The following is a 115,343-nucleotide window of genomic DNA, read 5'->3' as shown; positions in this document are numbered from 1 at the left end:
CTGCGGGCAGATGCACATCAACACCGGCTACCCGGACGACGCGCTGCGGCTGGTCCGCCGGCACGTGCAGGCCTTCGCCCCGTACGACGTGGTGGTCGCTCCCTCCGGCTCGTGCGTCGGCTCGGTACGCCACCAGCACGCGGCGGTGGCCCGGCGGGCCGGCGACGAGCGGCTGGCCAGCCGGGCCGAGCAGGTCGCCCGGCACACCTACGAGCTGTCGGAGCTGCTCATCGACGTGCTCGGGGTGACCGACGTCGGGGCGTACTACCCGCACCGGGTGACGTACCACCCGACCTGCCACTCGCTGCGGATGCTCCGGGTGGGGGACCGGCCGCTGCGGCTGCTGCGCGAGGTGCGCGGCCTGGACCTGGTGGAGCTGCCGGACGCCGAGCAGTGCTGCGGTTTCGGCGGCACCTTCGCGGTGAAGAACGCGGACACCTCCACCGCGATGCTGGCCGACAAGATGCGCCACGTGCTGGCCACCCGGGCCGACGTCTGCACCGCCGGGGACGCCTCCTGCCTGATGCACATCGGCGGCGGGCTGTCCCGGCTGCGGGCCGGCGTGCGGACCGTGCACCTGGCCGAGATCCTGGCCAGCACCGAGCCGGTCCCGGCCGGCGGGAGTACCAGCGAGGGCGGCCCGGTGCGGGCGCCGGACCGGGAGGCGCGGCGATGACGGAGACGTTCCTCGGCATGCCGGCGACCGCGCCGGCCGGCGTCGGCAACCTGCGTGGCGACGAGCCGTTCCCGGTCGCCGCCCGCCGCGCCCTGGCCGACGCCCAACTGCGCCGCAACCTGCGGCACGCCACCGGCACCATCCGGGCGAAGTCGGCCGCCGTGATCGGCGAGGTGCCCGACTGGCCGGAGCTGCGGGCGGCCGGGCGGGCGATTAAGAGCGACACCATGGCCCGCCTGCCTGAGCTGCTGGAACAGTTGGAGGCGGCGGTCACCGCGGCGGGCGGCACGGTGCACTGGGCGGCCGACGCGGTCGAGGCGAACCGGATTGTCACCGACCTGATCCGGGCCGCCGGCGCCGACCGGGTGATGAAGGTCAAGTCGATGGCCACCCAGGAGATCGGCCTCAACGAGGCGCTCGAGGCCGCCGGGATCACCCCGGTCGAGACCGACCTCGCGGAGCTGATCGTCCAGCTCGGACGGGACCGGCCCAGCCACATCCTGGTGCCGGCGATCCACCGGAACCGGGCCGAGATCCGCGAGGTCTTCCTGCGCGAGATGCCCGGCGTGGACCCGGCGCTGAGCGACGAGCCGGCCGCGCTCGCCGCCGCGGCCCGCCGGCACCTTCGCGAGACGTTCCTCAGCACCCGGGTGGCCGTCTCCGGGGCCAACTTCGCGGTCGCCGAGACCGGCACCCTCGCCGTCGTGGAGTCCGAGGGCAACGGGCGGATGTGCCTGACCCTGCCGGAGACCCTGATCACCGTGATGGGCATCGAGAAGGTCGTCCCCAGCTGGGACGACCTGGCGGTCTTCCTGCAACTGCTGCCCCGGGCGTCGACCGGCGAGCGGATGAACCCGTACACCTCGATGTGGACCGGGGTCACCCCGGGCGACGGCCCGCAGGCGTTCCATCTGGTGCTGCTGGACAACGGGCGCAGCGCGGTGCTCGCCGACGAGGTGGGCCGGCAGGCGCTGCACTGCATCCGCTGCTCCGCCTGCCTCAACGTCTGCCCGGTCTACGAGCGCACCGGCGGGCACGCGTACGGGTCGGTCTATCCGGGGCCGATCGGGGCGGTGCTCTCCCCGCAGCTCACCGGGGTCGAGGAGAACGCCTCCCTGCCGTACGCGTCGTCGCTCTGCGGCGCCTGCTTCGACGCCTGCCCAGTCATGATCGACATCCCGTCCGTCCTGGTGCACCTGCGCGCCCGGCACGTGGCGGAGCGGCGCGCGGCGCACCGGACGCCGAGCGCCGAGGCGGTGGCGATGGCCGCGGCGGCGTACACGATGGACCATCCCCGGCTGTACGCGGCCGCGCAGCGCGCCGCGGGGCTGGGCCGGCTCGCCGGTCGCGCCCTGCCGCCGCCGCTGAACGGCTGGACCGCCAGCCGGGACGTGCCGGCCGCGCCGCCGCAGACCTTCCGGCAGTGGTGGGCCGAGCGCCGGAGCGAATCATGACCTCCCGCGATCTCGTGCTGGCCCGGCTGCGCGCCGCGCTGGCCGCCGCGCCGCCCACCGTGCCGGACCGGGCGACCGCCGCGTACCGCCGCCACGGCGACCTGCCGCCGGGGGATCCAGAACTGCTCGACCTGCTGGCCCGGCGGCTCACCGACTACCGGGCGGAAGTGCACCGGGTCGCCGCGTCGGCGGTCGCGGACACCGTCACCGGGATCCTCGCCGCCGCCGGGGCCAGCGTGGTCGTGGTGCCGCCGGGGCTGCCCGCCGACTGGCGGCCCGGCGACATCGAGGTGGTGGTCGACGACGACCTGCCGGCGGCCCGGCTGGCCCGGCTGGACGCGGTGGTCACCGCGGCGGCGGTCGCCGTCGCCGAGACCGGCACGATCGTGCTCGACGCCGCCGCCGACCAGGGGCGCCGGGTGATCAGCCTGCTGCCCGACCTGCACGTCTGCGTGGTCCGTCCCGGGCAGGTGGTGGCCACCGTCCCGGAGGGGGTCGCCCGGCTCACCCCGGGCCGCCCGCTGACCTGGATCAGCGGTCCCTCGGCGACCAGCGACATCGAGCTGAACCGGGTGGAGGGTGTGCACGGCCCCCGCCGCCTGCACGTGGTCGTCACCGACCGGTGACCGGCCGCGCCGGGGGGATCAGACCGGGAAGTGCGGGTTCCCCGCGGTCAGTCGAACGGTGAAGGCGTCCGGACCGCGGTGCAGCGCCACGTGGTTGCAGGACTGGTGGGAGATCCACATGCCCAGGCCGCCGGCCGAGGCGCTGGTCGCCGGGAGGAGGCCGGCGAAGGGGTCCTTCGGGCCGTCGCCGCCGTCGCTCACCGCCACCACGATCCGGTCGGCGCCGGCCCACAGCCGCATCCGCGTCGGCGGGAGGCCGTGGCGCAGCGCGTTGGTGACCGTCTCGCTGACCGCCACCACCAGGTCCTCGACGTCGTCGGCGGGGAGCTGGCCCCGGTCGGCGGCGTAGACGGCGGCGCGCGCCTGCGCGGGCGTGGGGTCGGTCAGCTCGACCAGCGGGGCCGTTCGCTGCACCGGGTCGAGCAGCATCGGCCGCGGCTCGGACAGGTAGCTCCTCGCCTCGGTGTAGACCCCGATCGGGACGTGGCTGCCGTCCGGCCCCGCGACCCGGGGGTGGGTGCGCGCCACGTCCGCCAGCACCGGCTCCGGCGCGACCCGGGTGTTGTACGCGCAGATGCTCCACAGCGGGAAGTCGTCGTAGGCGTGGTTGATCGCCGACTCGTACCGGGCCCACCAGTCCCAGGTCGCGCCGAACGCGCTGGTGGGCAGCTCACCGACGATGCGGACCTGCGGTGCGCCCTCGGCCACGTGTTCGGCCAGCAGCTTGCGGTAGGAGCGGATCGCCGAGGTGGGCCGGGCGTAGACGTTCCCACCGGGCAGGAACGTCACGCCCGAGTGGGCGGGCAGGGCCCGCCGGACCAGCTCGGCGTTGCGCTCGCCGAAGCCCACCAGCGTCGGCTCGCCGGCCTCCACCCCACCGAGCAGGAAGGGCAGCACCACGGCGAGCAGGTGCTCGTCGGAGTCGTACAGGATCGCTTCGTGGTAGTAACCGGTGTGGCCGGCGGCGGCGCCCGTTCTCATCGCGTCACCTCCACCCGCACGTCGGGCAGGTCCAGCAGCTCGGCCAGGCGGGCCGCGGCGGACCGGGAGGTGCGCAGCACGGCGGTCGCGCCGCGACGGCGGGCGTGCTCGTCCAGCTCGATCAGGCTGCCGTGGTCGATGAACCGCAGCCGGTTGCCGTCGATCAGCAGCCGGCCGTCCACCGGCCGGGGGTCGACGCGGTCCAGCGCGGCGGCGAAGAGCCGGTGGACGGACGGGTCCAGCTCGCCGGCCAGCGCGAACGCGCCGTCGCCCGGGGCGGCCGCGTGCAGGTGGAACAGCACATCGGCGTTGGAGTCGGCGTGCATGCAGGCCAGCTCGGCGATCGCTGGACCGGCCAGCTCCCGCCGGTCGTAGGCGCAGATGGCAGACATCGGCCGGGTGCGCATGTAGCGGTCGATGAGGTGCTCGTACCGGGCGAAGGCGTCCCGCTGGGCGGGGGTGCGGACCAGCGAGGTCGCCTCGGCCACCACCCGGAACCCGGTGTAGCCGGCGGCGAGGGCGTCCTCGGTGGCCGCCGCGTACGCCCGCACCTGGATCTCCGGGTCGACGATCTCGTCGATCCGGTAGGCGTCGTCGACGGAGACGATCCGGGCGGCACCGCGGCGCAGCGCGTTGCCGAGGCCCGGCAGCCCGTCCAGGCGCCGGGCCAGCGCGGCGTGGGTGCCGGCCGCGGCCAGCCAGACCCGCTCGCCGGCGGCGAGGCCCGCGCCGAGGAAGGCCACCGCGCGGGAGTCGAGCGCCGCCGGGTCGTCGTAGACCCAGCAGAGGTGACCGTACGCCGGAGGTGGCGCGGCGTGGCTGGTCACGCGGGATGCCTCATGACGCCAGTTTATGCCGTTGTGGCGGGACGGCCACCCGGGCGGTCCGCCGCCCGGCGCCGGCTCCCGCCCTGCCGCCCGGACCGGAGCCCCCCGGACGGTCAGACCACCCGGGCGTACTCGCGGAGCCCGGCCGGCCAGCCACCGTCGCCGGCTACCGCGTCCCGGATCCCCTCCCAGCCGGGGCCGTGCGCGTCCAACCGGTTCGCGGCGGTGTCGGACTGGGCCGCCGGCCCGGTCCGGTACCTGGAATGGCAGGCCCACCACGAGCGGGCCGCGCCCTTCTACGAGCGGCTCGGCCACCGGGGCCAGTCCTGCCCGCAGCCGGAGTATCCGACCTTCATCCTCGACCTGGGGCCGCGCTGACACCCCGGGCCCGAGCGGCGCGTTTGACGCTCAGGGCAGCGGGTGGGAGATCCCCCGGGCATGGTCGGTGATGGCCGCGCCGACCACCATGGCGGTCACCGGCAGCACCTCCAGGCAGCGGCGCACCGCCGCGGCCATCAGCGCGTTCGGCACCCGCATGGAGAGCGTGCAGTGCGGCACCCAGCGCCCCGGCTGGTAGTGCTCGACCAGGGTGATCCCGGCGCGGGCCAGCCGGTGGTGCACCTGGGCATGGTGGCCGAGCAGCTCGGCGGTGGGCGTCGGCCCGAGCCAGAGCACCCGGCCGACGAACTGGCCGGCGTGCTGGAACTCCAGCCGCAGGGGTGCGGCCACCCGCATCCCCGCCAGGGCCGCGGCGACCTGCTCGGGGTCGAAGCGGGCGGCGACGGCGAGCGAGACGTGCGGCCGGTGCCGTTGTTCCAGCAGCGAGCGCATGCTCTGCACACCCTCGGACTCCAGGGCCTCCCAGAGCACCCGGATCCGCCGGGTGGCGTCGGTGTCGAGATACAGCTCCAGCGCCGCGACCACGTCGATCACCCTAGAGGTGAGGTTTGCCCGGCCCCGTGGGCGGTACTGCGCAGGGGCACCGACGTGGAGGAGCGTGGACCGTGGACGCGAAGGATCTGCTGGTGGAAACGCACGACCGGCTGCCCGAGCTGGTCGAGTCGGCCGTGGCCGGGCTCAGCCCGGAGCAGCTGCGGCAGCCGCCGGCACCGGGCTCCAACACCGTGGGCTGGCTGATCTGGCACCTGACCCGGATCCAGGACAGCGGCGTCGCCGACCTGATCGGCGCGGAACAGGTTTACCTCTCCGGTGACTGGGCGGGCCGGTTCGGGCTGCGCGCCGACCCGGGGGAGACCGGCTTCGCGCACACCCCGGAGCAGGTCCTCGCCGTCCGGCCGGAGGACGGACGGGCGCTGGTCGAGTACCACCGCGCGGTGGCCGAGCGGACCGCGGCGTACCTGCGCGGGCTGCGCCGGGCCGATCTGGACCGGGTGGTGGACGAGAACTGGGACCCGCCGGTGACCGCCGGCGTGCGGCTGGTCAGCTTGCTGGAGGACGGCCTCCAGCACGTCGGCCAGGCCGCCTACGTCCGGGGGCTGATCGAGCGGAGCTGATCGCCGCCCGGGCCCGGGCCCGGGCCGCGTGGGCCAGCAGGTGGAACGCCTGGCCCTCCGGCGAGGTGCCGGGCCGTTCGAAGTCCGGCGCCCCGCTCACCCCGGTCACCCGGCCGTACCGGTCGACCCGCCGGTCGGCGGCGACGAGCAGGTCCGCCCCGACGTCCAGCCAGGATGGCGCCAGCCTGCCGTCGGCGACCCCGGTCAGCGCCGCGTACGCCAGCAGCTGCGCGGTGTTCGCCTCCCGGAAGGCGGCCGGGTCGCCGGAGACGTCGCCGAGCCGCCCGTCGGGGTGCTGCCGGGTGACCGCCGCGTCGGCGACCAGCATGGCGAGCTCGTCGAGGCCGAGGTCCAGCAGCGCGTGCCCGGTCACCCCCTGCTCCCAGGACTGGCGCTGCATGGCGAGCAGCGCGGCCAGTACCCGGTCGGTGGTCGCAGGGTCGGTCATCGGCATTCCTCCGCTCTACCCCGGTCGTCGCGGTTTCACCAGGGCGGGTCGGCGTCGGAGATCCGGCTGCGCGACCGGGCCGCGCCGACGGCTCACCCCGATCGGGTGAGTTGGTCTCACCCGACTGCCGGGGACCCTGCGAGGACGGCGACCGGGGAGGGGAGGGGCCGCCATGCGCCTCTCGGCGACGCAACACCTGGCCCGGCGGGTCGCGGGCCGGCATCCCGAGCTGCCGGAGAACATCGCCGGCACGCTCCGCCTCGACCTGCGCGACGGCGGGCACACCGAGCACTGGTACCTGACCATCGGCCAGCAGCACGTCGACGTGGCCCCCTCCGCCGACGACGCCGAGCTGATCGTCCGCGGCGACCGGGGCGTCTTCGACCGGATGGCCGCCGGCGAGCTGCACCTGGCGGCGGCGCTGCTCCGCAACGACCTCACCGTGCAGGGGAACGTGCAGCTGCTGGGGACGCTGCGCCGGCTCTTCCCGGGACCGCCGGACGCCCGGCACCCGCGGGAGGCGGCCGGTGAGCGGGGTGGGCTGGCATGAGACAGGAACTGGTGCACGTCATCGCCGGCAATTCCTTCGCCATCGGTGACGCGCAGGGCGACATCGAGGTGGACCCGTACGCCCCGATCGGACTCTTCTCCTTCGACACCCGCTTCCTGTCCCGCTGGGTGCTCACCCTGGACGGGCAACGGATGCACGCCCTCTCCCGGGACGACCTCACCTTCTTCGAGACCCGGTTCGTGCTGGTGCCCGGCACCGCCAGCCACTACATCGACGCCGACGTGTCGGTCATCCGGCACCGCTCCATCGATGACAGCTTCACCGAGCGGATCACCGTGCTCAACCACTCGACGCAGCCCACCGACTTCACCCTTCGGCTGGAGATCGGCAGCGACTTCGCCGACATCGCCGACATCCGCGACCCCGCGCCGCACCGCGTCACCGCCGCCGCCGACGCCGCCCGGCGGGAGCTGCGACTGCGCTACCAGCGGGAGCGGTTCACCCGGGAGACGCTGGTGACCAGCACCGCCGACGGCGAGGTGGACGAGCGCGGGATGACGTTCCGGATCCGGGTTGCCGCCGACGGCGAGTGGAGCACCGACCTGCACGTCCGCGCCCTGATCCATGGCGCGGCCGGCCGCGACCTGCGGGCCGACCTGGACTCCCACCGGCACGCGGTGCACCGGAGCATGCGCGAGGACCTGGCCGGCTGGCGCGACCGGGCGCCGCGGCTCATCGCCGAACGGGAAGCGCTGGTGCGGGCGTACGACTGCGCGCTGACCGACCTGGCGGCGCTGCGCTACACGCCGCTGTCGTACCGCGAGCGGGTGCCGGTGGGCGGACTGCCCTGGGCGATGGCGCTGTACGGCCGGGACGCCATGATCACCTGTTTGGAGACGCTGCCGTTCACCCCGGAGCTGTCCCCGGCCACCCTGCGGCTGCTCGCCCTGCTCCAGGGTGGCCAGCTCGACGACCAGCACGACGAGGAGCCCGGCAAGATCCTGGTCGAGCTCCGCTACGGCGAGGTGGCCGCCTTCGACGAGCAGCCCACCGCGCTCTACTACGGCGCGGCCGACACCACCCCGCTCTTCGTCATCCTGCTCGACGAGTACGAGCGCTGGTCCGGGGACGCCGCGCTGGTCCGGCAGCTGCGCCACCCGGCCCGGATGGCGCTGGACTGGATCGACGAGTACGGCGACGCGTGCGGCGACGGCTACCTGCGCTACCAGCGGCGCAACACCCGCAACGGGCTGGTCAACCAGGGCTGGCGCAACTCGCCCGACGCGATCGTGGACCGGCACGGGCGGCAGCCGGCGTTCCCCAGAGCCACCTGCGAACTCCAGGGCTACGCGTACGACGCGAAGATCCGCGGTGCCCGGCTGGCCCGGGAGTTCTGGGACGACCCGGCGTACGCCGACCGGCTGGAGGCCGACGCCGCGCGGCTGCGCGAGCGGTTCAACCGCGACTTCTGGCTGCCGCAGCGGGAGTACTACGCGCTGGCGCTGGAGCCGGACGGCACGCCGGTGGACGCGCTCACCTCGCACCTGGGCCACCTGCTGTGGAGCGGGATCGTCGAGCCCGAGCGGGCCGGCGCGCTCGCCGCCCACCTGTGCGGCCCGGAGCTGTTCAGCGGCTGGGGCGTGCGGACGTACGCCGCCGGGCAGCGCCCGTACAACCCGGTCGGCGCGCACCTCGGCGCGGTCTGGCCGGCGGACAACGCGCTGATCGCCACGGGGCTGCGCCGCTACGGGTACGACGCCGAGGCGGCCCGGATCGCGGCCGGTATCTTCGCCGTGGCGGAGACGCTGGAGGGTTCGCTGCCCGAGGTGATCGCCGGCTATCCCCGCCCGGTCACCAAGTACCCGGTCCAGCTGCCGGCTGCCGGTCGCCCGCAGTCGTGGTCGTCCGGGGCGGTGCTGATGCTGCTCGGCACCCTCCTCGGGCTGCGCCCCTGCGGGGACAACCTGCTGGTCAACCCCGCGCTGCCGGAGGGCTTCGGCCGGATCGAGCTGCTCGACGTGCCGGGCCGTTGGGGGCGGTCGGACGCCTACGGGCGGGACCGGGTCACCGGCGGTCGACCCCGGGCGCGCTGACCGGGCCGGCGCCCGACGGTCGACGTGCGGACCCGGCCGCCGCGGTCAGCGGTGCCCCGGCCGCCGACTCCTCGAGCCCGGTCCGGTGCAGGGGCACGGCCTCCGGTGCCGACGAGGGCGGCGTCCGGTCCGCCTCGACGGCCGCCGGGGGCGTCGCGCCGCGCCGGGACAGCCCCCGGTCGACGCCGACGAAGAGCAGCCCGAGCAGCCAGAACGCCAACGCGAAGAACAGTGAAGTGAGCCCGACCCCGCCGTAGCCGAGCTCGCCGGCGTCGATGAACGGGTACGGGTAGCGGTGCACGATCAGGCCGCGCACCAGGGCGAACCCCAGGTACGCCAGCGGAAAGGCGAGCCACCAGGCGGCGTACCGCGGGCGCAGCCGGCCACGCCGGTCGAACAGGGCCCAATCGGCCATCGCGAGCAGCGGCACGATGGTGTGCAGGAACTGGTTGCCCAGCGCCTCACCGGGCGCGCGGTCCGGCTGGACCATCGCGAACGGGCTGGCCGGGTTGGCCAGGACCAGGTGGTAGACCACGCCGGTGATTGTGATGTAGAGCGTCAGCGCCCCCTTGAGCGCCGAGGGCGGCTCCGGGCGGTCCTGCCCGGCCCGCCAGGCCGCGAAGCCGGCGAAGAGCCCGACCGCCAGGTTGCTCTGGATGGTGAAGTACGGCAGCAGCCCGGTCATGGTGGCCGGGCCGAGCGAGGTGAGCACGATTCCGGCCAGCACACTGATCACGATGGCCAGCCGGAGGAGGACCGCCAGCCGTCGGCGCCGCAGACTCATCGGGGCAAGCTATCAGCGCCGCCCGTCCCGGTCACCGGGCGCGACGGCGGGCGGTCCGACGGCGCCGCGGTCCGCCCGGCCGCGGGCTGCGACGGCACCGCGGACCGGGTCGGCGGCATCGTCGCCGACGGGGATCGCTTCCGGTCCATCGCCGCCGTGGCAGCGGCACCGCCCGACGTGGTCGGCGACGGTCGCCGGGGCTGTGCCCGCAGTTCGCGCCCCGGAGCGGCCCGTCCGGCGGCCGGCATCGTGGCGCCCGGCGTCGCTCCGGGCGTGGCCGGCGCGGACCGGGGCGGACGCAGCGTCGCACCCGGCGTCGCGCCGGACCTGGCCGGTGCGGGCCGGGGCGGACGCTCGGGTCGCGCCGGCCGGGCCCGCTGCGTCCGCTCCGCCGGCGGCGCCACGACGGACGGCAGCGTGGCGGGTGATGTCTCGGCGATGTCGTCACCCGCGGCCGGGGCGGTCGGCGGCGGAATCGACTCCGCGCCGGGCGGGACCATCGACGCGGACGGCGGCCCGCCCGGGGCGGGCGTCGGGACGCCGGCCGTGGGCAGTCGACGCCGCAGGTCGTCCAGGTCGACCCGGAGCCGGGACAGCTGCGCGTCGTCGTCCAGGCCGGCGAGCAGCGCCGCCGCGCGCTCCAGGTGGGTGCGGGCCTCGGCGTACCGGCCGGCGGTCAGGTCGCGGCGGGCCTGCTCCAGCATCCGGCCGATCTCCCGTTCGGTGCGCAGCAACTCGGCGCGCTCGGTCCAGACCACCTCCGTCACCGGCCAGAGGAGGCCGTCCGGTTCCGCCCGGGCCGAGCCGAGCCAGATGCCACCGGTCACCGTCAGCAGGGCGACGGCGGCCCCGGCAAGGACCCGCGGGTGCCGTCGGGGCGGGCGATCGGCGCGCGACCGTTCCCGTCGCGCCGGCCGCCCGGGACGGGCCGTCGCCGGCCCGGGAGAGGCGCCGTCCGCCGGATCGGGTCCGCCGCCGGTCGTCCCGGCGTCGGGTCCGTCCGGGTTGGGCTCGTGGCGCGCCTTCGCCCCCGCCGCGTCGTGGCGCGGTCGCGCCGCCGTCGGACCCGTGACCGCGGGGACGGCATGCCGGACCGTCCACTGTCCGTCCGGCCCGGTGCGGGCGGGTGACCCGGCGGCGTCCAGCCGTGCGGCGTGTGTCTCCACCTCGTTGTGCCAGCCGGCCAGCAGGGCGGCCACGGGATCGTCGGCCGGCGGCGGCGCGCCGCGGCGGATGGCGTCGAGCAACTCGTCGTCCCGGCGTACCGGGTCGTCGGCCGGCGGAGGAGCCTCGGGGGTCACGTGATCACCGCGCTCAGGGTGTCACCGGCGAGGGCGCGCAGTCGGGTGAGCGCGCGGTGTTGCGCGAGCCGTACGGCACCACCGCTCATACCGAGCACGGTACCGACCTCGTCCGCGGTCATGCCGACCGCCAGCCGGAGCACCAGGATCTCCCGGTGGTGTGCCGGCAGTTGGGCCAGCAGCTCGCTGAGGCGGACGCCCAGGTCGGCGGTGAGGGCCCGGGGCTCCGGTCCTGGCGTGGGATCGGCGGTGTCGGGCACGTCGGCCACGCTCTCCGTCCGGTCCCGGCCCGCGGTACGGCAGGCGTCGGCGACCTTGCGGGCGGCGATGCCGTAGACGAAGGCGAGGAAGGGCCGACCCTGGTCGGTGAAGCGCGGCAGGGCGCGGAGCACCGCGAGACAGACCTCCTGGGCGACGTCCTCCGCGGTCGCACCCCCGACGCCGACGTGGCCCAACCGGGCGAGGCTGTACCGCACGACGATCGGCCTGATCTCCGTCAGCACGCGGGCCACTGCCACGGGATCACCCGCCACGGCCCGGCGCACGAGGTCGGGATCCGGTATGTCCAAAGAGGTCAACGAGGCCCTTCCGCTGTGACTGGATCGACGGTATCCGCCGTCCGTCGTACCGCCAAGGGGGTGAAACGCCGCGAGGTTCGGCGGCGATAACCCGGCAGAGGGGCCGACCGCCCGCCGACCCGGCGTCATCGACGCTGGGATCTCCGTTGTGCGGCGTTTCGTCCTCATTTATATATTTCCAATAACGAATGTCTCTGCACCCTGGTTCCGGCGCGGCAGGCTGCGACAACCTCGGCATGGGCCAACCGCCCCTACCGCACGTGGAGAGGAACCCCATGCGCAAGACACTGGGTGTCGCGATGCTCACCGGCATCGTCGTCGCCGCCTCGGCGACCGGCGCCACCGCCGCCCCCCGCGCCGAGGCCGACAGCGGCTACATCGTCGTCCTCCGCGCCGACGCCAACTCATCGTCCGTCGCCGCCGAGCAGGCCAGGGCCAGCGGTGCCACCGTCGGCCACATCTACGAGCACGCCCTGCGCGGCTACTCGGCCCGGATGAGCGCGACCGCCGCCGCCCGCATCGCCCGCGACTCGCGGGTGCTCTTCGTCCAGCCCGACGGGTTGGCGACGGCGGACGCCCAGACCACGCCGACCGGCATCAACCGCGCCGACGCCGAGCTGAGCCCGACCGCGAGGATCAACGGCGCGGACGAGCGGGTCAACGTGGACGTCGCGGTCATCGACACCGGCATCGACCTGACCCATCCGGACCTGAACGTCTACACCGCCGGTGCGAAGAACTGCTCCACCGGCACCAGCGCGAACGACGGCAACGGCCACGGTTCGCACGTTTCCGGCACGATCGGCGCGCTGGACAACGGTGTCGGCGTGGTCGGCATGGCACCCGGGGCTCGGCTCTGGCCGGTCCGGGTGCTCAACAACGCCGGTAGCGGGACCTTCTCCGACATCATCTGCGGCATCGACTACGTGACCGCGCACGCCAGCGAGATCGAGGTCGCCAACATGAGCCTCGGCGGCTCGGGCTCCGACAGCGCCTGCGGCAGCAACAAGGACGCCATGCACGAGGCGATCTGCAGGTCCGTCGCGGCGGGCGTGACGTACGTCGTGGCCGCCGGCAACGAGACCGACAACGCCGCCAACCACGTGCCGGCCGCGTACGACGAGGTCATCACGGTGAGCGCGCTCGCCGACTTCAACGGCCAGCCCGGCGGGGGAGCGGCGGCCACCTGCCGCAGCGACGTGGATGACACCATCGCCGACTTCTCCAACTTCGGCGCGGACGTCGACCTGATGGCTCCGGGTGTCTGCATCTACTCCACCTGGAAGGGCGGCGGCTACAACACCATCTCCGGTACCTCGATGGCCAGCCCGCACGCCGCCGGTGGCGCCGCGCTCTACAAGGCGACCCACCCGACGGCCACCCCGAGCGCCGTCAAGGCGGCCCTCCAGTCGGCCGGTACGACCAACTACAGCTGGCCGGCCGGTGACCCGGACGGGATCCAGGAGAAGCTGCTGAACGTCGCCACGTTCTGACCGTCGATCCTCGACCGTGCCGGCCCGGTGGGTCGGCACGGTCGAGCCCTGCCACGACCGTGCGCGCCGACGGGTGGGCGACGAGCGGCGGGCTCAGCGCGGGGTGGAGCCGGTCGGGGCCGGTGGTTTCAGCGACGCGCCCGTGGCGCGCGCGGTCGGGACCTCGGTGACGGGCGGCGTGGCTGGTGAACGCTCCGGTGGGTTGGTGACCCGGCCGGTCGGTTCGTGGCCCGGCCGGTCCGTCGCGCTGGGCCTGGCCGTCGCCGGCTCGGCCCCGGCGTCGAGGAGCCGGTCGCAGTAGTCGGGCACCTTCTCCCGACCGCCGGCGGCCGACACCAGGTCGGCGAAGCGTCTGCTCTCCAGCGCCCGGCGCCGGTTGTCGCTCTCCTCCGCCCGGTACGCGGTGCAGAGACCGAGAATGGCCGGCGACGCCGTTCCCCGGCCGGCCGGGCCGGCCCCCGGGGTGGGCGAGACGTCGAAGCCACCGGTCGGCGACGGGTCCAGGCCGGCGCTCGTGCTCGGTGCCGTGGTGCCCTGGGTGTTGTCGCCCTGGGAGCCGGGCAGGTTGCCGGTCGCGGCGGCCAGCGCCACGCCGCCGGTGGCAGCGGCGGCGAGCAGGGCCGCGACGGCGACCTTCGCGCCGAGCAGCCCGGCGAGGATCCGCCGCTCCGGGCGGGCCGCCGGTGCCGGAAGCGAACCCGTCCGGGCAGCGCGGAACGCCGCGAGGGCGGCCGGCTCGCCGGTGAGCTCGTGCGGGCGCGGGGCGACCCGGACGGCGGTGAGGAGTCGGACGAGCGCCTCCGGACCGTCGGGTCGGTCGGCGGCGGGGCCGACGAGCAGTCGCTCGACGGTCTCCTGGTCCATGCGGTGTGCGTTCATCTCGTGTCCCTCAGCGCCGTCGCCTGACGCGACGTCACATCGGAAGCCCGCATCCGACCCCGATCACCCAGGTGAGGTCGATCACCCGGACCGTGGCAGGCGGCGTTCAGCCCATGCTCTTCGTCCCGTCGATCGACTCGCGGAGGATGTCCGCGTGCCCGGCGTGCTGGGCGATCTCCGCGATCAGGTGCAGGAGGACCCGGCGCACCGACCAGCTCGCGCCCGGCTCGAACCAGGGCGCGCTCGGCAGCGGATGGGCGGCGTCCAGGTCGAGCGTGCCGACCAGCTCGTCCGTCGCCCCGGCCGCCCGGTCGAACTCGGCAAGCAGCCCGGCGAGGGTCTCGCCCTCCCGCATGCGGAACTGACCCTCCCAGTCGACCGGCTCGCTCCGCATGGCGTCGGCCCCACCGACCGCGAACCGCAGCCAACGCTCCTCGGTCGACGCGACGTGCTTGATCAGGCCGCCGAGGCAGAGCTCGCTGACCGTGCTGCGCCGGGCGGCCTGCTCGTCGGTCAGGCCGTCGACGGTCTGCCGGAGGAAGCCGCGGTGTCGCCGCAGCGTGGCGAGCAGATCCGCCCGCTCACCGGTGACGACCTGGTCGGAGACGCTCATGATGCCCGCCCTTCGTTGACGACTGGGACCACGATATGACCGGCCACCGACAGTCCCGGGCAGCTCCACCGGGGACCGCGGCGCGTCGCCACGGGTTGCCGATCCGCCCGGACCGGGGTGCACTGAATTACATGGGTGTAGTGAAGGTGGGAACCTCGTCCTGGGCCGACCAGCTGCTGCTGCGCTCGGGCTGGTACCCGCGGGCGGTCAACACCCCGGCCGGCCGGCTCGGCTGGTACGCGGAGCGGTTCGGGCTGGTGGAGGCGGACACCTCCTACTACGCGATTCCGCTGCCGGAGACCACCGCCGGCTGGGTGGCGGCCACCCCGCCCGGCTTCACCTTCGACGTCAAGGCGTTCGGCCTCTTCACCGGCCACCACACGCCGGTGGCGGCGCTGCCACGGGACCTGCGCCCGGCTGGCGTCCCGAGCCGGATCCGCTGGCGGGACCTGCCCGCCGGGGCGTACGACGAGCTCTGGGACCGGTTCCGGGCGGCGCTGGCGCCGATCGCGGCGGCGGACCGGCTCGGCGCCGTGCTGCTCCAGTTCCCGCCCTGGCTGGCCCGCGGCGAGGCGGCGAAGCGGCGGATCGTCGAGGCGGCCCGGCGGTGCCGGCCCTGGCGGGTCGGCGTCGAGCTGCGGCACGCCTCCTGGTTCGCCGAGGACGCCGTCGTGGACACCGTGACCTTCCTGCGTGAGCACGGGCTGACCTACGTCTGCGTCGACATGCCGCAGGGGTACGCCTCGTCGGTGCCGCCGATCCTGGTCGCCACCGCCGACCTCGCCGTCGTCCGGTTCCACGGGCACAGCACCGCCTGGGAGAGCGGCGACAAACAGGACAAGTTCCGGTACGCCTACGGCGAGCAGGAGCTGCGCCGCTGGTCGGTGCTGCTGGCCGAGCTGGCCGACCAGTGCGCCGAGCTGCACGTGCTGATGAACAACTGCTGCGGTGACCAGGCCCCGCGCGACGCCGCCCGGCTCGCCGACCTGCTCGGCGTCGCACCGACCCCGGAGCGGGCCGCCGCCGCGCGCGCTTCCGGCGCCTGACCGGCGGGGCGGGTTTCCCGGCCGCCGGGCCGGGTACCGGCGGTGCCGAGGCACGACGGAAGGGGAGCGCGTGAGCGAGCGGGACGAGGCGACGACGGGCCGGCCCGACGACCGGGACCCCCGGGCGACCCGGGAGGCCGAGGAGGCGCACGGCGGCAGCATGGCGCCCGGCCTGGTGGACGACACCGGTCACCGGGTGGCGGAGCCGCCCGCGCCGGAGACCGTGCCGGAGCCGTCCGCGATGGGGACGCCGGGGGAGGACGGCACCGGCTCCTGAGCGGCGTCCCTTGACGTACCCGACGACGGCCCGACCGCCTGGTGCGGTCGGGCCGTTGCCCGTTCCGGTGCCGGTCGGCCGGCGACCCACCCCGGGGGCAGGTCGCCGGCCGGTCGGCGGGTCAGCGACCGGACATCGCCATGTTCCGCTTGCCCGCGCCCATCCCCGTGCTCTGCTTGCCCATCTTCGTGCTCCGCTTGCCCATCCTCCTGTTCCGCTTGCCCGCGCCCATCGCCGCAATCACGCCCATCGCCGTCGGCGCGGCCAACACGCCACCGGCCCGGCCGAGCATCCCCCGGAACACCTGTCCCGCCTTCTGCTGCTCGCTCATGTACGCGGTGACCACCACCAGCGCCCCGGTCAGTGCCGGGACCGCCCACTGCAGCGCCTTCATCTGGCGCTGGCAGGAGGCGACGTTCGCCGGTGTCTGGTAGCTCGGCTCGGTAATCCCCTCGACGGGCGGGTTGCCCGCCTTCTCCAGCCGCATGCCGAGCAGCCGGCTGTAGCCGGTCACCGCGAGCGCGCCGACGGTGAGTGCCGTCTTCAGCGTGCTCGTCTTCGCCACCCCGGACTGGGCGGCGACGCGTGGGCTCTCCGTGACCAGTTCGCCGACGGAGCCGGCCAGGTGGGCGCCGATGGCCGCGGCGTTCACCGGGGTCCATCGGGCCCAGCCCGCCGAAGCGACCGGCAGCCGCTGCGTCGAATCGTTGATCTTTCCCGCCGCGCCGTTTACGCCGAGGGCTCCCATCAGCGAGCCGCCGAACCAGGCCGCCAGGCCCAGGTCGTGCATCGAGCGCAGTGCGGTGTGCCGTTCTGACATCTGCATCCCCCTCCGCCATGTTTCGGGCGCTGCCGGTTACCCACCATCCGGGCCGCTATGCCTCCGGTCGGCCGGGCATCTGAGCGGTTCGGGTCGCGCCGGGCGGCGGCCGCGGTCTACCGCCGGGGCAGGGCGGCGGCGAACCCGGCGACCCGGGCGGCCAGCGGGGCCGCGGCGCGGACCCAGGTGAAGTGGTCCAGCGGCGCGCCCGCCTCCGCCACGGTGTACCGGTGCCGGGTGACCGGGGCGGCGGTGAGCTTGGCGCAGAGGTGGTCCAGCGTGGCGTGCGGGGTGTACTGGTCGTCGTCGACGCTGACCGCCAGGACCGGGGTCCGTACCGACCGGACGGCCGACTCGGCGTCCACCCCGTCGAGGCGGGGGAAGCGGCCGGTCCGCGCGGTGTACGCCCAGTCCCGGATCACCCCGCGCGCCTGCCGGCCGCCGAACCCCCAGCCCGGCCAGACGCCGAGCAGCCGGGCGATGGCCGCGATCCCCTGGGTGTACGGCAGCACGCCCCAGCCGCGCCGGCCCGGGTAGCCGCGCCACCACGGCAGGCCGACGGCGACCAGGGCGAGCCCGTCGACGGCGTCCGCGTCGTGCAGCGCCTGGTGCAGCACCGCCACCTGCCCACCGAGGGAGTGCCCGAGCAGCACCCGGGTCCGCCCGTCCAGCCGCGGCTTGAGCGCGGCGAGCACGGCGGCGATGTCGCCGGCCAGCTCGGCGTAGCCGTACCGGCAGGAGCGCCCGGGGGCGGGGGTGCTCTCGCCGGTGCCCCGCAGGTCGACCACGACGACGCTGAGGCCGGCGGCGTGCAGCGCGGCGGCGAACGGCCGGTAGTAGCGGGCCCGCACGCCCATCGCCGGCCAGATCAGCACGACCGGCGCGTCCGGCACGCCCGCCGGGTCCGGGTACGTCTGCACCCCGATCCGGGCGCCGTCGACGTCGATGAACTCCTGGGTGTACTCCGGCTCCCCGCTCACCGGCCCAGCCTACGACCGCAAGCTACCGGCGGGTAGCAGGGGTGCGGGCGCGGCTGTCCGCCGTACCCGCAGGCTGCGCTCGACGGCGGCGAGCACGGCCGGCACGTCCAACGCCGCGAGTGCCGGGTGCGGCCCGTCGTCGTCGGCCGGCCGGCGCGGCCCCACCCAGAGCGCCTGGTGCCACGGCCGGTCCGGCGGCGGCCCCCACTGTGCTGGCGGCACCGGCCCGAACAGCAGCACCGACGGGGTGGCGTAGCCGGTGGCGAGGTGGCCGATTCCGGTGTCGCCGCTGACCACCAGCCGGGCGTGGGCCACCAGCGCGGCCAGCTCACCGAGGTCGGTCGCCCCGGCCAGCACCGCGTCGGCGGGCAGCCCGGCCCGCCGGGCCACCTCTTCGGCGATACCCCGTTCACCGGGCGTGCCGGTCACCACCACCCGGTGACCCCGGTCGGTCAGTTCCCGGGCCACCGCGGCGAACCGGGCCGGCGGCCAGCGCCGCTGGGTCGCCTTCGCGCCCGGGTGCACGACGCTCACCCCGGTCGGCAACCGCCCGGGCGCCGGCCGGCGCAGCGCCAGGTCGGTGCGGTCGGCGGGGATGCCGTACCAGGCCAGCAGCCGGCACCAGCGGTCGATCTCGTGCTCCTCGGCCCGCCAGTCCGGGCCGTCGTGGTGCCCGGCCTCGGCGTTGGCGAAGGCGAGCAGCCGGCGCGGCCGCGTCCCGGCCAGCCTCCGGTGCGACTGCGGCCCCCGGCCGTGCAGGTTCACCGCCAGCTCCGGCGACGGGCCGGGCCAGGCCAACCGGCCCAGCCCGTCCGCCTCGACCAGCCGGTCCACCCCGCCGACCAGCTCGACCAGCGGGGACAACCAGCGCGGCGCGACCAGCGCCAGCTCCTTGCCCGGGTACGCGGCCCGCAGCGCCCGCAGCGCCGGCACCCCGGTGGCCAGGTCGCCGACGCCGAGCGCCCGAAGGACCAGGATCACGGGTACGACGACTCCTGCTCCGCGCAGACCACCAGTTCCCGTACCGCGCAGCCGGGCGGCTGGGCGAGGGCGAACAGCACCGCCTCGGCGGTGTCGGCCGGGTCGTTGAGGATCGCGTCCGGTCCGGGCTTGTACTTCTCGTCCCGGTCGTCGAAGAACGCCGTCCGCATTCCGCCTGGGATCAGCAGCGTCACGCCCACCTTTCCGGCCAGTTCGGCGGCGAGCGCCCGGGTGAAGCCGACCACCCCGAACTTCGCCGCGCAGTACGCGGTGGCGTCGCTGACCGCCTTGACGCCCAGCGTGGACGCCACGGTCACCACCGTGCCATGCGAGCGTTCCAGGTGCGGCACCGCCGCCCGGATCACCGCCGCGGTGCCGAGCAGGTTGATCGCCACGATCCGGTCCCAGGTCTCGCCCGGCACGTCGGCGAGCCGGCCGGGCACGTCCATGCCGGCCGCGGTGACCACCCCGTCGAGGCCGCCGGCCTGCTCGGCGAGCTGTCGGGTGGCCGCCTCGGCGGCTCGGGTGTCGGCCAGGTCGCACTCGACCCAGGGCACCCCCTCGGCTGGCGCCTGTCGGTCCAGCACGTACGGCCGGCCGCCGGCCTTGGCCACCGCGGTCACCACCGCCGCGCCGAGGCCGCTCGACCCGCCGGTGACGAGGATCGCCCTACCGTTCATGTCCCTGCTCATACCGCTCCCTTGACGAGGTGGAGGCCGCGCTGGCGCGCGGCGGAGATGGTGCCGGTGGTGGACCGGCCGGCCAGGTAGGGGACCGTGACGACTCGGCCGCCCCAGCGCTGGACCAGCTCGGTCTCGGGCAGGTCGGGGCCGTTCTCGCCCGCGTAGTCACCGCCCTTGACCCAGACGTCGGGGCGGAGGCGGGCCAGCACCTGGTGCGGGGTGGGCTCGTCGAAGACTGCCACCGCGTCGACGCAGTCCAGCGCCGCCAGCAGCCGGGCCCGGTCGGCCTCCGGGTTGACCGGGCGCTCCGGGCCCTTCAGCCCGCGGACGCTGTGGTCGGAGTTCAGGCAGACCACCAGGCAGTCGCCGAGGCGGCGGGCCGCCTGGAGGGTGGCGACGTGCCCGGCATGCAGGATGTCGAAGCAACCGCCGGTGGCGACCACGGTGCCGCCGTCGGCGCGTACCCGCGAAACCAGCTCCTCGGCGGTGCGCGCGGCGGCCAGCGCCGGCCGCCGGTCCTCCTGCCGGTGCAGGCCGGCCGCCCCGCCTGCGGCGACGTACGCGGACGCGGCGGCGATCGCCTCGCCGACCGCCTCGGAGACCAGCGCGCCGCCGCCGAGCGCCAAGGCGGCGGTGGCGGCGAACCGGTCCCCGGCGCCACAGGTGTCCTCGACGCGGTCCACGGTGGCGGGTGGCGGCACGACCAGCGGGGTGCTGCCGGCGTGGCAGAGCACCGCGCCGTCGGCGCCCAGGGTCACCGCGACCGCGCCGACCCGCCACCGCCGGCGCAGCTCGTGCCCGGCCCGGGTGGCCGTGGACAGCGCCGAGCCGCCGCCCGCGTCTCCCGTGAGCTGGCGCAGCTCGGCGAGGTTCGGGGTGGTGAGCCGGGCGCCGGCCACGGCCGCCGGGCCGCGCGGGTGCGGGTCCCAGACCACCGGGGCGGACGCCTCGGCCAGCGCCGCCCGCAGCGTCGGCTGCCGGACCAGCCCGCGACCGTAGTCGCTGACCAGGATCGCCCGGGCCCGGGCGAGCACGGCCAGCGTCGCCGCGGACGGCTCACCGGGCGGCTGCGGGTCGCCGCCCCGGTCCAGCCGTAGCAGGGTCTGCCCACCGGCGCGCAGCCGGATCTTCTCGGCGGTCGCGCCGGGCAGGTGCAGCGGATACACCTCGACCCCGGCCGCGGCGAGCAGCTCGGCCAGCCGCCCGCCGCCGGCGTCGTCGGCGAGCGCGGTGACCAGCGCGACCTCGCTGTCCTGGGCCGCCGCGAGCAGGGCGGCCAGGCCGGCGCCGCCGGGCCGGTCGGTGGCGGAGCGTTCGTCCAGCACCGGCACGGGGGCGTCCGGGCAGACCCGGCTGACCGCGCCGGCGACGTCCCGGTCCAGCAGGGCGTCGCCGACCACCACGAGCGGCCCGCTCACGATGCCACCCACCCGGTGCCGGTGGACCCGTGCCCGTTGCGCCCGGGCCCGGGCCGCCCGGTCCCCACCCCGGCCAGGACCGGGCCGGCCCACCCGGCGCCGTCCGGACCGCTCCGCGACCCGCCCTGGACGCCCCACGGGGCGAGGGGCGCCGTCCGGGGCGCCGGGGTGGACATCGTCGGGAGCTGCCGGACCAGCGGCAGCGTCTGGTCGACGTACTCGCAGAGCAGGTGCGTGGCGACCAGGTGCAGCTCCTGCACCACCTGGCTGTCCGGCGACGGCACCGCCAGCACGTCGTGGCAGAGCTCGGCGAGGGGGTTGGGGGTGGGGCCGGTGAAGGCCCAGCAGCGTAGGCCGGTGTCGTGGGCGGCGTGGGCGGCGGTGAGGAGGTTGGTGCTGGTGCCGCTGGTGGACATGAGCAGGAGGATGTCGTGGGGGCGGCCGTGGGCGCGGACCTGGCGGGCGAAGATTTGGTCGTAGCCGTAGTCGTTGCCGATGGCGGTGAGGGCGGAGGTTTCGGCGTGCAGGGCGATGGCGGAGAGGGGTTCGCGGTCGTCGCGGAGTTTGCCGACGAGTTCGGCGGTGAGGTGTTGGGCCTCGGCGGCGCTGCCGCCGTTGCCGGCGACCAGCAGCCGCCCGCCCCGGGCGAGAGTCCAGGCCAACTCGGTGCCCCAGGCGGCCAGCCGCTCGGCCTCCCGGCGGTACGGCAGCAGCGCGGCGGCCAGCCCGGACAGGTGCGCGTCGAGGGTGGAGAGCTGCCCGGTCATCAGGCCACCGCCGGGGCGGGGCGGGCGATCGTGGCGACCGTGGCGTACACCGCGCCGAGCTGCTCGGCGCAGCGCTTCCAGGAGTACCGGCTGCGGATCCGGTCCAGCGCCGCCGTGGCGTACGCGAAGCGGCGGACCTTGTCCGCGAGCAGCCGGCGGATCGCGGTGCCGAGCGCCCGCGGGTCGCGGGGCGGGACCAGGTCACCGGTGAGCCCGTCGATGACGGTGTCGGCGATGCCCCCGACGTTCGTGCCGATCACCGGCACCCCGCAGGCCATCCCCTCCAGCGGGGTGAGCCCGAACGGTTCGTACCAGGGGGCGGCGACCAGCACGTCGGCCGACCGGTACCAGCAGGCCATCTCCTCGCGCGGCACCCCGCCGACCAGCCTGACCCGGTCGGCCACGCCGCACGACTCGGCCAGCGCCGACAGCCGGCGGGCGAAGAAGTCGGCGGCCAGCAGCTCGGCGGGCGGCCCGCCGACGACCACGCACTCGGCGTCCGGCACGGCCGGCAGCGCCCGGACCACCTCCAGGAAGCCCTTGCGTTCCACCATCCGGCCGACGGTGAGGATGCGCGCGCGGGCCGGGTCGCGCGGGGCGACCGGGCCGTCCGGGCGGAACACGGCCTGGTTCACGCCGGACGGGACCAGCGCCATCCGGGTCCGGGGTACGCCGAGGCGGACCAGCTCGGCGACCTCGTCCTCGCACTGCACGATGACCCGGTCGACGGCCCGGCCCAGCGCCCGTTCATAGCCGATCCGCCCTGGTGGACTGGTGTCCTGTGCCCCTTGGTGGCGGCGCTTGACCGTGCCGAGCGCGTGGTACGTCAGTACCGTCGGCACCCCGGCGCGCCGGCCGGCGTGCACGGTGGCCAGGCCGCTCATCCAGAAGTGCGCGTGCGCCACGTCGGGCGTCCAGTCGCCGCGCCGCCACCGGTCGGCCAGCCACCGGCCGAACTCGCCCATGTACGGCAGCAGTTCGTCCTTGGGCACCCGCTGGGCGGGCCCGGCGGGCACGTGGCACACCTGGTAGCCGTCCGCGGTGGACACCGACTCGCCCAGCGTGGCGGAGTCCCGGCGGGTGTAGACGCGCACGTCGTGGCCCTCGCCGACCAGCGCGGCCGCGAGTTCCGCCACGTGCGTGTTCTGCCCGCCCGCGTCCTCCTCGCCGAGGGCGGCGAGCGGGCTGGCGTGCTCCGAGATCATCGCGATGCGCATGTTTCCTCCTCCATCAGCCGGTCCCAGTCAGCGAGGAACCGGTCGAGCCCGAAGCGTTCCTTGGCGACCTCCCGCGCCCGCGCCCCCAGCCGGTACGCCGCGTCGCGGTCCTCGACGAGCCAGCGGGCCGCCTCGACCAGCGTGTCCACCCGGGTGGAGAGCACCCCCGCGCCGGGCGGTACGGCGTCCACCGCCGCCGTGGTGGCGAGCGCGATCACCGGCATGCCCATGGTCATCGCCTCGATGAGGCTGAGCCCCAGCGACGTCCAGCGGCACAGGTGCAGGTACGCCCGCCGCCGGGCGACCTCCGCGTGCATCCGGTCCTGCGGCAGGTCGTCGTGCCCGGTGACCGGGTGGGTCAGGGTGGCGCCGGTCGCGGTGAGCGCCTCCGGCAGGCCGGCCACCCCCATTCCGTACACGTCCAGCGGGGCGATCTCGGCGAACCGGGGCAGCAGGTCGGTGCCGGTGACCCGCCAGCGGCGCACCGGTTCGTTGGTGACCACGGCGAGCCGGTCGAGGTCCCCGGTCCATTCGACCCGGGGCGGCACGATGCCGTGGTCGATGACGGTGGTGCGGGTGCCGCCGTTGTCCCAGAACAGCTCGTTGAAGTGCGTGACGTGGGCGATCAGCAGGTCGTCGCGGTCGGCCATCGGGTGTCGGGTGTTCGGCACGTCGCCCTTGGGGGTGTTGTGCTCGACGTAGATCGCCGGCAGGTCCCGGCCGGGCCGCCGGCCCAGCCACTGCTCGGCCAGCTCCAGCTCCTCCGGGCGTTGCAGGATGACCAGGTCCACGTCGGCTCGGGCGAGCTCCTCCGGGGTCACCTCGACGGCGCCGTCCGGCCACGGGTAGGTCCGGGCCCGGCCGAGGCCGTACGGGCCGCGGTCGGGGGTGACCGGCACCAGGTACCGGTGCCTGCCGTGCACGAAGGACGTGGTCCAGGAGCCGTGCACGTGCCAGAGCAGAACGTTCATGCCTCTCCTCGCGATCGCGCTGGTCGGGGGCCGGGACGGACAGGGGCTCAGGTGGGCGCGGGCGGTGCGAGGAGGCGGACGGCCGCGGCCACCTCGGCCGGGTCGACGCCGGTCAGGCAGGGGTGCCCGGCGACCGGGCAGACCGCCGCCCGGGTGTCCCGGCAGGCGGCCCCGGCGTCGCCGAGCCGGACGATGGGCACCCGGTAGGGTCCCCACTGTCCAAAGGAGACGGTTGGGGCGAAGAGGCTGACCACCGGGGTGCCGACGGCCGCCGCCAGGTGCGCCGGGCCGGTGTTGCCGACCACCAGGCAGCGGGCCCCGGTGAGGATCCGGGCGAGCCCGGCCAGGTCGGTCGCGCCGCCGAGGTCGATGCCGCCGGGGGCCGCGACGCGGGCGGTGAGTTCCCGCTCGTCGGGTCCACCGGTGACGACCACCCGGTGCCCGTCGGCGACGAGGGCGGCGACGATGTCGGCGCAGCGGTCGGCCGGGCAGGCCCGGGCCGGCACGGACGAGCCGGGATGGACCACGACGTAGTCGCCCGACACCGGTTCCGCCGCTGGGCCGGCGGCCGTGAGCGCACCCGCCCGGCCGGTACCGGCGGCGGTCGTCGCGACGCCGGAGCCGGCGCTGCCGGTGACCCCGGCCGGCGCGGCGGGAGCGGCCAGGTCGGCGCGCAGCCGCAGGCGCGGCTCGTCGTCGGCGGGCAACCCGAAGCCGGCCACGGCGGCCAGCGAGAGCGCCCGCTCCGGCTCCGGCACGCCGACCGGCACCCGGTGCCGGACGTCGAGCAGGGAGCCCGGGTAGTCGTCGCTGATCGCGCTGATCCGGGGCACGCCGGCCAGCCGCAGCAGCAGCGCCAGTGGGAGCGGCGACTGGTGGAAGGAGGTGAAGACGACGGCCTCGTCCGCCCCGACCTCGGCGAGCCGGGCGGTGAGCCGGCGGATGTCGTCGGGGTCCACCGGGTCGGGGGAGCCGTCGATCCAGGGCAAAGGCCACTCGATCAGCTCGTCGACGCCGGGCAGCAGCTCGGCGGCGGCCCGGCCGCGCGGTCCGCAGAGCAGCACGACGCGCTCCGCCCCGGCGGCCACGGCGCGGATCCCCGGGCCGGTGACCAGCACGTCCCCGGCCGAGTCGCTGCGCACCACCAGCACGGTGCCGGCCCGCCCCGCGCGCGCGACGGCGGGCTGGACGGCGTGCTGCCGGCGCAGGATCTCGTCCACCGCCGCCGGCAGGTCCCGGGCCACGGCCGGCGCGGCGGCCACCTCCTCGGGGCGGGTGACCGGGGTGGGCACCAGGATGCCGGTCGCGCCGGCGGCGAGCGCGGCGGCCATGTCCCGGCCGATGTCGCCGACCATGACGCAACGGGCGGGCATGGTGCCGAGCGCCGCGGCGGCGGCGTGCACCAGCCCCGGAGCCGGCTTCCGGCAGGCGCAGCCGTCCGTGTCGTCGTGCGGGCAGATCCGCCAGTCGTCGAAGGGGCCGAGCAGCTCCTCGACCCGGGCGTGCACCGCCCGCATGTCGGCCTCGGTGAAGTAGCCCCGCGCCAGGCCGGACTGGTTGGTCACCACGGCCAGCCGGAGACCGGCCGCCCGCAGCCGGTCCAGCGCCGCTCGCGCGCCCGGCAGCGGGCGGACCTTCTCCGGGTCGCCGTTGTAGGGCACGTCCTCGATCAGCGTGCCGTCGCGGTCCAGCAGCACCGCGTCGAAGAGGACCGGACGAGCCATGGCGGACCAGTTGCCCCGGGCCGGAGAAGTAAACATCAGCTTGCCCCCGGCCGCCCGCCCGTGACCACCGATCCGGCGGGCACCGCCCGGGCACGCCACCAGCCACGGACCCATCCGGCAACGGCGAGGGGCGGGATCAGCGCGCTGGTCACCAGCATGGTGCCGACCTCGTCGGCGGTGCGCGGGCCGGGCGCGATCCGGGCCCGGGCGAACTCGGCGGTGCCGGCCGCCCAGGCCAGCGCGGCGGCGCCGCCGACGAGCCCGAACGCCCGCCGGCGCGGCCCCGGACGGTCCAGGGCGCGCAGCGCGGCGGCGGCCAGCGCGAGGGCGGCCGCCGCGGTTACCGCCACGTGCCGGGGCCGCCGGCCCGGCGGAAGCTCCAGATCGGACCGCCAGGTCGGGCCGTACAGCCGGCGCAGCAGGGCGTCGTCGGCGTTGCCCCGTTGGGTGCGCAGGCTGACCCAGCGGTCCTCGGGGCGTACCGGATGGGTCACCCGGCGGTGGCCGCGGACCAGCCGCCAACCGGCGCGCCGGACCCGGTGTGCCAGCTCGGCGTCCTCCCGGTAGGCCCGCGGGAAGCGCTCGTCGAAGCCGCCGACGGTGGCCAGCGCCGCGCGCCGGTAGGCCATGTCCGCGGTGATCCAGTTCCCCTCGGCCAGGCCGGCGGTGCCGCGCTCCCAGTCGGTGGGTCGCCGGTCCGCGGGCAGCGGCACCTCGACCACGCCCTGCACCCCGCCGGCGTCACCGGCCGCCGCCAGGTCGGCGACCAGCCGCCGGCACCAGTCCGGCGCCGGCAGCACGTCGTCGTCGAGGAAGACCACCCAGGATCCCCGGGCCGCGCGCCAGCCGAGGTTGCGGGCGGCCGCCGGGCCCGCGCCGCGCCCGGTGAGCACCTTCGTGTACGCGGCCAGTGCCCCCGGTACCGCGAACTCCCCGGTGTCGTCGCGCCGGTCGTCCACCAGCAGCAGCTCCACCTCGGACAGCTCTCCGAGCTGACCGGCGAGGGCCTCCAGCAGCGCCGTCAGGCTCGGCCGGCCGAGCGTCGGCACCACGATGCTGATCATCGGTCACCGGCCAGCGACCGGCGGTGCACCGCGAACGGACCGAGGGCGAGCAGGTCCACCGGGGCCGAGCCGAACAGCTCCATCGCCTCGCGGGGGGTGTCCACCATGGGCCGCCCGGCGGTGTTCAGCGAGGTGTTGACCACCACCGGCAGCCCGGTGCGCCGCTCGAATTCGGCCAGCAGCTCGGCCACCACCGGCTCGGTGTCGGTGTGCACGGTCTGCACCCGGGCGGTGCCGTCGACGTGCGTGACGGCCGGGATCCGGTCCCGCCAGTGCGGCTTCACCCGGTGCACGAAGAGCATGTACGGGCTGGGGTAGACCCCCTCGAAGATCTCCGCGAAGCGCTCCGCGCGGACCATCGGGGCGATCGGACGGAACTGCTCCCGGCCCTTGACGTCGTTCATCCGGGCGGTGGTCGCCGGGTCGCCGGGATGGGCGAGCAGCGACCGGTGGCCCAGCGCGCGCGGGCCGTACTCGCTGCGGCCCTGGTACCAGGCGACGATGCCGTTGTCGGCAAGGACCCGGGCCGCCTCGGCGGCGATCGACGCCGGCCGGGTGTACGGCAGCGCGGCCCGGCGCAGCTCCGCCTCCAGTTCCTCGTCCGACCAGCCCCGGCCCAGGTCGGCTCCGGCCATCGGGGTGGACCGGTCGCCGAGCGCGCCGGCCACGTGCAGGGCCGCGCCGAGCGCGGTCCCCGAGTCGCCGGCCGCCGGCTGCACCCAGACGTCCCGGTACGGTCCCTCGGCGGCGATCCGGGCGTTCGCCACGCAGTTGAGCGCCACTCCGCCGGCCATGGCCAGGGTGGACGCCCCGCCGGAGGCGTCGTAAAGCCAGCGGGACAGGTCGAGGACGACCTCCTCCAGCCGGGCCTGCACGCTGGCGGCGAGGTCCGCGTGCTCCTCGGTCAGCTCGCCGCCGGCGGTGGCCGGCTTGGCCATGCTGGCCCAGTCGATCCGGTCGACGTGGAAGCCGCCCTCGGGGGTCACCCGCACGAGCTCGCGTAGCAGGCCGAGGTGCCTCGGCTCGCCGTACGAGGCCAGCGCCATCACCTTGTACTCGTCACTGGAGTGCAGGAAGCCCAGGTGCCGGGTGAGGTCCTCGTAGAGCAGGCCGAGCGAGTGCGGCAGCTCCTGTGAGTACAGCGACGACAACTGTCCGTCACGGTAGACGCCGGACAGGTGGCTGGCCACCTCGCCGCGCCCGTCGAGCACCAGCACGGCGGTGTCGTCGCCGGCCGGCGGGGCGGCCAGCCCGGCGGAGGCGGCGTGCGCCACGTGGTGCGGCACGAACCGAACCTTCTCCGGGTCCAGGCCGGGCAGGGCGGCGGCGAGGAACTGCGGGGCTCGCCTGGCGTAGTCGACGCGCAGCCAGTCCCACGGGTCGCTGAGGCCCAGGTCAGCGGCGTCCCGGCAGAGGCGGGGGTCGAACGAGTACGCGACCGCGTCGAGGCTGTCGACGTCGATCCCCGCGCTGGCCAGGCACCAGGCGGCGGACAGTTCGGGCAGCTCCCAGGCGGAGAACGGCACGGGGCGCTTGCCGTGCTTGCGGCGGCTGAACCGCTCCTCTTCTGCGGCGGCCACCACCGTCCCGTCGACCACCAGGGCGGCCGCGGGGTCGTGGAAGATCGCGTTTATTCCAAGGACGCGCATGAGCAACTCCTACCCCCGCCCCCGCCTCCTAACCTGTAGATCATCGACTTCTCCGGCCCGAGCCGATCGTCGGCTGTGGAGATTCGTGCGGGAAGCGGGAGCGGGGCCGGACGGCCGGCGCGCATCGGCCGTCCGGCGGTGGGTCAGCGCCCGTCGCGCAGCATGCCCGGTCCGAACACCTCGTACGCGATCCGGTCCACCGGTACGCCCCGGCGCAGCAGGCCGCCCCGGACCGCGTTCATGAACGGCAGCGGCCCGCAGAGGTGCACGTGCGCGTCGGGGGAGAGCGGGATCAGCTCCGGGTCGACCCGGCCGGCGCTGACCTGCGCCATCAGCCCGGCCAGTTCCCCGCCGGCGGCGTCCTCGTACCAGAGGTCGAGCCGCAGCCGGGGCAGGTTTTCCTGGAGCCGGGGGAGCGCGTCGCGCAGCGCGTGCGCGGCGCCGGCCCGGTCGGCGTGCACCAGCACCACCGGGCGCTGCGGCTCGGTGGCCGCCAGGTGCTCCAGCGCGGCCATCGCCGGGGTGAGCCCGATGCCGGCGCTGACCAGCAGCAACGGGCCGTCGCCGGCGACCGCGCTGACCTCGCCGAAGGGCGGGCTTAGCCGCAGGACGTCCCCGACGGCCACCCGGTCGTGCAGGAAGCCGGAGACCAGTCCGTCGGGCGCTCCGCCGGTGCCACGGACCCGCTTGACGGTGATTCTCCACTGATCGGCGCCCGGGCGGCCGGAGAGGCTGTACTGGCGGATCTGCTGGCCGCGGTCGCCGTCCAGGTCGACGGCGACCGAGGTGTACTGCCCGGGGGTGAAGCCGGGCGCCGCGCCACCGTCGGCCGGGACGAGGATGAGCGAGACGACCTCCGTGGTCTCCCGGACCCGGCCGGTCACCCGCCAGTCCCGCCACACCGCGCCGTCCGCCGGTACGCCGGCCGCGGCGTACAGCCGGGCCTCCCGGGCGATCAGCTCGCAGGCCAGCAGCCAGTACACCTCGTCCCAGGCGGCGGCCACCTCGGGCGTGACCGCGTCGCCGAGCACCTCGCCGACGGCGGCGAGCAGGTGCCGGCCGACGATCGGGTACTGGGTCGCGGTGATGCCGAGCGAGGCGTGCTTGTGCGCGATCCGGTCCAGGATGGGGCCCCACGGCACGGTACTGCCCCCGGTCAGGTGCGAGGCGTACGCGGCCACCGCGGCCGCCAGCGCCGCCTGCTGCTGACCGGTGGCCTGGTTGCCGCGGTTGAAGAGGTTCAGCAGCTCCGGATGCGCGTCGAACATCCGCTGGTAGAAGCGTCCGGTGATCGCCTCGCCGTGGGCCTGCACGGCGGGCAGGGTCGCCGTCACCACTGCAGCTGAGGATTCCGAGAGCACGATTACTCCTTCGGGGATCGGTGGGTCGATCCCCACTGAACAGGAGTCTGAAATACCTCTTCAGGGTCCAAGGTCCCGGGTCCGGGGTCGCCCGGATCACACCCACGGACCGGCTCATCGGCCCGTGTCGCGGGCCGTTCGCGCTGGCTAGGGTCGGTGCGGTGAAGCTCAACCGGTCCACCGACATGGCCCTGCGGATCGCCATGCTGACCGCCGCGTCCCCCGCACGCACCACGGTGGACGAGCTGGCCACCCAGCTCGCGTTGCCGCGCAGCCACGTGGCGAAGGTCGTCCAGCGGCTCCAGCGGATCGGGGTCCTGCGCACCGTCCGGGGGCGCTCCGGCGGGGTGGCGTTCGCCGAACGCGCCGGTGAGCTCACCGTCGGCCAGGTCGTCCGGGCCTTCGAGGGCGACGACGAGGTAATCGCCTGCGAGCAGCCCGCCTGTCCGCTGGTCGCCGGCTGCCGGCTGCGCGGGGAACTGCGCCGCGCCCAGGCCGCCTTCCTCGCCGTCCTCGACGAGGTGCGCCTCGGCGACCTGGTGGCCGGCCCGGCCGGCGCGCTCCTGCTCGCCCTCGGCGCGCCGGGGGCGCGCGGCTGAGCCCGCTGGCCGTACGCTGCCGGGGCCACGTCCCCGGCGATGGGAGAGCCGATGTCCGTCTCGCATCCGGTGTTCGCCCGGCTCTACGCCCGGGCCAGTGTGACCATGGACCGGGCCGGCGCGGCCGCCCACCGGCGCCGGCTGGTCGCCGGGCTGACCGGCCGGGTGATCGAGGTGGGCGCCGGCAACGGCCGGATGTTCCCGCACTACCCGCCGACGGTGCGCGAGGTACTGGCGGTGGAGCCGGAGCCCCGGCTGCGGGCCGCCGCGCACGCCGCCGCGGCCGACGCCCCGGTGCCGGTCACCGTGGTCGCCGGGCTCGCCGAGGCGCTGCCGGCCGCCGACGCCTCCGCCGACGCGGTGGTGCTGTCGTTGGTGCTCTGTTCGGTACCCGACCAGGCGGTCGCCCTGCGCGAGGCGCGCCGGGTGCTGCGCCCGGGTGGGCAGCTGCGCTTCTTCGAGCACGTGGTCGCGCAGACCCCCGGGTTGCGCCGGGCGCAGCGGTGGGTCGACGCGACGGTCTGGCCGCTGTTCTGCGCCGGCTGCCACACCGGGCGGGACACCGTCGGCGCGATCGGCGCCGGCGGCTTCACCGTCGTCGAGCTGGACCGCTTCCGCTTCCCACCGACACAGGTCCCGATGCCGGCGTCCCCCCACGTGCTCGGCACGGCGATCCGCCACTGACCCCGGCCCCGCCCCCCATTCCCGCGCGAGCTCGCAGTCCGGGTCGCCCGTTAGGGATGGAAATGTGAAAGATCCTCTGGGAAGGCGATCGGATCACGGGGTGTGACGGGCGTCAACGTCCCGACATAGGGTCGGTCGATGGCATCTGTCGTGCAGCGGTCGGTCTCCACCTGGCAACAGCCGGCGCCGCCGCCGGCCTCGCCGGCGCGGCGGGCCCTGGTGGACCTGCTCACCGACCGGATCCTGGCGCTGGGCCCCGGTCGCCTGCGGGTCGGCGTCGACGGGTTCACCGCCGCCGGCAAGACCTCCTTCGGGCACGAGCTCGCCGCGCGGATCGCCGCCGCCGGCCGCCCGGTGCTGCGGGCCAGCCTGGACGACTTCAAGCGCCCCTGGCGCGAGCGCCACCAGTACGACCGGCTCTCCGGTCCCGGGTACTACCGCAACGCCTTCGACCTCGCGGCGATCCGCGGCCTGCTGCTGGGTCCGGCCGGCCCGGACGGCACCGGCCGCTGTGTGCTCTGCCTGCGTGACCCGCTCACCCAGCGCGAGCACACCGACGTGGTCACGGCCGCCGCCGCGGACGCGGTGCTGGTCGTCGACGGGGTCTTCGCGTTCCGCCCCGAGCTGGACGAGCTCTGGGACCACCGGATCTGGCTGGCGGTGCCCGCCGAGCTGTCGGTGCGCCGGGGGACGGACCGGGACGCCCACCGGGAGGGCGCCGAGGCGGCCGAACGGCTGCACCGGGACCGCTACCTCGCCGCCGCGCGGGTCTACCTGGCCGAGGCTGACCCGGTCGGCCGGGCCGACCTGGTCGTGGACAACGCCGACTTCGCCCGACCGCGGCTGCGGCGCGGCTGAGCGCTCGGCGGGACCCGTCCGGCCCCCCCGGCGTCGCCGCTCGCGCCGGGCGGGAAGACGCCGCGCGGGTGTGTCGTTGTGGTCCACGGACGCCCTCCCCGCGCCCGGCGGCCGTACGCTCCACGACCGGGAGCGGGCCCGGCGGGAGCGACGCGAAACGGCGTACCCGGACCGGTGCCACGGCGTTGTCACAGCGCCGGGCTAGGCTCGCTGCGGCGCGCCGCCCGTGGCGATCAAGTCGGTGAGCGGCACCACACCGCCGAGACCTGGGAGTACGACCAGTTGACCGCACAGCCTGAGACCCTGTACGGGGCCGACGACCTGACCCACCTCGAGGGCCTGGACGCCGTTCGCAAGCGCCCCGGCATGTACATCGGCTCGACCGACAGCCGTGGCGTGGGTCACCTCGTCAACGAGATCCTCGACAACTCCACCGACGAGGGTGTCGCGGGTCACGCGACCAAGGTCGAGGTGATCCTGCACGCCGACGGCTCGGTGCAGGTCGACGACGACGGCCGGGGCATCCCCACCGACGTGCACGCCAAGTCCGGCATCTCCGGCGTCGAGCTGGTGCTCACCCGGCTGCACGCGGGCGGCAAGTTCGGCGGCTCGGGCTACAAGACCTCCGGCGGCCTGCACGGGGTGGGCGCCTCGGCGGTCAACGCGCTGTCCCGGCGGTTCGACGTCACGGTCCGCCGCGCCGGCAAGGTGCACGCGATGTCGTTCCGGCACGGCGTACCGGGGATCTTCGACGGCCCCGGCCCCGACGCGGCCTTCACCCCCGGCCCCGGCCTGCAGATCGTCGGCGCGATGAAGCGCCGCCAGCGCACCGGCACCTCGATCCGGTGGTGGCACGACACCCGCTACTTCGAGACTGGCGCCCGGCTGGACACCGAGGCCGTCCGGCTCAAGCTCCGCAACACCGCGTTCCTCGTCCCCGGCGTGGCCTACCTGCTCCGCGACGAGACGGGCGAGGAGTCGACCGAGGAGAGCTTCCACTTCCCCAACGGTTTGACCGACATGGTGGAGTTCCTCGCCCCGGCCGGTGACCGGCCGGTCTCCGGCACCCTGCTGGTCACCGGCGAGGGGACGTACCGGGAGAACGCCGCCGACGCCAACGGCGTGATGCAGTCGAACGTGCAGCGCCGCGCCGAGATCGAGGTGGCGTTCCGCTGGGGCACCGGTTACGAGCGCACGGTGGAGTGCTTCACCAACACCATCCGCAACGCGCACGGCGGCACCCACCGCAAGGGCTTCGAGCGAGCCCTGGTCCGCACCCTGGCCGATGCGGCCCGCAACACCCGCGGCATGCTCCGCCCCAGGGAGGACGCGCCCACCCTGGACGACGTCCTGGAGGGCATCACCGCCGTGGTGCACGTGCGGCTCCCGGAGCCGCAGTTCACCTCGCAGACCAAGGACGAGCTCTCCACCGCCGGCATCACCAAGGTCATCCAGGGCCTGATCGAGCAGCACCTCAAGGCCTGGCTGGAGGACCGGCGCACCAAGGCCGAGGCGCGCACGGTGCTCCAGAAGATCGTCGACGCGGCCCGGGTCCGGCTGACCCAGAAGCAGCAGAAGGACGCGGCCCGGCGCAAGACCGCCCTGGAGGGCGCGTCGATGCCGGCGAAGCTGGTCGACTGCCGGGCCACCGGGGTGGACCGCAGCGAGCTGTTCATCGTGGAGGGGGACAGCGCGCTCGGCACCAGCCGGATGGCCCGCTCCTCGGAATACCAGGCGCTGCTGCCGATCCGCGGCAAGATCCTCAACGTGCAGAAGGCGAACCTCCAGCAGGTGCTGGACAACGCCGAGTGCGCGGCGATCGTGCAGGTGCTCGGCGCCGGCTCGGGACGCACCTTCGACCTCTCCGCGCTGCGCTACGGCCGGGTGCTGATCATGGCCGACGCCGACGTCGACGGCGCGCACATCCGGACCCTGCTGATCACGCTCTTCGCCCGGTACATGCGCCCGCTGATCGAGGCCGGCCGGCTGTACGCCGCGATGCCGCCCCTGCACAAGATCACCACCAAGGGGCGCAACCCGCAGACCGTCTACACCTACACCCAGGCCGAGATGGCGGCGACGGTCCGCAAGCTGGAGAAGTCCGGCAAGCAGATCGTCACCCCGATCCCGCGCTTCAAGGGTCTCGGCGAGATGGACGCCGACGAGCTCTGGGAGACCACGATGAACCCGGCCACCCGGGCGGTCCGCCGGATCACCCTCGACGACGTCGAGGCGGCCGAGCGGATCCTCGAGCTGCTGATGGGGGAGAAAGTCGAGCCCCGGCGCAACTGGCTCATCGGCTCGGCCGACCGGGTCGACCGCGAGGCGATCGACGCATGACCCCGAACCGTCCCCACCGTCGCGAAGAGAGCTGAACGATGGCACGCCGCAAGGAAGACCGCGCCAAGGCGGACCTGTCCGCCTTCGACCAGGCCGGCGCGCGGGTCTTCGACAACCCGCTGGTCACCGAGGTTTCGGACTCCTACCTGGAGTACGCCTTCTCGGTCATCCACTCCCGCGCCCTGCCCGACGCCCGCGACGGCCTCAAGCCCGTGCACCGGCGGATCCTCTGGTCGATGCACGAGCAGGGCTACCGCCCGGACCGTGGGCACGTGAAGTCGGCCCGGGTGGTCGGCGACGTGATGGGCAAGTACCACCCGCACGGCGACACCGCCATCTACGACGCGATGGTCCGCCTCGCCCAGGACTTCTCGCTCAACGCGCCGCTCATCGACGGGCACGGCAACTTCGGCTCGCCGGACGACGGGCCGGCCGCCGCCCGGTACACCGAGGCGCGGATGTCCCGCGAGGCGATGCTGCTCGTCGGCGAGCTGGGCGAGGACACCGTCGACGTCGAGCCCAACTACGACGGCTCGCTGACCCAGCCGACCGTGCTGCCGGCGGCCTTCCCCAACCTGCTGGTCAACGGCGCGTCCGGGATCGCGGTCGGGATGGCGACCAACATGATCCCGCACAACCTCGGCGAGGTGGTCCAGGCCGCGCGGTGGCTGATCAACCACCCGGACGCCGACCTGGACAAGCTCATGGAGTTCGTCCCGGGTCCGGACCTGCCCACCGGCGGGCTGCTGCTCGGCCTCGACGAGGTGCGCCGGGCGTACGAGACCGGGCGCGGCGTGGTCCGGATGCGTGGCAAGGTCGAGATCGGCCCGCTGGAGGGCAGCCGTGGCCGGCAGGCCATCACCGTCACCGAGCTGCCGTACGGCGTCGGCGCGGAGAAGGTCATCGCGGCCATCACCAACGAGGTCAACAAGACCAAGCGGCTCACCGGCATCGCCGACGTCAAGGACCTGACCGACCGGGAGAACGGCACCCGGCTGGTCATCGAGTGCAAGGTCGGCGTCAACCCGCAGGCGCTGCTCGCCGACCTCTACCGGCTCACCCCGCTGGAGCAGTCCTTCGGCGTCAACAACCTGGTCCTGGTCGACGGCCAGCCGCAGACCCTGGGGCTGAAGGCGCTGCTGGAGGTCTTCCTCGCCCACCGGTACGACGTGGTGACCCGGCGCAGCTCCTACCGGCGCCGCAAGCGCGAGGAGCGGCTGCACCTGGTCGACGGACTGCTGATCGCCCTGCTCGACATCGACAAGGTGGTCCGGCTGATCCGGGGCAGCGACGACGCCCAGGCCGCCAAGGACGGCCTGATGCGCCAGTTCAAGCTCTCCGACATCCAGGCCACCTACATCCTGGACACTCCGCTGCGCCGGCTGACCAAGTACGACCGGATCGAGCTGGAGGCCGAGCAGGAGAAGCTGCGTGGCGAGATCGCCGAGCTCTCCACCATCCTCGACGACGCCAAGGTGCTGCGGAAGCTGGTCTCCGACGAGCTGGCCGCCGTGGTCAAGCAGTTCGGCGCCCCGCGCCGGACCAAGCTGGTCGACGGCGACCTCAAGGAGGTGCTCGCCGCCTCCGCGCCGGCCGGGCCCCTCGAGGTCGCCGACGACCCGTGCCAGGTGATCCTCTCCGCGACCGGGCTGGTCGCCCGCACCGCGGCCGAGTCGGAGGAGGCCGCCGAGGGGCGGCGGCGCAGCGGTCGGGTCAAGCACGACGCGGTACGCGCCGTCGTCCACTCCACGGCACGGGGCCGGGTGCTCCTGGTGACCAGCGCCGGGCGGGCGTTCAAGATCGACGTGCTGCCGCTGCCGGTGCTGCCCGAGCAGTCGGGCACGGTGTCGCTGCGCGGCGGCATGTCGGCCGCCGAGCTGGTGCCGCTGGAGCCGGGGGAGAAGGTGGTCGGTCTGGCGCCGCTGGGTCCGTCCGCCGAGGGCTCGCCGGGGCTGGCCCTGGGCACCCGGCAGGGTGTGGTCAAGGTCTGCGCGCCGGAGTGGCCGGTCCGCTCCGACGAGTTCGAGGTGATCTCGCTGCGGGACGGCGACGAGGTGGTCGGGGCGACCTGGCTCACCGACGGCGGGGAGACTCTCGCCTTCATCTCCTCGGAGGCGTCGTTGCTGCGCTTCGCCGCGTCCGTGGTCCGCCCGCAGGGCGTCAAGGGCGGCGGCATGGCGGGCATCAACCTGCCGGGGGAGGCGCGAGTGGTCTTCTTCGGCGCGGTCCGCACCGACGATCCGGGGCACGGCGAGCCGATGGTGGTCACCTCGACCGGGGCGACGGTGAAGGTGACGCCGTTCGCGGCGTACCCGGCGAAGGGGCGGGCGACCGGCGGGGTGCGCGCGCAGCGCCTCCTCAAGGGCGAGCTGGACCTGACCGTGGCCTGGATCGGCCCGCGTCCGGTCGGTGCGACCGCCACCGGCGACCCGGTGGAGCTGCCCCCGGCCGACCCCCGCCGCGACGGCTCCGGCTTCGCCGTGATGCTCGGCCCCACCGTCGTCGGCCACCTCGTCGACCGCGACTGACCGACCCACCTGCACCCGCAGGAGCTGACCGGCGGCTCACGCCGCCGGTCAGGCTACGTCGGTGGGGCGGAACTGAACGCTGACGCGGGGGCCGACGGGGCGGGCGGTCTTGGGGATGGCGTGTTCCCAGGTGCGTTGGCAGGAGCCGCCCATCACCACCAGGTCGCCGTGACCGAGGGGGAAGCGCAGGCTGGCCCCGCCGCCGCGGGGGCGCAGCAGCAGCGGCCGCGGCGAGCCGAACGAGACGATGGCGACCATCGTGTCGGTGTGCGCGGAACGGCCCGTCGTGTCGCCGTGCCAGGCGACGCTGTCCCGACCGGTGCGGTAGAGGCACATCCCGGCGGTGACGAAGGGCTCGCCAAGCTCGGGTGCGTAGTGCCGGGTCAGCGCCTCCCGGGCCGCGGTCAGCACGTCGTGCGGCAGCGGGCGCCCGGCGGCGTACCAGCAGAGCAGCCGGGGCACGTCCACCTCGGCGTCGTACATGGTGCGGCGCTCGGCCCGCCACGGCACGTCGCGCAGCAGCGTGTCGAGCACCGCGTCGGAGCCGCGCACCCAGCCGGGCAGGTGGTCGACCCAGGCGCCCCGGCTCAGTTGGTGCCGGCGCAGGCCGGCGAGCGGGCCCAGGCTGGGGCCCTGCTCGGTGAAGTCCAGCATCGAGGGCTGGTACGCGACGTCGGACACGCCGCCGATCCTACCAACCGGTCGAACAGGCGTACGAGGATCAGCGGCGCAGCATCCGGCGGACGTGGCCGCCGACCGCCTTGCGCAACCGCTCGCGCAGCTGCTGGGCGCGGTGGGTCTCGATGGTGTCCCGCAGCGTCCGGTTCTGGTCCCGCAGCCACTGGATCCGGGTCAGCAGGTCCTCGGCGGCGGTCGCGGTGGCCGGTCGAACCGCCGGCGGGAAGGTGGTCTCGCGGACGCGCTGGTCGAAGCGGGCGGCGCTGTCCCCGTCGGCGAAGGAGTGGCCGAGGTCGTGCTTGGCGAGGAAGCCGGTGATCGCCTCGAAGCGGGCCTTGTGGCCGTCGTTGAGCGCGGTGTAGTCGGCCTCCTCGTAGAGCCGGGCCGCGTCGACGTCGGCGGGGACGTCGCGCATCACCCGGTGCGGGATGCCGAAGTAACGGGCCAGCTCGAGGGTGCGCGAGTCGTGCGCGAAGAGGTACCCGGGGGTGCCGGAGACCAGCGCGGTGATGGTGCCGTGGATCCGGGTGCCGAAGGCGAAGTCGAACCCGGAGAGGTACTCCATCCACGTCCACGGGTCGACGAACATCCGCACCTTGTCCTCCGCGAAGAGGGGATGCGAGGTGTGCAGCGGGATGTCGCTGCGCTTGCCCCGGTGCTCCGGAGCGTCGCCGTAGAGCAGCGTGCCGAGGGTACGCAGGTCCTGCGGGAGGTAGCGCAGGTTCGGGTAGCGCCGGTGGTGGTCGGCGACGATCCGTCCCATCGAAGAGACGTACGGGGAGATGGTGAGGGCGATCCGGTCCTCCGGACCCAGCGTCGGCTTGGTCTTCTCGATCCGGAAGGTGTCGCCGTGCAGGAACATCGACGGGCAGCCGATCTGCTCGACCGCCGAGAAGCCCAGGGTGCGCAGGTAGTCCTCGGTGATTTCGCCGCGGACGCCGATGCTGTGCGAACGGTCGAGCACCGCCCGGCAGAAGGCGCGTACCGGCTCGTCGATCGGGCGCAGGTACTCCCGGTTGCCGTCGACGTCGGTCTGCACGCCGACGCCGAGCACCACCACCGGGATCTTCAGCCGCTCGATCAGCCGGGTCATCGGCGCCAGCCGGTGCGCGTAGCTGCGCCGGAACGCGTTGGCCAGCGGGATCACGAAGACGTCGTACTTCTCGTTGATCTCGTCGGCGTCCGAGGGGCTGGCCCGGAACTGGGAGGGGGTGATCTCCGCCGTCGAGGTGGTGAGCAGCTTGTGCGCGGTGTGGCTGAAGACCAGGTTGCCGGTGTTGTCGCCGATCCAGTTCCGCTCGAAGGTCTCCTCGGGCGTGAGGACGTCGAACGGGCCCTTGCGGGCGCGGAGCAGGATCCGCTGGTGCATTCGGGTGCCCATCTCTCGTCCCCGGGCGCGGCGACACCCGGCGGGGCCGAAGCGGCGCGACCGGCCGGAACACGGCCCCGTTCCGTGCAGGAGCCGAAATCCTAAGCCATCGGGGCGCCGAAGCGGTTCCCGCGTGCCGAGGGCCACGTCGGCCCCGGCGGCCGGGGAGGAGAACCGGTAGGGTGCCCGGCGGCGGCGTCGACCCTCAGGCGCCGTCGTGGGCGGCTTGCTCCGCCCGTCGACCATCCCGGAGGAGGAGACGCGCGTGCTGGTGATCCTGGTGACGGGCGGCTCCCTGGCATGACCGCCGCTCTGACCACCGGCGCCGCGCCGGCCGCCGCCGCCGGCCGCCTGCCGTCGCTGACCGGGCTGCGTTGGGTCGCCGCCCTGCTGGTCTTCGGCTTCCACGTCGGCACCATGGGGATCGTGGCCGAGCCGGCATACCAGGCCGTCCTCGGCAAGCTGTTCAGCCTCGGCCTCTCCGGCGTGGAGTTCTTCTTCATCCTCAGTGGATTCGTGCTGGTCTGGTCGTACCGGGACGGCGAGCGGCCCCGGACCTTCCTGCGTCGCCGGCTCGCCAAGATCTACCCGAACCACCTGCTGACGTGGGCGGTGGTGCTGCTGGTGGGGCTCTGGTTCGCCGACCCGCTCAACGGATGGGCGGCGCTCGGAAACCTGGCCCTGCTGCAGGCCTGGAATCCCACCCCGGGCTACTTCTACAGCGTCAACACGGTCAGCTGGTCGCTCTCCTGCGAGCTGTTCTTCTACCTCTGCCTGCCGTTCGTGCTGCCGGTGCTGCGCCGGCTGCGCCCGGCCGCGCTGTGGGTGGTGGTGGCCGCCGCGCCGCTGCTGATCATCGCGCTCTGGCCGGGTCAGCGGCTGGTGCCGGAGGAGAGCCGCTGGTGGTTCGCCCAGGTCTTCCCGCTGGTGCGGTCCCTGGAGTTCTGGATGGGGGTGGCCGCCGCCGAGCTGATGCGCCGGGGGCGCTGGCGGGGGCCGGGACTGACCGTCGCGAGCCTGATCTTCGTGGCCCTCTGGGCGGTGGCCGCGCAGTGGATCCGGGCGGAACTCTGGGCGGGGCTGCTGGCCGTGGCGTACCTGCTGGTCATCACCGCCGCCGCTGGCGCGGACCTGCGCGGCCGGCGCACCCCCTGGCGGTCCCGGCCCATGGTCTGGCTCGGCGAGGTCTCCTTCGCGTTCTACCTCGTGCACGTCTTCGTGATGATGACGGTGCTGCGTCTGACCGGGCACTGGGGCGTCGGGCTGCGCGGCTGGTGGGGCCCGCTCGCCGTGCTCGCTTTCCTGCCGCTGAACCTGCTGCTCGCCGCCGCCCTGCACCGCTGGGTGGAGACGCCGATGATGCGCCGGCTGGGACCGCCGCGCCGGGCCCGCCCCCAGGCCGCCCCGGTCGCCGCCGCCCCGGTCGAGCCCGGACCGGCCGCCGTGCCGGCCCAGCCCGGACCAGACGCCGTCCGCGCGCCGCGGCGCAGGCCCGTCGAGTACGCCGGGCGGCGCGACCCGGCCTGAGCGGTCTCGCCCGGCCGGCCGGGCGGCGGTGCCCGGCCGCAAAGGATGACGTTTCCGGGTCGCAGGGACGATGGTGTGCGGCCGGCGCGGACGCCACCACGTCGGCGCGGCCGGTGGACGGTGCCGCGGCGCGCGTCCCGGTCTGTCGCCGTGGCGCTGTTGAGGTGAACGTGTTACCGCCCCGCGTCCACACTGGTCAGAGCCGCGATCCCGGGCACGGCGACACGCCCGGCGGCGATGCGGCGCGGCGGCGTCGGCGGTAGCGTGGGACCGTGCTTCCGGTCGCGCTCACCTGTCCGTTGTGGTGGGTGGCGCGCTGGACGGCCCGCATGCTGACCAGCCTCGCCGTGGCGGTCGCCTGCTCGCTCGGCGCCGCCGCCCTGCCCGTCGGCGCGGCCGCGGCCGCGCAGGCCGCCCCGACCGCCGCCGTCGATCCGGCCGCTGTCACCGCCTTCCCATCGGCCGGCCCGGCGCTGCGGACCAACCTCGACGCCCTCGGCGTACCCCGACGGGGTCTCCCCACCGCCGCCGGGCACGCCGCAGCCGTGTCGGCCGCCAGCGGGACCTCGGCCCCGCAGCTCGCCGGGCCGGGTCAGCCGGCGGAGGCGCCGGCCGTCGTGCCGCCCCGGCGGGGAAGCGTCGTTCCGGTCCTCGACCGCCATGCGCCGGTCGGGCGCACCCCCGCGGCCCTCGGCTCCCGGGCCCCGCCGGCGCGCTGACGCCCGGCGGGCACGCCCGCAGCCACTCTCCACCGAACCTCACCCCCGCACCCCGCCCGACGGCCCGGTGGCGCCCGTTCCGGTCGCGCCCCGCCGCGCCGGGGCCGTGCGGACCTCTCCGCCACATCGCTCCCGTGAGGTACCGACCATGCAGACCGTGCTGTACGAGTTCCTGATCGAGGTCCCCCAGGCCGCCGCCATCTGGTCGGCCCTGCTCCTGCTCGCCCTGTCGGTGCTCGCCGCGCTGATCGCCCGCCCGGAGCGGGCCCCCGCGGCGGACGCCGAGCAGGCTCCCGACCCGGCCGCCGAGGAGGCGGCCCGCCTCGCCGATCTGCGCCGCTACGCCGACGAGGTGGCGGTGGCCGCGGCCGGCGCCGCGCAGACCGCCCGTCGCCGGCGGGCACAGTGGCTACGCACCCAGGACGAGGCCGACCGCGCCTGGCGGGCGTACGACGAGGCGGAGAGCGCCGCCCGTCACCTCGGCGCCGCCGCCCCGCTCCCCGCGCCACGGACTCCGCGGACCCCGGCGGAGTACGCCGCCCGGGAGCGCTGGCTGCACCACGCCGCGATGACGGCGCACTGGCGCGGTGACCTGTCCGCGCGGCAGCTCGCCGACGTGCTCGCCCACCGCAACGGATGGGACCCGCGCCGACACCCAGCGGAGCAGGAGATCGTCCTCGCGCGGGTGGTACGCGACGGCCGGCGGGCCGGCTATCGAACGGCGGTCGAGCGGGAGCAGCAGGCCTGGCGAGACGCCGAGTTGGCCGCCGAGGCGGCCCGGGCACTGGCGGTCGAGGCGTACGCCGCGGCGGCGGCGCTGCGCCCGGCCCCGGCCCCGGTCCGCGGCGCGGCGGCGGTCACCCGGCCCCTCGTTCCGGTGCCCGCGGACGCCCCGGCGACCCGTCCAGCGCGCTGGCGGCCCGCGCGAGTTGGCCGAATCGTGACCTGAATGGGGTGAGCCCGGTCACCAAAAGCGGGAAACGGTCAACCGGCTCAACCGGGCCGATCGAGCCCCGCAACTGTGGCCCGCTCGCTACCCGACGTCCGGTTGTGGCCGGTCATAACTGCTCGTCCCATTGAGTCACATCAGTGACCGGCTGTTCCGGTCAGCGTCATGATGACCGAGGTTTACGCAGGTGAGAGCGCTTGGCTTGGCGAGAAGCCACCGGTAGTGTCGGCGCGTCCGGTGCGGTTTCCGATCGCAAGAGGCGACGCCGCGCCGACCCGCTCAATCGTGATTTAACGAACCGGGGACCCAGTGCACGTCCGGGGTGAATCCGCGAGCTACGGCTCGCGGTAGGGCGATCTTCCCGCCCGAATCCGTCAGCTAACCCGGTAGGCGGTGTCGGAAGGAGTTCCATCCTCGTGCAACCCGATCCCACCCCTCGTTCGTCCCCCCGCCTCCACGGCGCCGCGGTGCCGTCGCTCGCCTGATCGCGAGCTGATCCCGGCACTGCCCTCCCGCCCGGTCGACCCGGGCGTCCCCCTGTTTCCGCAGCCCACCCGCCCACGACCCGTCGTCGCGCGTGACGTCTTCCGCGCGTCGGGCCGGTGTGCGCCGCTTTCCCCCGTGGAGGATCTTGTGAAGCACCACCTGAACCGGCAGCTGCGCCGCCTCGCCACCGAGCGGCCGTACCAGATCGTCGCCGGCGCCGCGGCCGCGCTCGTGCTGGCCTCCGGCACCGGCGCCCTGCTCGCCAACGGCGACGACGCGCCCGTCCGCCAGGAGACCACCGCCGCCGTCGCCGAGCTGGCTCCGCGCCTCGGCGACGTGGCCACCCGCAGCCAGCAGCGGATCGCCGCCGTCCCGTCGACCTCGCCCAGCCGCAAGGCGTCGCCGACGGCGACCTCGGCCAAGCCGGACCCGGACCTGACCCGCAAGGCGGCGCCGAAGCCGCCGTCGACCAAGGTCCTGGACTACGACTACGAGGCGCAGACCGCCTACTGGAACTGCGGCCCGGCCGCAGTGCGCAACGCGCTCAGCGCCAGCGGCGTCGAGACCACCCAGGACGCGATGGTCGCCCCGCTCGGCGCCACCGAGAACGGCACCAACTCCGCCGAGGACACCACCCGCGGGCTCAACCAGATGGTCAAGGGCAACCCGTACCGGACCCACATGATCCCCGGCCCGGCCACCCCGGCCCAGATGGACCAGCTCCAGGCCGACGTGGTCAAGGCCATCACCGACGGCCGCGGCGTGGTCGCCAACATCGTCGGCTCCGCCACTGACACCGACGGCGGCTGGCACTCGTTCCCCGGCGGCCACTACATCGCCGTGGTCGGCTACAAGAACGACGGCCGGACCGTCCGGATCGCCGACTCGGCGAACCCGGCGCTCCCCGCCTACTGGATGACCACCATCGACCTCGCGAACTGGATGGCCACCCGCGGCTACTCCGCCTGATCCATTCCGCGTCACCCGTCGGGCACCGGCTCCTGGAGCCGGTGCCCGACGTCGTATGCCCGATGGGGCCGGCCGTCGGCCCTCGCGCGTCGTGTCCGACCGGTGGCACACTGCGCCGTATGGGCGATGAGACGGGTACCCGGCATCTGTTGCTGCTGCACGGCCTGGGCGCCACCGGCGAGGTCTGGCTGCCCTGGGCGCCGCTGCTGGAGCGGCGGTGGGCGGGCCGCTGGCTCGCTCCCGACCTGGCCGGACACGGCTGGTCCCCGCCGTTGCCGGCGTACTCCTTCGCCGGGCTGGCCCGGCAGGTGGTGGAAGGCCTCGGCCCCGTCGCCGATCGGCTGGGGCCGCGGGACCGCCTCGTCGTGCTCGGGCACTCGCTCGGCGGGGTGGTGGCCTTGGCGCTGGCCGCGCGGCAGCTCGAGCTCCCCGTGGACGCCGTGGTCGGGCTCGGCATCAAGGCGGTGTGGTCACCCGCCGAGCTGGACAAGGCCCGGGAGCTGGCCGGGCGGCCGGTCAGTTGGTTCACCAGCCGGGACGAGGCCGCCCGCCGTTACCTGCGGGTCTCCGGCCTGGCCGGGCTTTTCGCCCCGGACCATCCGGTGGTGGACGCCGGGCTGCGCCGCGAGGACGGCCGCTGGCGGCTGGCGATGGATCCCGCCGCGTTCGGAGTGGGGGAGCCGAAGCTGGCGGCACTGCTTGCGGCGACCGACGTGCCGGTGCTGCTGGCCCGGGGCGAGCAGGATCCGATGGTGAGCGACGCCCAGCTCAAGGAGTACGGCGTCCCGGTGGCCACCCTGCCCGGCGTCGGGCACAACGCCCACGTCGAGGACCCGGCGGCCGTCCTCGCCCTGCTCGACCCGTACCACTGACGCGCGGGTCAGCCGAGGTGGTTATATCTGATCATGATGCAGCCCATCCGTCGCCTCGCCTATGAGCTCTACGCCTGCCGTCTCCGCGCCCAGCTGACCCATCAGCCACTGCCGCGCCACGTTGCCATGGTGATGGACGGAAACCGCCGGTGGGCCCGGCAGATGGGCTTCGACGACCCCGGGCTGGGCCACCGGTACGGCGCGGAGCACATCCACGAGGTGCTGGGCTGGTGTGCCGAGATGGGCATCCGCCACGTCACGCTCTTCCTCGCCTCCGTCGACAACATGCGCAAACGCGCATCCGATGAGGTCGAGCACCTGATGCGGATGATCGAGGAGGTCGTCGCGGAGCCACTGCTGCGTCCGACCAACCCGTGGCAGCTCCACCTGGCCGGCCGCGCGGACGTGCTACCCGACTCGACCCGCCACGCCCTGAAACTCGCCGAGGACGCCACCCGTGAGCGGGGTGCCGACTGCCACCTCACGGTCGCCATCGGCTACGACGGCCGCGAGGAGATCGTCGGTGCGGTTCGTGCCCTGCTGGCGGACGAGGCGAGAGCGGGCGCCGCACTCGACGACGTCGCGCAACGCCTGACCGCCGACGCCATCGCGGCGCGGCTGTACACCGGTGGCCAACCCGACCCCGATCTGGTCATCCGCACCAGCGGAGAGCGCCGCATGTCCGGGTTCCTGCTCTGGCAAGCCGCCTACTCCGAGCTGTACTTCTGCGACGTGTACTGGCCCGGCTTCCGGAAGATCGACTTTATGCGCGCCCTGCGCTCCTACGCTGCTCGTGGTCGACGACTCGGGGCGTGACAACCCGGGCGCACCGTCCGACCGGCAGCGGACAGGGGTTCCTAGCTGCTGGCGTCGCGACGGGCTTTAGTGTCCTTTGAGGAGCTAGGGTGGTCGTGTGAGTCTGAAGGAGTGGGCGACGTCGCAGGGCATTGCGTATGTGACCGCGCGGCGGCAGTACGCGGCCGGGGCGCTGCCTGTTCCCACCTACGGCTCGGGCGGCTGATCATGGTCGGCGAGCCGTTGGCTGCCGCGACGCGCGTCAACCCGGCACAGCCACCGCTGGTCAGACCGGGACCGTCCCACCGCAAGGCGGGACTACCGATCACACGCTCGCTAGAGCGCACTGAAAGGTAACGGGGACCCGTCCTGGGCGACGGCGTCCGCGGCCCGAGGCGCTGGCGGGTTCCAGTCCGGTTCGAGCTGCCGGCGGGCGGCGTCCAGGAACGCCTCGGCGTACGACTCGGCGGGGAAGTCACCCAGGTAGCGGCTCCGGGTGGCCCAGCGCTGCGCCGCCTTCGGATCGGTCTCCAGCAGCTCCGTCAGCACCTCGTCCACGTTGGACATGTCCCGGCGCAGCACGTAGCCCGACCGGGCCAGCGGGAACCGCTCGGCGAAGTGCTCGCCGTCGACGCCCATGTCGGTCACCGCGTACGGCTTGCCGGAGTAGAGGTAGTCCGAGATGACCCCGGAGACGTCCGAGACCAGCGCGTCGGACCGGTTGACGCACTCGGTCAGGGTCAGCTCACGGCTGGCCGCCGCGCCCCACAGGTGCGCCCGGCCGGTCTTCGCCCGGTCGGCGGCGAGCAGCTCCGTCAGCCGGGCCAGCTGCCGGGCCGACACCGGGTTCTGCGCCGTGTACGGGTGGGCCCGCAGGATCACCGTGGTGCCCCGGTCGAGCAGCCGGCGGAGCACCGTCTCGGCGACCGGCAGCGAGCAGTAGTTCGCGTCGGCGTGGTGCCCGGTCCAGGTCGGGGTGTAGAGCACCGTCGGGTTCGCCAGCCCGGGGGTGGGCTGCCGGCGTACCTCGATTGCCTCCACCTGGGGGCGGCCGACCACGACGAACTTCTCGGTGGGGATCTCCACGCCGGCCCGGGCGTACCGGTCGATGGCGGCCGGCCCGGCCACGAAGATCCGGTCGAAGATCGCCGAGACCGGGTTGGCGCTGGGGGCCTTGTCGCTGTCGCCGTGGTGCAGCTGCACGTGGGTGAGCTGGGTGAAGCGGATGAAGTGGCTGTTCTTCGCGCCGTGGTTGACGTAGAACGCCGCCCGCAGGCTCGGCACCAGCGCCTCGTCCAGCGCCTTGAGCGTCGGGCAGAAGACCACCGGGGCACTGGTGGCGGCGGCGATGGTCGGCAGGAACTCCGGCTCGCGCAGCAGCACGAGGAACGGCCGGCCGATCTGTTCCAGATACGGCAGCCACATGGTGACCTGGTACTCCGACCCGGGCGGGGCGGAGAAGTAGAGCACGAACTCGGGCCGGTGGCGGCGCAGCGCCCGGCCCACCGGGCCGCCGCCGGCCGGCGGCCGGAACCGTCGGCGGGCCAGGTCCAGGCCGACTGCGGCGCAACCGGCGCCGACCAGCAGGCCGGCGACCAGGGCCACCCAGGCGGGCAGGGCGAGCCCGGCGGCGACCGCGACGAGCCCGAGCAGGACCAGCAGCGCGTCGCCGAGCCGGTCGGCGACCAGCGGCGTCCAGGTGCGTACCGGCAGGTTCGCGGCGCGGATCTCCAGCGCGCCCGCGGCGCGCAGCGGCCCGACCAGCAGGACGAGGCCGAGCAGTACCAGCGCGGTGGCGGCCAGCGCCGGGTCGAAGCCGTCGTCGAGCCGGCGGGCGTACCCGACCAGGATGGCCGCCGCGACCAGGACCGACTCGGCGACGCCGTCGGCGGCCGGCCGGATCCGGCGTTCCACCGCCGTGGCCGCGAGGGCGGCCAGCGCGATCGCCAGCCCCCACCCGGTCGCCCCGGTGAGCGCCACGACGAGGAACGCCAGCACCGCCAGCCCGGTGGTCAGCACCCGGGCGAGCAGCTTCCGGACCAGGTCACCACGCATGTCGGTCGTCCGTTCCGGGTCGCAGGGTCAGGCGTCGACGTCGGCGGGGAGCTGCTCCGAGGGGTGCCCGCCCGGCTGGGCGGGCACCGCCGCGACCTGCTCACCCGGCGCCCGGCGGACGTCGATGACCTGGCCGGTCAGCTCGGAGATCAGCACGTCCAGCGACGCCTGGGCGACCGCCTCGGAGGAGAGCAGGGTGTGCTCCGGCTCCTCGCCGAACGCCTTGGTGCGCATCGGGGTGGCGGTGCGCTCCGGGTTGACGCAGTTGACCCGGACGCCGAACTCGGCCCACTCGTCGGCGAGCGCCTGGGTCAGGTTGACCAGCGCGGCCTTGGTCGCCGAGTAGAGCGCGTACCGGGCCCGGCCCCGGGTGTACGAGCTGGAGGTGTAGAGCAGCAGCTGGCCCTTGGTCTGCTGGAGGTACGGCAGCGACTGCCGGGCGATGGTGACCGGGCCGACGAAGTTGACGCGCAGGAGCCGGTCCATCGTCTCCTCGTCCATCTCCGCCAGCGCCCCCTTCTCCAGGATCCCGGCGGTGACCACCACGTGGTCGATCCGGCCGGTGGCCTCGAAGGCGGTCTTCAGCGCGGCCGCCACGTCCTCGGCCCGCTCGACGTGGGTGCCGGTGGTGGAGCGGCTGAACGGGAAGACCTGGGCGCCGTAGCGGTGGGCCAGCTCGGTGAGGTCGTGGCCGATGCCGTAGCTGCCGCCGAAGACCACGATGGTCCGGCCGGTCAGCTCCTCGGCATAGCTGCGGTGGTCGGTCAGCCGGGGCGCCTGCGCGGCGGCGAGCTGGAAGAGCTTGTCCGCCAGATGCACGTCGACCGGGTGGGTGACCTTGATGTTCTCGTCCGAGCCGTCGATCACCTTGATCGGCGTGCCGGGCAGGTAGCGCAGCACCACGCCGCAGTCGTCGGTGGCGGCGAAGTTCGGGTCGCCCTCGGCCCGGCGGTACGCCTCACGGATGGTGCCCGACCGGAACGCCTGCGGGGTCTGGCCGCGGCGCAGGGTGGCCCGGACCGGGATGTCGGTGATGCAGTCGTCCTCGTCCACCTGGATGATCGTGTCGGCCGACGGGATGGCCACGTCCACCGCCGAGTAGGTCCACAGCGCGTTGACGCACTCGCGGACGATCCGGGCGCTGACCAGCGGCCGCACCGCGTCGTGGAAGAGGATGTTGACGTCGCCCTCGCCCACCGCGTCGAGCGCGATCCGGGTGGTGGCGTTGCGGGTGTCGCCGCCGGAGATGATCTGGCTGACCTTGCGGAAGCCGGCGTTGGCCACGATCCGCCGGGCGTCCTCGAGGTGGCCGGTGGCCATCAGCACGATGATCTCGTCGATCTCCGGCGCGGCCTCGAAGACGGCCAGCGTGTGCTCGATGATCGGCTTCCCGGCGATCTTCAGCAGCTGCTTCGGGATGCCCAGCCCGAGGCGGGTCCCGGTCCCCCCGGCAAGGATCACGGCCACCGTCCGCGAGGGGCGCCAGGGTGCCGGGCTCGCCGGCGTGGCGTCCGGTGCGGTGGTGCGGTCCTGCGTCATTGCCGTTCCTCACTTCTGCGGGGGGATGGGGTTTTGCGCCTGGATGACCGGCTGGTGAACTTTGGCCGGCGACCAGAAAACCTTAACGCGTACGCCGGAGCGCACCGACCGGGGCGGCCCCGGCCGGTGCGCTCCGGCGGACTACTTCTGGCCCTCGTACGCGTTGCAGACCTCGTCGGTCGGGCCGTCCATCTTGAGAACGCCGCCCTCCAGCCAGAGGGTCCGCTCGCAGGTGTCCCGGATCGAGCTGATCGAGTGGCTGACCAGGAAGACCGTGCCGGCGCTCGCGCGCAGCTCCCGCACCCGCTGCTCGCTGCGGGCCCGGAACTTGCGGTCACCGGTCGCGAGGGCCTCGTCGATGAGCAGCACGTCGTGCTTCTTCGCGGCGGCGATGGCGAAGCGCAGCCGGGCGCCCATGCCGGAGGAGTAGGTCCGCATCGGCAGCGAGGCGAAGTCGCCGCGCTCGTTGATTCCGGAGAACTCGATGATCTCCGGCGCCAGCCGCTTGACCTCTTCGGGGGACATCCCCATGGCCAGGCAGCCGAGCACCACGTTGCGCTCGCCGGACAGGTCGTTGAGCAGCGCCGCGTTCACGCCGAGCAGCGACGGCTGGCCCATCGTGTAGACCGCGCCCCGGTTCACCGGGAGCAGCCCGGCGATCGCGCGCAGCAGGGTGGACTTGCCGGAGCCGTTGCTGCCGATCAGCCCGATCGCCTCGCCCTGGTACGCGGTGAAGCTCACGCCCTTGACCGCGTGCACCTCACGGATGTTTGGGGCGTTGGTCCGGGACACGATGCGCTTGAGGGCGGAGACCGGGCTGGTGCCGCCGGTGGCGCCCTTGTGGATCCGGTAGACCACGTGCACGTCGTCCACCACCACGGTGGGGATGCGGCCCGGGTCCGTCGCGACGGCGGCGCCCGCCGCCTGGGTCTGGTCAGCCACGGCCGTACTCCTCTTCTCCGCGCCAGAAGTAGACGAACCCGCCGATGCCCATCACGACCGCCCAGGCGGCGGCGAGCAGCCACAGCCGCGCCGGGGACGAGACCAGGTTCGACTGGTTGGACTCGAGCAGCGAGTAACGCGCCAGCTCGATGAAGACCAGCGGGGGGTTGGCCTCCAGCAGGGTCGCCGCCCAGGACGGCAGGTGCTCCCGGAACAGGGCGACCGGGTAGAGCACGCCGGAGGCGTACAACCAGGTCCGCATCACGAACGGCATGACCTGCTTGAGGTCCGTGATCTTCGAGCCGAGCCGGGCCATCACCATGGTCAGCCCGACGTTGAAGATCGACTGGAGGAGCAGGGTGGGGGCGATCAGGAACCAGCGGAAGGTGAGCGGCTCACCGGTCAGCAGGACGATGCCGGCCAGCACCACCATCGACATCAGCAGCTGCTGGAACTGCACCAGCGTGACGGTGATCGGCAGCGCCGCCCGGGGGAACTGCAGGGCCCGGATCAGTCCCAGGTTCCCGGTGATCGCGCTGGTGCCGTTCTGCACCGCGGTCTGGGTGAACATGAAGATGAACACGCCGGTGCAGAGGTACGCGATGAAGTTCGACATGTTCCGGTGCTGGGACAGGATCACGCCGAAGATCAGGTAGTAGACCGCCGCGTTGGTGAGCGGGGTCAGCACCTGCCAGAGCTGCCCGAGCTGGGTGTTGCTGAACGACGAGGCCACCTTCGCCCGCGAGTACGCGGTCATGAAGTGGCGGTACGCCCACAGCTTGCGGGTGTACTCGGCCAGGGGTGGGCGTTCCCCGGCGATCCGGAGCCCGTGCCGCTGCGCGAGCTGGGCCCGGGTCAGCCCGGAGTCGGGGTCGGCCACCGCGGTGTTGGCCATGGTCAGGCGCTCCGATCTTTCGTGCCGATGGGGAGCTGGAAGATGTGTCGCGGCGATGAAATCTAGCGTGGCCAGTGCGTGGAGCCCGCCTCGCTGTGCGTGGAAGGTAGTCCAAAACACGTCGGGACGCAACCGTACCGTCGTTGCGCTACATTGTCCCACGTGACGACCGAGAAGAGGCGTGCGCCGGCCGGTGCGGCGGTGCTGCGCGGCGAGATAACCACGGCCATCCGCGCTGCCGTCATGCAGGAGCTGGCCGAGGTCGGCTACGGCCGCCTGTCCATCGAGGCGGTGGCCCGCCGGGCCGGGGTCAGCAAGACGGCGGTCTATCGCCGGTGGCGTTCGAAACTCGACCTGGTGCTGGACATGGTCTCCGCCGTGGCCGGGCGCAACCTGCCGCTGCTGGACACCGGCAGCCTGCTCGGCGACCTGGAGATCCTCCTGCACGTGATGGCCCGTGCGCTGCGTCACCGGGTCGCCTCGCAGATCATTCCCGACCTGCTCGCCGAGGCCGCCCGCAACCCGCAGATCGCCGAGAAGCTCCAGCAGGCGCTCGACGACTACCAGCAGGCGGTCGGCCGGATCCTGATCGGCCGGGCGGTCGAGCGGGGGGAGCTCTCCGCCGACACCGACGCGCGCGCGGCGGTCGACCTGATCGTCGGGCCGGTCTACTGGCGGCTGGCCATCGCCCGTGCGCCGATGCGGACCGAGGAGGTGCCCCGAATGGCGGCCGCGATCGTCGCGGCGCTCCGGGTAGCATGCGTGGGGCCTGTCCGCGACGAGGTGGAGATCTGACCCCCGCTACGCGTCGTCCGTGGCCGGATTCGCCGAGCATGAACATCCGGAGACGACTGGCCGGACAATCACCGCGATCAGCTCTCTCCGTCCATAACCCGCTACCATCCCCCGGAACCCCCCAATGAGTATTTTGTCGACAGGAGGAAGCCCCATGGCTGGGCCGCACCCAGAGTTCATCCCCCCAGCACGACCGATCATCGGTGAGGCCGAGATCGAGGCGGCTGTCCGGGTGCTGCGGAGCGGCCGGGTCGTGCAGGGCCCGGAAGTCGCGGCGTTCGAGGAGGAGTTCGGCGAGCTCGTCGCCGGCCGGCACTGCGTGGCCCTGAACTCCGGCACGTCCGCTCTGCAGCTCTCCCTGATGGCGCTCGGCTTCGGCCCGGGCGACGAGGTGATCGTGCCCTCGTTCTCCTTCGCCGCCAGCGCCAACGCCGTCCGGCTGGTCGGCGCCGAGCCGGTCTTCGTGGACATCGAGCCGGGCAGCTTCTGCCTGGACCCGGAGGCGGTCGCCGCCGCGGTCACCCCGCGCACCGTGGCCATCATGCCGGTGCACCTGTACGGCCACCCGGCCGCGATGGACCGGATCATGGCCATCGCAGAGCGGCACGGCCTCGCGGTCGTCGAGGACGCCGCCCAGGCCCACGGGGCCAGCCTGCACGGCACCCCGGTCGGCGCCTTCGGCACCGCCGGTTGCTTCAGCTTCTACCCGACGAAGAACATGCACGCCCTCGAGGGCGGCATGGTCACCACGGCCGACCCGGAGCTGGCCCGCACCCTGCGGCTGCTGCGCAACCAGGGCATGGAGCAGCGGTACGCCAACGAGATCGTCGGCGCCAACATGCGGATGACCGACGTGGCCGCCGCGATCGGCCGGGTGCAGCTCGGCCAGCTCGGCGAGTGGACCGAGCAGCGCCGGGCCAACGCCAAGTACCTCGACTCCAACATCACCGGCATGGTCACCCCGCCCGTGGCGGACGCCGCCAAGCACGTCTACCACCAGTACACGGTGCGGGTCCGGGGCGACCGGGACGCCGCCCAGGCGCGCCTGACCGAGCTGGGCATCGGTAACGCGGTCTACTACCCGACCCCGATCCACCGGCTCAAGCCGTACCTCACCGCCGACGGCCAGCCCGGCCCGTGGGAGCTGCCGGAGACCGAGCGGGCCGCCGCCGAGGTGATCTCGTTGCCGGTGCACCCGTCGCTGAGCCAGGCCGACCTCGAGCGGATCGCCGAGGCCGCGAACCTCGCCGGGGGTGCCCGATGAGCGGCGGTCGTAAGCTGCGCGCCGGCCTGATCGGCCTCGGCGCGATGGGGCGCAACCACGCCCGCGTGCTGTCCAACCTGGACGGCGTCGAGCTGGTCGGCATCGTCGACCCGGCCGGGGACACCACCGGCACGCTGCGCGCCCCGGTGGTACCGCAGCTCGGTGACCTGCTGGCCATGGGCATCGACTACGCCGTGGTCGCCTGCCCGACCGCGCTGCACGAGCAGGTCGGCCTGGAGCTGGCGGCCAACGGGGTCTGCGCGCTGATCGAGAAGCCGCTGGCGCAGTCGGTCCAGGCGGCGACCCGGCTGGTCGAGGCGTTCGAGTCCGCCGGCCTGGTGGCCGGGGTCGGACACATCGAGCGCTACAACCCGGCGCTGCAGAACCTGCGCACCCGGCTCGAGGCCGGCGAGCTGGGCGAGGTCTTCCAGGTGGTCACCCGCCGCCAGGGCCCGTTCCCGCACCGGATCGCCGACGTGGGCGTGGTGATGGACCTCGCCACCCACGACATCGACCTGACCGCCTGGGTGACCGGGCAGGAGTACACCTCGGTCTCCGCCCGCACGGTCTCCCGCAGCGGCCGGCTGCACGAGGACATGGTCGCCGTGGTCGGCCAGCTCGCCGACGGCACGATGGTCAACCACCTGGTCAACTGGCTCAGCCCGCTCAAGGAGCGGTCCACCGTGATCACCGGTGACCGGGGCTGCTTCGTGGCCGACACGCTCACCGCGGACCTGACCTTCTACGCCAACGGCGCCATCGACACCGAGTGGGAGGCGCTGCGCGCGTTCCGCGGGGTCGCCGAGGGCGACATGGTCCGCTACGCGATCCCGAAGCGGGAGCCGCTGCTCGTCGAGCACGAGCGGTTCCGCGACGCGGTCGAGGGCAAGCAGAGCGACATCGTCACGTTGCGGCAGGGTCTGCGCACCGTGCAGGTGGCCGCCGGGCTCCTGGAGTCCGCCTCGATCGGCAGCGTCGTCACGGTCGCCTCGACCGGCAGCGACCAGGAGCCGGCGCTGCGATGACCCCGGCGCCGGCCCAGCGGATGGTCGCGGCGGTGGGACGGCAGGTACCCCGGCGGATGCGCACAGCGCTCCGCCGGGCGGCCGGCGTCCTGCCCTGGACGCACACCTCGGTGCGGGCGGCCTGCGCGCTGCCCGACACGGTCCCGCTGCTGGTACACGCGGGACCGCTCGCCGTCGACCGTGGCCTGTGGGGCATGGTCGACGCCCTGCCCCGGCTGCCCGGCGTCCACCTCGCGCTGGTCTGCGCCGCCGGTGACCGGCCCGTCGCCAGCGAGGCGCTGCGCCGGGCCGGCGAGCTCGGCGTGGCCGCCCGGCTGCACGTGGTGCCCCGGCCCCGCCGGATGACGCCGGCGTTCCTCGCCGCGGCCGACGTCGCCGTGTTCGGCTTCGAACGCGGCGAGGGCGACCGGCCGCTGGTCCCGGCGGTGCTCGACGACTACCGGGCCGCCGGGCTGACCATCGTCGCGGGCAACGCGCGGGCCGTCCGGGAGTACCTGATCCGGCACGCGGCCGGCGAGGTGTTCGCACCCGGCTCGCTGCCCTCCTTCGTCCACACCGTGAGGCGGGCCCAGGACCGGGCGCTGGAGACGGCGGCGGCCTGGCCCGCGCCGCCCCGCATCCCTGGCCAGCCCGGGCCCTGGCGCCCGCTGGGCGCCGGGCCGGTCCGGCTGGGCCTCGGCACCGCGAACTTCGCCGGTCAGCTCTCCGCGATCGCCGGCGCGATCAGCGCCGCCCGCCCGGACGTCTCCGTCGAGGTGGTGGTCGCCAAGCCGCCGGAGGCGTACCGGCACCCGGCCGACGTCGAGCTGCACTTCCCGGCCGAGCACCACATCGAGGTGCAGCTGGACCAGATCCGCCGGGTGCTCACCGGCTACACACACCTGATCGTGGACGCGTTCCGGCCGGTGCTCGGCCGCCTCAACGGCGAGGACATCTCGGCCGACCTGCCCGCCCTGGAGCGGGCCCGGATCAAGGTTGCGCTGCTGGCGCACGGCAGCGAGATCCGGCACCCGACCGCCCACCTGGAGCGGCACGCCGAATCCGCCTTCCGGGACGCCCCGGCGGAGCTGCGCGAGCGGCTCGTCGCGGTGGCCGAGAAGAACCGGCGGACCGCCGAGGAGAGCGGCCGGCCGGTCTTTGTCACCACCCTCGACCTGCTCGACGACGCCCCCTTCGCGACGTGGGCGCCGATCGTGATCGACGTGGACGCCTGGGCCACCGACCAGCCGGTGCTGGACCGCCCCCGCCCGATCGTGCTGCACGCGCCGTCCACCCGGTGGACGAAGGGCACCGACCGGATCGTGCCCGAACTGCAGGAACTGCACGACCGCGGGATCATCGACTTCCGGCTGGTCGAGGGCATGCCGCACGACCAGATGCGACGGCTCGTCGCCGACGCCGACATCGTGGTCGACCAGCTCGTCATGGGCAGCTACTGCGCCTTCGCCTGCGAGGGCATGGCCGCCGGGCGGGCGGTCGTGTCGTACCTGAGCGAGAGCGCGCACCGGTCGGCGGGCGTCCACCCGCCGATCACCAGCGCCACCCCGGCGACCCTGGTCAAGGCGATCGAGTCGCTGCTCGACGACCGGGCGGCCGCCGTCCGGCTCGCCGCCAGAGGCCCCGGCTACGTGCGCGAGCACCACGACGGACGCCGCACAGCCGCCGTCTTCGACGCGTTCCTCCGATGATCGGGCGATCGTCGTCGACGACGACCGGCTGATCCGGCGCCCGACCTGTTCCGCAGATCCCCTCAGCAAGGAGAAAGCAACCCGATGGAACCAGTCCCGAGCACCGTGGCGCGGCCGACCCGGGGACGGGTGGTGATGCTGGTCGACAACGGGGTCGACGGTGACTCCCGGGTGCAGAAGGCCGCCCGCTCCGCCGCCGAGGCCGGCTGGGAGGTGATCCTGGTCGGCATCCTCAAGGGGCCCGCCACCGAGGAGACCTGGCGGATCGGGGATGCCGAGGTCCGGCTGATCCGGGTGCCCCGGCGGATCCCGCACCCGGTCACCTACCGGCGCGCCCTGCTGCGGCGACCGCTGGCGTACCGGCCGGGACCCGACGGGAAGCGGCGGATGAACAAGCTGCGGGCCTGGCGGGACGACCTGAACTTCCGCCTGTCGGAGATCAAGGTGGCCCGGGAGGCGGGCGGGTCCCGGGGCGCGGAGCTGGCGGGCAAGGCCCGGCTGGCGGCCCCGTACTTCGTCAACCGGGCGCTCTTCCAGTGGGTCAAGTTCCGCTCCCAGGAGCTGAGCCGGCTGCAGGACCGGCAGCAGGACCCGGACTCCACGCTGGACCGGCTGGCCCTGAAGTTCTGGCAGACCACCAAGGGCGACCGGGCCTGGCGCAAGCTCGACCCCGAGCTGTGGGACTTCGAACTGGCCTTCGCGCCGGTCGTCGACGAGCTGGAGCCCGACCTGATCCACGCCCACGACTTCCGGATGCTCGGGGTCGGCGCCCGCGCCGCGCTGCGGGCCCGGGCCGGTGCCCGGGACGTCAAGCTGGTGTGGGACGCCCACGAATTCGTGCCCGGCATCATCGGGCGGCCGAAGAACCTGCGCTGGCTGCCCGCCCAGATCGCCTACGTGCGGGAGCACGCCCCGTACGCGGACGCCGTCATGACCGTCTCGTCGACGCTGGCCGACCTGCTGCGGGAGACCCACGGCCTGGCCGAGCAGCCCGCCGTGGTGCTCAACGCGCCGCCCGGGACGCTCACCGCCGAGCAGCGGGCCCTGCCCGTGCCCGACATCCGGGCGCTCTGCGGGATCGGCCCGACGACGCCGCTGCTGGTCTACTGCGGCGGCATCAACCCGTCCCGCGGGGTGGACATCATGATCCGGGGCCTGACCCGGATGCCCGACGCGCACGTCGCCCTCGTCTCGGTGCACCCGAACGGGAAGGTGCCGATCATGGAGGAACTGGAGGAACTGGCCGCCGAGCTCGGCGTGGCCGACCGCGTGCACCTGCTGCCGTACGTGCCGCACTGGCAGGTGTCGTCGTTCGTGTCCCCCGCCGACGTCGGGGTCATCCCGATCCATCACAAGCCGAACCACGAGCTGGCGCTGATCACCAAGTTCTTCGAGTACGCCCACGGCCGGCTGCCGATGGTGGTCAGCGACGTCAAGACCATGGCGGAGGCGACCCGGGCCACCGGCCAGGGCGAGGTCTTCACGGCCGAGGACCTGGACGACTACCTGCGCGCCGTGCGGGCCGTGCTGGCCGACCCGCAGCGGTACCGGGCGGCCTACGACCAGCCGGGCGTGCTGGACCGGTGGACCTGGGAGGCCCAGGCCCGCGTGATGGACGAGGTGTACAGCCGCCTGCTGCCCGGCCGGCCGCCGCTGCCGCCCGCGGAGCCGGCCACCGGACCGGTGGACCCGGCGGACGATCTGGTCGCACCGCGCCGCTGAGCGGAACAAGAAGGGGCCCGGCCGAGCGGCCGGGCCCCTTCGTCGTACCTGCTCAGTCGTCCAGCAGCAGCCGGTCGAAGCCGGACTGGGTCACCGTCCAGTCCCAGGTCTTCAGGACGTGGTCGGAGGCCGACTGACCGGTCTGCCGCCACTGCTCCTCGGTGGCGGTGGCGGCGAGGATCCGCTCCGCCGCCTCCTCCGGGGTGGCCACCACCCAGTCCGCCGGGAAGAGCGTGCGCGCGCCGTGCGGCTTGTCGGCGAAGAACGGCCAGTCCCGCACCACCGGCACCGCGCCGCTGGCCGCACCCTCCACCAGACCGCAGTGGAAGCTCTCCCGGACCGAGGTGCTGAGGATGACGCCCACCTCGCTGAGCGCGGCGGGCACGTCGTCGGTCTGCCCGTACCGGCGGACCGCGCCGATCGGCTCCAGCTCCGCCAGGTCCTTGGCGAGCTGCTTGCCGTACTTCTTGGCCGGCAGGCTGGTCCGGTTGTTGAAGTTGCTGCCGATCAGGGTGAGCGTGTACCGGTCGTCGCGCTCGCGCAGCTTCCGGACCACCTCGATCGCCCAGCGCGGGTCCTTCGCCACCGAGCTGACGCCGACCAGGCCCAGGTTGAACCGGGCCTCGGCGGGCTTCGGCCGCGGGTAGCGCTGGAGGTCCATCGCGTTGTCGATGACCCACAGCCGCGGCGCGTCGGGCCCGGTCAGCTGGGGCAGCACCGCCGTGGACAGGTCCCGCAGGTGCTCCGAGACGAAGACCATGTCGTCGACCCGCGAGTAGTCCACCAGGTGCGGCCAGAAGTTGAACGCCTCGAAGCTGTGCAGCCGCACGATGATCCGGGTGGTGCCCGGGTCGTGCAGGGTGAACAGCGCCGCGGTCGCCTGGCACCAGTCCACGAAGACGGTGTCCGCCCAGTCCAGGTGCGGCCGGAGCCACTCCTCGATCTTGGCGCCGTACGACGTCTCGCCGGTCAGCAGGTGCTCCATCACGGTGCTGCCGCTGAGCGCGAGCGGCCGGCGTACCGGATCGTCGTACAGGTCCAGGAAGCGGACCTCGACGTTCGGCATCGACTCGTACCGCTGGAGGATCTCCTGCAGGAAGTTGTGGTTGATCAGCGTGGTGACCAGCAGCCGCAGCGGGCGGCCGGACGGCGGCGTGGCGGCCGGGGCCACCCGGCCGCGCGGCGCGGACAGCTTCCGGGCCGCGACGCTGGCCCGGAACGGCGCCAGGAAGGCACCCGGGTCCGCGCTCATCGGCGAGGTGAGCCGGTCGAAGTGCAGCACCCGGTTCGAGGCGAGGCTCCACGCGTTGGAGACGGCGAACGACGCCTGCTTCGGGTTCTTCGTCAGCAGGCTGTCCGCCAGCTCCAGCTGCGCTCGGATCGCGTCGTGCAGCCCGGTCGGCACCCGACCGAGGGCGAGCTCCGCCTGGGCGGCCTTGGTGAGCATCTGGGCCCGGGTCTTCGGGCTGCCGATCCGGCGCACCGCCGCGGCCGAGGCCCGCGCCGCCACCGCCGGCTGGCCGGCCCGGACCGCGCTGGCGTGCAGCCGGAGGGCGAGCTTGCTGCGGTACCGGTCCGGGATGCGCGGCGCGGACACCGCGCGGGTCCAGAGCCAGGCCCCGGCCGGGTTGCCCATCACGGTCTGGCCGGTGGCCTTCTTGAGCGTGGTCTTGGCGGTCTGCACCGCCAGCCGGCGGGCGCCCCGGGCGCCGATGCCGGCCGTGGCGGCGACCTGCCGCTCGAGCCGCCTGGTCGGCGGGAGGGCGCGCCGCGCGTCGAGCGCCTTCTGCGCGGGCACCAGCCCGTAGTGCGCGCCGGCCCGGGTGTTGCGCTGGGCCATCTCCCAGACCGTGTGCACGGCCCTGACGTCCAGCGCGACCAGCAGGTCGGCCTGGCGGTACCGCCGGCGCACCCAGGGGTTGCGCCGCGCGTGCAGCCAGATCTTGCGGTTCGCCGGCGCCCGGCCCAGGGCGGCGCGGAACCGGGCGTCCCGCTCCGCGGCGGGCACCACGAAACCGCGCAGCTCGGCCAGCGCCGGGTCGACCTCCAGCTCGGCGGCGTCGAAGAAGCAGGCCACCGCCACGGTGGCGCCCCTGCTGCGGAAGCGCTCCAGCGCCTCGATCAGGACGGCCGGCTGCTTCGGCAGGGTGCTGGCCACGATGAGCACGTTGGTCACGGTCGGGGGTCTCCAGTCGATGCGGTCGCGGTCGGGGCGGACGCGCCGGCTGCGGCCGGCCGGACGAGCTCCGCGAGGTGCCGGACGGCGGGGGCGAGCACCGCCGGACGGGCGAACCGCCGGGCCAGCTCGCGCGCCGCGGCGCGGTCGGCGTCCGTGGCCTTGACCGCCATCCGGGCCGCCTCGGCGAACGAGTTCGCCAGCCGGTGCGGGTCCAGACCCACGGCCCCGGTCCAGAGCGGGTGCCCGGCCAGCACGTTGCTGGCGTCGTGGTCGACGTCGTGCGCGGAGACCACCGGCAGGCCGGTGGCCATGAACTCGTAGACCTTGCCGGAGGTGACGAACCGCCCGCCGACCAGCATCAGCACCAGCGCGTCCCAGGAGCCGTAGGTGGCGGCGAGTTCGGCCTTGGGCACCGGGCCGCCGAAGCTGACGCCGTCGGCGGCGGCCTCCTTGAGCAGGTCCATGTGCCGGTTGGCCTCGCGCGCCGCGCCGGCGCCGATGTGGCCCCGCACCTCGAACCGGGAGCGGGCCAGCAGCGGGTCGTCCCGCCGGGCGATCCGCCAGCCGTCGAGCACCGCCTCCAGGAAGGCCGGCGTGAAGTTGACCGAGCCGAGGTAGCCGAAGGTCAGCCCCGCGGACGGGTCCGCCGCCCGGCCGGCGATGGCCGGCAGGCTGTCCTCGTCGTAGCCGTTGCGCACCACCTGCACCCGGTCCGCCAGCTGCGGGTACCGCTGCCGGTAGAAGTCCGCGATCGGGTCGTTGACGCACCAGACCGCGGTCGCGTGGTCCAGGACCTTGGACTCCCACCGACCGGAGACCGAGTCCCGGGTGAAGGCCTCGCCGCCGCCGATCACGTCCAGCGACCAGCCGTCGCGGAAGTCCACCGCGTAGGGGACCTGGTACTCCTCCCAGAGCTTCCAGGTGGCGGCCAGGTTGACGTACGGGGCGCAGGAGGTCAGCAGCAGGTCGGCCGGGTGCTCGCGGTGCACCCGCAGCACCGCCTTCTCCAGCTCGTAGCGCCAGCCGCCGAACACCGGCTCGGGGAAGACCTTCTGCTCCCGCTTGCGCAGCGCGGAGATCCAGCCCGGCGGGTCCAGCGACCGCTCCTCGGAGAAGGCCCGGATGTCGGTCTCCAGGTCCTCGCGGATCAGCGGCAGCTCCACCACCTTGACCCGGGGGTCGACCCGCTCGGAGAGCGTGTGGTCGAGGCCGTACTCCCGCTCCCAGGCCTCCTGGCAGATGGTGATGACCGTGACGTCCCAGCCCTGCTCGCAGAACTGGTTGGCGGTCTCCCGCATCCGGTAGGCGCAGCTCTTCGCCGCCGGCGGGAAGCCGATCGCCAGGTAGATCACGTGCGGCCGGGCCCCGGCGTGGTCCCGGGACCGGGGGAGGGGGACGAGTCGCTTGTTCATCGCATACTGCCGATCGTGAGGAGAGGGTGGCCGCTCATGCCTGGTGCGCCCGCAGCGTCTCGATCACCCGGTGCGCCGCCCGGCCGTCGCCGTACGGGGTGCCCCGGGGGGTCTCGGGCGCCGGCCGGGTGGCCAGGGGGAGCCACGCCGAGCCCAGCTCGCGCGGGTCCGGGACCAGCCGGTTCCAGTCACCCTCGAGCGTCTCGACCCACTCGGTCTCGGTGCGCAGCGTGGTGCACGGGCGGCCGAGCAGGTACGCCTCCTTCTGCAGCCCGCCGGAGTCGGTGACGACGCCGACCGAGCCGAGAACCGCGGCCACCATGCCGGCGTACGGCAGCGGGCGGCCGACGTGCAGCGCCCCTCCGCCGAGCTTCAGCCCCTGCTCCTCGGCCCGGGCGAGCAGCCGGGGGTGGGCCAGCAGCGCCACCGGCACGGGTAGTTCGGCGAGCGCCTCGACCAGCGCGGCCAGCCGGGCCGGATCGTCGGTGTTCTCCGCCCGGTGCAGGGTGGCCACCAGGTACGGGGCGTTCGGGTCGATGCCCTCGGGCAGCGCCGGCGCGGCGTGCTCGCCCCGCTCGACGGCGTCGCGGACCCGCAGGCAGACGTCCACCATCACGTCGCCGACCAGGACCGAGCGGTCGGCCAGGCCCTCGGCGGCCAGGTGGCGCACGGCCTCCTCGGTCGGGGCCAGCAACAGGTCAGCGGCGTGGTCGGTGAGCACCCGGTTGTGCTCCTCCGGCATCCGGCGGTTGAACGACCGGAGCCCGGCCTCCAGGTGCGCGACCGGGATGTGCTGCTTGACGGCGGAGAGCGCGCCGGCCAGCGTCGAGTTGGTGTCGCCGTAGACGAGGACCCAGTCGGGCCGCTCGGCGGCCAGCACCGGGTCGAGGGCGGCGAGGGTGTTGCCGGTCTGCACGCCGTGACTGCCCGAGCCGATGCCCAGGTGCACGTTCGGGTCGGGGATGCCCAGACCGGTGAAGAACACGTCCGAGAGGTCGGCGTCGTAGTGCTGACCGGTGTGCACGATCACGTGCTCGCAGTCGCCCTCGGCGAACGCCGCGGCGATCGGCGCGAGCTTCACCAACTGGGGGCGGGCGCCGACGATACTGACGACCTTCACGACGTATCTCTCTCCTCGGATCGCGCACGGGTGCGCTCTGTTGGTCGGTGGATCGGTGGACGCGCGGTCCGGTCGGCCGGGCCGGTGGCGGGGCGACCCGCCCCCGCCGACGGGCCCGGATACGTTCCGTACCAGCCGGGCGTGAACACCTGGCGTACGGGAGCCGACAGCGCGCCCACCGGCGCCTCGCGGCGAGTGACCCCGGCCACCGATGAGCGCGGCGCGGACACCCGCGACGCGCGGCGGCCCCTGGAATAGTAGTGCCCGGACGCCGCGACGGCGACGACCGGCGAGGCCAGCGGTTCGTGCCCCACGGCCCGTGGGCCGGCGGTGCCGGCGGGCCACCGGGACGTCAGCCGGCGCGCGGCCGGATCGCCGGCGGGCCGGGCGGGACGCTCCGACGACTCGGGACGTTCGGTGCCGGCCGCGACTCCCGCGCCCGCATCGGGACGAGTGGCGTGGGAGGCGGACACATCGCAAGACCCTAACCCACTGCTCGCGGCCCGTCCCGCCGCCGTCGACCGGTGGGCAGGGACGTGGCCGGCGGTTTCCCCGCGGTTCACCCGGCCGGCCCCGTCCGGGCGGCTGGCGCAGCGCCCGACGCCGACGACGGGGCGCGGCGGCGCCGCCACCACCCCCGCCACCTGCCCCGATGTCCGGGCCGTCGGCGGCGGTGGCGCTGCCCCTTTCGCGGGGCCGGGTTGTCGTAGACTCGCTCCGGTCCGCAGGCGCGGTGCTGGCTGGGCGAAAGACGGGCAGGAATGGGATCTGACGGCACTACCGCAGCGGCGGGCACCCGGGGACGGGTCGTCATGCTGGTGGACAACGGGGTCAACGGCGACTCCCGGGTGCAGAAGGCGGCGCGGTCGGCGGCGAACGCCGGCTGGGAGGTCATCCTCCTCGGGCGGGCCCCGGTCGGGCAGCCGCAGAGCTGGCGGCTCGGCGACGCCGAGGTCCGGCTGCTGCCCATGCCGGAGCCGCTGGCCAAGCGGCGGCACGAGTTCCGCCGCGCCTGGCTGCGCCGGCCGCTGGCCTATCCGCCCAGCGGCATCGCCGCGCACCGCACCCAGGCGGTCAAGGCCTGGCGCGCCGATCTGGCGGTCCGGCGGGCCGCGCTGACCGCCGCCGCCCGTGAGTCCGGGGCCGGCCGTGCCGGCGGGCTCCCCTGGACGGCGCTGCGGGCCGAGGAGAAGCTCGCCGGCCTGACCCGCCGTTGGGTCTCGTTCCGCAACCGCCAACTCACCCAGGCCCGCCGCGGTCGCAAGCTCGACGGCCCCTGGGACCGGGCGTACACGCTGTTCTGGCAGAAGGTGCGCGGCGGCGGCGCCTGGCGCCGGCTGGAGCCGGGCCTGTGGGACTACGAGCTGGCGTACGGCCCGGTGGTCGACGAGCTCGCGCCGGACCTGATCCACGCCAACGACTTCCGGATGATCGGGGTGGGTGCCCGCGCCAAGATCCGGGCCGCCGCCAAGGGCCGCCGGATCGCCCTGGTCTGGGACGCCCACGAATACCTCCCGGGCGTGCAGCCGTGGCGGGACAACGCCCGCTGGCTGCCGGGGAACGTCGCTCACGAGCGGGAGTACGTACCGTACGCCGATGCCACCATGACCGTCTCCGGCGGCCTGGCCGATCTGCTCCAGCGCGAGCACGGGCTGGCCGAGCGGCCGGCGGTGGTGCTGAACGCCCCCGCCGTGGACGAACTGCCCACCGACCCCACCGCGCCGGTGCCGGACATCCGGGCGCTGTGCGGGCTGGGCCCGGAGACGCCGCTGCTGGTCTACAGCGGGGTGGCCGCCGCCAAGCGCGGCCTCGGGGTGCTGGTCGAGGCGCTGCCGGAGCTGTCCGAGGCGCACGTGGCCCTGGTGGTGAACAAGCCCGACTCCGCATACGTGCGGGGCCTGGTCACCCGGGCCGGGGAACTGGGCGTCGCGGACCGGCTGCACATCCTGCCGTACGTGCCGCACCACCAGGTGGTGCCGTTCCTCGGCGGCGCGCAGGTCGGGGTCATACCGATCCAGCACTGGCCCAACCACGAGATCGCGCTGATCACCAAGTTCTTCGAGTATTCGCACGCCCGCCTCCCGCTGGTCGTCTCCGACGTGCGAACCATGGCGGAGACTGTCCGGGAGACCGGGCAGGGTGAGATCTTCCGAGCCGAGGACGTTGCGGACTTCGTCCGCGCGGTCCGCGCGGTCCTCGCCGATCCCGCCCGCTACCGGGCCGCGTACGAGCGGCCGGGGCTGCTGGCGGGGTGGACGTGGGAGGCGCAGGCCGAGGTGCTGGACGAGGTCTACTCCCGGTTGCTGCCCGATCGGCCGGGCCCGACCCGGGCCGCCGACCCGGCTCCGGGCGCCGCGCCGACGTCGGTGGAGGTGGGCGCGTGAGCCAGCCGGACGTGACGGTCATCGTCGCCGTCTACAACACGATGCCCTACCTCACCACCTGCCTCACCTCGCTGGTCGAGCAGACCATCGGCCTGGATCGGCTCGAGGTCGTCGCGGTCGACGACGGGTCCACCGACGGCAGCGCGGCCGAACTCGACCGGTTCGCCAAGCGCTACCCGGGCACCGTCACCGTGCTGCACCAGCCCAACTCGGGCGGCCCGGCGGCGCCGAGCAACCGGGGCCTGGACTCCGCCCACGGGCGGTACGTCTTCTTCATCGGCTCCGACGACCACCTCGGTCCCGAGGCGCTGGAGCGGCTGGTCGACGCGGCCGACCGCTGGGGCTCCGACGTGGTGCTGGGCCGGATGGTGGGCACCAACAAGCGCTACGTCCACCAGGCGATCTACGCCAGCACGGAGGAGCGGGTGGACCTCTTCGACAGCCCGCTGCCGTGGTCGCTGTCGAACACCAAGCTCTTCCGGCGGGACCTGATCGAGCGGTACGGCCTGCGGTTCCGCGAGGACATGCCGATGGGCAGCGACCAGCCGTTCACCCTGGAGGCCTGCTACCGCGCCGGGAAGATCTCCGTCCTGGCCGACTACGAGTACTACTACGCGGTCAAGCGGGACAACGCGCAGAACATCACCTACGCGAGCCGGTTCGAGGAGCGGCTGCGCTGCGCCGAGGAGCTGGTCGGCTTCGTCGCCGGGCTGATCGAGCCCGGCCCCCGCCGCGACGCGGTGCTGGTGCGCCACTTCACCTGGGAGGTGGCGAAGCTGCTCCGGCCAGAGCTGCTCGACCTCGACCCGGACGTGCAGCAGCAGGTCCACGACCGGATCCGCAAGCTCGCCGAGGCGTACCTCACCGACCGGATCGTGGCGGCGCTGGCGCCCGACGTCCGGTTGCGCCTGGTCCTCGCCCGCGACGCCGACCTGGACCGGCTGCGTGAGCTGATCCGCCAGCAGGGCGACAAGGTGCTGCCCGACGTGACCATCGAGGGCGACCGCTGGTACGCCCACCACGTCGGCTTCCGCGACCCCGAGCTGGGCTACCCGGACGACTGGTACGACGTCACCGACCGGGCCGCCAAGACGCTGGCCAAGCTCACCGCGACCGAGCTGGCCTGGGGGCGGGACGCCGCGGGTGCCCGGGCCCTGGTGATCACCGCGCAGAGCCGCTGGGCCGAGCTGGCCGAGCTCGCCGCGGACGCGGTCCGGGTCAGTGTGGGCGAGTTGACGGGTGTCAGTTCGGTCGCGCCGGGCGGCCCCGGTACCGTCGTACGGACGGACTTCGCGGTGGACCAGCTGCTCGCGGTCGTCGCGCCGAAGGGGGAACGTCGGGTGGTACGGGCCGAGGTCACCGCGATGGGCGGGACCGGGTCGACGCCGCTGCGGACGGATCGCCGCGTCGCGGCGCCGCGCCGGGTGGCGCGGCGCGGCGTCCAGTTCCACCTCGTCACGCCCACCACGAACCACAAGGGCCAGGTGATCGTCGCGATCACGCCGGTGACGCCCGGTCGGTTCATTGCCCGTCTCCGCCGAATGTGGCCCTCAGGAGGAAAGTAGTTCCATGAACATCTGCGTCGTCGCGCTGGGAAAGATCGGTCTGCCGCTCGCCGTGCAGTTCGCCTCGAAGGGGCACCGGGTGCTCGGTGCCGACGTCTCCGAGCGGGTCGTGCGGCTGGTCAACGACGGGGCCGTGCCGTTCCCCGGTGAGACCGACCTGGACGTCAAGCTGAAGGAGGCGGTGGCCGCCGGGCTCCTGTCGGCCACCACCGACACCACCGCCGCGGTCGCCCAGTCGGAGGCGGTCGTGGTGGTCGTTCCGCTCTTCGTGGACGCCGAGGGGGTGCCGGACTTCGGCTGGATGGACGACGCCACCCGGGCCATCGCCGCGGGCCTCAAGCCGGGCACCCTGGTCAGCTACGAGACCACGCTGCCGGTCGGCACCACCCGCGAGCGCTGGGCGCCGATGCTCCAGGAGGGTTCCGGCCTCACCGCCGGCAAGGACTTCCACCTGGTCTTCAGCCCCGAGCGGGTGCTCACCGGCCGGGTCTTCGCCGACCTGCGCCGCTACCCGAAGCTGGTCGGCGGCATCGACGAGGCTTCGGCCGAGCACGGCGTGCGCTTCTACGAGGCGGTGCTGGACTTCGACGAGCGGGCTGACCTGAACCGCCCGAACGGGGTGTGGGACCTCGGCTCGGCGGAGGCCTCCGAGCTGGCCAAGCTCGCCGAGACCACCTACCGGGACGTCAACATCGGCCTGGCGAACCAGTTCGCCCGGTTCGCCGACACGGTGGGCGTCGACGTCACCAAGGTCATCGAGGCCTGCAACACCCAGCCGTACAGCCACATCCACTCGCCGGGCATCGCCGTCGGCGGGCACTGCATCCCGATCTACCCGCGGATGTACCTCTGGAACGACCCGGCGGCCACGGTGGTGCGCTCGGCCCGCGAGGCCAACGCCGCCATGCCGGAGTACGCCGTCGACCTGCTCGCCGCCGCGTACGGCGACCTCACCGACGTCGGGGTGCTGGTGCTCGGCGCCGCCTACCGGGGCGGGGTGAAGGAGACCGCCTTCTCCGGCGTCTTCCCGACCGTCGAGGCGCTGCGCGCCCGGGGCGCCAAGCCGTACGTCTCCGACCCGATGTACACCAACGAGGAGCTCGTCGCGCACGGCCTGCCCGGGTACGACGGCGAGCCGATCGGCGCCGCCGTGATCCAGGCCGACCACGCCGAGTACCGCACCCTCGCCCCGGCCGACCTGCCGGGCGTGACGGTGCTGGTCGACGGCCGCCGGGTCACCGACCCGGCCCGCTGGACCGGTGTCCGCCGGGTGGTCATCGGCGGCTGACCCGCCCGCCCCGCCAGTGGGCCCCGGCCGTCACGGCCGGGGCCCACTGCGTTGCGCGGCTCGTCGGGTACCCGCGGTGAGCAGTGTCACCGGCCGTTCACCCGCCCGACACCCCGGCAATACTTGTGTTACTTGGCCCGTTTAAGGTCGCAGCTGTCCGGTATCGGACTCATCGATACCGGTGGGCAGACAGGGAGCGTTCTTTGTTCAGCAGAGTACGGAGCCAGCAGGGCGTGGCCACGGTCGGCGCGGTGCTGCTGGCGTACGGGATCATGGTGCTCGCCGGCGTCTTCGGCTGGGTGGTCCCGTTCGCGGTCGCCGGGCTGGTCGCCATCTCCGGCGAGGTCGCCCTCGCCACCCGGTTCGCCGAGACAGGTGCGCTGCTCCAGAAGGCCGGTCTCGGGCTGGTCTGGCGGCGGCTCACCCGCGACCTGTCGGTCGTCCTGCTGATCGTCAGCGCGGTCCGCCCCGGGCTGGCCGGGACCCTCGGGGTCCTGTTGCTGCCCGCCGCGCTGTGGACCGTGGCCGTCGGCACCACCGCCCTGACCAAGATCGTCGACGGGCGGGCCGACACCCCGGCGTTCACCCGCAACATCGACCTCGGCGCGCTGCGCCGGGTGCCGGTACCGCCGGTCTGGGCCCAGCGGCTCGCCGGGCTGCGGCTGCCCTTGCTCAACGTGCTCCTCGTGCCCGCGGCCGTGGTGGCCGCGCTGGTCGACCGGGTCAGCCCGGTGGTGGTGACCGGGCTGGTCACCCTGGCCGCGGGGGTCGTCACCGCGGCGGTGCTGGCGCTCACCTGGTTGCGCGGGCGCGGCAAGGCCCCCGGCGTGCTGCCCGCGGTGCACGACTGGCTGGCCCGGGAGCGGCCCGAGGTGGCGCTCTACTTCGCCGGCCCGGCCAAGGACGTCTACCAGGCCAACATGTGGCTCGCCCCGATCGAGGCGGCCGGGCACCGCGCGGTCGTGCTGCTGCGCGCCGAGGACGCGTTCCACGAGCTGGCCGACACCCGGCTGCCGGTGGTCTGCGTACCGGCCGGCGTGGACTTCATGAACCTCGACCTGGGCAGCATCCGGGTCGCCCTGTACGCGGCCAACGTCGGCGCCAACATCCACATGCTCCGCGAGCCGGGCGTGAAGCACGTCTTCGTCGGCCACGGCGACAGCGACAAGCAGGCCAGCGTCAACCCCTACAGCAAGGTGTACGACGAGGTCTGGGTCGCCGGGCCGGCCGGCCGGGAGCGGTACGCCCGGGCCGGGGTGGGCGTGCTGGACCGCGACATCGTGGAGATCGGCCGCCCGCAGCTCGCCGGGGTGCACACCTTCGGCTCGGAGTCGGCCGACCGCCCGTTCACCGTGCTCTACGCCCCCACCTGGGAGGGCTGGCTCGACGACGACCCGTACCACACCTCGGTGGTGCTGATGGGGGAGCGGATCATCACCGGCCTGCTCGCCACCGGCGGGGTACGGGTGATCTACAAGCCGCACCCGTTGACGGGCACCCGGTCGAAGAAGGCCCGGGCGGCGCACGAGCGGATCGTCGCCCGGATCCGCGCCGCGGGCGGCGACCCCGACGCCACCTCGCTGGACGGCACCGCGCACCTGGTGGTCACCGGCCGCCTGCCGGCCCTGTTCGACTGCTTCAACACCACCGACCTGCTGATCAGCGACGTCTCCAGCGTGGTCTCCGACTTCGTGCAGAGCGAGCGGCCGTACGTCGTGGCCAACCCGGCGGGCCTGCCCGAGGACGAGTTCCGGCGGACGTTCCCGACCGCCCGGGCGGCGTACCTGCTCTCGGCCGACTGCGGCGAGCTGGCGAAGGTCCTCACCCTCACCCGGACCGGGGACGACCCGATGACCGAGGCGCGGCGGGAGCTGAAGGAGTACCTGCTCGGCCCCGCCGGGGTGAACCCGGTGGACCGGTTCCGGGGCGAGATCGACCGCCTCTGCGGCTGACCGCGCGACGCGGACGACCGGGGGCGACGGCATGAGCCGTCGCCCCCGGTTGCGTGCTCAGCCCTGCTGCGGCGGGTTGTCGACGTCCCGGGAGATGACCTCGCCGCGCTCGTCGACCCAGCCCTTCGGCCGCGCCGGGTTGCCGGCGACCAGCTGGTACGGCTTGACGTCCTTGGTGACCACGGAGCCGGCGGCGATCATCGCGAACTCGCCGACCTCGATCCCGCAGACCAGGGTGGCGTTGGCGCCGATCGAGGCGCCGCGGCGGACCAGGGTGGGGGTGATCTTCCAGTCCGGGTTCTGGGCGCGCGGGCGGAAGTCGTTGGTGAAGACGGCGCAGGGGCCGACGAAGACCTCGTCCTCGATGGTCACGCCCTGGTAGACGGAGACGTTGTTCTGGATCTTCACCAGGTCGCCGACCGTGACGCCGGCGTCGACGTACACGTTGCGCCCGATGACGCAGCCGGCGCCGACCTGCGCGGTCGAGCGGATGTGGGCCAGGTGCCAGACCTTGGTGCCGTCGCCGACCGTGGCGCCCTCCTCCACGTCGGCCGTGGGGTGGACGAAGATCGGGGACCGGTCGTTGCTGTCAGTCATCCTTCAACTCGCATCGTCGCAGGGCGCTCCGTCGCGCCGTCGGTGCCGCGCGCCGGGTCCGCGCCGGGTGACCGCCGCGGCCCGCGCGGGCCAGGACCGCCCGGCCGCCCCGACAGTCGATGCCGAGGCCGGGGCACGGGCTCGGCGTAGCATAGCGAGCCGGTCAGGCGAGCAGCGCCGCCACCGCGTCGGCGGCGGGTGTGTCCGCCGGCAGGGCCTCCGCCGCCACCACCGCGTCCACCGGCAGCGCCCCGTAGAGGTGCGGGAAGAGCGCGCCACCGCGGGACGGCTCCCAGCGCAGCCCGTCGCCGAGCCGGTCGGGATCGACGGTGAGCAGGGTCAGCCCGGTGACCCCGGCGAACACCCGGCGGGCGGTCTCCACCACCTGGTCGGCGCCGGAGAGGTGAATGTAGCCGTCCTGCTCGTCCATCGCGGTGCCGGTGAACCGCCCGGCGGCGCGGGCGTCGTCCCACTCGTCGTTCGACAGAATCTTGTAGATCACCACCGCAGCCTAGGGCGGCGGGTACCGGGTTCGCCGGTCCGGCCCCGACCGGCCCGCACAGCCGGCATGCTCGGGATCGACGGGCGCGGAGGGATGGCGATGCGCAGCTATCACGAGGACTGGACCGACGGCCAGCGGGCGGTCTACGACGAGTGCCACCGGGCCGGCACGGAGTGGGCCGCCGACCCGGACACCCCGACTGAGGACGTGCAGCACGTGATCAACCTCGGGCAGGCCGACGACGACACCTTCGCCGACGCCGAGATCGACTACCCGCCGCTGGTCGACGCGGTCACCCAGGCCACCGGGATCACCGTGACCAGCGTGCCCGCCAGCCACGACGATCCCGGCTTCCGGGGCTTCGTCGACGGGGTCCGGGATGCCACCGCGGACGAGGTCTTCGGTCTCTGAAGCGGGAGCGGCCCGGCGTCCGCGGCCCCGGCGGGAGGCCGCCGGCGGGTTACGGCGACGCCTTCCAGACCAGGCACAGGTACGTGCCGTACCAGCCGGAGACCAGCACCAGGAACACGAAGAGCGCCACCACGGTGCTCCGGCGGGCCTTGCCGAGCCCCATCGCGATCGGCAGCAGCAGCGTGAAGGCGGGCATCAGGTAGCGGCCCTTCGCCCAGTAGTAGTTCTCGGTGCCGATGCTGATCAGGAAGAAGGCGATCGAGTAGATCACCAGGGGCAGCGGGTAGCGGTGCAGGACGAGCAGCGCGATCAGCACCACCGCGAGCCCCAGCAGCAGGGTGGACATGTAGAACGCCAGCCTGGTCGGCTGGGTCAGCATCTCGTCCAGCGCCTTGACCGTCGACGCCCCGCCGTCGAAGCCGATCCGCCAGGTCGTCTCCTGCATGTGGAAGTAGCCGTCGATCCGGCCCAGCCGGTGCCCGATCCAGGCCAGGTAGCCCAGGTACCCCAGCGGGCTGAGCGCCGCCGCCACCCAGGGCCGCCAGCCGTCCTGCCGGCGGACGATGGCCACCAGCGCGGTCAGGCCGACCGCGGCGGCCACCGTCGTGGCGGTGGGCCGGGAGAGGCCGGCGACCAGGCAGAGCAGGCCGGCGGTCAGCCACTGCCGGCGCAGCAGCGCGTAGAGCGTCCACGCGACCAGCGCGGTGAAGATGGTCTCCGTGTAGGCCATGTTCTGCACGATGGCGTGCGGCAGCACCGCCCAGAGGCCCACCAGGAGCAGCCCGACCCGGCGGGAGCCGAGGTGGGCGCCGACGGCGTAGATCCCCGCGGCGGCGGCCAGCCCACCCAGCCAGGAGACGATCAGCGCGGCGACCGGCGTGGAGAATGGGGTGATGGCGGCGACCGCCGCGATGAGCCCCGGGTAGAGCGGGAAGAACGGCAGGTTTGGCAGCCGGCTGGACCCGTCCGGGCGGTGGTTCACCAGCCCCTGGTCGTACCCGTTGTCGGCGATCTGCACGTACCAGCTGCTGTCGAACCGGCTGTGCAGCAGCGGCCAGAAGTCCGTGCCGGCGCGGTGGGCGAAGATCGCCAGGATGACCAGCCCGCTGACGCGCAGCAGCGCGTAGAGCGCCATCGCCTGCGCCGCCGGGTACCGCAGCCACCACCCGGGCCGCCGCCCGTCCGCGGGGCCGTCCGGCTGGCCGGTCCCGGCGGCCGGAGCCGGGGTCACGCCGCGGCGGTCGGGGTCGGTCGGGGATTCGGCGTCGAGGTCGCGGCGGGGCGCGGACTCGTCGTGCGCGGCGGCGGGAGCGGACACAAGGCAGAACCTTAACCCACCGGGTCGCCGGTCGTCCGGCCCTGCGGCGGGGGGACGGGGACTCCCGCCGCGCCGGCCCGTCTGCCACCATTCGTGGGCAGCAGGTCGAGGGAATTGGGGGACAGGGGTGCGGATCCTCCTGGTCGAGGACGACCGTCGGGTGGCCGCCGCCCTCTCGTCGGCGCTCACCCGGCGCGGGTACGAGGTGGAGCACGCGGCCACCGTCGCCGCCGCGCTCTCCGCCGCCCCCTGCGACCTGGTGCTGCTCGACCTGACCCTGCCCGACGGCGACGGCACGGATCTGTGCCGGGAGCTGCGCCGGCGCAGCAGCCAGCTCGGCATCATCGCGGTCACCGCCCGCGGCGAGGAACGCGACCGGGTGCTCGGCCTGCGGCTGGGCGCCGACGACTACGTGGTCAAGCCGTTCTCGATGGTGGAGCTGCAGGCCCGGATCGAGGCGGTGCTGCGCCGGGCGGCCCACACCGTGCCGGAGCGGAACCTGATCGAGGCCGGCGCGGTCCGCATCGACGTGGGCGGGCGGACGGTGAGCGTGGCCGGTCGGCCGGTCGCCCTCACCCGCAAGGAGTTCGACATCCTGGTCTCCCTCGCCCGGCAACCCGGGGTGGCCGTGCCCCGGGACCGGATCCTGCTCGACGTCTGGGGCACCACCTGGGCCGACCGGCACACCGTGGAGGTGCACGTCGGCTCGCTGCGCGGCAAGCTCGGCGACCCGACCCTGGTGGAGACCGTCCGCGGGGTCGGCTACCGGCTCCGCGGCGAGTGAGGAGGCCGGGTGCGTCGTCGGCTGGTGATCAGCTACCTGCTGCTGATGGTGCTGGTGCTCCTGGCGCTGGAGACGCCGCTGGCGGCCACCCTGGCCAGCCGCGAGACCGACCGGGTCCGCGCCGACCGGTTGGCCGACGCCACCCGCTTCGCCTCGCTGGCCGGGCCGGCGCTACGCGGCGGCGGCCCCGGTCCGCTCGACGCCGAGCTGGGGGCCTACGACCAGCTGTACGGCATCGGCGCGGCGGTGGTCGACCGGGACGGCCGCACGGTCGTCGCGTCCCGCGGCTGGCGGGCCGGCCAGGGCACCACCTCAGCGCTGGACACCGCGCTGGCCGGGCAGCAGTTCAGTGGCCCGGAGTCGGTGTGGCCGTGGGCGCACGGGCCGGTGGTGGTGGCGGTCCCGATCAACGACGGCGGCGAGGTGCTGGGCGCGGTGGTCACCGCCACCCCCGCCGACCGGGTGCGGCGTACCGTCACGTCCTGGTGGCTGCTGCTCGCCGGGATCGGCCTGCTCGCGGTGCTGGCCTGCGTGTCGACCGCGTTCGGGCTGGCCGGGTGGGTGCTGCGCCCGGTCACCGAGCTGGACGCGGTCACCCACGAGATCGCCGAGGGTGACCGGGGCGCCCGGGTGCGCCCCCGGCTGGGCCCGCCGGAGCTGCGCCGGCTGGCGGCGAGCTTCAACAACATGGCCGACGTGGTCTCCGACGTGATGGACCGGCAGCGGGCCTTCGTCGCGCACGCCAGCCACCAGCTGCGCAACCCGCTGACCGCGCTGCGGCTGCGGGTGGAGGAACTGGGGCCGAGCCTCGCCGACGCCGACGGGCGCGCCGAGCACCGGTTGGCGCTGGAGGAGACCGACCGGCTGGCCCTGGTGCTCGACGCGCTGCTCACCCTGGCCCGCGCCGAACGGGAGGAGAACCAGCGGATCACGGTGGACGCGGCCGCGCTGGCCGCCTCCCGGGTGACCGCCTGGCAGCCGCTGGCCCGGCACCGGTCGGTCACCCTCCGGCTGGTCGGGGTCGACGCCCCGGCGTACGCCCGGACCGTGCCCACCGCCATCGACCAGGCGCTCGACGCCCTGATCGACAACGCGGTGAAGTTCAGCGGCGCCGGGGGTGAGGTGACGGTGATCGTCCGGGCGGCCGACGGGGGCACCGCGCTGGAGGTCCGGGACACCGGCCCGGGCATGACCGCCAGCCAGCTCGACCAGGCCACCGAGCGGTTCTGGCGGGCGCCGGACGTGCAGAACGTCGACGGCGCCGGGCTGGGGCTGACCATCGTCGCGGTGCTGGTGGACGCCTCGGACGGCCGGCTCACCATGCGCCAGGGCGAGCCCCGGGGACTGGTCGCCGAGCTGTGGTTCCCGGCCCCGGACGCCGGTGACGAGGTGGTCGCCGACCCGGCCGGCGGGGGCGACGGGGTGGCCGCCGACCCGGACGCCGGCGTCACGCCCGCCGGGGCGGTACGCGCCGACGCCGGTTAGGGCTTGCTCGCTCGGTACCAGTCGGCGGCCCCGGGGTGCAGCGGCAGCGGGGTGGTGACGATCGCCGAGCGGGGGCTCATCCGGCCGGCCGCCGGGTGCGCGGCGGCCAGCTCCGCCCGGCGCTCCATCAGCAGCCGGGTGACCTCCCGGACCAGCGCCTCCGGCAGGTCGGCCCGGACGATCAGGTAGTTCGGGTTCGCCACGGTGCTGACCGGCGGTGTCCCGTACACCGACTGGGGCACGTCCCGGGTCACGTAGACCTGCCCGTACGCGCGGCGCAGCGGCTCGGTCCACTCGCCCAGCTCGACGATCCGGACCGCGGTGGTGCCGGCCAGCTTCGCGACGCCGCGCACCGGCAGGCCGCCGGAGAAGAAGAAGGCGTCGATCCGGCCGGCGCGCAGCGCGGCGACGGAGTCGTCCAGGCCCAGGTGCTCCTGGCGGACCGCGTCCCCGCCGAGCCGGGCCACCGTCAGCAGCCGGGTGGCAGTGACCTCGGTGCCGGAACCCTCCGCGCCCACCGAGACCCGCCGCCCGCGCAGGTCGGCCAGCGTCCGCACCGACGCGCCGGCCGTGGTGACCAGGTGCAGCAGGTCGTCGTAGACCCGGGCCACGGCGAGCACGCCGGGCTGCTCCGGCGGCGCTGCGGGCAGCACGTCGGCCTGGGTGAAGCCCAGTTCCGCCGCGCCCGAGCCGACCAGCCGGACGTTCTGCGCGGAGGCGGCGGTGACCACCACGTCCGCCCGGACTCCGGGCAGCTCCCGGTTCAGCACGGCGGCCAGCGACTGCCCGAAGGCGTGGTAGACGGCGGTGGGGCTGCCGGTGGCGATCCGGATCCGCACCGGCTCGGCGCGCTCGTCCCGGCACCCGCCGAGCCCGGTCAGCGCGGCCACCAGCACCACCAGCGCCAGCGGCGCGGCGGCCCGGCGCCGGGCACGGAGAGACCAGCCACGACTCACGGGCTGCACTGTGCGCCGTGCACCGCCCCGCGCGCAAGCCCGGCCGGCGACCGGGACACGACCGGCCCGGTGTGTCGCCCCGTCGGCCGCGCGCTGCCGGCCGGACCGGTCAATCGGCCGGCCGCCGGCCCGGCGGAGGAGTCCTACGGTCCGGGCGGAGCAGGGGGTCAGGCGGCGGGCACGGCGGGGGCGAGGGCGGCGCTGTCCAGGATCCGGTCCCGGTGCGGGCCGTGCGCCACGCTCACCACGAAGCAGCCGGCGCCGGGCCGGAGCAACGCCGGTACCTCCAGCAGCGCGGCGCCGCGGACCAGCACCGCCGCCAGCTCCCGGTCGGTCAGCCGGACCCCCAGGATGTGCCGGCGGACGTGCCGGCCGCCGGCCAGCAGCGCCGAGCGCCAGGCCGCGGCGGCCAGCCGGGGACGCCACACCCGCCGGGCGGTGGAGGCGCCGGGCACCGGCCCGCCGAGCAGCTCCCGGCGGCCCTGCCGCCAGCCGGCCTCCAGCAGCGTCGCATACGTCGACCGGTGCTCCCGGGGCACGTACAGCCGGTGCACCTCGTACCGGCGGCGCAGCCCACCGGTGGCCAGCTCGTGCTCCACGGGCACGTCGAGCCGGCCGAGCAGCTGCCGCATCCGCTGCGCCGCGTCCTCCCGGTTGAACTCGGCGAACCCGCCCCGGTACCTGCCGACGGTCGGGCGGCGGCCGTCGGTGGCCGGCGGCGGAGTGCAGCGGACCAGGCAGGCCACCTCGAACGCGTCGGCGAGGGTCAGCCAGTCCAGCGGTGGCGGCGACGGCAGTCGGGGCCGGTCGAGCAGGGTGGTGGGTTCGAGGGCCATCGGACCGCTCCTTGTCGGCGTCGGGGTCGGGGTCCCCCTACCGTGGCCCCCACGCCGGTGCGACGAAACCGGTTCGCGCCAGCCTTGAGCAAAATTTGCGCCTACAGCTCCGTCACCACGACGTCGAGCTGGCGCGGCCGGCCGGCCGCGGCCGGCTGCTCCTCGACCGCGTACTTGAGGTCCCGCAGCGCGCCGACCAGGCCGTCCGCGGTGCGGGGCCGGGCCCCGGCGGTGAGCAGGTCGCGGACCAGCCGGCCCTTGGTCGCCTTGTTGAAGTGGCTGACCACGGCGCGGGTCACCACCCCGTCGACGACCCGCTCGTGCAGCACCCGGACGGTCACCGTCCGGGCCGCCAGCTCGCCGCGCGGGGTCCAGGTCGCCGCGTACGCGCCGGAGCGCAGGTCCAGCACCGGGCCGGTGCCGGCGGCCGCCGCCAGCGCCGGTCCCAGGGCCGCCCGCCAGTACGTCGACAGCGCCCCCACCCCGGGCAGCTTCGCCCCGATCGGGCAGCGGTACGGCGGGATCCGGTCGGTGAGTCGCACCGCGCCCCACAGACCGGAGCTGATCAGCACGGACCGGCGCGCCAGCCGCTCCGCCGCGGGCGGCAGCGTGGCCAGGTCCAGCGCCTCGTAGAGCACCCCGGTGTAGATCCGGCCGGCCGGGGCGGTGGCCGCCGCCCGGAGCCGCGCGTTGCGGCGCAACTCGCCGCGCTGCGCCTCGCTGAGGCCGAGCGCCGCCCGGGCCGCCGCCTCGTCCGGGCCGGCACAGAGCGCCACCAGGGCGGTCAGCACCTCCTCCCGGGCTCCGGTGAGCTCCGGCAGGGAGAGCCGGGACGGGTCGAGCCGCCGGCCGGCGCCGGCGTCGGCCTTCCCCTCGGAGGGCGGCAGCAGGATGAGCACCCGGCCAGCGTACGGCCCGGACTCAGCGCCACGGCCGGACGGCCGTCTCCGGGTGGTACACGCGATAACCGCCGACCTCGGCGACCACGGCGGCGTCCGCCCGGTCGCGGAGCAGCCGGCGCAGGCCGCGCTCCGCCGACGAGCCCACCTCCACCACGTAGCCCGGCCGGTCGGCCCGGCCCACCCGCTGCCAGTACGCCGGGTAGCGGTTCTGCCCCGGAGTCAGGCTGCCGTCGAGGACCCCGCAGGCCACCGCCTCCCCGGTGTTGAAGATCAGCCGGTTGCAGGTCCAGTAGTCGCCGTACACCTCGCGCAGGCCGGCCTGGCGCACCGCGTCGGCCAACTCCCGGGTGTGCCGCTCCGCTTCGCGCACCGAGCCGGCGTCGGCGACGAAGCGCGCGGTGCCCACGAGCGCGGTGGCGGCCAGCGCGGCCAGCACCACGGCCGCCACCACGCCCCCGACCCGGCCCGCCGCCCCGGCCGCGCGCCGCCCCGCGTGGGCGGCGGCCAGCCAGAGCGGCCAGAGCACCGCCGGCAGGGAAATCTGGAGCACCGACAGGTAGCGGGAGTTGCCGAGCGGATCGGCCGCGGCGAGGGGGCTGCGGACGTACGCGAGCAGGGTCAACCCGGCGCCCACGACCAGGGCGAGCTGCCCGGCCGGCCGGACCCGCTCGGCCCGGTGCGCGGCGCGCCGGTACGCGACCAGGGCGAGCAGCGCGGCGGCCAGCAGCAGCGCCGGATAGAGCGGGCCGAACCACTGCTGCCAGCGGGCGCAGCCGTCCATCGGGCAGTGCCCGGAGGCCAGCGGCACCCCCTCCAGCAGCCCGCCACGCAGCCGGTCCGACCACGAAGGCACCGGCCCGGCCTTGGTGCTGATCTCCCGCAACACCGACAGCGAATCCTGCCCGTCCGGGGCCACCAGGTTGTCCTTGATCATCGGCGCGATGCCGACCAGGAAGCCAACCACCAGCAGCACCCCCGGCCAGCCCACCAGGTCGCGGGGCGCTGCCCAGACCAGCAGCAGTCCGGCCGCCACCAGGTACGGCACGATCAGCCAGTCCGACCAGAGCGCCACCCCGGCGAGCAGGCCGAACAGGCCGGTCGCCAGCCAGCGGTGCCGGACCCGGCGCTCGGCCAGCGTGAGCCCGATCAGCAGCATCGCCACCACCGCCGGCTTCACCTCCGGGCGGCCGCCGACGACGGTGAGCTGGTCCCGGATCACCCGCTCCGAGCCGAGCGCCAGCAGGCCGACGACCAGGACGGCGAACCAGGGGGAGCAGAGCCGGCGGGTGAGCCGGTACATCAGCCAGAGGAAGAGCGCGTACAGCGCCAGCAGGGGCAGCCGCAGCACCGGCCAACTCGGCCCGGCCAGCCCGATCAGCGGGGCCGCCAGATAGGACTCCAGCATCCCCATGTAGTGCTGGCCGTAGAGGAAGACCGGCCGCTCCCGGCCGGCGGCGATGTGGATCGCGGCCAGCCCGAAGGTGGCCTCGTCGCTGTTCGACCCGGGCAGCGTGAGCAGGATCAGGACCAGCCGGTAGCCGACCCCGGCCAGCCCGAGCAGCAGCGCGACGAGCGCCGGCCGGTCGAGCGTCGGGCGCCGTCGGCCCGGATGCTGCACTGGTGTCGACACGACCAACGCCCCCGTCGTCGTCCCGACCGCAGTTTTTCACGGTGGCGACGGGCGGCGGGGGTGGATCGGCCGAGTCGGCCGGCGCTGGCTCGCGTGGCCGCTCTCGCCCAGGTGTGGCAGGGTGGCAGCGTGCCACCCACACCCGCTGGCGAGCTTGCCGTACCGAACCTGCACCGGGCCGCGCGGATCGAGGATGCCCTGCACAACCTGGTGGAACGCCGGCTGCGGCGCACCGGGTGGCAGGCCAACATCATCGCGTACGCCGGCTACGGCGCCCCGGGCTGGGCGCGGGTGCTCTGCCGGGTGCTGCTCGGCCGCCCCGACACCCGCCAGCGCGGCCGGCTGGACAAGGTACGCGGCTGGCGCAGCTTCGCCACCCTGCCCGCCAAGCACGCCACGGTCACCATCGAGGCCGGCGGCGTACGGCATGAGGCGACCGCCGACCGCAGCGGCTTCGTCGACACCGTCATCCGGGCCGACTTCGCCCCCGGCTGGGGCTCGGTACGCCTCACCGTGCCCGACGCCGAGCCGGTCGAGGCGCTGGTCCGCATCCTCGATCCGGCCGTGCGCTTCGGCGTCCTCTCCGACATCGACGACACGGTCATGGTCACCGCGCTGCCCCGGCCACTGCTCGCGGCCTGGAACACCTTCGTCCTCGACGAGCACGCCCGGGCCGCGGTGCCCGGCATGGCGGTGCTCTACGAGCGGCTGGCCACCGCGCACCCCGGCGCGCCGGTCTTCTACCTCTCCACCGGCGCCTGGAACGTCGCGCCGACGCTGACCCGGTTCCTGTCCCGGCACCTGTACCCGGCCGGGCCGCTGCTGCTCACCGACTGGGGTCCCACCGCCGATCGCTGGTTCCGCAGCGGCCGGGAGCACAAGCGGGCCACCCTGGCCCGGCTGGCCCGGGAGTTCCCGGACGTGCGCTGGCTGCTCATCGGCGACGACGGCCAGCACGACCAGGAGATCTACCGGGAGTTCGCCGCCGCCCACCCGGACAACGTGGCCGGGGTGGCGATCCGCCGGCTCTCGCCCACCCAGTCGGTGCTGGCCGGCAGCCTGCCCGCGCCGGCGGGCCTACCGTCCTCCGGGCCGGTGGGGCAGAAGTGGCTCTCCGCCCCGGACGGCGCCGGACTGTGGAAGCTGCTGCGGGAAGCGGGCCTGGTCTGAGGCACGCCCCGGCCCGCGCCCGCCGCCCGTGGGCCGGGTTGCCGTTATGCGGGAGCGGGGGACGCGGGGAGGGCCGACACCCGGATGCCGAGAGCCGCGAGGCGCTCCCGGGCGGCGGGCACCGTGACCGGGTCGGCGGCCAGCTCCACCAGCTCGCCGAGGGGCAGCGGTCGGCCGTCGTCGGTGAGCAGCTCCGGTGGGCCGGACCAGGAGTGCCGCCAGGCGGCCACCCCCGATTCCACCGCCGCCGACTCCACCGCGCCCTCGAAGGCCGCGGTCAGCTCGTGCAGGCCGTCCTCGCCGTCGGCGTCCGGGGCGAGCCCCCGGGCCAGCTCGGCGTACCGGTCGGCGGCGAAGAGGTCCAGCAGAAGGTTGAGGTCCGGGTCGGTGCGGCCGGTGAGTCGGCTCGCCGCCTGGAACAGCGGGTGGGCCAATCCGCGGGCGGTCTGGTCGGCGAGCGTCGGGGTGAGCCGGTCCCAGGGCAGCAGCCGGATCCCGGCCCGTTCGTAGCTGCCCGCCTGGAGTTGCCGGCTCGCCGCGTCCAGCTCGGGGACCAGTACGGTGGCCGGTCGGCCGTCCGCCTCCACCGGCACATCCGGCACGAACCGGAGCGCGGCGATCCGGGCGCCGATCGGCGGGTGCGACTCCCACCAGGCGGGTTCCTCCGGCGCGACCTCGATGCTCCGCTGAGTCAGCTCGTCGCGGCACTCCGCGAGGAAGGCTTCGTACCCGCCGAAGACGTCCTCGGGCAGGTGCCCCCGGTCGTACGCGGGCAGCAGGTGCCGCTCCAGGTAGGTGTCCCAGGCCGTTGCCCCTACCCGGGTCTCGCGTAGGGCGCTGACCATCGTCGCCCGACCGACGGCGGCGACCGCGGCGCGGTCCGCCTCGTACTCCATCTGCCGGCTGACGCTCTGCTCCACGGCCACGTACAGCCGCGCGTAGCCGGAGAGGACGGCGCGGAACAGCCCGTCGGTGGTGTGCTGGACGGTCTCCACCACCACCATGCGGCCGCGGTGGGCGAGCTGGGCGGTGCGGGTGTGCCGTCCCGAGTAGTGCCCCATCTCGTGCGCGAGCACCGCCCGCAACTGGTCCAGGGTGTACGACCGCAGCAGTGGCATGCCGACGACCAGGATGCGCCAGCCGGACAGCAGACCCAGCAGCCGGGACTCCTCCGTCACCCCGGCGTTGGCCTCGGCGACCAGCTGGATCTCGTCGGGTGGGCGGGTCTCCGCGCGGTCGGCCAGGTCCCGCACCAGCGCCCAGAACTCCGGGGCCCGTTCGGGGGTGAGCCGGATCCCGGCCGGGGCGTGCGGCCGGGCGGTCAACACCTTGCCCAGACCCACCGCCAGCGCGGCGAGCAGGGCGATGGCGGCGCCGATCGCCAGCGGCCGGTACGTGACCGTGCCGGAGCCGTCGGTGTCGGTGCCGACCCCGAACCCGAACGCGGCAACCGCCACCACCAGCCCGAAGGCCAGCACGTAGAACCCGACGAGCAGGGCGATGGACAGCAGCGCCCGCAGCGACGTCCTCATTGATCTCCTCCCCCGTGCGCCGGTCAGGCTAGCGACGAAGGTGGATCCCGGACAAGACCCCGTGCGGACGGGTCAGTCGCGGCGCAGCCAGAGCACGCCGAGCGGGGGCACCCGCAGCGCCGCCGAGGCCACCATCCCGTGCCAGGGCACGTTCTCGGCGTGCACCGCGCCGAGGTTGCCCACCCCGGAACCACCGTAGTGGTGCGCGTCGGTGTTGATCACCTCGGTCCAGGTGCCGCCGGCCGGCAGGCCCACCCGGTAGTCCTCCAGCGGCAACGCGGAGAAGTTCGCCACGCAGACCAGGGTGGCGCCGTCCGGTGCGATCCGGATGAACGAGACGGCGTTGTTCGCGACGTCGTCGCCGGCGATCCACCGGAATCCGGCCGGCTCGGTGTCCTGCGCCCAGAGCGCCGGGGTGGCCCGGTACGCGGCGTTGAGGTCGGCGACCAGGCGCTGCACGCCGGCCCGGGCCGGGTCGTGGGTGAGGTACCAGTCGAGCCCGCGTTCCTCGCTCCACTCCCGATCGTCGGCCAGCTCGCAGCCCATGAAGAGCAGCTGCTTGCCCGGGTGCGCCCACATGTAGGCGAGCAGCGCCCGCACGTTGGCCAGCTTCTGCCAGGTGTCGCCGGGCATCTTGCCGACCAGCGAGCCCTTGCCGTGCACCACCTCGTCATGGCTGATCGGCAGCACGTAGTTCTCGCTCCAGGCGTACGCCAGGGAGAAGGTGAGCTGGTGGTGGTGGTGCTGCCGGTAGATCGGGTCCTTCGAGGTGTAGAGCAGGGTGTCGTGCATCCAGCCCATGTTCCACTTGAAGCCGAAGCCCAGCCCGCCGTCGGCGGTCGGCCGGGTCACCCCGGGCCAGGCCGTGGACTCCTCGGCGATCATCACCACCCCGGCGTGCTGCTTGTAGACGGTGGCGTTGACCTCCTGCAGGAAGGCGATCGCCTCCAGGTTCTCCCGGCCGCCGTACCGGTTGGGCGCCCACTGGCCCTCCTGCCGGGAGTAGTCCAGGTAGAGCATCGAGGCGACCGCGTCGACCCGCAGGCCGTCGACGTGGAACTCGGCCAGCCAGTACAGGGCGTTGGCGACGAGGAAGTTGCGCACCTCGCGGCGGCCGAAGTCGAAGACGTACGTGCCCCAGTCCGGGTGCTCGCCGCGGCGCGGGTCGGGGTGCTCGTACAGCGGGGTGCCGTCGAAGCGGGCCAGGGCCCACTCGTCCTTGGGGAAGTGCGCGGGCACCCAGTCCAGAATCACGCCGATCCCGGCGGAGTGCAGCCGGTCGACCAGGTACCGGAAGTCGTCCGGGTCGCCGAAGCGGGACGTGGGGGAGTAGTAGCCGGTCACCTGGTAGCCCCAGGAGCCGCCGAACGGGTGCTCCATCACCGGCAGGAACTCCACGTGGGTGAAGCCCAGCTCGGTGACGTACGCGGTGAGCTGCTCGGCCAGCTCCCGGTAGCCGAGGCCGGGCCGCCAGGAGCCGAGGTGCACCTCGTAGACGCTCATCGGCTCCTGGTGCGGCTGCCGCCGCGCCCGCCGCGCCAGCCACGCCGCGTCCTGCCACTCGTACGTCGAGTGGTGCACCACCGAGGCGGTGGCCGGCGGCACCTCCGCGTACGCCGCCATCGGGTCGGCCTTGTCCCGCCACTGCCCGTCGGCGCCGAGGACGCGGTACTTGTACCGGGCGCCGACCTGCGCGCCGGGGACGAAGACCTCCCACACGCCGCTGGAGCCGAGCGAGCGCATCGGCCAGCCGTCGTCCGCCCCCCAGCCGGTGAAGTCGCCGACCACCCGCACGCCACGGGCGTTCGGGGCCCAGACGGTGAAGGCGACGCCCTCGTCGAAGGCCCGGGCGCCGAGCGCCTCCCAGAGCCGCTCGTGCCGCCCCTCGCCGATCAGGTGCAGGTCCAGCTCGCCCAGCGTGGGCGGGTAGCGGTACGGGTCGTCGTGCGCGACGCCGTCCACCTCGACCCGGTAGTCGAGCACCTCGCCGGGCACGACGGCCTCGAAGACCCCGACGCCGTGCACCCGCTTCATCGGGTGCCGCTCGTCGTCGACCAGCACCGCCACGTCCGTGGCGCCCCGGCGCATGGTGCGGATGGTGGTCCGCCCGCCAGCCGGGTGCGCGCCGAGGACGGCGTGCGGGTCGTGCGTCTCGCCGGCGATCAGCTGGTCCATCGTGCGTCGTCCTTCGCAGCCGGTGCGGTCGGGGCGGTGCCGCCGGAGAGCTCGGCGGGTACGTCTTCGACGGTCAGCTCCGGCGCCGCCGGCGCGGCCGGTTGCGGGGCGGGCGCCGCGGCCGGGCGGCGGACCGTCAACACGTGCGCGGGTTGCAGGTAGGGGTCGAGCCGGACCGGGTTGCGCTGCCCCCAGTCGTAGCTGGCACCGGTCAGCTCGTCGCGCACGGTGAACCGCTCGTGCCAGTCGAAGCCCAGCGCCGGCATGTCCAGCGTGGTGTTGCCCCACTGCACGGTGTGCGAGTCGAACGAGCAGACCACGATCACCGTGTTGTCGGTGTCGGGGTCGTGCTTGGACCAGCAGAGCAGCGCCGGGTTGTCGATGTCGTGGAAGCGCAGGTTGCGCAGCTGGTGCAGGGCCGGGTTGTCCCGGCGCACCCGGTTCAGGGTGGCGACGAACGGCGCCAGCGAGCGGCCCTGCGCCTGCGCCCCGGCCCAGTCCCGGGGGCGCAGCTCGTACTTCTCGTTGTCGAGGTACTCCTCTGCGCCGGGGCGGGCGACGTGCTCGAAGAGCTCGTAGCCGGCGTACATGCCCCAGGAGGGGGAGAGCAGCGCGGCCAGCACCGCGCGGATCTTGAACATCGGCGGGCCGCCGTGCTGCAACGACTCGTGCAGGATGTCGGGCGTGTTCGGCCAGAAGTTCGGTCGCATGTAGTCGGCCGCGGCGACCAGTTCCTCGCAGTACGCCCGCATCTCGGCCGCCGACGTGCGCCAGGTGAAGTACGTGTACGACTGGGTGAAGCCGACCTTCCCGAGGCCGTGCATGATGGCCGGCCGGGTGAACGCCTCGGCGAGGAAGAGCACGTCCGGGTCGACCTTCTTGACCTCGGCGATCAGCCAGTGCCAGAAGTCGAACGGCTTGGTGTGCGGGTTGTCCACCCGGAATATCCGGATGCCCTCGCCGACCCAGTGCAGCACCACCCGCAGCACCTCGGCCCGGATGCCGTCGGGGTCGTTGTCGAAGTTCAGCGGGTAGATGTCCTGGTACTTCTTCGGCGGGTTCTCCGCGTACGCGATGCTGCCGTCGGCCCGGGTGGTGAACCACTCCGGGTGCTCGGTGACCCAGGGGTGGTCCGGGGCGCACTGCAACGCCAGGTCCATCGCCACCTCCAGCCCCTGCTCGGCGGCGGCGGCGATGAAGTCGCGGAAGTCCTCCGGCGTACCGAGGTCGGGGTGGATGGCGTCGTGGCCGCCCTCGGCGGCGCCGATCGCCCACGGCGAGCCCACGTCGTCCGGCCCGGCGGTGAGCGAGTTGTTGCGGCCCTTGCGGTTGACCCGGCCGATCGGGTGGATCGGGGGCAGGTAGAGCACGTCGAAGCCCATCGCCGCGACGCCGGGCAGTCGGTCCAGCGCGGTGAGGAAGGTGCCCGAGCGGGCGGGCTTATCGACGGTGGCCGGGATCGCGCCCTCCGAGCGGGGGAAGAACTCGTACCAGGCGGAGAAGAGCGCCCGGGGGCGGTCCACCCAGAGCCGGTGCTCCTCGCCGGTGGTGACCAGCTCCCGCACCGGGTGGTCCCAGAGCAGCGGGGCCAGGTCGAGGGCCGGGGCGACCCGGGTGGGCAACGGCAGGTCGTCTTCGCGCAGCGCCTTCGCCGCCGCCCGTACCTGGTCCCGGTCACCGGCCGGGACCAGCTCCAGGGCCGCCTCCAGCACCCGGGCGCCCTCGGCCAGGTCGTTGGCCAGCTCGGCCGGGCCCTGGCCGGCGGCGACCTTCTTGGTCACGGCGTTCTGCCAGGTGAGGTAGGGATCCTGGAACGCCTCGACGGTGAAGACCCAGTCGCCGACCGCGTCCGGCCGGATGGTGGCGTGCCAGCGGTCCTGCCCGGGCTCGCCCGGCCGCATCCGGGTGAACGGGCGGGCGACGCCGTCCGGGCCGAGCCAGACCACGTTGCAGCCGAGCGCGTCGTGCCCCTCCCGGTAGGCCCGGGCCGACACCGGCACGATCTCCCCGACCACGGCCTTGGCCGGATAGCGACCGCAGGCGACGACGGGGGAGACGTCTTCGATCGGGAACCGTCCAGTCACCCCGTCAACCTACTGCGCGAGATCGCTTCGCGCTCGGGTCAACCTGCCGCTCCCACCGACCGGTACACCTCCATCGTTCGGGCCGCTACCGCGTCCCAGGAGAAGTGCTGCACCGCCCGGCGACGGCCGGCCAGGCCGAACGCCCGGGTCCGTTCCGGATCGGCGAGCAGCTCGTTGATGGCCGCGCCCAGGTCGGCCACGAAACGCTCCGGATCCAGCGGCCGGCCGCTGCCGTCGGTCGCCTGGTCGATGGGCACCAGCAGGCCGGTCTCGCCGCCGGCGACGACCTCCGGGATGCCGCCGGTGGCGGTCGCCACCACCGCCGTCTCGCAGGCCATCGCCTCCAGGTTGACGATGCCCATGGGCTCGTACACCGACGGGCAGACGAAGATCGTGGCGTGGGTGAGCACCTGGATCACCTCGTGCTTGGGCAGCATCTCCGCCACCCAGATCACCCCCGAGCGGTTGGCCCGCAGCTTCGCGACCAGCCCCTCCACCTCGGCGGCGATGTCCGGGGTGTCGGGCGCGCCGGCGAGCAGCACCAGTTGGGTGTCGGCGGGCAGGTCGCGGGCCGCCCGCAGCAGGTACGGCAGGCCCTTCTGCCGGGTGATCCGCCCCACGTACACCACGCTCGGGCGGCTCGGGTCGATCCCGAGCCGGTCGAGCACGTCGGTGCCGGTGTCCGGGGCGTACTGCGCGGTGTCGATGCCGTTGTAGACCACCCGGACCCGGTCCGGGTCGACCGCCGGATACGCGGTCAGCACGTCCCGCTTCATCCCCGCGCTCACCGCGATCACCGCGTCCGCCGCCTCCACCGCGGTCCGCTCGCACCAGGAGGAGAGCGCGTAGCCGCCGCCGAGCTGCTCGGCCTTCCACGGCCGCAGCGGCTCCAGGCTGTGCGCGGTCACCACGTGCGGCACCCCGTGCAGCAGCTTCGCGGTGTGCCCGGCCAGGTTCGCGTACCAGGTGTGGCTGTGCACCACGTCGGTGCCGGCGCAGCCGGCCGCCATCTCCAGGTCCACGCCCATGGTGCGCAGCGCGGCGTTCGCGCCGGTCAGGCCGGGCGGATCGGCGTACGCGGTGACGCCCGGCTCGGTGCGCGGCACGCCGAAGCAGTGCACCCGGACGTCGGCGAGCCGGCGCAGCTCGCGGGCCAGGTACTCGACGTGCACCCCGGCGCCGCCGTACACCTCCGGCGGGTACTCCCGGGTGAGCAGGTCAACGCGCAGGCGAGCGGAATCCGTCATGCCCCCGCACCCTAGTGCAGAAGTCCGTCCGTACGAGTGGTGAAGTTGCAGCCGGGTGGATAGCGTCGTGACATGGCTGCCAAGGTGCTCGCGATCGTCCTTGCCGGCGGGGAGGGCAAGCGCCTGATGCCCCTGACCACGGACCGGGCGAAACCGGCCGTCCCCTTCGGCGGGATGTACCGCATGGTCGACTTCGTCCTCTCCAACCTGGCCAACGCCGGTTTCCTGAAGATCGTCGTGCTGACCCAGTACAAGTCCCACTCGCTGGACCGGCACATCACCCAGACCTGGCGGATGTCGACCATGCTCGGCAACTACGTGACCCCGGTGCCGGCGCAGCAGCGCCGCGGCCCGTGGTGGTTCGCCGGCTCGGCCGACGCCATCTACCAGAGCTTCAACCTGATCAACGACGAGCAGCCGGACTACGTGATCGTCTTCGGCGCCGACCACATCTACCGGATGGACCCCCGGCAGATGGTGGATGACCACATCGCCTCCGGCGCCGCGGTGACGGTCGCCGGCATCCGCCAGCCGCTGTCCATGGCCGACCAGTTCGGGGTGATCGAGGTCGGCGAGGACGGGCGCCGGATCCGGGCGTTCCGCGAGAAGCCCACCGACGCGGTCGGGCTCCCCGACGCGCCGGACCAGATCTACGCCTCGATGGGCAACTACGTCTTCAGCACCGGTGCGCTGTGCGAGGCCGTCGAGCGCGACGCGGAGGACAAGACCAGCAAGCACGACATGGGCGGCAGCATCATCCCGATGCTGGTCGAGCGGGGCGAGGCCAACGTCTACGACTTCAAGGACAACGAGGTGCCGGGCAGCACCGACCGGGACCGCGGCTACTGGCGCGACGTGGGGACGCTGGACTCCTTCTACGACGCCCACATGGACCTGATCAACGTGCACCCGGTGTTCAACCTCTACAACTTCGACTGGCCGATCTACAGCATGCAGCCGCCGTACCCGCCGGCGAAGTTCGTCCACCAGTGGGGCGAGCGGGTCGGCCGCGCGGTCGGCTCGATGGTCTCGCCGGGCGCGGTGGTCTCCGGCTCGCTGGTGGAGAACTCGATCGTCTCGCCGAAGGTGAAGGTGCACTCCTGGGCGCACGTGGACGGCGCGGTGCTCATGGAGGGTGTCGAGATCGGCCGGCACGCGGTGGTCCGCCGGGCCATCCTGGACAAGAACGTCTACGTCCCGGAGGGCGCCGAGATCGGCGTCGACCTGGAGAAGGACCGGCAGCGCTACACCGTCTCCGACAACGGCATCGTCGTCATCGGCAAGGGCCAGCGCGTCGAGCCCTGAGCCCCGCCAGTCCCGCAACCGCAACAGTCCGTCAGGAGGATCATCAGTGGCCCATCCCCGTGCCGGCCAGCCCGCCGAGCCTGCCGACCTGGTCGACGTGCCCCGGCTGGTGACCGCCTACTACGCCGAGCACCCGGATCCCGCGGACCCGGCGCAGCAGGTCTCCTTCGGCACCTCCGGGCACCGCGGCTCGTCGCTGAAGAACGCCTTCAACGAGGACCACATCCTCGCCGTCACCCAGGCGCTCTGCGACTACCGCCGGGAGCGCGGACTGGACGGGCCGCTCTTCCTGGCCCGGGACACCCACGCGCTCTCCGCCCCGGCCGAGGCCAGCGCGCTGGAGGTGCTCGCCGCCAACGACGTCACCGTGCTGCGGGACAGCCGCGACGGCTACACCCCGACGCCGGCCGCGTCGCACGCGATCCTCACCCACAACCGGGGCCGCAGCAGCGGGCTCGCCGACGGCATCGTGATCACCCCGTCGCACAACCCGCCGGAGGACGGCGGCTTCAAGTACAACCCCAGCCACGGCGGGCCCGCCGACGCCGACGTCACGAAGTGGATCCAGGACCGCGCGAACGCGATCCTCGCCGCCGGGCTCAAGGAGGTGAAGCGGATCCCGTACGCGCGGGCCCGCGCCGCCGACACCACCGGGGCGTACGACTTCCTCGCCCACTACGTCGACGACCTGCCGGCCGTGCTGGACATCGACGCGATCCGGGACGCCGGCGTGCGGATCGGCGCCGACCCGCTGGGCGGGGCCAGCGTCGCGTACTGGGGGGAGATCGCCGAGCGGCACCGCCTCGACCTGACCGTGATCAACCCGACGGTCGACCCGACCTGGCGGTTCATGACGCTCGACGGGGACGGCCGGATCCGGATGGACTGCTCCTCGCCGAACGCGATGGCCTCGCTGATCGCCGCCCGCGCCGACTACCAGGTCTCCACCGGCAACGACGCCGACGCCGACCGGCACGGCATCGTCACGCCGGACGGCGGGCTGATGAACCCGAACCACTACCTGGCGGTGGCGATCGGCCACCTGTTCCGGACCCGGTCCGCCTGGGGGCCGGCCGCCGCGGTCGGCAAGACGCTGGTCTCCTCCTCCATGATCGACCGGGTCGCCGAGGACCTGGGCCGGCCGCTGCTGGAGGTGCCGGTGGGCTTCAAGTGGTTCGTGCCCGGGCTGCTCGACGGGGCGGTCGGCTTCGGCGGCGAGGAGAGCGCCGGCGCGTCGTTCCTGCGCCGCGACGGCAGCACCTGGACGACCGACAAGGACGGCATCCTGCTCTGCCTGCTCGCGTCGGAGATCATCGCGACCACCGGACGGAGCCCCAGCGAGCACTGGGCCGAGCTGGCCGGGCGCTTCGGCGCGCCCGCGTACGCCCGGATCGACGCCCCGGCCAGCCGGGAGCAGAAGGCGGTGCTGGCGAAGCTCTCCCCGGACCAGGTGACGGCGACGGAGCTGGCCGGTGAGCCGATCACCGCCACCCTCACCGCCGCGCCCGGCAACGACGCCCCGATCGGCGGTCTCAAGGTGACCACGGAGTCCGGCTGGTTCGCCGCCCGCCCCTCCGGCACCGAGGACGTCTACAAGATCTACGCCGAGTCGTTCCAGGGCCCGGAGCACCTGGCCCGGATCCAGCAGGAGGCCAAGTCGCTGGTCGACGGGGTGCTCGCGCAGGCCTGAGCCGGTTGCCCCGGTCCGTGGGCCAGCGCTTCGTCAGCAGGGCGGCTCCGACTCCCGCTGGTCGCGCTCCCGCCGCAGCTCCTCCGGGAGCAGCTCGCGTAGCTGGTCGGGGAGGAACGGCAGGTCGAGCAGGCTCAGCTTCAGCTGGTTGCGCTCCTGGTGGCGCCGCGGGTCGAAGCGGACCACCAGGCCGGCGTCCCGGCGATAACTGATGTCCACCGCGCCCTCGGTCGCCGCGTCCCGGAACACCAGCCCGTCCATCTCGATGGCCACCGCCGCGGAGTGCGGCCGCAGCTCCAGCCGGATGCTCTCCTCCGGGGAGAGCACCACCGCGCGGGAGATGCCGGCCATCGGCGACGACGGGGTGACCACCACCGCGTCCGCGGCCGGGGAGATCAGCGGGCCGCCCGCGGCGTAGCTGTACGCCGTGGAACCGGTCGGCGTGCTGACCACCAGGGCGTCGCAGCGGTAGTAGCCGTACCGCTGCCCGTTCACCGCGAGGGTGGCGGTGACGAAGCCGGAGCCGGGCTGGCGGACCATCGCGATGTCGTTGAAGGCCACCACGTCGTCGCCGCACACGTCGCAGGCCAGGCAGGCGTGCGACTCGATGGTGAAGTTCTTCGACAGCAGCCGGCTGAGCGCCTCCGGCAGCGCCCGCGGGTCGACCTCGACCAGGAAGCCGAGCCGACCCAGGTGCACCCCGAGCACCGGTTTCGGGTCGCGCACGGCCGAGCGCAGCGCGCCCAGCATGGTGCCGTCCCCGCCGATGCTGATCAGGGCGTCCGCGCGGCCCGCGAGCTCCCGTTCGGGGACCGGCGCGACGCTCGACGGCACGCGGTGCTTGTCCTCGGCGCGCACCATCAGCGACTTGCGGTGGCGCGACGCCCACCGCTCGATGATCCCGACCACCTCGGAGACGTCCCGGGTGGGGTGCAGCACCAGACCCAGTCCCGCCACCCGTACAGCTCACCACACCGGCGTGCGGATCGTCCGGCGTACCGGCGAAGGTGCGCCGGCGGTGGCCTCCCACCGCCGGCGCACCCGCGGACCGCTACCGGAGCGGCGCGCCGGTCAGGTGGCGCAGTGACCGGGCGACCAGGTCGTCCCGGGCCGCCGGGGCCAGCCCTTCCAGGCCGAAGCCGAGGTAGACGCTGTCGTCGGTGACCACCGCCGAGCCCTCCTCGAACGCCTGCTGGCTGCGCGTCCAGTCGTTCGGCGCGCCGGCGGAGCCGGCCGGCGGGCCGGCCACCGTCCAGCCGCCCAGGTCGGCGGTCTCGAACGAGGTCTCCGCGAGCACGGCCCCGTCGGCGATCACCCGGGCGTCGTCGAGGAAGACCCCGAGACCCTGGGTGCCCCAGTCGGAGACGTACGAGATGGAGAGCTCGACCTTCTTGCCGGCGTACGCCGACAGGTCGACGGCGAACTCCTGCCACCCGCCGGAAGCCCCGGTGGCCGCGTTCCAGGTGCCGGTGCTGCCCGTGGGGGAGCAGTCGGCGCCCTGGTAGTGGCCGAGGAACGGGTGCAGCTGCGTCACCCAGCCGGACTGGCAGCTCTCCCCGGTGGCGGTGCCGGTGTGCCCGTTGAGGTCGGGCAGCGTGGTCCACTGGTCGCTGCCCACCTCGTGCGCCTCGACGAACAGGAAGTCCCAGTTCTGCTCGACGTCGTACGAGGCGAAGAAGCGCAGCTGGCCGCTGCTCGCCCCGGCCAGGTCGACGGTCCTGGTGAGCCGCTTGTACGACTCGTCGGCCCGGCCGCTGTACAGGTACCAGTCGCCGGTCCGCGGGTCGAACGGCGCCGCGCCCGGCCGCGCCCAGTCCACCGCCGCCGAGCTGGCGAACTGCGGGAACTGCTCCGGCGGCAGGAAGCTCGAGGTGGTGAGGAACGAGGCGGTGTGGTCCTGGTTGCCGGCCGACCCGGCCGCGTTGAGCTGCCCCTCGAAGCCGGCGAACGCTCCGTCGGAGCCGCGCACCGGGTACGGGTCGCCGTCCGGGTCGGTGCCGCCGCCGCTGACGTAGTTGTACGCGCCGAGGTAGTACTGCTGGAAGTCGTTCAGCAGCGGCAGGCAGGCCACGTCGTCCGGGTCGGTGCACTCCGGCGGGGCGCCCGGCCGGTAGACGTACGAGCCGTTGGCGCCCTGGGCGAAGAGCGCGTACTTGCCGCTGACCAGCACCTTGCCGCCCTCGTTGAGGTAGTCGCGGACGGCCAGCTCGGTGGTGAGCGCGGCCTCGGCGGCGGTGCCGCCGACCTGGCCGGGGGAGCGGAGGATGATGTCGTCCCCGGTCTCCCAGACCACCGCCCGGTAGTGCGAGAGCACGCCGAGCGGGTGCGGCGCCCGGCGGCCCATCGCGTCGAAGTCGTACACGTCGGCGCGGTGGCCGGCGGCCTCGACGGAGGCGGCGATCTGGCCGGCGTACTTGGCGGTGGTGGCGGTCTGCGCCGGGCTCAGCCCGGTCACGTCCTCCGCCGCGAGCACCAGCACGTCACCGCCGATGTCGGCGTGCACCCGGTAGGTGAAGTGCTCGCTGGCGACGGGGCCCTGGCGGGGCTTGACCCCGGTGAACCAGACCTCCACCCGGTCACCCGGTTTCGTGCCGGTCACCGTGCCGCGCAGCTCGGCGTAGTAGTCGTCGTTCGTGTCGCCGTACCGCTCGCCGCCGCGCCACTCGCGGACCGCCACGGTCTTCGGCCGGCCGCCGTTGACCACGTAGTGCATCCGGACGTCCTCGAGCGTCCGTCGGGTGATCGACGCGACCTGCTGGGTCCGCCCGTACGAGGTGTCGAAGGCGTCGACCCGGAAGTCCGGGGTGCTCCGGCCGACCACCGACACCGGGTCGTCCGGGTCGGCCGCCGACTTGGCCACCGCGAGGGCGAACGGCAGGTTCTTCGCCACCTCCGCCGAGATCAGCTTCTCGTCGTCCGGGAAAATGAAGCCGCTGACGCAGTCCTCAGGACGCCACTGGTCGTCCGGATCGGACGCCGCGGCGGTCTGGCAGGTGGACATCTCGGGGGTGAAGCCGAGGGTGCCGTACCGGACCTGGGCGTGCGAATCGGTGTCGCCGTTGGTGGTGTACAGCTCGGCGGAGATGTCGGGGTCGTAGCCGGGCACCGCCGGGTGCGCGTCGTCGCCGGCCATCGCCTCGTAGATGACGTCGTCCGGGGTGGGCGTGCTGACCTGCCAGCCGACGCCGTAGAGCAGCAGCTGGGCGGCGGAGTGGTAGTTGACGAAGAACTCGAAGCCGACCCGCGTGAAGAGCCGGTCCAGGGCCTTGGTCTCGGGCTCGGAGTTGGGCCCGGTGCCGCGGTAGGTGTCGCTGTTCGGCTCGGGCGAGGAGCCCTCGTCGTCGTAGCCCCACTTGTAGCTGTAGTTGCGGTTGAGGTCGACGCCGTCGGCGCTGGTGATCTGGCCGTCCCCGTCGTTGTCGCGGAGGTTCTTGCGCCACAGCCGGTTGTCGGGGGTAAAGGTGTGGTCGTAGCCGTCGGGGTTGGCCACCGGTAGGAACCACAGCTCGGTGGTGTCGACCAGCCGGGTGATGTCGGCGTCCGTGCCGTAGTTGTCCAGCACGTGGTGCAGCAGCCGGCGGGTCATCTCCGGGGTGATCCACTCCCGGGCGTGCTGGGTGCTGGCGTAGAGCACCGACGGGCGCTTCCCGTCCGGCAGCGTGCGGGCGTTCTTCGTCACCTTGACGGCGAGGATGGGTTGCCCCTGCACCGTACGGCCGATCGTCTCCACCTTGGCCAGCCCGGGGAACCGGGCGGCGGTGGCGGTGATCTCGTCCCGGATGCCGCCCGGCTCGCTGTACGAGCGGAACGCCGTCCAGCCGGCCGCGGCCTGCTCCCGCAGGGCCTGCGAGGCGTCCTTGCCGCGCACCTTCTTGACGGTCAACGGGACACCCTGGCCGGTGAGCCGGGCCGCCTCGCGCCGGGTGAGCACGGTCTCGATCGTCGTGCCGCCGGTCGCGTCGATGGAACGGTGATCCTCGTCGAGGTCGACCCCGGCGGCCCGCAGCCGGTCGAGCTGCTCGGCGTTGACCGTGCCGACGTACACCTCCAAGCCGTCGCGGCCGCCCGGATCGGACGGTGGCCGCGCGCTCGCCGGTGCGGTCAGCGCCATCGCGCCGACCAGAGTGAACACGCCGGCGATCGCCAGTCGCGTCGGTCTCATCGCGCCCCCTTTGGTGGAAGGACCTGTGACGCGAGCCTGTCGGTGACGGTCAGCCATGTCAATGTCTCCATGCGTGTCTTCCGCACGGAAGGTCGCTGAACGGGAGCGCGGTGGGCCGATCGGGTACGCCGACCAGGGGTGGACCGGCCTGGTCCACCCCTGGTCAGCTGCGGCTCAGCGGGACAGTGGCAGCCGTACGGCGCCGTCCGCGACCGGACGGTCGCAGAGCATCGCGAGCTTCGCGATGACCTTCTCCGGATCGTCGAACGGGTCGAGGCCGGTGACCTCCGTCGGCTCCAGCGCGGGGACGGTCACCTGCGAGATCAGCGGATGCAGCGGGCGGACGTCGGCCTCGCCCGTGCCCAGCAGGTCCTCGTGCAGCTTCTCGCCCGGGCGCAGTCCGGTGTAGATGATCGGCACGGGGCTCGCCGCCTGCCCGATCATCTGCCGGGCCAGGTCCTCGATCCGCACCGGCTCGCCCATGTCCAGCACCAGCGCCTCGCCGTCCCGGCCGATCTCGGCTGCCTGAAGCACCAGGTGCACGGCCTCCTGCACGGTCATGAGGTAGCGGGTCACGTCCGGGTGGGTGACGGTCACCGGCTGCCCGGACTCGATCTGCCGCTGGAACGCCGTCACCACCGAGCCCCGGCTGCTGAGCACGTTGCCGAACCGGACGCTGAGGAAGGTGCCCGGGTACGCCGCCGCGGCGTGCGCAGTGAGCCGCTCGGTGATCCGTTTCGAGTAGCCGAGGACGCTGACCGGGTCGGCCGCCTTGTCGGTGGAGATGTTGACGAAGCGGGCCACGTCGCGGCAGGCCTCCAGCACCGACAGCGTGCCCCAGACGTTGGTCTTGACCGCCTCGCCCGGGTGCCGCTGGAGCAGGGTGAGGTGCTTCAGCGCCGCCGCGTGGAAGATGATCTCGGGGCGCCGCTCCCGGATGATCTGTTTGATCCCCGCGTCGTCGCGCAGGTCGGCGAGGATCAGCTCGGGGCCGTCGAGCAGCGCCCGCCCGTGCAGCGACATCTGCAGCGCGTGCAGCGCGGACTCGTCGCGGTCCAGCATCATCAGCTCGCCCGGGTCGGCCCGCATGATCTGCCGGCACAGCTCCGAGCCGATCGAACCGCCGGCGCCGGTCACCAGGATCCGTCGTCCGGTCAGCCCGTTACCGGTCAGGGTGAGGTCACCGACCACCTGCCGGCGGCCCAGCAGGTCACTGATCCGAACGTCCCGGACATCGGTGACGGTGATCCGGTGGTCGACCAGTTCCCGTACCGGCGGCAGCACCTTGAACGCGGCGCCGGTCCTGAGCGTGGCCTCCCGGATCTGCCGGATGAGCGCGGCGTCGGCGTTCGCGACCGAGAAGATCAGCGTGGTGGCGCCTGTGCGGCGGATCGCGGTGCCGACGTCGTGTCGCCCGCCGAGCACCCGGACGCCGCCCACCCGCAGGTCCCGCTTCGCGGGGTCGTCGTCCAGGACGCCGACGGGGAGATAGCGGCCCCGGGGGTCGCTGAGCATGGCGCGGAGCAGGCCCTGGCCGGCGTTGCCGAGGCCGAACAGCAGGACCGGGGTGGCGGAGCGGGCGTCCGGTCGCATGGCCAGGTCGTGGCGGTGCCGGTAGACGTACCGCGCGGCGAACATCAGCAGCAGGGCGAGCGCGCCGCCGACGAGCGGGGCGCTGGCCGGCACCGGCCGCTCGGCCGGCGGCAGCAGGGCCAGCAGGGCCAGCAGGGCCGTGGCGGCCGCGCTGCCGGCCAGCCCGCGAATCTCCTGCAGACTGCCCAGCGGGTGCCGTCCTGAATAGATCCGGCGGATGCCGGCGACGACGACGTGCAGCGCGGCGGCACCCGCGCCGACCGCGGCGGCGCGGGTCGCCTGGCCCGCGGTCAGGTCGAACTCGTACCGGGCCCACGCGGCGGCGAGGAACCCGCCGATCCAGGCTGCCGCGTCGGTGGCGAGGAAGCCGGTGGCGCGCTGGCGCGCCCGGCTCCGGGGTGTCGTTTCGGTGCGATCTGCCTCGGGGGGCATCTACCACTCCCTGTCGCGGTCCGGGGTACCTCCGCCTGCGGCGGAGACATCTCCTGAGGGTCAACATCTGCTTACAGGGAGTTCTGAGCTGTTTGGGGGAGTTTCAGGTATAAAGTCCGATTCTTTCCCTCGCGAGAGCACGGTCGGCCGTTCCGGCATCGGCCCGTCCGACCCGGTGCGCGGAGCGGCCGGCACCGATCCGGTACCGTCCCGGCCACGCTGCGGCGCCAGGTCGTCCAACACCCGCTGAAGGCGGGCCGCCATCGCGGTACGGGACCGGTTCGCCTCGATGAACCGCCGGCCGCGCGCACCCATCTCGCGCAGCACCGCGGGTTCCCGGTCGACCAGCTCGCGCAGCCCCACGACCAGCTTCCCCGGGGGCACCGCCGCGCCCGAGTCGGACGCCCGCACGATGTCGTGCGGCTCGCCCGGGCAGTTCGTCACCACCGGGATCCCGGCGGCCAGGTAGTCGTAGAGCTTGTTCGGGCTGGCACCCAGCCGGAACACCTCCGCGTCGGCGAGCGCGTGCACCCCGATGTCCGCCCCGCCCAGGACGCCGGCGAACTCGGCCTTCGGGATCATGTCCAGGAAGTGCACGTTGGACAGCCCTTCGGCGGTGGCGCGCGCCACCAGCCGGGGCTTGTCGATGCCGTCGCCGATCAGCGCGAAGGTGTGCTGCGGCAGCTCCGCCGCCGCGTCCAGCAGCTCGTCCAGGCCGTTGGCCTGACCGTGCGCGCCGGCGAACACGATCAGCCGGCCGCGCACCGGCAGTCGGTCCCGCAGCGGGGGGTACCGGTCGGGTCGCAGGGTGAACGCCGACGGCTCGGCACCGTTGCTCACCCAGATCAGCTTGTTCTCGTCCACGCCCAGCGACCGGAAGTAGGAACGCCAGCCCTCGGCCACCATGACGATCCGGTCGGCCCGCCGGTACAGCCACCGCTCCAGGCCGGAGAGCATCCGGTGCATCGCCGACCCCCGCCGCAGGTAACCCGTACCCACCATCGACTCCGGCCAGAGGTCCCGGATCTCCAGCACGAACGGCACCCGCCAGACGGCGGCGGCCAGCCAGCCCGCCACCGGGGCGAGAATGTGTGGCGACGAGGCGTACACCACCGTCGGGCGGCGGCGCAGCATCGACCGGACCAGCGCGCCGGCCGCGTAGCCCAGCCAGTTCAGCACCCGGCGGTGGTCGTTGCGGGTGTAGCCGGGTACCCGGACCCGGACGAAGTTCGGCTCCCGGCCGGTGAAGCGCCGGCGCGAGTACACGTCCCGGTCCGCGGCGACGATCGTCCAGTCCCAGTCGCGCAGTCGGCTGAACAACTCCACGTGCCGGGTACCCCCCGGTTCGGACAGTGGCTTGGCATAGTGGTTGAGCACCAGCACGTGTCGGCGGTTGCGCGGCGGTCGGGTCACGGTGGGTCCTTCTCCAGATGTGGTCACGGGCGTTCCTCGGTGTCGTCCCGTCCTCGGTGGCGGTGCGCGCCGGGCCGCCCGACGGTCAGCCGCCGGTAGTGGCTCTGCATCGCCGACACCTGCCGGGACCAGGTCTCCGAGGTCTCGATGAAACGGCGGTTCGCCCGCTGGTCCGTCGGCGGCAGCGGGCCGGCGGTACGCAGCAGGCCCGCCAGACCGGTGCGCAGTGGCTCGCCGACCAGGTCGGCGACCAGCCCGTCCGCCAGCAACTCCCGGTACGGCGGCAGGTCGGCCAGGAGCAGTCGGCAGCCGGCCAGCGCCGCCTCCAGCACCGCCGAGCTGCGCTGGTCCGACCGGGGCACCGACACGGCGACGTCGCTGGCGCACATCAGCGCGAAGGTCTCCCGGGGGGAGAGCGTGCGCCGCACCACGGTCACCCGGCCGGGCAGCGCAGCGGCAAGCGCCGCGGCCCGGTCCAGCGCCGCGCCGCGCTCGCCGGCCGCGACCGCCTCGGCCGGCTCGTGGCCGGCGAGGAGCACCAGGTGCAGGTCCGGCCGCTCCCGGGCCGCGTGCGCGTACGCGCCGAGGATGTCGTCGGTGCGGTAGACCGGCGCGGTGCCGCGCATCGACAGCAGCACGGTCGCCCCGGCCGGGACGCCGAACTCGCGGCGTACCTCCGACCGGCGAACCGTGTCACGCAGGCCGAGGAGCGCGTCGTCGACCCCCCAGGAGAGGGTGGCGGTGCGGGCCGTCGGGATCCGGTAGCGGGTGGTGACCTCGGCGGTCAGCGAGGCCGAGGTGGGCAGCACCAGGTCGGCCCGACGGAACGCGTGCCGGGTGACCCAGCGGCGCAGCCGCGACCCGGTGGCGGTACGCAGCTCGCTTCCCCATGGCGTGACAACCCGGGCGGCGCCCCGGGGCAGGGCGAGGGAGAGCAGCCCGCCGCGCCCCACCGAGTGCACGTGCACCACGTCGGGCCGGATCTGCCGGACCTGCCGGCGCAGCCACCAGCCCGTGGCCAGTAGCCGCCAGGCGCCGCCGAGCGGCCCGCCCGGCACCGCGCCGCCACCGCCCGGGACGCGCAGCTCGACGTCGGGCAGCGGCTCGGCCGCCACCCAGCTCGTCACCACCACCCGGTGCCCCCGCCCGGCCAGCGCGCTGGCCCAGCGCCGGGTGTGCACCGACTGCGCCGGAGCGAGCAGCAGCACCACCGGCGGGACCGCGCCCGGCCGCGCCCGCCCCGGCTCGTCGCCGGCCCGGCCGCCGGCCGGGTCAGCCATGGCGGTGCTGCCAGACGCGGGTCGCCTTGACCAGCCGGGCCCGCAGCTGGCAGCGCGGATCCCGCAGCTGGCGCGACCACCGGTCGGCGGTCCGGGCGAAGACCGACAGCCCGGTCAGCGCGGCGGCCGCGCGCAGCAGCGACACGTGCAGCGCGTGGTAGTTCGCCGACGCCGGCCATGACCAGCGCAGGTCGTACCGCGACCACCAGCCCAGATCGAAGCCGCCGAGCTCCTCGGCGAGCCGGTCGGCGGCCAGCAGGTCGGCCTGGCCGCCCCGCCGGGACTGGTGCTCCACCAGACCGAAGAGGGCGAAGAGCGCGCCGTTGAGCACCCGGCTCGGCGGGTCCGCGGGGCACTCCTCGAGGAACGGCCGGCCCAGCCGGTCGTGGTCGGCGCAGCCGCCCCGCGACACCGGCCGCAGCAGCAGGTCCACCGCGCCGTCCGCGGCGTCCAGGAAGGACCGCTCGCCGGTCAGGTCGTGCGCCCGCAGCAGCGTCGAGGCGGCCATGCCCTGGGCCATCCCGGAGTACCACCCGGGGGTGACCCCGTAGCGGGGCACCGGCACCGGGTAGCGCCAGCCACCGGCGGAGTCCTGGTGCGCCCGCAACCAGTTGGCCTGGGTGAGGAAGGAGGCGAACCGCTCCCGGTCGGGTCCCGGGACGGCCAGCGCCCGGCTGTGCTCGCCGAGGGCGTACAGGCACATCGACACCGGGTTCGGGTACCGCTCGCCGGCCGGCCCGACCGCGACCACCACCCCCCGCTCGTCCAGCCCGGTGCCGCCCGGCAGGTCCGTCCAGACCAGCGGGTACGGCCCCCGCCCGTCGCGCCGGGCGTCGGCCGCCACCGGGTAGCGGCGCACCCGCAGGTCCCGTACGCCCCGGGCGAGCAGGGTGCGCACGGCGGTCACCAGCCCGCCCCCGCCCGGTCGGCGAGCGCGCGACGGTAGACGGTCTCCACATCGGCGACGGTCTTGTCGATGTCGAAGCGGCGCAGGCAGCGGGCCCGGCCCAGCCGGCCCATCTCCCGCCGGCGGGCCGGGTCGGTGAGCAGGTCGGCGATCGCCCCGGCCAGCGCCGGCGCGTCGCCCGGCGGCACCAGCAGCCCGGTCTCGCCGTGCTGGACGGTGTCCGGCAGGCCGCCGACGTCGCTGGCCACCGCGCCCTTCTCCATCAGCAGCGCCTCGATCATCGCGTAGCAGGCCGACTCCTCCAGCGAGGGATTGACCAGCACGTTCATCGCGGCCAGCACGTTCTGGATGTCGGCGCGGTGGCCGGTGAAGTGCACCCGGTCGCCGATGCCCAGCCGGACGGCCCGCTCCTGCAGCGCCCGCCGGTAGTCGCCGTTGCCGACGAACTCGTCGCCGACCACGAACACGTGCGCCGCCGGCACCCGGGCGAGCAGCATGGGCACGGCGTCGAGCAGCACCTCGTGCCCCTTGACCCCGATGTCGCGGAAGGCCCGCATCCGGGTCGGGTACATGTGGGCGACCATGCCGACGGTCGGGGTGTCCCCGGCGAGGCCGAACTCGGCCCGGAAGGCATCGCCCGGCGTGGCCGGGTCCAGCCGGTGCACGTCGCAGCCGTAGTGGCTGACCGCGACGCGGCGGGCCCCGTACCTGCGGTAGCGCTCGGCGAACGCGGTGCACGAGCCGATCAGCACGTCGGCGCGGGAGAGCGTGGCCAGGTCGATCCGGCGCAGGATAGGGCTGCGCAGGTGGTTCACCCCGGTCACCTGGTTGATGTGCACCCCCCGGCCGCCGGCGAGGCTGGCGATCCGGCAGGCGATGTTCGCCTTGAGCAGGTGGGCGTGGACCACGTCGGGGTGGAACTCGCGGATCAGCCGGACCAGCCGCAGCTCGGCCGCGGCGACCCGGGGCAGCTGCCTGGGCCGCCAGCCGCACAGCGGCACGATCTCGGTGGCGATGTCGGCCGCCCGCAGCCGGCTGGCGAGCGGCCCGTCGCCGGGCACCACTGCCCGTACCTCGTGACCTCGCCGGGCGAGGCCGACCACCTGGTCGTGGAACCAGGACCCGCCGTCCGGGGTGGTGGTGACCTGGAGGATCCGCAGCGGACGCGGATCGGTGGGCTGCCGGGAGGTGGTGCTCATGCGGTCGTCCTCCGGGTGGCGACGGCGTGCAGCAGCACGAAGGGGATGAGCACGGGCAGGGCCAGCAGCGGCTCGCCGGTGAGGGAGCAGACGGCGATGCCGACGCCGGCCATCAAGGCCCCCTCGGCGGTCCAGCTCCGGCGGTCCCGGTAGTCGCGCCACACCCGGCGGTAGACGAGCACCAACAGCGCGCCGAGCAGGAGGGCACCCACCAGGCCGGTCTCCACCACGACCGTGAGGAAGAAGTTGTGCGGGTGGGCGAGCAGGTGCAGTTGGGAACTCGGCTGGTACCAGGCGTTCGTCACGTGCTGCACGAAGTAGGCGGGCAGCCGCCCGTTGAAGCCCAGGTAGCCGACGCCGAAGGCGGGAAAGTCCCCGATCATGCGTCCGGCGGCCGACCACAGGTCGACGCGGAGCGCGGAGGAGACGTCCAGGCCGCCACCGGAACCGGCGGTTTCGTTGACCCGGTCGGCGATGGTGCTCGGCACCAGTCCCGTCCCGGACACCCCCATCGCCGAGGCCAGGACCAGGGTGAGGCCGACCCAGAGGCCGGTCTTGACCAGCCGGCGCAGCGCGAAGCAGACCAGCACCGCGCCCGCACCGAGGTACGAGGAGCGGCTGTAGGAGTAGCCCAGCGCCAGCACGACGACCGGCAGCGCGGCGATCGCCGCCACCCGCAGTAGCAGCGGAGTCGACCGGGACAGCCGGGCCAGCAGCACCGCCAGGGCCACCACCAGCATGGGTCCCCACACGTTGTGGTTGACCTGCGTGGGGCTGATCTCGGTGATCAGCTCCGGGCCGCCGCGCCGGATGGTGTTCACCGCGTGCAGCAGCCCCACCCCGGCCGCGCCGAAGGCGAAGGCCAGCAGGGCGCGCCGATCAGCCGACCCGTCGTGCAGCACCAGCGGCAGGCAGACCAGCGGCACGGCCACCACCGCCACCGGGGTCATCGCGGCAGGCACCGGCAGGTGCGGGTTGCCCAGCGCCGCCCCGATCAGCAGCACCCCCACGAGCGCGCCGATCAGCGCGGCACAGTGGCGGTCCCGCCAGGCCACCTTCCGGCGCAGGATCGCACCGACCAGGCAGCAGACGACGAGCAGCAGCAGTTGGGGCGTACCGACGGCGAACGGCACCGGTAGCTGCGCGGCGGGGGCGCCGAGGGCGAGCCCGTAGATGCCGAGCGTCGGCATCATGAACACCGCCGCGACCAGCGCGGCACCCGCCACCAGCAGCGACAGCGGCAGCGCCGTCGCCCCGACCCGGGTGGCGAGGAACCCGCAGCCGACGGCGGCCACCGGGATGACCACCGCCCAGAGCAGCGGGTGGGTGCCCGCGAGGTGGAACCCGCCCCGCGGCGGGCGAGCCCGGGCCGACCTGCGGGCGGGATCGGCGCGCAGGAAGGCGGGCGCGATCACCAGCGCGTACACCAGGTAACCGGTGGAGCCGGCCAGCCCCGCGCCGGTGGCGCCGAGTCGCGGCACCAGCACCGCCATGCCGGCCAGCCCGACAAGCGTGCCGGCCACCGCGGCCGCCCCGGTCGCGGCGGGTCGGTCGGTGGCGGTCAGCCAGCTCTGCGCGACCCGGGCCAGCGCGAAGACCACCACCCCCGGCAGCAGTGCCCAGAGCACGGGCACGGCCGGCGCGAAGTCCCGGCCGTAGAGCAGCGGCACCACGGTGGGGCTGGCGGCGGCGAGGACCGCGGCGCCCGCGGTCGTGATCAGCAGGGTACGCATCCCGAGCCGCGCGACCGTCCGCCAGCTCGCCGCGCCGTTGGCGACGGTCGGGATCAGCACGAGGCTCACCGCGACCGGGATGATCAGCAGTACCTCGGCCAGCGCCAGCGCCACCGAGTACACGCCCACGGCGCTCGCCCCGACCAGCAGCTGGATCACCGGGATCTGGGTACGGATCATGCCGAACTGGGCCAGGTTCGGCAGGTACGCCCGCCGGGCCGAGGAGCGGTACTCGTGGTGCAGCGCGCGCTGCCGCTCGACCGGGCCGGCCGGCCGCGACCGGAACAGCAGGACGACCAGCCCGACGACCTGGCCGACGGCGTACACGCCCATCACCGTGGCCGGCGAGGTGCGGCCGGTGACCACCACCGCCGCCAGGCCGGCCAGGTAGGTGGCGAGCGAGGCCACCACGATCAGGTTGTACGCCGAGGCGCGCCCCCGGCCGATCTCGCTGTTGCCGAGCAGGGTGCTGAGCAGCACCACCGGGCAGAGCGCCAGGGCCAGCCCGAAGGTGGCCGGGTCCAGGCCGAGGCGGACCGCGGGCCCGGCGGTGAGCCCGACGGCGGCCCAGAGCGCGGCCGCACTGACGCCGACCGTCGCGACGTACCGCAGGCTGGCCCGGACGGTGTGCCCGTGCACGCCGGCCGAGCGCCCGGCGAGCCGCAGGTTCGCGGTGTCCAGGCCGGCGGCGCAGACGGTGCCGAAGACGGCGGTGCTGGCGATCGCGACGGCCAGCAGACCGCGGTCGTGCGGTCCGAGGGCGCGGGCCGAGAGCACGCCGGCGACCAGACTGATCAGCAGCGAGCCGACCCGCGCGCCGGCCGTGCTGGCGGCGGCGGCGGCGAGGCCGGACAGCGTTGGCCCGTGCGGGTACGCGGCCCGGGCGTCCCCGGCGGTCGTGGCGGCCCGCGCCACGCCGGCCCCCCGACCGGGGTCCGCCAGCGGGTGGGCCAGAGTCGTTCCGCTGCTCATCGGGCCGGCACTCCCTTGACCACCACGCCGGCGGGCACGTCCCGGACGACGCAGGCGCCGGCGCCCACCACGCTGCCCGCGCCGACCCGCAGTCCCTGGAGGACGGCGGCGGTCGTGCCGACGAGCACCCCCTCGGCGAGGTGGCAGTCGCCGGAGACGGCGGCCAGCGGGTTCACCGACACGTAGTCGGCCAGCCGGCTGTCGTGCCCGACGGTGGCGTTCTGGTTGAGGTGCATGTGCCGGCCGAGGGTCACGTTCGTGGTGACCCGGGCGCCGGCGAAGACCACCAGCCCTTCGCCGTGCACGAGGTCCCCGCCGACGGTGGCGTCCGGGTGCACGACGCTGGCGGCGGGCCGCCCGTAGGGGTTGAGCCGGGTGGCGATCGCCCGGCGTACCCGCGGGTCGCCGACGCCGATCAGCAGATGGGTGTCGGGCGGCAGGTCGCGCAGTGCGTCGAGGCCGCCGAGGAACGGCACGTCGAGCCGTTGCAGGCGCTTGAGGTTCGCCTCGGACGGCCCGTCGTCGACGAAGCCGAGCGGTCGCAGCAGCGGGCGTCCGGCCGCCTCGTTCGCCGCCCGGACGATGGTCAGCACCTCGCGGCCGTGCCCGCCGCAGCCGACGATGACAAGGTCGGTGCTCATGCGGGCGCGGCCCCCGTCCGGGCGGTGAGGAACTCGTCGATGGCGGCGAGCACCGCGCCGACCTGCCGGTCGTCGAGGGCGGAGCCGCTGGGCAGGGTCAGCCCGTCGGCGAAGAGCCGCTCGGCGGCCCCGGTGAGCAGGCTGCGGGCTCCCGCGAAGACGGGTTGCAGGTGCATCGGCTTCCACACAGGGCGGGTCTCGATGCCCCGCTCGGCCAGGTGGGTGCCGAGCTCGGCGGCCCGCCAACCGGCCCGGCCCGGGTCGACCACGATGCTGGTCAGCCAGCAGTTGGCGGCGGCGTCGTCCTCGCCGAGCAGGCGTACCCCGGGCGCCGGGGCGAAGAGCTTGGCGTACCGGTCGCGCAACGCCCGGCGCCGGCCGATCATCGAGTCGAGCCGGACGAGCTGGGCGCGGCCGAGGGCGGCGAGCAGGTTGCTCAGCCGGTAGTTGTAGCCGATCTCCCGGTGCTCGTAGTGCGGCACCGGCTCACGGGCCTGGGTGGCCAGGTAGCGGGCGCGGGCCAGCAGGGCGGTGTCGTCGGAGACCAGCATCCCGCCGCCCGAGGTGGTGATGATCTTGTTGCCGTTGAAGGAGAGCGCGCCGACCGCCCCGAACGAGCCGGCCGGCCGGCCCCGGTGGGTGGCCCCGAGGGCCTCGGCCGCGTCCTCCACCACCGGCACGCCGGCCGCCGCGCAGAGTGGCAGCAGCGCGGTGTAGTCCACGCAGCTGCCGAACATGTCCACCGGCACCACCGCGCCGACCCGCTCGCCCTCGGCCCGCAGCCGGCCGAGCAGTTCGGCGACGAGCGCGACGTCGACGTTGCCGGTGCGCGGGTCGCAGTCGACGAAGATCGGTCGGGCGCCGGTGTACCGGACCGCGTTGGCGGTGGCGACGAAGGTGAGCGTGGGCACCAGCACCGACTGGCCGGGACCGACGCCCACCCCGAGCAGGGCGAGGTGCAGCGCGGCGGTGCCGGAACTCACCGCCACCGCACCCCGCGTGCCGACCCGGGCCGCCACCTCGCGTTCGAACGCCTCCAGGTCGGGGCCGACCGGGGCGACCCAGCCGGAGCGCAGCGCGGCGAGCAGATACGACTCCTCCAGCGGCCCCACGTCGGGCGGCGACAGGTGGACGGTCCGGTTCATCGATTCCCTTCCGGGTCGGTGGTCAATGCGGTTTTCTCGCTCAACGTCCGGACAGCGGGGAGGTGTGCGGTACGCCGTTGCCGCGCGCCCGGGGCAGGGTGGCCTCCGGGTCCTGCCCCGGCCAGCCGCGGCTGCCCCGGAACTCCGGAGCGGTGGCCGCCCCCTCCGCCGTGATGCCCTCCCGGCGCAGCACCGTCCGCGCGGTCTCCGCCAGGATCGTCAGGTCCAACCGCAGGCTCCGGTGGTCGACGTACCAGACGTCGTGCTCGAACTTCTCCTCCCAGCCCAGCGCGTTGCGGCCGCGGACCTGGGCCAGCCCGGTGATGCCGGGCCGCACCTCGTGCCGGCGGGACTGGGTGGGGGAGTAGCGGTCCAGGTAGTCGCAAAGCAACGGGCGGGGGCCGACCAGGCTCATGTCGCCGCAAAGCACGTTCCAGAGCGTGGGCAGCTCGTCCAGGCTGGTCGCCCGGAGCCAGCGACCCAGCCGGGTGAGCCGGTCGCCGTCGGCGGTCCGACCGCGGCGCGGGTCCGGCGGGTGCATGGTGCGGAACTTGACCAGCTCGAACGGGCGGCCGTAGCGTCCGGCCCGGGCCTGTCGGAACAGCACCGGGCGGCCCAGGCCGGCGGCGACCAGCCCGGCGACCACCAGCAGCGCCGGCAGCGCGAGGATGAGCAGCACGGCGGCGCCGACCACGTCGACGAGGCGCTTGATCCCGTCCTGCCGGGCCGGTGGGGGCTGCGGAGCGGGGTGAACTGCGTCCATCAGACCGGACGACACTGGTCGGACCTCCACCGGAGCGACGAAAAACGTACAAAGCCGTTCTATCGGGCACGGAACACTCACGTCCTCCGAATGCGGACATTGGGCGGCTTCGTGGTCTTAACCGCCGCTACGCTGAGTGGGACACGGGCCGCGGGCGCGTCGTGGATGATCCGGCCGCCGGCATCCCCGCCCGCCGGGCAGTAGAGTGCTCCCGCCGGACCGGCGGACCCTGGGGGAGACTGTGCTGCACCTGCGGATCATCGCGCCGGCCGACCGGTCGGCGGCGGTGGCGGATCTGCTCGCCGACGATCCGGGCGTCGCACACCTGGCGGTCATCCCCGGCGCCGCCCGGCAACCGCCCGGTGACCTGGTGCTCTGCGATGTCGTCCGGGAAAGCGCCGACCTCGTGCTGCGGCGGCTCCAGGAGCTCGGCGTGGAGGCGCGCGGCGGCATTTCCGCCGACGACGTCGAGCTGACCCTCTCGGCCGCCGCCGAGCAGGCCGCCCGGGACGCGCCGGGGCATGGCGAGGACGCCGTGGTGTGGGACGAGATCGCGGCGAAGACCGGTGAGCAGACGGCGCTGTCCGGTACGTTCCTCGTCCTGATCATGGTGGCCACGATGATCGCCGGCATCGGGGTCCTGCTCGACCAGCCCATCCTGATCGTCGGCGCGATGGTGGTCGGTCCGGAGTTCGGTCCGCTGGCCGCGCTCTGCGTCGCCCTGCTGCGCCGCAACCCGCGCGTCATCGGCCGCTCGATCAAGGCCCTGGTGGTGGGCTTCCTGTCCGCCATGCTGGTCACCGTGCTCAGCACCTGGGCGCTCACCGCCGCCGGGCTGGTCGACCGGGGCATGCTGCTGGCCGAGCGGCCACTGACCGACTTCATCTGGCGCCCGGACGCCCTGTCCTGGGTGGTCGGACTGCTCGCCGGGGTGGCCGGCATGCTCTCGCTGACCTCGAAGAAGTCCGGTTCCCTGGTCGGCGTGCTGATCTCGGTCACCACGGTGCCGGCGGCCGCCAACGTCGCCGTCGCCGCGGCCTACGGAGTGTGGCCCGAGGCCGGCGGTTCGGCGCTCCAGCTGGTGATCAACCTGTGCGCGATCGTGCTGGCCGGTCTGCTGACCCTGGTCGTGCAACAGCTGTGGTGGTGGCACGTCGCCCGGATCCAACGGGGCGCGGCGCGGGAGCGGGTGACCGGGCGGCGCTGAGCCGCCTCAGTCCCAGTCGTCGCCGGCGGCCAGCCGGCGGTGGAGCAGGTCGCGCAGCGGGATCGACTCGCCGTCGCGACCGCCCCGCCCGACCACCAGCGGCGCCGGGTCGGGCTGGGGATCCGCGCCGAAGAGCCGGGACCGCACGCTGGCCGGGACGGTCAGCAGATGGAAGCGCCCCTCGGTGTCCACGGCCCGGCTGCGGGCGCGGTCGACGTACCAGCCCGTGAGCCGGGTGCGGTAGCGGCTGCGACCGTCGTAGGACCGGGCGACGAGCCGGGTGGTGCGCAGGCCGCGCCGGTCCGCCTCGGCGGCGAACCAGGCCACCAGCTCGGCTGCCTCCGCCTGCTCGGCCGCGCGGGCCCGCTCGTCCGCCGCGGCGTGCGCCCGTACCGCGCGGCGCTGCCGCTCCCGCCACTCCCGGTCGTCGTCCCCGCCCACGCCCGCGACGGTACGCCCCACCGCCCGCACCCGGAACCATGCCGGTCCCCGGCCTCGTGGCACCCCGTCGAGCCGACCCGCCCGCGGCACCGCCGGTGCGGCGGCCCGGCGTCGACCCGACGGGTGCCGAACGGTCAGGCGAGGCCGGCGCGGCGCAACGCCTCGAGCATCTCGCTGTTGGCCGGTGCCGGCGCGCCCCGGCCCTGCCGCTGCGGCGGCCCGCCCCGGGACCCGCCCCGGTCACCGCGCCCGCCACCCTGACCGCCCCGGGTACCGCCCTGGCCGCCCGGGGTACCACCCTGACCGCCGCGGGTACCGCCCTGGGCCCCCCGGGCCGCGCCCTGGTCGGGGCGTCCTCCGCCGCGCTCGCGCCGCCCACCGTCGCCGGCCGACCGGCCGCCGCCCGGGGCCGCCTCGTCCTCCAGCCGCAGGGTCAGCGAGATCCGCTTGCGGGGCACGTCGACGTCGAGCACCTTGACCCGGACCACGTCGCCGGACTTCACCACGTCCCGGGGGTCCTTGACGAAGGTGTTCGACATCGCCGAGACGTGCACCAGGCCGTCCTGGTGCACCCCGACGTCGACGAACGCGCCGAAGGCCGCCACGTTGGTGACCACGCCCTCCAGCAGCATGCCCGGCACCAGGTCGCTGATCTTCTCGACGCCCTCGACGAAGGTGGCGGTCTTGAAGGCCGGTCGCGGGTCGCGGCCCGGCTTCTCCAGCTCGCGCAGGATGTCGCTGACGGTGGGCAGGCCGAAGGTGTCGTCGACGAAGTCGGTGGCCCGCAGCCCGCGCAGGATCGTCGACTTGCCGATCAGCGAGCGCAGGTCCTGCCCGGTGCTGGCCAGGATCCGCCGCACCACCGGGTACGCCTCGGGGTGCACGCTGGAGGAGTCGAGCGGGTCGTCGCCGCCGGGGATGCGCAGGAAGCCGGCGCACTGCTCGAACGCCTTCGGGCCGAGCCGGGCCACCTTCTTCAGCTCCGACCGGGTGCGGAACGGCCCGTTGGCGTCCCGGTGCAGCACGATGTTCTCGGCCAGCCCGGCGCCGATGCCGGAGACCCGGGTGAGCAGGGGGGCGGAGGCGGTGTTCACGTCCACCCCGACCGCGTTGACGCAGTCCTCGACCACCGCGTCCAGCGAGCGGGAGAGCTTCACCTCGGACAGGTCGTGCTGGTACTGCCCGACACCGATCGAGCGCGGGTCGATCTTCACCAGCTCCGCCAGCGGGTCCTGGAGCCGGCGGGCGATGGAGACCGCGCCGCGCAGCGACACGTCCAGCCCGGGCAGCTCCTGCGAGGCGTACGCGGAGGCGGAGTAGACCGACGCGCCGGCCTCGGAGACCACCACCTTGGTGAGGTCGAGCTGCGGGAACCGCTTGATCAGCTCGCCGGCGAGCTTGTCGGTCTCCCGGCTGGCGGTGCCGTTGCCGATCGCGATCAGCTCCACCCCGTGCGCCCCGGCCAGCCGCGCCAGGGTCTCGATCGAGGCGTCCCACTGCCGGCGTGGCTCGTGCGGATAGATCGTGTCCGTGGCGACCACCTTGCCGGTGGCGTCGACCACCGCCACCTTCACCCCGGTCCGCAGGCCCGGATCGAGACCCATGGTGGGCCGGCTGCCGGCGGGTGCGGCGAGCAGCAGGTCGCGCAGGTTGGTGGCGAACACCCGGACGGCCTCCTCCTCGGCCGCCTGCCAGAGCCGCATCCGCAGGTCCGCGCCGAGGTGGATGAGGATCCGGGTCCGCCAGGCCCAGCGCACCGTGTCGGCCAGCCACCGGTCGGCGGGGCGGCCGGCGTCGCTGATCCCGAACCGGCCGGCGATCGCCGCCTCGTAGCGGGTGGGGCCGCTGACCGGCGCGTCGGAGTCACCCTCGGCCTCCGGGTCCATGGTCAGGTCGAGCACGCCCTCCTTCTCGCCCCGGAACATCGCCAGGATCCGGTGCGAGGGCAACTTCGGGTACGGCTGGGCGAAGTCGAAGTAGTCGGCGAACTTGGCGCCGGTGCTCTCGTGGCCCTCGCGTACCCGGGACACCAGCCGGCCCCGCGACCACATCTGCTCGCGCAGCGTGCCGATCAGGTCGGCGTCCTCGGCGAACCGCTCGATGAGGATCGCTCGGGCCCCGTCCAGCGCGGCGGCGGCGTCCGCGACGCCCCGGTCGGCGTCGACGAAGCCGGCGGCCGTCTCCCGCGGATCCCGGGTCGGGTCGGCCAGCAGCGTCTCCGCCAAGGGCTCCAGCCCGGCCTCGCGGGCGATCTGCGCCCGGGTCCGCCGCTTCGGCTTGTACGGCAGGTAGATGTCCTCCAGCCGGGACTTCGAGTCGGCCGCCATGAGCTGCGCTTCCAGGGCCTCGTCGAGCTTGCCCTGGCTGCGGATGGACTCCAGCACCGCGGCCCGCCGCTCGTCCAGCTCGCGCAGGTAGCGCAGCCGCTCCTCCAGGGTGCGCAGCTGGGCGTCGTCGAGCAGGCCGGTGGCCTCCTTGCGGTACCGGGCGATGAACGGCACGGTGGCGCCGCCGTCGAGCAGCTCCACGGCCGCCCGTACCTGCCGTTCGGCGACGCCGAGCTCGTCGGCGATCCGCTGGTGCACAGACTGGGTCACGATCTGATCCGCCTTTTCGGGTGGGTTCCGCAGTGCATTGTGCCGTTCTCCCCGCGCGCCGCCGCGCCGCACCCGCCCGGGCGGTGTCGCGTCGGCGCAGACGTCGCCGCCGGCCGGCCCGCTGCGCTAGCGTGGCGATCATGGAACCACCTGCCGACCCGCGGGCCCGGCGGCTCTTCGGCGGCAGCGCCCGGGCCCTCGGCGACCTGGCGGCCAGCCCGTTCCGGGCCGACCGGGACCGGATCGTGGCCTCGCCCTTCTTCGCCCGACTCAACGGGGTGACCCAGGTGGTCAGCCCCGGCGGTTCGGGCCTGCTGGTGCACAACCGGCTCACCCACAGCCTGAAGGTGGCCCAGGTGGCCCGCGCGGTCGCCGAGCGGCTGACCGCCGACGAGGAGCACCGCGCCCTGCTGGAGAAGCTGGGCGGCTGCGACCCGGACGTGGTGGAGGCCGCCGCGCTCGCCCACGACCTCGGCCACCCGCCCTTCGGGCACCTGGGGGAGCGGGTGCTGGACCGGCTGGCCCGGCAGCGGCTCGGCCTGCCGGACGGTTTCGAGGGCAACGCGCAGTCGTACCGGATCGTCACCAGCACCGAGATCCGCGGCGCGGCGACCACCGGCCTGGACCTCACCGCCGCCGTGCGGGCGGCCATGCTGAAGTACCCGTGGACCCGGCTGGACCACCCGGACCCGCACCCGCGCCACCTGGACCCCGCGCCCCGGGGCGCCACCCCGCCGCCGGACGACCCGGAGAGCGGGTCGTCGAAGTTCGGCGCGTACCGGACCGAGGTGGACGACCTGCGCCAGGCCCGGGAGCCGTTCGCCGGGCGGATCCCGGACTGGCAGCAGACCGTCGAGGCGTCCATCATGGACACCGCCGACGACATCGCCTACGCCATCCACGACGTCGAGGACTTCTACCGGGTCGGGGTGCTCCAGCAGGGCACCGTGGCCGCCGAGCTGATGGCCTGGCAGCGGGAGAGCGGGCACTTCCGGGCAATCACCGACGGTGCCCTGGCCACCGCCGGCCGCCGGCCCGGCGCGGCGATCGAACGACTACGCCGCCAGTTGCACCGCAAGGACGCCTGGGTGGCCGACGACGAGGCGTTCGCCGCCGCCATCGAGCACGTCCGCGAGGAACTGGTGGAGGGGCTGCTCGCGCTCCCCTTCGACGGCTCGATCGAGGCGGAGCAGTACGTGGCCCGCTTCTCCTCCCGCTGGTCCACCCGGTTCGTCGAATCGATCATCGTGACCGCCGAGCCGGACGTCCGCTCCGGCCATGTGCTGCTGGCCAAGGCGCAGTGGCACGAGGTGCAGGTGCTCAAGTTCGTCCACCACCGGTTCGTGCTGGCCCGCCCCGACCTCGCCCTGCACCAGCGCGGGCAGGCCCGGCTGCTGGGCACCCTGGTCGAGGCGCTGTGGGAGTGGCTGCTCGCCCCGGAGGAGGCATCCCGGCTGCCCCGACGGCTGCACGACCTGGTCGAGCTGGCCGAGGCGGAGCTGCACCCGCGGACGCCGGACCGGATCGGCCGGGCCCGCGGCCGGGCCATCGTGGACTTCGTCGCGCAGCTGACCGACGGGCAGGCGGTGGCGATGCTGGACGCCCTCTCCGGCCGCTCCGGCGCCCTCTGGACCGACGCCTTCGTGCTCTGACCCCGCCATCCGCCCCGTGCTGGCCCGAACGGGCGGCCGGCGCGGTGGCACGATGGCGCGTCGACCGGCCGGCCGGCGGCCCGGTGGGCCGCTGGCGCCTGAGGGGTCAGGCCACCGCCTCCCACCAGCCGTCCACCGCCGGTGGTTCGTCCACCACGACCCGCTCGCCGGGCCGGGGCACCGCCAGCCGCACGTCCCGGGCCTTCGCCTCGGCCCACAACCGGTTCACCGGTTCGGCCCAGTCGTGCAGGGCCAGGTTGAACGTCGCCCAGTGCACCGGGATGAACAGCCCGCCACGCAGGTCGAGGTGGGCGGCGACCGCCTCCTCGGGGAACATGTGGATGCTCGGCCAGGCCCGGTCGTACGCGCCGATCTGCATCAGCGTGACGTCGAACGGCCCGTGCTCGGCGCCGATCTCGGCGTATCCGTCGAAGTAGCCGGAGTCGCCGGTGTAGAAGGCCCGGCGGTGCGTGCCGGCCACCACCCAGGAGCTCCACAGCGTGCCGTCGCGGCGCAGCCCGCGGCCGGAGAAGTGCTGGGCGGCGGTGGCGGTGATGGTCAGGCCACCGACCCGGTGGCTCTCCGACCAGTCCAGCTCGACGATCCGTTCCTCGGGCACGCCCCACCGGTCGAGGTGGGCGCCGACGCCGAGCGGCACCAGGAACGGGGCGGACTGGTGGGCGAGCAGCCCGCGCACCGTCGCCAGGTCCAGGTGGTCGTAGTGGTCGTGGGAGATCAGGATCGCGTCCACCGGGGGCAGCTCGTCGAGGCGTACCGGCGGCTGGTGGATCCGGAGCGGGCCGACCCGGGTCGAGGGGGAGCAGCGGTCGCTCCAGACGGGGTCGACCAGCACCCGGTGCCCCTCGATCTCGATCAGGCACGAGGCGTGCCCGTACCAGACCACATTGAGTTCCCGCCCGGTGTCCGAGGTCGGGGCCGAGGGCGGGCGCAGCAGCGGCACGGCCGCGCCGGGCCGCCGCTTCTGCTTGCCGAAGACCAGCTCCTTGAGCAGGTTGCGGTCCGGGCTGGCGGCCATCGAGCGGGTGCCGGCCCGGTTGTGGAAGGTCCCGTCGCGGAACTGCGGCGACCGGGCCGCCCGCTCCGCGCGCGCGCCGGTGAGCCGACCGCCGAGCTGTGCCGGCACGTCGCGGCCCGCCCAGGCCACGCCGGCCAGCGCGGCCAGCCCGGCCATCCGCCACAGGCGGCGGCCGAGCGCCCGCTCGACCGCTTGATCCGCTGTCTCGCCCATCTCGTCCCCTCCGCCGTGTCCCGCATACACGGTAGTCACCCGGACCTCGTCGTGCCCCCGCGGTCAGCGCAGCCGGCGCCGCAGCGCCGACCCGACCGTGGCGCCCGCGCCGCCCACCGCGCGGACCACCTGGGACAACTCCGGCAGCCAGCCACCCCGGACCGCCTCGCCGGCCGGGTTCGGCGCGAAGACGATGCCGTCGTGCGGTGCCACCGGCCGGTCGGTGACCCCGGCCAGCCGCATCAGGGGTCCGACCAGCACGTCGTACACGCCGGGCAGGACGGTGAAGCCGACCCGCATCACGCCGTTGAGCCGGCCCACCGAGACCTCCCGGCGCGGCCGGTCGGCGCAGTCTGCCATCGCCCGGGCGACCCGTTCCGGGGTGGTGATCGGCACCGGCGGCCGGCCCAGCCGCCCCAGGTAGTTGGCGGCCTGCCGGTAGACCGGGGTGTCCACGCTGCCCGGGTTGATCAGGCAGACGTTGACCCCGGGGGTCTCCCGGGCCTCCTGCTGCAACGCCCGGGCCAGCCCCTGCAGGCCCCACTTGGCGGCCACGTAGCCGCTCATGTAGGGCGCGGTGATGTGCCCGAGAACGGAGCCGGTGAGGATGAGGGTGCCGGCCGACGCGGCCCGGAAGTGGCGCAACGCCACCCGGGCCACCGCGGCCGCGGCGAGCAGGTCGGTCCGGACCACCTGGTCGAAGACCCGCTCGGGCACCTCCTCGAAGCGTCCGTACGCCATCACCGCGGCGGTGTGCACCCAGACGTCGATCTGGCCGAACTCCGCCAGCGCGGCCCGGGCCAGCCCGTCCAGCGCGTCGGGCGTGGTCACGTCGGTCGGTACGACGAGGACCTCCGCGCCGGCGGCCACGCACTCGTCGCGTACCTCGGCCAGGGTGGCGGGGGAGCGGGCGGCGAGGACCAGCCGGTCCCCGCGCCCCGCGAACTCCCGGGCCGCCGCCCGCCCGATGCCGCTGCTCGCGCCGGTGAGCACCACCGTCCGGGTCACGGCGCGAGCACGACCTTGACGCAGCCGTCCTGCTTCTTCTGGAACATCTCGTACGCCTGCGGCGCCCGCTCCAGCGGCATTCGGTGGGTCCGCAGGTCCTCGACGCCCAGCGGGTCGTCGTCGCCGGAGAGCAGCGGCATGATCTCGTCCACCCAGCGCTTCACGTGACACTGCCCCAACCGCAGTTGGATGCCGCGGTCGAACATCTCCATCAGCGGCATCGGGTCCTGCTCGCCGCCGTACACCCCGGAGACGGAGACGGTGCCGCCGCGGCGGACGGCCTTGAGCGCGGCGTGCAGGACGGTGAGGCGGTCGACGCCGACCTTGTCGGTCATGGTCTGGGCGAGCTTGTCGGGCAGCAGCCCGGCGGCGGTCTGGGCGAGCTTGCCCAGCGGCGCGCCGTGCGCCTCCATCCCGACGGCGTCGATCACCGCGTCCGGCCCGCGCCCGTCGACCAGGTCGATCAGGGCGCCGGGCACGTCGTCCAGGGCCGAGACGTCGAGCACCTCGATGCCGTGCCGACGGGCCATGTCCAGCCGCTCGGAAACCAGGTCGAGCCCGATCACCCGCTCGGCGCCCAGGTGCCGGCCGATCCGGGCGCAGAACTGCCCCACCGGGCCGAGGCCGAAGACGGCGAGGGTGCCGCCGGGCGGGGTGTCCGCGTACTTCACCGCCTGCCAGGCGGTGGGCAGGATGTCGGAGAGGTAGAGCCAGCGCTCGTCGGGGCCGGTCTCCGGGATCTTGATCGGGCCGAACTGGGCCTGCGGGACGCGCAGGTACTCGGCCTGCCCGCCGGGGACCGAGCCGTAGAGCGAGGTGTACCCGAACAGCGCGGCGCCCTTGCCCTCGCTGGTGACCTGCGTCGTCTCGCACTGGGCGTAGAGCTGTCGCTCGCACATCCAGCAGGAGCCGCAGGAGATGTTGAAGGGGACGACCACCCGGTCGCCCGCCTTGAGCCGGGTCACTCCCGGGCCGGCCTCCTCGACGATGCCCATCGGCTCGTGCCCGAGGATGTCGCCGGGCTTCAGGTACGGCCCGAGCACCTCGTAGAGGTGCAGGTCGGAGCCGCAGATGGCGGTGGAGGTGATCCGGACGATGGCGTCGGTCGGCTGCTCGATGCGGGGGTCTCGGACGTCCTCCACCCGGACGTCACGCTTGCCTTGCCAGGTCAGTGCCTTCATGCCTGAATGTCCCCTCTTCCGTGCCGTCCATCGAACTGCTACCCGGCTGGGGTCGCTTGAAGCCTGGGTCGCCGCTGGGCATGATCGACTCGGCTGCGCCGATATGGCGATATCGGTGGCCGGGTCGATACCGGCAGATTGTCGATCCGGTGCCGGCTGTCCGGTCCGGCCGACCAGCGGACAGCCCTGTGCGTCGGATGTCCGGTTTCG

The 115,343-nt window shown here is 74.2% G+C and carries 95 protein-coding genes and 1 riboswitch (1 of these 96 running past the window's edge); of the genes, 38 read left to right on the top strand and 57 right to left on the bottom strand.

Annotation, left to right across the window (positions count from 1 at the left end; all coding sequences use genetic code 11):
* The 3 genes in view from I8N68_RS15135 to I8N68_RS15125 are tightly spaced (each overlapping or abutting the next) and all read left to right on the top strand, a layout consistent with a single transcriptional unit that may run on beyond the window.
* Nucleotides 1-676: the 3' portion of a (Fe-S)-binding protein gene (locus I8N68_RS15135; RefSeq protein WP_200210609.1), read on the top strand. Its footprint begins 122 nt before the window's first position; only the last 676 of its 798 coding nucleotides appear in the window; its start codon lies off the left edge, out of view; the stop codon is at nt 674-676.
* The gene (locus I8N68_RS15130; RefSeq protein WP_200210608.1) at nt 673-2,130 is read left to right on the top strand and encodes a lactate utilization protein B; all 1,458 of its coding nucleotides are present in this window, start codon (nt 673-675) and stop codon (nt 2,128-2,130) included. Before I8N68_RS15135 ends, I8N68_RS15130 begins: the two co-directional genes overlap by 4 nt.
* Nucleotides 2,127-2,756 (top strand): LutC/YkgG family protein, encoded by a 630-nt coding sequence (locus tag I8N68_RS15125; RefSeq protein ID WP_200210607.1) that lies wholly within the window; start codon nt 2,127-2,129, stop codon nt 2,754-2,756. Before I8N68_RS15130 ends, I8N68_RS15125 begins: the two co-directional genes overlap by 4 nt.
* A gap of 18 nt (nt 2,757-2,774) precedes the next feature.
* On the opposite strand, the gene I8N68_RS15120 is transcribed toward I8N68_RS15125, so the two are convergent.
* Nucleotides 2,775-3,737, bottom strand: coding sequence for an anti-sigma factor RsbA family regulatory protein (locus tag I8N68_RS15120; RefSeq protein WP_200210606.1), 963 nt, complete (start codon nt 3,735-3,737; stop codon nt 2,775-2,777).
* Nucleotides 3,734-4,564 carry an MEDS and STAS domain-containing protein gene (locus tag I8N68_RS15115; protein ID WP_200210605.1) on the bottom strand — a complete coding sequence of 277 codons (831 nt, stop codon included), beginning with the start codon at nt 4,562-4,564 and terminating at the stop codon, nt 3,734-3,736. Before I8N68_RS15115 ends, I8N68_RS15120 begins: the two co-directional genes overlap by 4 nt.
* 225 nt (nt 4,565-4,789) lie before the next feature.
* On the opposite strand from I8N68_RS15115, the gene I8N68_RS15110 reads away from it, so the two are divergent.
* A complete protein-coding gene (locus I8N68_RS15110) occupies nt 4,790-4,942 on the top strand; it encodes a hypothetical protein (RefSeq protein WP_234039824.1) in 153 nt (50 codons plus the stop codon).
* Between the two features lie 30 nt (nt 4,943-4,972).
* Here I8N68_RS15110 and I8N68_RS15105 read toward each other — a convergent pair whose 3' ends face one another.
* The gene (locus tag I8N68_RS15105) at nt 4,973-5,488 is read right to left on the bottom strand and encodes a 2'-5' RNA ligase family protein (protein ID WP_200210705.1); all 516 of its coding nucleotides are present in this window, start codon (nt 5,486-5,488) and stop codon (nt 4,973-4,975) included.
* A gap of 80 nt (nt 5,489-5,568) precedes the next feature.
* On the opposite strand from I8N68_RS15105, the gene I8N68_RS15100 reads away from it, so the two are divergent.
* Nucleotides 5,569-6,078 (top strand): mycothiol transferase, encoded by a 510-nt coding sequence (locus I8N68_RS15100; protein ID WP_200210604.1) that lies wholly within the window; start codon nt 5,569-5,571, stop codon nt 6,076-6,078.
* Here I8N68_RS15100 and I8N68_RS15095 read toward each other — a convergent pair.
* Nucleotides 6,005-6,526, bottom strand: a complete 522-nt coding sequence (locus I8N68_RS15095; RefSeq protein WP_234039742.1) for a hypothetical protein — start codon at nt 6,524-6,526, stop codon at nt 6,005-6,007. The genes I8N68_RS15100 and I8N68_RS15095 overlap by 74 nt on opposite strands.
* A gap of 172 nt (nt 6,527-6,698) precedes the next feature.
* Here I8N68_RS15095 and I8N68_RS15090 point away from each other — a divergent pair, with 172 nt between their 5' ends.
* Together I8N68_RS15090 and I8N68_RS15085 are read left to right on the top strand one after the other, a co-directional pair.
* Nucleotides 6,699-7,076, top strand: a complete 378-nt coding sequence (locus I8N68_RS15090) for an SCP2 sterol-binding domain-containing protein (protein WP_200210603.1) — start codon at nt 6,699-6,701, stop codon at nt 7,074-7,076.
* On the top strand, nt 7,073-9,130 hold the full coding sequence (locus tag I8N68_RS15085) for an amylo-alpha-1,6-glucosidase (RefSeq protein ID WP_200210602.1): 2,058 nt from the start codon (nt 7,073-7,075) through the stop codon (nt 9,128-9,130). The genes I8N68_RS15090 and I8N68_RS15085 overlap by 4 nt, the downstream gene beginning before the upstream one ends.
* Here the strand turns inward: I8N68_RS15085 and I8N68_RS15080 are convergent.
* From I8N68_RS15080 to shbA, 3 genes are read right to left on the bottom strand one after another with little or no spacing between them, the layout of a single operon-like run.
* Nucleotides 9,102-9,914 carry a Pr6Pr family membrane protein gene (locus I8N68_RS15080; RefSeq protein ID WP_200210601.1) on the bottom strand — a complete coding sequence of 271 codons (813 nt, stop codon included), beginning with the start codon at nt 9,912-9,914 and terminating at the stop codon, nt 9,102-9,104. The two genes, I8N68_RS15085 and I8N68_RS15080, sit on opposite strands and share 29 nt — an antisense overlap.
* On the bottom strand, nt 9,911-11,215 hold the full coding sequence (locus tag I8N68_RS15075; RefSeq protein WP_200210600.1) for an anti-sigma-D factor RsdA: 1,305 nt from the start codon (nt 11,213-11,215) through the stop codon (nt 9,911-9,913). The genes I8N68_RS15080 and I8N68_RS15075 overlap by 4 nt, the downstream gene beginning before the upstream one ends.
* On the bottom strand, nt 11,212-11,760 hold the full coding sequence (shbA, locus tag I8N68_RS15070) for an RNA polymerase sigma factor ShbA (protein ID WP_443673259.1): 549 nt from the start codon (nt 11,758-11,760) through the stop codon (nt 11,212-11,214). Before shbA ends, I8N68_RS15075 begins: the two co-directional genes overlap by 4 nt.
* 308 nt (nt 11,761-12,068) lie before the next feature.
* Here shbA and I8N68_RS15065 point away from each other — a divergent pair, with 308 nt between their 5' ends.
* A complete protein-coding gene (locus I8N68_RS15065) occupies nt 12,069-13,286 on the top strand; it encodes a S8 family peptidase (protein WP_234039738.1) in 1,218 nt (405 codons plus the stop codon).
* Nucleotides 13,287-13,379: 93 nt separating this feature from the next.
* Here I8N68_RS15065 and I8N68_RS15060 read toward each other — a convergent pair whose 3' ends face one another.
* Nucleotides 13,380-14,165, bottom strand: a complete 786-nt coding sequence (locus tag I8N68_RS15060) for a hypothetical protein (RefSeq protein ID WP_200210598.1) — start codon at nt 14,163-14,165, stop codon at nt 13,380-13,382.
* Between the two features lie 106 nt (nt 14,166-14,271).
* Complete coding sequence (locus I8N68_RS15055) at nt 14,272-14,778, bottom strand: DinB family protein (RefSeq protein ID WP_200210597.1); 507 nt, start codon at nt 14,776-14,778, stop codon at nt 14,272-14,274.
* 131 nt (nt 14,779-14,909) lie between these two features.
* Between I8N68_RS15055 and I8N68_RS15050 the strand changes: the two genes are divergently transcribed.
* Together I8N68_RS15050 and I8N68_RS15045 are read left to right on the top strand one after the other, a co-directional pair.
* Nucleotides 14,910-15,824 (top strand): DUF72 domain-containing protein, encoded by a 915-nt coding sequence (locus tag I8N68_RS15050; protein WP_200210596.1) that lies wholly within the window; start codon nt 14,910-14,912, stop codon nt 15,822-15,824.
* Between the two features lie 70 nt (nt 15,825-15,894).
* Nucleotides 15,895-16,101, top strand: a complete 207-nt coding sequence (locus I8N68_RS15045) for a GTPase activator (RefSeq protein ID WP_200210595.1) — start codon at nt 15,895-15,897, stop codon at nt 16,099-16,101.
* A gap of 121 nt (nt 16,102-16,222) precedes the next feature.
* On the opposite strand, the gene I8N68_RS15040 is transcribed toward I8N68_RS15045, so the two are convergent.
* The 12 genes from I8N68_RS15040 to I8N68_RS14985 all read right to left on the bottom strand — a co-directional run bounded on the left by I8N68_RS15040 (nt 16,223) and on the right by I8N68_RS14985 (nt 29,736).
* Nucleotides 16,223-16,921 carry a hypothetical protein gene (locus I8N68_RS15040; protein ID WP_200210594.1) on the bottom strand — a complete coding sequence of 233 codons (699 nt, stop codon included), beginning with the start codon at nt 16,919-16,921 and terminating at the stop codon, nt 16,223-16,225.
* Nucleotides 16,922-17,037: 116 nt separating this feature from the next.
* Nucleotides 17,038-17,901 (bottom strand): alpha/beta hydrolase family protein, encoded by an 864-nt coding sequence (locus I8N68_RS15035; protein ID WP_200210593.1) that lies wholly within the window; start codon nt 17,899-17,901, stop codon nt 17,038-17,040.
* A 9-nt stretch (nt 17,902-17,910) separates the two neighbouring features.
* Nucleotides 17,911-18,882 carry a glycosyltransferase family 9 protein gene (locus I8N68_RS15030; protein WP_200210592.1) on the bottom strand — a complete coding sequence of 324 codons (972 nt, stop codon included), beginning with the start codon at nt 18,880-18,882 and terminating at the stop codon, nt 17,911-17,913.
* Nucleotides 18,879-19,574 carry an SDR family oxidoreductase gene (locus I8N68_RS15025; RefSeq protein WP_372433726.1) on the bottom strand — a complete coding sequence of 232 codons (696 nt, stop codon included), beginning with the start codon at nt 19,572-19,574 and terminating at the stop codon, nt 18,879-18,881. Before I8N68_RS15025 ends, I8N68_RS15030 begins: the two co-directional genes overlap by 4 nt.
* Entirely contained in the window at nt 19,571-20,983 is a 1,413-nt protein-coding gene (locus I8N68_RS15020) for a PfkB family carbohydrate kinase (protein WP_200210591.1), read from the bottom strand. Before I8N68_RS15020 ends, I8N68_RS15025 begins: the two co-directional genes overlap by 4 nt.
* Nucleotides 20,980-21,750: a D-sedoheptulose-7-phosphate isomerase gene (locus I8N68_RS15015; protein WP_200210590.1), complete on the bottom strand. Its 771-nt coding sequence runs from the start codon at nt 21,748-21,750 to the stop codon at nt 20,980-20,982. Before I8N68_RS15015 ends, I8N68_RS15020 begins: the two co-directional genes overlap by 4 nt.
* The gene (locus I8N68_RS15010; RefSeq protein WP_200210589.1) at nt 21,750-22,967 is read right to left on the bottom strand and encodes a glycosyltransferase; all 1,218 of its coding nucleotides are present in this window, start codon (nt 22,965-22,967) and stop codon (nt 21,750-21,752) included. Before I8N68_RS15010 ends, I8N68_RS15015 begins: the two co-directional genes overlap by 1 nt.
* Entirely contained in the window at nt 22,952-23,938 is a 987-nt protein-coding gene (locus I8N68_RS15005) for a glycosyltransferase (protein WP_200210588.1), read from the bottom strand. The genes I8N68_RS15010 and I8N68_RS15005 overlap by 16 nt, the downstream gene beginning before the upstream one ends.
* 47 nt (nt 23,939-23,985) lie before the next feature.
* Complete coding sequence (locus tag I8N68_RS15000) at nt 23,986-25,662, bottom strand: HAD-IIIA family hydrolase (protein WP_234039736.1); 1,677 nt, start codon at nt 25,660-25,662, stop codon at nt 23,986-23,988.
* Nucleotides 25,663-25,697: 35 nt separating this feature from the next.
* Nucleotides 25,698-26,726, bottom strand: coding sequence for a glycosyltransferase family 2 protein (locus tag I8N68_RS14995; RefSeq protein ID WP_200210586.1), 1,029 nt, complete (start codon nt 26,724-26,726; stop codon nt 25,698-25,700).
* Entirely contained in the window at nt 26,723-28,375 is a 1,653-nt protein-coding gene (locus I8N68_RS14990; protein ID WP_200210585.1) for a carbamoyltransferase family protein, read from the bottom strand. Before I8N68_RS14990 ends, I8N68_RS14995 begins: the two co-directional genes overlap by 4 nt.
* Nucleotides 28,376-28,518: 143 nt before the next feature.
* A complete protein-coding gene (locus tag I8N68_RS14985; protein ID WP_307812833.1) occupies nt 28,519-29,736 on the bottom strand; it encodes a globin domain-containing protein in 1,218 nt (405 codons plus the stop codon).
* A 161-nt stretch (nt 29,737-29,897) separates the two neighbouring features.
* Here I8N68_RS14985 and I8N68_RS14980 point away from each other — a divergent pair, with 161 nt between their 5' ends.
* From I8N68_RS14980 to I8N68_RS14960, 5 genes are all read left to right on the top strand, one after another.
* A complete protein-coding gene (locus I8N68_RS14980; RefSeq protein WP_200210584.1) occupies nt 29,898-30,335 on the top strand; it encodes an RrF2 family transcriptional regulator in 438 nt (145 codons plus the stop codon).
* A gap of 51 nt (nt 30,336-30,386) precedes the next feature.
* Entirely contained in the window at nt 30,387-31,019 is a 633-nt protein-coding gene (locus I8N68_RS14975; RefSeq protein ID WP_200210583.1) for a class I SAM-dependent methyltransferase, read from the top strand.
* A gap of 138 nt (nt 31,020-31,157) precedes the next feature.
* Nucleotides 31,158-31,877, top strand: coding sequence for a nucleoside/nucleotide kinase family protein (locus I8N68_RS14970; RefSeq protein WP_200210582.1), 720 nt, complete (start codon nt 31,158-31,160; stop codon nt 31,875-31,877).
* Nucleotides 31,878-32,159: 282 nt separating this feature from the next.
* Entirely contained in the window at nt 32,160-34,217 is a 2,058-nt protein-coding gene (locus tag I8N68_RS14965; protein ID WP_200210581.1) for a DNA gyrase/topoisomerase IV subunit B, read from the top strand.
* Nucleotides 34,218-34,255: 38 nt separating this feature from the next.
* Nucleotides 34,256-36,745, top strand: a complete 2,490-nt coding sequence (locus tag I8N68_RS14960; RefSeq protein ID WP_200210580.1) for a DNA gyrase/topoisomerase IV subunit A — start codon at nt 34,256-34,258, stop codon at nt 36,743-36,745.
* A gap of 48 nt (nt 36,746-36,793) precedes the next feature.
* Here I8N68_RS14960 and I8N68_RS14955 read toward each other — a convergent pair whose 3' ends face one another.
* Both I8N68_RS14955 and I8N68_RS14950 read right to left on the bottom strand, forming a co-directional pair.
* Nucleotides 36,794-37,426, bottom strand: a complete 633-nt coding sequence (locus I8N68_RS14955; protein WP_200210579.1) for an alpha-ketoglutarate-dependent dioxygenase AlkB — start codon at nt 37,424-37,426, stop codon at nt 36,794-36,796.
* 40 nt (nt 37,427-37,466) lie between these two features.
* Nucleotides 37,467-38,792 carry a polysaccharide pyruvyl transferase family protein gene (locus tag I8N68_RS14950; protein ID WP_200210701.1) on the bottom strand — a complete coding sequence of 442 codons (1,326 nt, stop codon included), beginning with the start codon at nt 38,790-38,792 and terminating at the stop codon, nt 37,467-37,469.
* A 300-nt stretch (nt 38,793-39,092) separates the two neighbouring features.
* Here I8N68_RS14950 and I8N68_RS14945 point away from each other — a divergent pair, with 300 nt between their 5' ends.
* The 6 genes from I8N68_RS14945 (at nt 39,093) to uppS (ending at nt 45,130) form a co-directional block, all read left to right on the top strand.
* Entirely contained in the window at nt 39,093-40,319 is a 1,227-nt protein-coding gene (locus I8N68_RS14945) for an acyltransferase family protein (protein ID WP_200210578.1), read from the top strand.
* 272 nt (nt 40,320-40,591) lie between these two features.
* A complete protein-coding gene (locus I8N68_RS14940; protein ID WP_200210713.1) occupies nt 40,592-41,038 on the top strand; it encodes a hypothetical protein in 447 nt (148 codons plus the stop codon).
* 148 nt (nt 41,039-41,186) lie between these two features.
* Complete coding sequence (locus I8N68_RS14935; protein WP_200210577.1) at nt 41,187-41,987, top strand: hypothetical protein; 801 nt, start codon at nt 41,187-41,189, stop codon at nt 41,985-41,987.
* A gap of 266 nt (nt 41,988-42,253) precedes the next feature.
* Nucleotides 42,254-42,395, top strand: a riboswitch (cyclic di-AMP (ydaO/yuaA leader).
* Between the two features lie 213 nt (nt 42,396-42,608).
* Nucleotides 42,609-43,442 carry a C39 family peptidase gene (locus I8N68_RS14930; RefSeq protein WP_200210576.1) on the top strand — a complete coding sequence of 278 codons (834 nt, stop codon included), beginning with the start codon at nt 42,609-42,611 and terminating at the stop codon, nt 43,440-43,442.
* A gap of 119 nt (nt 43,443-43,561) precedes the next feature.
* On the top strand, nt 43,562-44,314 hold the full coding sequence (locus tag I8N68_RS14925) for an alpha/beta fold hydrolase (protein WP_200210575.1): 753 nt from the start codon (nt 43,562-43,564) through the stop codon (nt 44,312-44,314).
* A gap of 33 nt (nt 44,315-44,347) precedes the next feature.
* Nucleotides 44,348-45,130, top strand: a complete 783-nt coding sequence (gene uppS, locus I8N68_RS14920) for a polyprenyl diphosphate synthase (RefSeq protein ID WP_307812832.1) — start codon at nt 44,348-44,350, stop codon at nt 45,128-45,130.
* 315 nt (nt 45,131-45,445) lie between these two features.
* Here the strand turns inward: uppS and I8N68_RS14915 are convergent, their stop codons facing one another.
* The 4 genes from I8N68_RS14915 to I8N68_RS14900 form a co-directional block, all read right to left on the bottom strand.
* Complete coding sequence (locus tag I8N68_RS14915; protein WP_200210574.1) at nt 45,446-47,164, bottom strand: CDP-glycerol glycerophosphotransferase family protein; 1,719 nt, start codon at nt 47,162-47,164, stop codon at nt 45,446-45,448.
* A 27-nt stretch (nt 47,165-47,191) separates the two neighbouring features.
* On the bottom strand, nt 47,192-48,703 hold the full coding sequence (locus tag I8N68_RS14910; RefSeq protein WP_200210573.1) for a bifunctional cytidylyltransferase/SDR family oxidoreductase: 1,512 nt from the start codon (nt 48,701-48,703) through the stop codon (nt 47,192-47,194).
* A gap of 141 nt (nt 48,704-48,844) precedes the next feature.
* Nucleotides 48,845-49,645, bottom strand: coding sequence for an ABC transporter ATP-binding protein (locus tag I8N68_RS14905; RefSeq protein WP_200210572.1), 801 nt, complete (start codon nt 49,643-49,645; stop codon nt 48,845-48,847).
* Nucleotides 49,638-50,540: an ABC transporter permease gene (locus tag I8N68_RS14900; protein ID WP_200210571.1), complete on the bottom strand. Its 903-nt coding sequence runs from the start codon at nt 50,538-50,540 to the stop codon at nt 49,638-49,640. Before I8N68_RS14900 ends, I8N68_RS14905 begins: the two co-directional genes overlap by 8 nt.
* A gap of 162 nt (nt 50,541-50,702) precedes the next feature.
* Between I8N68_RS14900 and I8N68_RS14895 the strand changes: the two genes are divergently transcribed.
* The 5 genes from I8N68_RS14895 to I8N68_RS14875 all read left to right on the top strand — a co-directional run bounded on the left by I8N68_RS14895 (nt 50,703) and on the right by I8N68_RS14875 (nt 57,034).
* Nucleotides 50,703-51,335 (top strand): TetR/AcrR family transcriptional regulator, encoded by a 633-nt coding sequence (locus tag I8N68_RS14895; RefSeq protein ID WP_200210570.1) that lies wholly within the window; start codon nt 50,703-50,705, stop codon nt 51,333-51,335.
* A 154-nt stretch (nt 51,336-51,489) separates the two neighbouring features.
* Nucleotides 51,490-52,599: a DegT/DnrJ/EryC1/StrS family aminotransferase gene (locus I8N68_RS14890; RefSeq protein ID WP_200210569.1), complete on the top strand. Its 1,110-nt coding sequence runs from the start codon at nt 51,490-51,492 to the stop codon at nt 52,597-52,599.
* On the top strand, nt 52,596-53,624 hold the full coding sequence (locus tag I8N68_RS14885) for a Gfo/Idh/MocA family protein (RefSeq protein ID WP_200210568.1): 1,029 nt from the start codon (nt 52,596-52,598) through the stop codon (nt 53,622-53,624). Before I8N68_RS14890 ends, I8N68_RS14885 begins: the two co-directional genes overlap by 4 nt.
* Complete coding sequence (locus I8N68_RS14880) at nt 53,621-55,312, top strand: glycosyl transferase family 1 (protein ID WP_200210567.1); 1,692 nt, start codon at nt 53,621-53,623, stop codon at nt 55,310-55,312. The genes I8N68_RS14885 and I8N68_RS14880 overlap by 4 nt, the downstream gene beginning before the upstream one ends.
* A gap of 84 nt (nt 55,313-55,396) precedes the next feature.
* Entirely contained in the window at nt 55,397-57,034 is a 1,638-nt protein-coding gene (locus I8N68_RS14875; protein ID WP_234039734.1) for a glycosyltransferase family 4 protein, read from the top strand.
* Between the two features lie 52 nt (nt 57,035-57,086).
* Here I8N68_RS14875 and I8N68_RS14870 read toward each other — a convergent pair whose 3' ends face one another.
* The 3 genes from I8N68_RS14870 to wecB are packed head-to-tail and all read right to left on the bottom strand — an operon-like array spanning nt 57,087 to nt 61,745.
* Nucleotides 57,087-59,210 (bottom strand): glycosyltransferase, encoded by a 2,124-nt coding sequence (locus I8N68_RS14870; protein ID WP_200210566.1) that lies wholly within the window; start codon nt 59,208-59,210, stop codon nt 57,087-57,089.
* Nucleotides 59,207-60,625, bottom strand: coding sequence for a glycosyltransferase family protein (locus I8N68_RS14865; RefSeq protein WP_200210565.1), 1,419 nt, complete (start codon nt 60,623-60,625; stop codon nt 59,207-59,209). Before I8N68_RS14865 ends, I8N68_RS14870 begins: the two co-directional genes overlap by 4 nt.
* 34 nt (nt 60,626-60,659) lie before the next feature.
* Nucleotides 60,660-61,745: a non-hydrolyzing UDP-N-acetylglucosamine 2-epimerase gene (gene wecB / locus I8N68_RS14860; protein WP_200210564.1), complete on the bottom strand. Its 1,086-nt coding sequence runs from the start codon at nt 61,743-61,745 to the stop codon at nt 60,660-60,662.
* 812 nt (nt 61,746-62,557) lie between these two features.
* On the opposite strand from wecB, the gene I8N68_RS14855 reads away from it, so the two are divergent.
* The 4 genes from I8N68_RS14855 (at nt 62,558) to I8N68_RS14840 (ending at nt 68,934) form a co-directional block, all read left to right on the top strand.
* Nucleotides 62,558-64,129: a glycosyltransferase family 4 protein gene (locus I8N68_RS14855; RefSeq protein ID WP_200210563.1), complete on the top strand. Its 1,572-nt coding sequence runs from the start codon at nt 62,558-62,560 to the stop codon at nt 64,127-64,129.
* Nucleotides 64,126-65,694 carry a glycosyltransferase family 2 protein gene (locus tag I8N68_RS14850; RefSeq protein ID WP_200210562.1) on the top strand — a complete coding sequence of 523 codons (1,569 nt, stop codon included), beginning with the start codon at nt 64,126-64,128 and terminating at the stop codon, nt 65,692-65,694. Before I8N68_RS14855 ends, I8N68_RS14850 begins: the two co-directional genes overlap by 4 nt.
* Before the next feature lie 4 nt (nt 65,695-65,698).
* Nucleotides 65,699-66,982, top strand: coding sequence for a nucleotide sugar dehydrogenase (locus I8N68_RS14845; protein WP_200210561.1), 1,284 nt, complete (start codon nt 65,699-65,701; stop codon nt 66,980-66,982).
* 203 nt (nt 66,983-67,185) lie between these two features.
* Complete coding sequence (locus I8N68_RS14840; RefSeq protein WP_200210560.1) at nt 67,186-68,934, top strand: CDP-glycerol glycerophosphotransferase family protein; 1,749 nt, start codon at nt 67,186-67,188, stop codon at nt 68,932-68,934.
* Nucleotides 68,935-68,991: 57 nt separating this feature from the next.
* Here I8N68_RS14840 and I8N68_RS14835 read toward each other — a convergent pair whose 3' ends face one another.
* Complete coding sequence (locus I8N68_RS14835; protein ID WP_200210559.1) at nt 68,992-69,531, bottom strand: acyltransferase; 540 nt, start codon at nt 69,529-69,531, stop codon at nt 68,992-68,994.
* 163 nt (nt 69,532-69,694) lie between these two features.
* Nucleotides 69,695-70,033 carry a DUF952 domain-containing protein gene (locus tag I8N68_RS14830; RefSeq protein ID WP_200210558.1) on the bottom strand — a complete coding sequence of 113 codons (339 nt, stop codon included), beginning with the start codon at nt 70,031-70,033 and terminating at the stop codon, nt 69,695-69,697.
* Between the two features lie 99 nt (nt 70,034-70,132).
* Here I8N68_RS14830 and I8N68_RS14825 point away from each other — a divergent pair, with 99 nt between their 5' ends.
* Nucleotides 70,133-70,444 (top strand): hypothetical protein, encoded by a 312-nt coding sequence (locus tag I8N68_RS14825; protein WP_200210557.1) that lies wholly within the window; start codon nt 70,133-70,135, stop codon nt 70,442-70,444.
* A gap of 49 nt (nt 70,445-70,493) precedes the next feature.
* Here the strand turns inward: I8N68_RS14825 and I8N68_RS14820 are convergent, their stop codons facing one another.
* Entirely contained in the window at nt 70,494-71,762 is a 1,269-nt protein-coding gene (locus I8N68_RS14820; protein ID WP_234039733.1) for a putative hexosyltransferase, read from the bottom strand.
* A 127-nt stretch (nt 71,763-71,889) separates the two neighbouring features.
* Between I8N68_RS14820 and I8N68_RS14815 the strand changes: the two genes are divergently transcribed.
* Both I8N68_RS14815 and I8N68_RS14810 read left to right on the top strand, forming a co-directional pair.
* On the top strand, nt 71,890-72,546 hold the full coding sequence (locus I8N68_RS14815) for a response regulator transcription factor (protein WP_200210556.1): 657 nt from the start codon (nt 71,890-71,892) through the stop codon (nt 72,544-72,546).
* A 9-nt stretch (nt 72,547-72,555) separates the two neighbouring features.
* Nucleotides 72,556-74,031, top strand: a complete 1,476-nt coding sequence (locus I8N68_RS14810) for a sensor histidine kinase (RefSeq protein WP_200210555.1) — start codon at nt 72,556-72,558, stop codon at nt 74,029-74,031.
* Here I8N68_RS14810 and I8N68_RS14805 read toward each other — a convergent pair.
* The 4 genes from I8N68_RS14805 to I8N68_RS14790 all read right to left on the bottom strand — a co-directional run bounded on the left by I8N68_RS14805 (nt 74,028) and on the right by I8N68_RS14790 (nt 78,361).
* Nucleotides 74,028-74,996 carry a TAXI family TRAP transporter solute-binding subunit gene (locus tag I8N68_RS14805; protein ID WP_372433722.1) on the bottom strand — a complete coding sequence of 323 codons (969 nt, stop codon included), beginning with the start codon at nt 74,994-74,996 and terminating at the stop codon, nt 74,028-74,030. The two genes, I8N68_RS14810 and I8N68_RS14805, sit on opposite strands and share 4 nt — an antisense overlap.
* Before the next feature lie 158 nt (nt 74,997-75,154).
* Nucleotides 75,155-75,823: a hypothetical protein gene (locus tag I8N68_RS14800; RefSeq protein ID WP_200210553.1), complete on the bottom strand. Its 669-nt coding sequence runs from the start codon at nt 75,821-75,823 to the stop codon at nt 75,155-75,157.
* Between the two features lie 101 nt (nt 75,824-75,924).
* Nucleotides 75,925-76,722 (bottom strand): peroxide stress protein YaaA, encoded by a 798-nt coding sequence (yaaA, locus tag I8N68_RS14795; protein ID WP_200210552.1) that lies wholly within the window; start codon nt 76,720-76,722, stop codon nt 75,925-75,927.
* Between the two features lie 22 nt (nt 76,723-76,744).
* Nucleotides 76,745-78,361: an ArnT family glycosyltransferase gene (locus tag I8N68_RS14790; protein WP_234039732.1), complete on the bottom strand. Its 1,617-nt coding sequence runs from the start codon at nt 78,359-78,361 to the stop codon at nt 76,745-76,747.
* A gap of 123 nt (nt 78,362-78,484) precedes the next feature.
* On the opposite strand from I8N68_RS14790, the gene I8N68_RS14785 reads away from it, so the two are divergent.
* Nucleotides 78,485-79,525, top strand: a complete 1,041-nt coding sequence (locus I8N68_RS14785; protein ID WP_200210550.1) for an App1 family protein phosphatidate phosphatase — start codon at nt 78,485-78,487, stop codon at nt 79,523-79,525.
* Nucleotides 79,526-79,569: 44 nt separating this feature from the next.
* Here the strand turns inward: I8N68_RS14785 and I8N68_RS14780 are convergent, their stop codons facing one another.
* The 4 genes from I8N68_RS14780 to glgA all read right to left on the bottom strand — a co-directional run bounded on the left by I8N68_RS14780 (nt 79,570) and on the right by glgA (nt 86,563).
* The gene (locus tag I8N68_RS14780) at nt 79,570-81,057 is read right to left on the bottom strand and encodes a M48 family metallopeptidase (RefSeq protein WP_200210549.1); all 1,488 of its coding nucleotides are present in this window, start codon (nt 81,055-81,057) and stop codon (nt 79,570-79,572) included.
* A 72-nt stretch (nt 81,058-81,129) separates the two neighbouring features.
* The gene (gene glgB, locus I8N68_RS14775; RefSeq protein ID WP_200210548.1) at nt 81,130-83,232 is read right to left on the bottom strand and encodes a 1,4-alpha-glucan branching protein GlgB; all 2,103 of its coding nucleotides are present in this window, start codon (nt 83,230-83,232) and stop codon (nt 81,130-81,132) included.
* Nucleotides 83,220-85,316, bottom strand: a complete 2,097-nt coding sequence (locus tag I8N68_RS14770; RefSeq protein WP_200210547.1) for an alpha-1,4-glucan--maltose-1-phosphate maltosyltransferase — start codon at nt 85,314-85,316, stop codon at nt 83,220-83,222. The genes glgB and I8N68_RS14770 overlap by 13 nt, the downstream gene beginning before the upstream one ends.
* A 38-nt stretch (nt 85,317-85,354) precedes the next feature.
* Entirely contained in the window at nt 85,355-86,563 is a 1,209-nt protein-coding gene (gene glgA / locus I8N68_RS14765; RefSeq protein WP_234039731.1) for a glycogen synthase, read from the bottom strand.
* Nucleotides 86,564-86,635: 72 nt separating this feature from the next.
* On the opposite strand from glgA, the gene glgC reads away from it, so the two are divergent.
* Together glgC and pgm are read left to right on the top strand one after the other, a co-directional pair.
* Nucleotides 86,636-87,868 (top strand): glucose-1-phosphate adenylyltransferase, encoded by a 1,233-nt coding sequence (gene glgC, locus I8N68_RS14760; RefSeq protein WP_200210546.1) that lies wholly within the window; start codon nt 86,636-86,638, stop codon nt 87,866-87,868.
* 46 nt (nt 87,869-87,914) lie between these two features.
* The gene (gene pgm / locus I8N68_RS14755; RefSeq protein WP_200210545.1) at nt 87,915-89,558 is read left to right on the top strand and encodes a phosphoglucomutase (alpha-D-glucose-1,6-bisphosphate-dependent); all 1,644 of its coding nucleotides are present in this window, start codon (nt 87,915-87,917) and stop codon (nt 89,556-89,558) included.
* Between the two features lie 33 nt (nt 89,559-89,591).
* Here the strand turns inward: pgm and I8N68_RS14750 are convergent, their stop codons facing one another.
* From I8N68_RS14750 to I8N68_RS14700, 11 genes are all read right to left on the bottom strand, one after another.
* Complete coding sequence (locus tag I8N68_RS14750) at nt 89,592-90,506, bottom strand: NAD(+)/NADH kinase (protein WP_234039761.1); 915 nt, start codon at nt 90,504-90,506, stop codon at nt 89,592-89,594.
* 103 nt (nt 90,507-90,609) lie between these two features.
* Entirely contained in the window at nt 90,610-93,720 is a 3,111-nt protein-coding gene (locus tag I8N68_RS14745) for a M14 family metallopeptidase (protein ID WP_200210543.1), read from the bottom strand.
* Between the two features lie 174 nt (nt 93,721-93,894).
* Complete coding sequence (locus I8N68_RS14740) at nt 93,895-95,745, bottom strand: nucleoside-diphosphate sugar epimerase/dehydratase (protein WP_200210542.1); 1,851 nt, start codon at nt 95,743-95,745, stop codon at nt 93,895-93,897.
* Nucleotides 95,746-95,805: 60 nt separating this feature from the next.
* Nucleotides 95,806-97,158, bottom strand: a complete 1,353-nt coding sequence (locus tag I8N68_RS14735) for a glycosyltransferase family 4 protein (protein ID WP_200210541.1) — start codon at nt 97,156-97,158, stop codon at nt 95,806-95,808.
* A gap of 23 nt (nt 97,159-97,181) precedes the next feature.
* The gene (locus I8N68_RS14730; protein ID WP_200210540.1) at nt 97,182-98,438 is read right to left on the bottom strand and encodes a glycosyltransferase family 4 protein; all 1,257 of its coding nucleotides are present in this window, start codon (nt 98,436-98,438) and stop codon (nt 97,182-97,184) included.
* Nucleotides 98,431-99,345: a D-glucuronyl C5-epimerase family protein gene (locus tag I8N68_RS14725; RefSeq protein WP_200210539.1), complete on the bottom strand. Its 915-nt coding sequence runs from the start codon at nt 99,343-99,345 to the stop codon at nt 98,431-98,433. Before I8N68_RS14725 ends, I8N68_RS14730 begins: the two co-directional genes overlap by 8 nt.
* A complete protein-coding gene (locus tag I8N68_RS14720; RefSeq protein WP_200210538.1) occupies nt 99,342-100,544 on the bottom strand; it encodes a glycosyltransferase in 1,203 nt (400 codons plus the stop codon). The genes I8N68_RS14725 and I8N68_RS14720 overlap by 4 nt, the downstream gene beginning before the upstream one ends.
* Nucleotides 100,541-103,249, bottom strand: a complete 2,709-nt coding sequence (locus I8N68_RS14715) for an O-antigen ligase family protein (protein WP_200210537.1) — start codon at nt 103,247-103,249, stop codon at nt 100,541-100,543. The genes I8N68_RS14720 and I8N68_RS14715 overlap by 4 nt, the downstream gene beginning before the upstream one ends.
* Nucleotides 103,246-103,890, bottom strand: coding sequence for an acetyltransferase (locus I8N68_RS14710; RefSeq protein WP_200210536.1), 645 nt, complete (start codon nt 103,888-103,890; stop codon nt 103,246-103,248). The genes I8N68_RS14715 and I8N68_RS14710 overlap by 4 nt, the downstream gene beginning before the upstream one ends.
* Nucleotides 103,887-105,035, bottom strand: a complete 1,149-nt coding sequence (locus I8N68_RS14705) for a DegT/DnrJ/EryC1/StrS family aminotransferase (RefSeq protein WP_200210535.1) — start codon at nt 105,033-105,035, stop codon at nt 103,887-103,889. Before I8N68_RS14705 ends, I8N68_RS14710 begins: the two co-directional genes overlap by 4 nt.
* Before the next feature lie 40 nt (nt 105,036-105,075).
* The gene (locus I8N68_RS14700) at nt 105,076-105,798 is read right to left on the bottom strand and encodes a sugar transferase (RefSeq protein ID WP_200210534.1); all 723 of its coding nucleotides are present in this window, start codon (nt 105,796-105,798) and stop codon (nt 105,076-105,078) included.
* A 205-nt stretch (nt 105,799-106,003) separates the two neighbouring features.
* Here I8N68_RS14700 and I8N68_RS14695 point away from each other — a divergent pair, with 205 nt between their 5' ends.
* A complete protein-coding gene (locus I8N68_RS14695) occupies nt 106,004-107,005 on the top strand; it encodes a DUF389 domain-containing protein (RefSeq protein WP_307812831.1) in 1,002 nt (333 codons plus the stop codon).
* A gap of 6 nt (nt 107,006-107,011) precedes the next feature.
* On the opposite strand, the gene I8N68_RS14690 is transcribed toward I8N68_RS14695, so the two are convergent.
* Together I8N68_RS14690 and I8N68_RS14685 are read right to left on the bottom strand one after the other, a co-directional pair.
* Entirely contained in the window at nt 107,012-107,446 is a 435-nt protein-coding gene (locus I8N68_RS14690) for a hypothetical protein (protein WP_200210533.1), read from the bottom strand.
* A 134-nt stretch (nt 107,447-107,580) separates the two neighbouring features.
* Nucleotides 107,581-110,043: a Tex family protein gene (locus I8N68_RS14685; protein WP_200210532.1), complete on the bottom strand. Its 2,463-nt coding sequence runs from the start codon at nt 110,041-110,043 to the stop codon at nt 107,581-107,583.
* A gap of 140 nt (nt 110,044-110,183) precedes the next feature.
* Here I8N68_RS14685 and I8N68_RS14680 point away from each other — a divergent pair, with 140 nt between their 5' ends.
* On the top strand, nt 110,184-111,695 hold the full coding sequence (locus tag I8N68_RS14680) for a deoxyguanosinetriphosphate triphosphohydrolase family protein (RefSeq protein WP_200210531.1): 1,512 nt from the start codon (nt 110,184-110,186) through the stop codon (nt 111,693-111,695).
* A 106-nt stretch (nt 111,696-111,801) separates the two neighbouring features.
* Here the strand turns inward: I8N68_RS14680 and I8N68_RS14675 are convergent, their stop codons facing one another.
* The 3 genes from I8N68_RS14675 to I8N68_RS14665 all read right to left on the bottom strand — a co-directional run bounded on the left by I8N68_RS14675 (nt 111,802) and on the right by I8N68_RS14665 (nt 115,133).
* Complete coding sequence (locus I8N68_RS14675; protein WP_200210530.1) at nt 111,802-112,944, bottom strand: MBL fold metallo-hydrolase; 1,143 nt, start codon at nt 112,942-112,944, stop codon at nt 111,802-111,804.
* Between the two features lie 63 nt (nt 112,945-113,007).
* On the bottom strand, nt 113,008-113,952 hold the full coding sequence (locus I8N68_RS14670) for an SDR family NAD(P)-dependent oxidoreductase (RefSeq protein WP_200210529.1): 945 nt from the start codon (nt 113,950-113,952) through the stop codon (nt 113,008-113,010).
* Nucleotides 113,949-115,133, bottom strand: a complete 1,185-nt coding sequence (locus I8N68_RS14665; RefSeq protein WP_200210528.1) for a zinc-dependent alcohol dehydrogenase — start codon at nt 115,131-115,133, stop codon at nt 113,949-113,951. The genes I8N68_RS14670 and I8N68_RS14665 overlap by 4 nt, the downstream gene beginning before the upstream one ends.
* Nucleotides 115,134-115,343 lie beyond the last annotated feature (210 nt).

The sequence above is a fragment of the Micromonospora coerulea genome, assembly GCF_016598485.1.
In the GTDB taxonomy this organism is placed as follows: Bacteria; Actinomycetota; Actinomycetes; order Mycobacteriales; family Micromonosporaceae; genus Micromonospora; species Micromonospora coerulea.
The sequence above is the reverse complement of the archived record's forward strand: the minus strand, read 5'-3'. Positions and strand labels throughout refer to the sequence as shown.

What these genes read in the sequence shown, in the direction of transcription:
- I8N68_RS15130 (WP_200210608.1), top strand. Translation starts at nt 673, where the DNA reads ATGACGGAGACGTTCCTCGGCATGCCGGCGACCGCGCCGGCCGGCGTC.
- I8N68_RS15125 (WP_200210607.1), top strand. Translation starts at nt 2,127, where the DNA reads ATGACCTCCCGCGATCTCGTGCTGGCCCGGCTGCGCGCCGCGCTGGCC.
- I8N68_RS15120 (WP_200210606.1), bottom strand. Translation starts at nt 3,737, where the DNA reads ATGAGAACGGGCGCCGCCGCCGGCCACACCGGTTACTACCACGAAGCG.
- I8N68_RS15095 (WP_234039742.1), bottom strand. Translation starts at nt 6,526, where the DNA reads ATGACCGACCCTGCGACCACCGACCGGGTACTGGCCGCGCTGCTCGCC.
- I8N68_RS15090 (WP_200210603.1), top strand. Translation starts at nt 6,699, where the DNA reads ATGCGCCTCTCGGCGACGCAACACCTGGCCCGGCGGGTCGCGGGCCGG.
- I8N68_RS15085 (WP_200210602.1), top strand. Translation starts at nt 7,073, where the DNA reads ATGAGACAGGAACTGGTGCACGTCATCGCCGGCAATTCCTTCGCCATC.
- I8N68_RS15080 (WP_200210601.1), bottom strand. Translation starts at nt 9,914, where the DNA reads ATGAGTCTGCGGCGCCGACGGCTGGCGGTCCTCCTCCGGCTGGCCATC.
- I8N68_RS15065 (WP_234039738.1), top strand. Translation starts at nt 12,069, where the DNA reads ATGCGCAAGACACTGGGTGTCGCGATGCTCACCGGCATCGTCGTCGCC.
- I8N68_RS15060 (WP_200210598.1), bottom strand. Translation starts at nt 14,165, where the DNA reads ATGAACGCACACCGCATGGACCAGGAGACCGTCGAGCGACTGCTCGTC.
- I8N68_RS15055 (WP_200210597.1), bottom strand. Translation starts at nt 14,778, where the DNA reads ATGAGCGTCTCCGACCAGGTCGTCACCGGTGAGCGGGCGGATCTGCTC.
- I8N68_RS15050 (WP_200210596.1), top strand. Translation starts at nt 14,910, where the DNA reads ATGGGTGTAGTGAAGGTGGGAACCTCGTCCTGGGCCGACCAGCTGCTG.
- I8N68_RS15040 (WP_200210594.1), bottom strand. Translation starts at nt 16,921, where the DNA reads ATGTCAGAACGGCACACCGCACTGCGCTCGATGCACGACCTGGGCCTG.
- I8N68_RS15025 (WP_372433726.1), bottom strand. Translation starts at nt 19,574, where the DNA reads ATGAGCAGGGACATGAACGGTAGGGCGATCCTCGTCACCGGCGGGTCG.
- I8N68_RS15015 (WP_200210590.1), bottom strand. Translation starts at nt 21,750, where the DNA reads ATGACCGGGCAGCTCTCCACCCTCGACGCGCACCTGTCCGGGCTGGCC.
- I8N68_RS15010 (WP_200210589.1), bottom strand. Translation starts at nt 22,967, where the DNA reads ATGCGCATCGCGATGATCTCGGAGCACGCCAGCCCGCTCGCCGCCCTC.
- I8N68_RS15005 (WP_200210588.1), bottom strand. Translation starts at nt 23,938, where the DNA reads ATGAACGTTCTGCTCTGGCACGTGCACGGCTCCTGGACCACGTCCTTC.
- I8N68_RS15000 (WP_234039736.1), bottom strand. Translation starts at nt 25,662, where the DNA reads ATGGCTCGTCCGGTCCTCTTCGACGCGGTGCTGCTGGACCGCGACGGC.
- I8N68_RS14995 (WP_200210586.1), bottom strand. Translation starts at nt 26,726, where the DNA reads ATGATCAGCATCGTGGTGCCGACGCTCGGCCGGCCGAGCCTGACGGCG.
- I8N68_RS14990 (WP_200210585.1), bottom strand. Translation starts at nt 28,375, where the DNA reads ATGCGCGTCCTTGGAATAAACGCGATCTTCCACGACCCCGCGGCCGCC.
- I8N68_RS14975 (WP_200210583.1), top strand. Translation starts at nt 30,387, where the DNA reads ATGTCCGTCTCGCATCCGGTGTTCGCCCGGCTCTACGCCCGGGCCAGT.
- I8N68_RS14970 (WP_200210582.1), top strand. Translation starts at nt 31,158, where the DNA reads ATGGCATCTGTCGTGCAGCGGTCGGTCTCCACCTGGCAACAGCCGGCG.
- I8N68_RS14960 (WP_200210580.1), top strand. Translation starts at nt 34,256, where the DNA reads ATGGCACGCCGCAAGGAAGACCGCGCCAAGGCGGACCTGTCCGCCTTC.
- I8N68_RS14950 (WP_200210701.1), bottom strand. Translation starts at nt 38,792, where the DNA reads ATGCACCAGCGGATCCTGCTCCGCGCCCGCAAGGGCCCGTTCGACGTC.
- I8N68_RS14945 (WP_200210578.1), top strand. Translation starts at nt 39,093, where the DNA reads ATGACCGCCGCTCTGACCACCGGCGCCGCGCCGGCCGCCGCCGCCGGC.
- I8N68_RS14935 (WP_200210577.1), top strand. Translation starts at nt 41,187, where the DNA reads ATGCAGACCGTGCTGTACGAGTTCCTGATCGAGGTCCCCCAGGCCGCC.
- I8N68_RS14925 (WP_200210575.1), top strand. Translation starts at nt 43,562, where the DNA reads ATGGGCGATGAGACGGGTACCCGGCATCTGTTGCTGCTGCACGGCCTG.
- uppS (WP_307812832.1), top strand. Translation starts at nt 44,348, where the DNA reads ATGATGCAGCCCATCCGTCGCCTCGCCTATGAGCTCTACGCCTGCCGT.
- I8N68_RS14915 (WP_200210574.1), bottom strand. Translation starts at nt 47,164, where the DNA reads ATGCGTGGTGACCTGGTCCGGAAGCTGCTCGCCCGGGTGCTGACCACC.
- I8N68_RS14910 (WP_200210573.1), bottom strand. Translation starts at nt 48,703, where the DNA reads ATGACGCAGGACCGCACCACCGCACCGGACGCCACGCCGGCGAGCCCG.
- I8N68_RS14900 (WP_200210571.1), bottom strand. Translation starts at nt 50,540, where the DNA reads ATGGCCAACACCGCGGTGGCCGACCCCGACTCCGGGCTGACCCGGGCC.
- I8N68_RS14890 (WP_200210569.1), top strand. Translation starts at nt 51,490, where the DNA reads ATGGCTGGGCCGCACCCAGAGTTCATCCCCCCAGCACGACCGATCATC.
- I8N68_RS14885 (WP_200210568.1), top strand. Translation starts at nt 52,596, where the DNA reads ATGAGCGGCGGTCGTAAGCTGCGCGCCGGCCTGATCGGCCTCGGCGCG.
- I8N68_RS14880 (WP_200210567.1), top strand. Translation starts at nt 53,621, where the DNA reads ATGACCCCGGCGCCGGCCCAGCGGATGGTCGCGGCGGTGGGACGGCAG.
- I8N68_RS14875 (WP_234039734.1), top strand. Translation starts at nt 55,397, where the DNA reads ATGGAACCAGTCCCGAGCACCGTGGCGCGGCCGACCCGGGGACGGGTG.
- I8N68_RS14865 (WP_200210565.1), bottom strand. Translation starts at nt 60,625, where the DNA reads ATGAACAAGCGACTCGTCCCCCTCCCCCGGTCCCGGGACCACGCCGGG.
- I8N68_RS14855 (WP_200210563.1), top strand. Translation starts at nt 62,558, where the DNA reads ATGCTGGTGGACAACGGGGTCAACGGCGACTCCCGGGTGCAGAAGGCG.
- I8N68_RS14845 (WP_200210561.1), top strand. Translation starts at nt 65,699, where the DNA reads ATGAACATCTGCGTCGTCGCGCTGGGAAAGATCGGTCTGCCGCTCGCC.
- I8N68_RS14835 (WP_200210559.1), bottom strand. Translation starts at nt 69,531, where the DNA reads ATGACTGACAGCAACGACCGGTCCCCGATCTTCGTCCACCCCACGGCC.
- I8N68_RS14825 (WP_200210557.1), top strand. Translation starts at nt 70,133, where the DNA reads ATGCGCAGCTATCACGAGGACTGGACCGACGGCCAGCGGGCGGTCTAC.
- I8N68_RS14800 (WP_200210553.1), bottom strand. Translation starts at nt 75,823, where the DNA reads ATGGCCCTCGAACCCACCACCCTGCTCGACCGGCCCCGACTGCCGTCG.
- I8N68_RS14780 (WP_200210549.1), bottom strand. Translation starts at nt 81,057, where the DNA reads ATGAGGACGTCGCTGCGGGCGCTGCTGTCCATCGCCCTGCTCGTCGGG.
- glgB (WP_200210548.1), bottom strand. Translation starts at nt 83,232, where the DNA reads ATGGACCAGCTGATCGCCGGCGAGACGCACGACCCGCACGCCGTCCTC.
- glgA (WP_234039731.1), bottom strand. Translation starts at nt 86,563, where the DNA reads ATGACGGATTCCGCTCGCCTGCGCGTTGACCTGCTCACCCGGGAGTAC.
- glgC (WP_200210546.1), top strand. Translation starts at nt 86,636, where the DNA reads ATGGCTGCCAAGGTGCTCGCGATCGTCCTTGCCGGCGGGGAGGGCAAG.
- I8N68_RS14745 (WP_200210543.1), bottom strand. Translation starts at nt 93,720, where the DNA reads ATGAGACCGACGCGACTGGCGATCGCCGGCGTGTTCACTCTGGTCGGC.
- I8N68_RS14740 (WP_200210542.1), bottom strand. Translation starts at nt 95,745, where the DNA reads ATGCCCCCCGAGGCAGATCGCACCGAAACGACACCCCGGAGCCGGGCG.
- I8N68_RS14730 (WP_200210540.1), bottom strand. Translation starts at nt 98,438, where the DNA reads ATGGCTGACCCGGCCGGCGGCCGGGCCGGCGACGAGCCGGGGCGGGCG.
- I8N68_RS14720 (WP_200210538.1), bottom strand. Translation starts at nt 100,544, where the DNA reads ATGAGCACCACCTCCCGGCAGCCCACCGATCCGCGTCCGCTGCGGATC.
- I8N68_RS14715 (WP_200210537.1), bottom strand. Translation starts at nt 103,249, where the DNA reads ATGAGCAGCGGAACGACTCTGGCCCACCCGCTGGCGGACCCCGGTCGG.
- I8N68_RS14710 (WP_200210536.1), bottom strand. Translation starts at nt 103,890, where the DNA reads ATGAGCACCGACCTTGTCATCGTCGGCTGCGGCGGGCACGGCCGCGAG.
- I8N68_RS14705 (WP_200210535.1), bottom strand. Translation starts at nt 105,035, where the DNA reads ATGAACCGGACCGTCCACCTGTCGCCGCCCGACGTGGGGCCGCTGGAG.
- I8N68_RS14700 (WP_200210534.1), bottom strand. Translation starts at nt 105,798, where the DNA reads ATGGACGCAGTTCACCCCGCTCCGCAGCCCCCACCGGCCCGGCAGGAC.
- I8N68_RS14680 (WP_200210531.1), top strand. Translation starts at nt 110,184, where the DNA reads ATGGAACCACCTGCCGACCCGCGGGCCCGGCGGCTCTTCGGCGGCAGC.
- I8N68_RS14675 (WP_200210530.1), bottom strand. Translation starts at nt 112,944, where the DNA reads ATGGGCGAGACAGCGGATCAAGCGGTCGAGCGGGCGCTCGGCCGCCGC.
- I8N68_RS14665 (WP_200210528.1), bottom strand. Translation starts at nt 115,133, where the DNA reads ATGAAGGCACTGACCTGGCAAGGCAAGCGTGACGTCCGGGTGGAGGAC.